Annotated in this window: 111 protein-coding genes, 3 tRNA genes and 1 pseudogene (1 of these 115 running past the window's edge); 48 read left to right on the top strand and 67 right to left on the bottom strand. The window is 41.4% G+C overall.

The genetic code is table 11. The annotated features are described in order from the left end of the window. From dksA to SFRI_RS16925, 7 genes are all read left to right on the top strand, one after another. A protein-coding gene (gene dksA / locus SFRI_RS16895; protein ID WP_011638715.1) for an RNA polymerase-binding protein DksA crosses the window boundary here: on the top strand, positions 1–414 show its 3' portion. It extends 30 nt beyond the left edge of the window; only the last 414 of its 444 coding nucleotides appear in the window; its start codon lies beyond the left edge, outside the window; the stop codon is at positions 412–414. 140 nt (positions 415–554) lie between these two features. After that, positions 555–1,436: a tRNA glutamyl-Q(34) synthetase GluQRS gene (gene gluQRS / locus SFRI_RS16900; RefSeq protein WP_011638716.1), complete on the top strand. Its 882-nt coding sequence runs from the start codon at positions 555–557 to the stop codon at positions 1,434–1,436. Between the two features lie 241 nt (positions 1,437–1,677). Continuing rightward, entirely contained in the window at positions 1,678–2,979 is a 1,302-nt protein-coding gene (pcnB, locus tag SFRI_RS16905) for a polynucleotide adenylyltransferase PcnB (protein ID WP_041413205.1), read from the top strand. A gap of 5 nt (positions 2,980–2,984) precedes the next feature. Next, a complete protein-coding gene (gene folK / locus SFRI_RS16910) occupies positions 2,985–3,470 on the top strand; it encodes a 2-amino-4-hydroxy-6-hydroxymethyldihydropteridine diphosphokinase (RefSeq protein WP_011638718.1) in 486 nt (161 codons plus the stop codon). Between the two features lie 68 nt (positions 3,471–3,538). Continuing rightward, a complete protein-coding gene (gene panB / locus SFRI_RS16915) occupies positions 3,539–4,333 on the top strand; it encodes a 3-methyl-2-oxobutanoate hydroxymethyltransferase (protein ID WP_011638719.1) in 795 nt (264 codons plus the stop codon). Positions 4,334–4,574: 241 nt separating this feature from the next. Continuing rightward, entirely contained in the window at positions 4,575–5,429 is an 855-nt protein-coding gene (gene panC / locus SFRI_RS16920; protein WP_011638720.1) for a pantoate--beta-alanine ligase, read from the top strand. A 489-nt stretch (positions 5,430–5,918) separates the two neighbouring features. Beyond that, complete coding sequence (locus SFRI_RS16925; RefSeq protein WP_011638721.1) at positions 5,919–6,437, top strand: hypothetical protein; 519 nt, start codon at positions 5,919–5,921, stop codon at positions 6,435–6,437. Positions 6,438–6,474: 37 nt separating this feature from the next. Here the strand turns inward: SFRI_RS16925 and SFRI_RS16930 are convergent, their stop codons facing one another. After that, positions 6,475–6,672: a YheV family putative zinc ribbon protein gene (locus SFRI_RS16930; protein WP_011638722.1), complete on the bottom strand. Its 198-nt coding sequence runs from the start codon at positions 6,670–6,672 to the stop codon at positions 6,475–6,477. 176 nt (positions 6,673–6,848) lie between these two features. On the opposite strand from SFRI_RS16930, the gene SFRI_RS16935 reads away from it, so the two are divergent. Together SFRI_RS16935 and SFRI_RS16940 are read left to right on the top strand one after the other, a co-directional pair. Continuing rightward, complete coding sequence (locus SFRI_RS16935) at positions 6,849–8,759, top strand: ABC transporter ATP-binding protein (RefSeq protein ID WP_011638723.1); 1,911 nt, start codon at positions 6,849–6,851, stop codon at positions 8,757–8,759. A 72-nt stretch (positions 8,760–8,831) separates the two neighbouring features. Beyond that, on the top strand, positions 8,832–9,323 hold the full coding sequence (locus tag SFRI_RS16940) for a TIGR02444 family protein (RefSeq protein WP_011638724.1): 492 nt from the start codon (positions 8,832–8,834) through the stop codon (positions 9,321–9,323). Between the two features lie 72 nt (positions 9,324–9,395). Here the strand turns inward: SFRI_RS16940 and SFRI_RS16945 are convergent, their stop codons facing one another. Together SFRI_RS16945 and SFRI_RS16950 are read right to left on the bottom strand one after the other, a co-directional pair. After that, a complete protein-coding gene (locus tag SFRI_RS16945) occupies positions 9,396–10,985 on the bottom strand; it encodes a GMC family oxidoreductase (RefSeq protein WP_011638725.1) in 1,590 nt (529 codons plus the stop codon). A 23-nt stretch (positions 10,986–11,008) separates the two neighbouring features. Beyond that, positions 11,009–11,521, bottom strand: coding sequence for a hypothetical protein (locus SFRI_RS16950; protein ID WP_011638726.1), 513 nt, complete (start codon positions 11,519–11,521; stop codon positions 11,009–11,011). Between the two features lie 112 nt (positions 11,522–11,633). On the opposite strand from SFRI_RS16950, the gene SFRI_RS16955 reads away from it, so the two are divergent. The 3 genes from SFRI_RS16955 to SFRI_RS16965 all read left to right on the top strand — a co-directional run bounded on the left by SFRI_RS16955 (position 11,634) and on the right by SFRI_RS16965 (position 13,939). Further along, positions 11,634–12,650, top strand: a complete 1,017-nt coding sequence (locus SFRI_RS16955; protein WP_011638727.1) for a hydrolase — start codon at positions 11,634–11,636, stop codon at positions 12,648–12,650. A gap of 10 nt (positions 12,651–12,660) precedes the next feature. Continuing rightward, positions 12,661–12,909 (top strand): YheU family protein, encoded by a 249-nt coding sequence (locus SFRI_RS16960; protein ID WP_011638728.1) that lies wholly within the window; start codon positions 12,661–12,663, stop codon positions 12,907–12,909. Positions 12,910–13,042: 133 nt separating this feature from the next. Beyond that, complete coding sequence (locus tag SFRI_RS16965) at positions 13,043–13,939, top strand: phosphoribulokinase (protein WP_011638729.1); 897 nt, start codon at positions 13,043–13,045, stop codon at positions 13,937–13,939. A gap of 238 nt (positions 13,940–14,177) precedes the next feature. Here SFRI_RS16965 and SFRI_RS16970 read toward each other — a convergent pair whose 3' ends face one another. Continuing rightward, positions 14,178–14,957, bottom strand: coding sequence for a tetratricopeptide repeat protein (locus SFRI_RS16970; protein ID WP_011638730.1), 780 nt, complete (start codon positions 14,955–14,957; stop codon positions 14,178–14,180). Between the two features lie 297 nt (positions 14,958–15,254). Between SFRI_RS16970 and crp the strand changes: the two genes are divergently transcribed. From crp to SFRI_RS16990, 4 genes are all read left to right on the top strand, one after another. Next, on the top strand, positions 15,255–15,890 hold the full coding sequence (gene crp / locus SFRI_RS16975) for a cAMP-activated global transcriptional regulator CRP (RefSeq protein WP_011638731.1): 636 nt from the start codon (positions 15,255–15,257) through the stop codon (positions 15,888–15,890). Positions 15,891–16,021: 131 nt separating this feature from the next. Further along, positions 16,022–16,372: a PepSY domain-containing protein gene (locus SFRI_RS16980; RefSeq protein ID WP_011638732.1), complete on the top strand. Its 351-nt coding sequence runs from the start codon at positions 16,022–16,024 to the stop codon at positions 16,370–16,372. After that, complete coding sequence (locus SFRI_RS16985; protein WP_011638733.1) at positions 16,353–17,027, top strand: response regulator transcription factor; 675 nt, start codon at positions 16,353–16,355, stop codon at positions 17,025–17,027. Before SFRI_RS16980 ends, SFRI_RS16985 begins: the two co-directional genes overlap by 20 nt. Then, a complete protein-coding gene (locus SFRI_RS16990) occupies positions 17,024–18,358 on the top strand; it encodes an ATP-binding protein (protein WP_011638734.1) in 1,335 nt (444 codons plus the stop codon). The genes SFRI_RS16985 and SFRI_RS16990 overlap by 4 nt, the downstream gene beginning before the upstream one ends. Positions 18,359–18,435: 77 nt before the next feature. Here SFRI_RS16990 and SFRI_RS16995 read toward each other — a convergent pair whose 3' ends face one another. The 25 genes from SFRI_RS16995 to orn form a co-directional block, all read right to left on the bottom strand. Then, positions 18,436–19,236 carry a DUF1338 domain-containing protein gene (locus tag SFRI_RS16995; protein WP_011638735.1) on the bottom strand — a complete coding sequence of 267 codons (801 nt, stop codon included), beginning with the start codon at positions 19,234–19,236 and terminating at the stop codon, positions 18,436–18,438. Between the two features lie 69 nt (positions 19,237–19,305). Continuing rightward, entirely contained in the window at positions 19,306–20,766 is a 1,461-nt protein-coding gene (gene astD / locus SFRI_RS17000) for a succinylglutamate-semialdehyde dehydrogenase (RefSeq protein ID WP_011638736.1), read from the bottom strand. A 9-nt stretch (positions 20,767–20,775) separates the two neighbouring features. Beyond that, entirely contained in the window at positions 20,776–21,795 is a 1,020-nt protein-coding gene (astA, locus tag SFRI_RS17005) for an arginine N-succinyltransferase (RefSeq protein ID WP_011638737.1), read from the bottom strand. Between the two features lie 117 nt (positions 21,796–21,912). Beyond that, on the bottom strand, positions 21,913–23,130 hold the full coding sequence (locus SFRI_RS17010) for an aspartate aminotransferase family protein (RefSeq protein WP_011638738.1): 1,218 nt from the start codon (positions 23,128–23,130) through the stop codon (positions 21,913–21,915). A gap of 335 nt (positions 23,131–23,465) precedes the next feature. After that, entirely contained in the window at positions 23,466–24,608 is a 1,143-nt protein-coding gene (locus SFRI_RS17015; RefSeq protein WP_011638739.1) for an HDOD domain-containing protein, read from the bottom strand. 102 nt (positions 24,609–24,710) lie between these two features. Then, entirely contained in the window at positions 24,711–27,200 is a 2,490-nt protein-coding gene (locus tag SFRI_RS17020) for a S9 family peptidase (protein ID WP_011638740.1), read from the bottom strand. Between the two features lie 128 nt (positions 27,201–27,328). Then, positions 27,329–27,898, bottom strand: a complete 570-nt coding sequence (locus tag SFRI_RS17025) for an aminodeoxychorismate/anthranilate synthase component II (RefSeq protein WP_011638741.1) — start codon at positions 27,896–27,898, stop codon at positions 27,329–27,331. Positions 27,899–27,995: 97 nt separating this feature from the next. Beyond that, on the bottom strand, positions 27,996–28,466 hold the full coding sequence (locus SFRI_RS17030; protein WP_011638742.1) for a ClpXP protease specificity-enhancing factor: 471 nt from the start codon (positions 28,464–28,466) through the stop codon (positions 27,996–27,998). Continuing rightward, on the bottom strand, positions 28,466–29,095 hold the full coding sequence (gene sspA, locus SFRI_RS17035; protein ID WP_011638743.1) for a stringent starvation protein SspA: 630 nt from the start codon (positions 29,093–29,095) through the stop codon (positions 28,466–28,468). The genes SFRI_RS17030 and sspA overlap by 1 nt, the downstream gene beginning before the upstream one ends. A gap of 95 nt (positions 29,096–29,190) precedes the next feature. Next, positions 29,191–29,925: a cytochrome c1 gene (locus SFRI_RS17040; RefSeq protein WP_011638744.1), complete on the bottom strand. Its 735-nt coding sequence runs from the start codon at positions 29,923–29,925 to the stop codon at positions 29,191–29,193. Next, positions 29,925–31,139 (bottom strand): cytochrome b, encoded by a 1,215-nt coding sequence (locus tag SFRI_RS17045; RefSeq protein WP_011638745.1) that lies wholly within the window; start codon positions 31,137–31,139, stop codon positions 29,925–29,927. Before SFRI_RS17045 ends, SFRI_RS17040 begins: the two co-directional genes overlap by 1 nt. Further along, positions 31,139–31,729, bottom strand: a complete 591-nt coding sequence (gene petA / locus SFRI_RS17050; RefSeq protein ID WP_011638746.1) for a ubiquinol-cytochrome c reductase iron-sulfur subunit — start codon at positions 31,727–31,729, stop codon at positions 31,139–31,141. The genes SFRI_RS17045 and petA overlap by 1 nt, the downstream gene beginning before the upstream one ends. Positions 31,730–32,142: 413 nt before the next feature. Continuing rightward, the gene (gene hflC / locus SFRI_RS17055) at positions 32,143–33,021 is read right to left on the bottom strand and encodes a protease modulator HflC (RefSeq protein WP_011638747.1); all 879 of its coding nucleotides are present in this window, start codon (positions 33,019–33,021) and stop codon (positions 32,143–32,145) included. Positions 33,022–33,023: 2 nt separating this feature from the next. After that, complete coding sequence (hflK, locus tag SFRI_RS17060; protein ID WP_011638748.1) at positions 33,024–34,184, bottom strand: FtsH protease activity modulator HflK; 1,161 nt, start codon at positions 34,182–34,184, stop codon at positions 33,024–33,026. A gap of 33 nt (positions 34,185–34,217) precedes the next feature. Beyond that, positions 34,218–35,525, bottom strand: a complete 1,308-nt coding sequence (gene hflX, locus SFRI_RS17065) for a ribosome rescue GTPase HflX (protein WP_011638749.1) — start codon at positions 35,523–35,525, stop codon at positions 34,218–34,220. 20 nt (positions 35,526–35,545) lie between these two features. Continuing rightward, positions 35,546–35,803: an RNA chaperone Hfq gene (gene hfq, locus SFRI_RS17070; RefSeq protein ID WP_011638750.1), complete on the bottom strand. Its 258-nt coding sequence runs from the start codon at positions 35,801–35,803 to the stop codon at positions 35,546–35,548. An 82-nt stretch (positions 35,804–35,885) separates the two neighbouring features. Continuing rightward, a complete protein-coding gene (gene miaA, locus SFRI_RS17075; RefSeq protein WP_041413207.1) occupies positions 35,886–36,812 on the bottom strand; it encodes a tRNA (adenosine(37)-N6)-dimethylallyltransferase MiaA in 927 nt (308 codons plus the stop codon). A gap of 1 nt (position 36,813) precedes the next feature. After that, on the bottom strand, positions 36,814–38,673 hold the full coding sequence (gene mutL, locus SFRI_RS17080) for a DNA mismatch repair endonuclease MutL (RefSeq protein WP_011638752.1): 1,860 nt from the start codon (positions 38,671–38,673) through the stop codon (positions 36,814–36,816). A gap of 1 nt (position 38,674) precedes the next feature. Beyond that, positions 38,675–40,018, bottom strand: coding sequence for an N-acetylmuramoyl-L-alanine amidase (locus SFRI_RS17085; RefSeq protein WP_011638753.1), 1,344 nt, complete (start codon positions 40,016–40,018; stop codon positions 38,675–38,677). Between the two features lie 7 nt (positions 40,019–40,025). After that, on the bottom strand, positions 40,026–40,484 hold the full coding sequence (gene tsaE, locus SFRI_RS17090; protein ID WP_011638754.1) for a tRNA (adenosine(37)-N6)-threonylcarbamoyltransferase complex ATPase subunit type 1 TsaE: 459 nt from the start codon (positions 40,482–40,484) through the stop codon (positions 40,026–40,028). Positions 40,485–40,656: 172 nt separating this feature from the next. After that, positions 40,657–41,112, bottom strand: a complete 456-nt coding sequence (locus SFRI_RS17095; protein WP_011638755.1) for a ferritin family protein — start codon at positions 41,110–41,112, stop codon at positions 40,657–40,659. Positions 41,113–41,726: 614 nt separating this feature from the next. After that, a tRNA-Gly gene (locus SFRI_RS17100) sits at positions 41,727–41,802 on the bottom strand. 103 nt (positions 41,803–41,905) lie between these two features. Then, positions 41,906–41,981: transfer RNA gene (locus SFRI_RS17105), tRNA-Gly, on the bottom strand. Between the two features lie 93 nt (positions 41,982–42,074). Next, positions 42,075–42,150 (bottom strand) — tRNA-Gly (locus tag SFRI_RS17110). A 197-nt stretch (positions 42,151–42,347) separates the two neighbouring features. Beyond that, on the bottom strand, positions 42,348–42,893 hold the full coding sequence (gene orn, locus SFRI_RS17115; protein ID WP_011638756.1) for an oligoribonuclease: 546 nt from the start codon (positions 42,891–42,893) through the stop codon (positions 42,348–42,350). Between the two features lie 112 nt (positions 42,894–43,005). Between orn and rsgA the strand changes: the two genes are divergently transcribed. The 7 genes from rsgA (at position 43,006) to SFRI_RS17150 (ending at position 51,414) form a co-directional block, all read left to right on the top strand. Then, positions 43,006–44,067, top strand: coding sequence for a small ribosomal subunit biogenesis GTPase RsgA (gene rsgA, locus SFRI_RS17120; RefSeq protein ID WP_011638757.1), 1,062 nt, complete (start codon positions 43,006–43,008; stop codon positions 44,065–44,067). A gap of 55 nt (positions 44,068–44,122) precedes the next feature. Beyond that, a complete protein-coding gene (gene asd, locus SFRI_RS17125; RefSeq protein ID WP_011638758.1) occupies positions 44,123–44,989 on the top strand; it encodes an archaetidylserine decarboxylase in 867 nt (288 codons plus the stop codon). A gap of 5 nt (positions 44,990–44,994) precedes the next feature. Further along, positions 44,995–45,867: a DMT family transporter gene (locus SFRI_RS17130; RefSeq protein ID WP_011638759.1), complete on the top strand. Its 873-nt coding sequence runs from the start codon at positions 44,995–44,997 to the stop codon at positions 45,865–45,867. Between the two features lie 18 nt (positions 45,868–45,885). Continuing rightward, positions 45,886–49,122 carry a mechanosensitive ion channel domain-containing protein gene (locus SFRI_RS17135; protein ID WP_011638760.1) on the top strand — a complete coding sequence of 1,079 codons (3,237 nt, stop codon included), beginning with the start codon at positions 45,886–45,888 and terminating at the stop codon, positions 49,120–49,122. A 24-nt stretch (positions 49,123–49,146) separates the two neighbouring features. Further along, positions 49,147–49,881: a glycerophosphodiester phosphodiesterase gene (locus SFRI_RS17140; protein ID WP_011638761.1), complete on the top strand. Its 735-nt coding sequence runs from the start codon at positions 49,147–49,149 to the stop codon at positions 49,879–49,881. Positions 49,882–49,914: 33 nt separating this feature from the next. Beyond that, positions 49,915–50,868: a D-2-hydroxyacid dehydrogenase gene (locus tag SFRI_RS17145; protein ID WP_011638762.1), complete on the top strand. Its 954-nt coding sequence runs from the start codon at positions 49,915–49,917 to the stop codon at positions 50,866–50,868. Between the two features lie 354 nt (positions 50,869–51,222). Next, the gene (locus SFRI_RS17150; protein WP_011638763.1) at positions 51,223–51,414 is read left to right on the top strand and encodes a bacterioferritin-associated ferredoxin; all 192 of its coding nucleotides are present in this window, start codon (positions 51,223–51,225) and stop codon (positions 51,412–51,414) included. Positions 51,415–51,507: 93 nt separating this feature from the next. On the opposite strand, the gene parC is transcribed toward SFRI_RS17150, so the two are convergent. From parC to nudF, 7 genes are all read right to left on the bottom strand, one after another. Next, positions 51,508–53,811 (bottom strand): DNA topoisomerase IV subunit A, encoded by a 2,304-nt coding sequence (gene parC, locus SFRI_RS17155; RefSeq protein ID WP_011638764.1) that lies wholly within the window; start codon positions 53,809–53,811, stop codon positions 51,508–51,510. Further along, positions 53,804–54,958, bottom strand: a complete 1,155-nt coding sequence (locus SFRI_RS17160; RefSeq protein ID WP_041413208.1) for a PQQ-dependent sugar dehydrogenase — start codon at positions 54,956–54,958, stop codon at positions 53,804–53,806. Before SFRI_RS17160 ends, parC begins: the two co-directional genes overlap by 8 nt. Positions 54,959–55,012: 54 nt before the next feature. Then, complete coding sequence (gene parE, locus SFRI_RS17165) at positions 55,013–56,899, bottom strand: DNA topoisomerase IV subunit B (RefSeq protein ID WP_011638766.1); 1,887 nt, start codon at positions 56,897–56,899, stop codon at positions 55,013–55,015. 70 nt (positions 56,900–56,969) lie between these two features. After that, on the bottom strand, positions 56,970–57,542 hold the full coding sequence (locus SFRI_RS17170) for a YqiA/YcfP family alpha/beta fold hydrolase (protein WP_011638767.1): 573 nt from the start codon (positions 57,540–57,542) through the stop codon (positions 56,970–56,972). Positions 57,543–57,606: 64 nt separating this feature from the next. Next, positions 57,607–58,446: a 3',5'-cyclic-AMP phosphodiesterase gene (gene cpdA, locus SFRI_RS17175; RefSeq protein WP_011638768.1), complete on the bottom strand. Its 840-nt coding sequence runs from the start codon at positions 58,444–58,446 to the stop codon at positions 57,607–57,609. 35 nt (positions 58,447–58,481) lie between these two features. Further along, on the bottom strand, positions 58,482–58,919 hold the full coding sequence (locus SFRI_RS17180) for a DUF1249 domain-containing protein (RefSeq protein WP_011638769.1): 438 nt from the start codon (positions 58,917–58,919) through the stop codon (positions 58,482–58,484). 39 nt (positions 58,920–58,958) lie between these two features. Then, on the bottom strand, positions 58,959–59,585 hold the full coding sequence (gene nudF, locus SFRI_RS17185; protein WP_011638770.1) for an ADP-ribose diphosphatase: 627 nt from the start codon (positions 59,583–59,585) through the stop codon (positions 58,959–58,961). Positions 59,586–60,010: 425 nt separating this feature from the next. Here nudF and tolC point away from each other — a divergent pair, with 425 nt between their 5' ends. Beyond that, positions 60,011–61,306 carry an outer membrane channel protein TolC gene (gene tolC, locus SFRI_RS17190; RefSeq protein WP_011638771.1) on the top strand — a complete coding sequence of 432 codons (1,296 nt, stop codon included), beginning with the start codon at positions 60,011–60,013 and terminating at the stop codon, positions 61,304–61,306. Between the two features lie 124 nt (positions 61,307–61,430). Here tolC and SFRI_RS17195 read toward each other — a convergent pair whose 3' ends face one another. Genes SFRI_RS17195 through SFRI_RS17205 form a run of 3 tightly spaced genes read right to left on the bottom strand, consistent with a single transcriptional unit; the run spans position 61,431 to position 63,640 of the window. Further along, positions 61,431–62,165, bottom strand: a complete 735-nt coding sequence (locus SFRI_RS17195; RefSeq protein WP_011638772.1) for a TIGR04219 family outer membrane beta-barrel protein — start codon at positions 62,163–62,165, stop codon at positions 61,431–61,433. Between the two features lie 2 nt (positions 62,166–62,167). After that, entirely contained in the window at positions 62,168–63,139 is a 972-nt protein-coding gene (locus tag SFRI_RS17200; RefSeq protein ID WP_011638773.1) for a DUF2333 family protein, read from the bottom strand. A gap of 12 nt (positions 63,140–63,151) precedes the next feature. Next, a complete protein-coding gene (locus SFRI_RS17205; RefSeq protein WP_011638774.1) occupies positions 63,152–63,640 on the bottom strand; it encodes a copper chaperone PCu(A)C in 489 nt (162 codons plus the stop codon). Positions 63,641–63,675: 35 nt separating this feature from the next. On the opposite strand from SFRI_RS17205, the gene SFRI_RS17210 reads away from it, so the two are divergent. Continuing rightward, the gene (locus tag SFRI_RS17210; protein ID WP_011638775.1) at positions 63,676–64,413 is read left to right on the top strand and encodes an enoyl-CoA hydratase-related protein; all 738 of its coding nucleotides are present in this window, start codon (positions 63,676–63,678) and stop codon (positions 64,411–64,413) included. A 70-nt stretch (positions 64,414–64,483) separates the two neighbouring features. Here SFRI_RS17210 and SFRI_RS17215 read toward each other — a convergent pair whose 3' ends face one another. Both SFRI_RS17215 and SFRI_RS17220 read right to left on the bottom strand, forming a co-directional pair. Next, positions 64,484–64,684 carry a PspC domain-containing protein gene (locus SFRI_RS17215; RefSeq protein ID WP_011638776.1) on the bottom strand — a complete coding sequence of 67 codons (201 nt, stop codon included), beginning with the start codon at positions 64,682–64,684 and terminating at the stop codon, positions 64,484–64,486. 181 nt (positions 64,685–64,865) lie between these two features. Then, positions 64,866–65,171, bottom strand: coding sequence for a hypothetical protein (locus SFRI_RS17220; RefSeq protein ID WP_011638777.1), 306 nt, complete (start codon positions 65,169–65,171; stop codon positions 64,866–64,868). Between the two features lie 560 nt (positions 65,172–65,731). Between SFRI_RS17220 and SFRI_RS21325 the strand changes: the two genes are divergently transcribed. After that, positions 65,732–66,960 (top strand): IS3-like element ISShfr4 family transposase gene (locus SFRI_RS21325; protein WP_086019775.1). Its coding sequence is split into 2 segments (ribosomal slippage): positions 65,732–66,083 and positions 66,083–66,960, totalling 1,230 coding nucleotides; the frame shifts between segments, so codons are not numbered across the junction. Positions 66,961–67,170: 210 nt separating this feature from the next. Here SFRI_RS21325 and dusA read toward each other — a convergent pair. From dusA to SFRI_RS17245, 3 genes are all read right to left on the bottom strand, one after another. Further along, positions 67,171–68,220, bottom strand: a complete 1,050-nt coding sequence (gene dusA / locus SFRI_RS17235; protein WP_011638779.1) for a tRNA dihydrouridine(20/20a) synthase DusA — start codon at positions 68,218–68,220, stop codon at positions 67,171–67,173. 468 nt (positions 68,221–68,688) lie between these two features. Further along, positions 68,689–69,210 (bottom strand): hypothetical protein, encoded by a 522-nt coding sequence (locus SFRI_RS17240; RefSeq protein WP_011638780.1) that lies wholly within the window; start codon positions 69,208–69,210, stop codon positions 68,689–68,691. 247 nt (positions 69,211–69,457) lie between these two features. Further along, positions 69,458–69,853: a cupin domain-containing protein gene (locus SFRI_RS17245; RefSeq protein ID WP_011638781.1), complete on the bottom strand. Its 396-nt coding sequence runs from the start codon at positions 69,851–69,853 to the stop codon at positions 69,458–69,460. A 697-nt stretch (positions 69,854–70,550) separates the two neighbouring features. On the opposite strand from SFRI_RS17245, the gene SFRI_RS17250 reads away from it, so the two are divergent. Next, complete coding sequence (locus SFRI_RS17250; RefSeq protein WP_011638782.1) at positions 70,551–71,018, top strand: chemotaxis protein CheX; 468 nt, start codon at positions 70,551–70,553, stop codon at positions 71,016–71,018. A gap of 166 nt (positions 71,019–71,184) precedes the next feature. Here SFRI_RS17250 and alr read toward each other — a convergent pair whose 3' ends face one another. Together alr and dnaB are read right to left on the bottom strand one after the other, a co-directional pair. After that, entirely contained in the window at positions 71,185–72,303 is a 1,119-nt protein-coding gene (gene alr / locus SFRI_RS17255) for an alanine racemase (RefSeq protein WP_011638783.1), read from the bottom strand. 146 nt (positions 72,304–72,449) lie between these two features. After that, positions 72,450–73,856: a replicative DNA helicase gene (dnaB, locus tag SFRI_RS17260; RefSeq protein ID WP_011638784.1), complete on the bottom strand. Its 1,407-nt coding sequence runs from the start codon at positions 73,854–73,856 to the stop codon at positions 72,450–72,452. Positions 73,857–73,986: 130 nt separating this feature from the next. On the opposite strand from dnaB, the pseudogene SFRI_RS17265 reads away from it, so the two are divergent. After that, positions 73,987–76,176: pseudogene (locus tag SFRI_RS17265) on the top strand (S46 family peptidase); the annotation flags it as partial. 821 nt (positions 76,177–76,997) lie between these two features. On the opposite strand, the gene rplI reads toward SFRI_RS17265, so the two are convergent. The 4 genes from rplI to rpsF are packed head-to-tail and all read right to left on the bottom strand — an operon-like array spanning position 76,998 to position 78,437. After that, positions 76,998–77,450 (bottom strand): 50S ribosomal protein L9, encoded by a 453-nt coding sequence (rplI, locus tag SFRI_RS17270; RefSeq protein WP_011638786.1) that lies wholly within the window; start codon positions 77,448–77,450, stop codon positions 76,998–77,000. 45 nt (positions 77,451–77,495) lie between these two features. Further along, entirely contained in the window at positions 77,496–77,723 is a 228-nt protein-coding gene (gene rpsR, locus SFRI_RS17275) for a 30S ribosomal protein S18 (RefSeq protein WP_011638787.1), read from the bottom strand. Between the two features lie 12 nt (positions 77,724–77,735). Further along, the gene (gene priB / locus SFRI_RS17280; RefSeq protein ID WP_011638788.1) at positions 77,736–78,023 is read right to left on the bottom strand and encodes a primosomal replication protein N; all 288 of its coding nucleotides are present in this window, start codon (positions 78,021–78,023) and stop codon (positions 77,736–77,738) included. Between the two features lie 21 nt (positions 78,024–78,044). Continuing rightward, positions 78,045–78,437 carry a 30S ribosomal protein S6 gene (rpsF, locus tag SFRI_RS17285; protein ID WP_011638789.1) on the bottom strand — a complete coding sequence of 131 codons (393 nt, stop codon included), beginning with the start codon at positions 78,435–78,437 and terminating at the stop codon, positions 78,045–78,047. A gap of 216 nt (positions 78,438–78,653) precedes the next feature. Here rpsF and SFRI_RS17290 point away from each other — a divergent pair, with 216 nt between their 5' ends. Then, entirely contained in the window at positions 78,654–79,406 is a 753-nt protein-coding gene (locus SFRI_RS17290) for a DUF481 domain-containing protein (protein ID WP_011638790.1), read from the top strand. A gap of 81 nt (positions 79,407–79,487) precedes the next feature. Continuing rightward, positions 79,488–80,912, top strand: coding sequence for an MFS transporter (locus SFRI_RS17295; protein ID WP_011638791.1), 1,425 nt, complete (start codon positions 79,488–79,490; stop codon positions 80,910–80,912). 203 nt (positions 80,913–81,115) lie between these two features. On the opposite strand, the gene rlmB is transcribed toward SFRI_RS17295, so the two are convergent. The 8 genes from rlmB to zapE form a co-directional block, all read right to left on the bottom strand. Continuing rightward, entirely contained in the window at positions 81,116–81,856 is a 741-nt protein-coding gene (rlmB, locus tag SFRI_RS17300) for a 23S rRNA (guanosine(2251)-2'-O)-methyltransferase RlmB (protein ID WP_011638792.1), read from the bottom strand. Between the two features lie 4 nt (positions 81,857–81,860). Next, positions 81,861–84,350 carry a ribonuclease R gene (rnr, locus tag SFRI_RS17305; protein ID WP_011638793.1) on the bottom strand — a complete coding sequence of 830 codons (2,490 nt, stop codon included), beginning with the start codon at positions 84,348–84,350 and terminating at the stop codon, positions 81,861–81,863. 37 nt (positions 84,351–84,387) lie between these two features. Further along, a complete protein-coding gene (locus SFRI_RS17310) occupies positions 84,388–85,005 on the bottom strand; it encodes a tetratricopeptide repeat protein (protein WP_041413726.1) in 618 nt (205 codons plus the stop codon). Positions 85,006–85,127: 122 nt separating this feature from the next. Continuing rightward, complete coding sequence (locus SFRI_RS17315) at positions 85,128–86,423, bottom strand: adenylosuccinate synthase (protein WP_011638795.1); 1,296 nt, start codon at positions 86,421–86,423, stop codon at positions 85,128–85,130. A gap of 69 nt (positions 86,424–86,492) precedes the next feature. Then, entirely contained in the window at positions 86,493–86,681 is a 189-nt protein-coding gene (locus SFRI_RS17320; RefSeq protein WP_011638796.1) for a DUF2065 domain-containing protein, read from the bottom strand. A gap of 391 nt (positions 86,682–87,072) precedes the next feature. Continuing rightward, positions 87,073–87,465 carry a 30S ribosomal protein S9 gene (rpsI, locus tag SFRI_RS17325; protein ID WP_011494965.1) on the bottom strand — a complete coding sequence of 131 codons (393 nt, stop codon included), beginning with the start codon at positions 87,463–87,465 and terminating at the stop codon, positions 87,073–87,075. 17 nt (positions 87,466–87,482) lie between these two features. Next, positions 87,483–87,911: a 50S ribosomal protein L13 gene (gene rplM / locus SFRI_RS17330; RefSeq protein ID WP_011638797.1), complete on the bottom strand. Its 429-nt coding sequence runs from the start codon at positions 87,909–87,911 to the stop codon at positions 87,483–87,485. Positions 87,912–88,174: 263 nt separating this feature from the next. Then, positions 88,175–89,287, bottom strand: coding sequence for a cell division protein ZapE (gene zapE, locus SFRI_RS17335; RefSeq protein ID WP_011638798.1), 1,113 nt, complete (start codon positions 89,285–89,287; stop codon positions 88,175–88,177). Positions 89,288–89,609: 322 nt separating this feature from the next. Here zapE and degQ point away from each other — a divergent pair, with 322 nt between their 5' ends. Together degQ and degS are read left to right on the top strand one after the other, a co-directional pair. Further along, positions 89,610–90,959, top strand: coding sequence for a Do family serine endopeptidase DegQ (gene degQ / locus SFRI_RS17340; protein ID WP_011638799.1), 1,350 nt, complete (start codon positions 89,610–89,612; stop codon positions 90,957–90,959). A 155-nt stretch (positions 90,960–91,114) separates the two neighbouring features. Further along, a complete protein-coding gene (gene degS, locus SFRI_RS17345; protein ID WP_011638800.1) occupies positions 91,115–92,194 on the top strand; it encodes an outer membrane-stress sensor serine endopeptidase DegS in 1,080 nt (359 codons plus the stop codon). A 109-nt stretch (positions 92,195–92,303) separates the two neighbouring features. Here degS and murA read toward each other — a convergent pair whose 3' ends face one another. From murA to SFRI_RS17380, 7 genes are read right to left on the bottom strand one after another with little or no spacing between them, the layout of a single operon-like run. After that, on the bottom strand, positions 92,304–93,563 hold the full coding sequence (murA, locus tag SFRI_RS17350; RefSeq protein WP_011638801.1) for a UDP-N-acetylglucosamine 1-carboxyvinyltransferase: 1,260 nt from the start codon (positions 93,561–93,563) through the stop codon (positions 92,304–92,306). A gap of 15 nt (positions 93,564–93,578) precedes the next feature. Continuing rightward, complete coding sequence (locus SFRI_RS17355; protein WP_011638802.1) at positions 93,579–93,830, bottom strand: BolA family protein; 252 nt, start codon at positions 93,828–93,830, stop codon at positions 93,579–93,581. A 4-nt stretch (positions 93,831–93,834) separates the two neighbouring features. Next, entirely contained in the window at positions 93,835–94,158 is a 324-nt protein-coding gene (locus SFRI_RS17360; protein WP_011638803.1) for an STAS domain-containing protein, read from the bottom strand. Next, on the bottom strand, positions 94,155–94,823 hold the full coding sequence (locus tag SFRI_RS17365) for an MlaC/ttg2D family ABC transporter substrate-binding protein (protein WP_011638804.1): 669 nt from the start codon (positions 94,821–94,823) through the stop codon (positions 94,155–94,157). The genes SFRI_RS17360 and SFRI_RS17365 overlap by 4 nt, the downstream gene beginning before the upstream one ends. 10 nt (positions 94,824–94,833) lie before the next feature. Next, entirely contained in the window at positions 94,834–95,307 is a 474-nt protein-coding gene (gene mlaD / locus SFRI_RS17370) for an outer membrane lipid asymmetry maintenance protein MlaD (protein ID WP_011638805.1), read from the bottom strand. Between the two features lie 41 nt (positions 95,308–95,348). Next, positions 95,349–96,134: a lipid asymmetry maintenance ABC transporter permease subunit MlaE gene (gene mlaE / locus SFRI_RS17375; RefSeq protein ID WP_011638806.1), complete on the bottom strand. Its 786-nt coding sequence runs from the start codon at positions 96,132–96,134 to the stop codon at positions 95,349–95,351. Continuing rightward, positions 96,121–96,945 carry an ATP-binding cassette domain-containing protein gene (locus tag SFRI_RS17380; RefSeq protein ID WP_011638807.1) on the bottom strand — a complete coding sequence of 275 codons (825 nt, stop codon included), beginning with the start codon at positions 96,943–96,945 and terminating at the stop codon, positions 96,121–96,123. Before SFRI_RS17380 ends, mlaE begins: the two co-directional genes overlap by 14 nt. A 177-nt stretch (positions 96,946–97,122) precedes the next feature. Between SFRI_RS17380 and SFRI_RS17385 the strand changes: the two genes are divergently transcribed. The 13 genes from SFRI_RS17385 (at position 97,123) to SFRI_RS17445 (ending at position 107,887) form a co-directional block, all read left to right on the top strand. After that, entirely contained in the window at positions 97,123–98,085 is a 963-nt protein-coding gene (locus SFRI_RS17385; protein WP_011638808.1) for a calcium/sodium antiporter, read from the top strand. Positions 98,086–98,129: 44 nt separating this feature from the next. Beyond that, entirely contained in the window at positions 98,130–99,107 is a 978-nt protein-coding gene (locus SFRI_RS17390; protein WP_011638809.1) for a KpsF/GutQ family sugar-phosphate isomerase, read from the top strand. 2 nt (positions 99,108–99,109) lie between these two features. Next, positions 99,110–99,676, top strand: a complete 567-nt coding sequence (gene kdsC / locus SFRI_RS17395) for a 3-deoxy-manno-octulosonate-8-phosphatase KdsC (RefSeq protein ID WP_011638810.1) — start codon at positions 99,110–99,112, stop codon at positions 99,674–99,676. Continuing rightward, positions 99,673–100,233 carry an LPS export ABC transporter periplasmic protein LptC gene (gene lptC, locus SFRI_RS17400; RefSeq protein ID WP_011638811.1) on the top strand — a complete coding sequence of 187 codons (561 nt, stop codon included), beginning with the start codon at positions 99,673–99,675 and terminating at the stop codon, positions 100,231–100,233. The genes kdsC and lptC overlap by 4 nt, the downstream gene beginning before the upstream one ends. Beyond that, entirely contained in the window at positions 100,220–100,801 is a 582-nt protein-coding gene (gene lptA / locus SFRI_RS17405) for a lipopolysaccharide transport periplasmic protein LptA (RefSeq protein ID WP_011638812.1), read from the top strand. Before lptC ends, lptA begins: the two co-directional genes overlap by 14 nt. Continuing rightward, positions 100,798–101,529 (top strand): LPS export ABC transporter ATP-binding protein, encoded by a 732-nt coding sequence (gene lptB, locus SFRI_RS17410; RefSeq protein WP_011638813.1) that lies wholly within the window; start codon positions 100,798–100,800, stop codon positions 101,527–101,529. Before lptA ends, lptB begins: the two co-directional genes overlap by 4 nt. Positions 101,530–101,671: 142 nt before the next feature. Beyond that, on the top strand, positions 101,672–103,156 hold the full coding sequence (locus SFRI_RS17415) for an RNA polymerase factor sigma-54 (protein WP_011638814.1): 1,485 nt from the start codon (positions 101,672–101,674) through the stop codon (positions 103,154–103,156). A 25-nt stretch (positions 103,157–103,181) separates the two neighbouring features. Continuing rightward, positions 103,182–103,469 carry a ribosome hibernation promoting factor gene (hpf, locus tag SFRI_RS17420; protein WP_011638815.1) on the top strand — a complete coding sequence of 96 codons (288 nt, stop codon included), beginning with the start codon at positions 103,182–103,184 and terminating at the stop codon, positions 103,467–103,469. Between the two features lie 2 nt (positions 103,470–103,471). Next, positions 103,472–103,915, top strand: coding sequence for a PTS IIA-like nitrogen regulatory protein PtsN (gene ptsN / locus SFRI_RS17425; RefSeq protein ID WP_011638816.1), 444 nt, complete (start codon positions 103,472–103,474; stop codon positions 103,913–103,915). Further along, entirely contained in the window at positions 103,912–104,775 is an 864-nt protein-coding gene (rapZ, locus tag SFRI_RS17430) for an RNase adapter RapZ (protein ID WP_011638817.1), read from the top strand. Before ptsN ends, rapZ begins: the two co-directional genes overlap by 4 nt. 20 nt (positions 104,776–104,795) lie before the next feature. Then, the gene (locus tag SFRI_RS17435) at positions 104,796–105,071 is read left to right on the top strand and encodes an HPr family phosphocarrier protein (protein ID WP_011638818.1); all 276 of its coding nucleotides are present in this window, start codon (positions 104,796–104,798) and stop codon (positions 105,069–105,071) included. Positions 105,072–105,580: 509 nt separating this feature from the next. Then, entirely contained in the window at positions 105,581–106,945 is a 1,365-nt protein-coding gene (gene mgtE, locus SFRI_RS17440; RefSeq protein ID WP_011638819.1) for a magnesium transporter, read from the top strand. 690 nt (positions 106,946–107,635) lie between these two features. Further along, entirely contained in the window at positions 107,636–107,887 is a 252-nt protein-coding gene (locus SFRI_RS17445; protein ID WP_011638820.1) for a transposase, read from the top strand. Positions 107,888–108,614: 727 nt separating this feature from the next. Here the strand turns inward: SFRI_RS17445 and SFRI_RS17450 are convergent. Then, positions 108,615–111,104, bottom strand: a complete 2,490-nt coding sequence (locus tag SFRI_RS17450; RefSeq protein ID WP_011638821.1) for an EAL domain-containing protein — start codon at positions 111,102–111,104, stop codon at positions 108,615–108,617. 417 nt (positions 111,105–111,521) lie between these two features. On the opposite strand from SFRI_RS17450, the gene SFRI_RS17455 reads away from it, so the two are divergent. The 3 genes from SFRI_RS17455 to SFRI_RS17465 all read left to right on the top strand — a co-directional run bounded on the left by SFRI_RS17455 (position 111,522) and on the right by SFRI_RS17465 (position 114,728). Beyond that, positions 111,522–112,172 (top strand): hypothetical protein, encoded by a 651-nt coding sequence (locus SFRI_RS17455; RefSeq protein WP_011638822.1) that lies wholly within the window; start codon positions 111,522–111,524, stop codon positions 112,170–112,172. Between the two features lie 228 nt (positions 112,173–112,400). Continuing rightward, a complete protein-coding gene (locus tag SFRI_RS17460; protein WP_011638823.1) occupies positions 112,401–113,396 on the top strand; it encodes an ABC transporter substrate-binding protein in 996 nt (331 codons plus the stop codon). Between the two features lie 3 nt (positions 113,397–113,399). Then, positions 113,400–114,728 carry a diguanylate cyclase domain-containing protein gene (locus SFRI_RS17465; protein WP_011638824.1) on the top strand — a complete coding sequence of 443 codons (1,329 nt, stop codon included), beginning with the start codon at positions 113,400–113,402 and terminating at the stop codon, positions 114,726–114,728. Here the strand turns inward: SFRI_RS17465 and SFRI_RS17470 are convergent. Continuing rightward, a complete protein-coding gene (locus SFRI_RS17470; RefSeq protein WP_011638825.1) occupies positions 114,698–115,264 on the bottom strand; it encodes a hypothetical protein in 567 nt (188 codons plus the stop codon). The two genes, SFRI_RS17465 and SFRI_RS17470, sit on opposite strands and share 31 nt — an antisense overlap. Between the last annotated feature and the right edge of the window lie 79 nt (positions 115,265–115,343).

The raw sequence follows: 115,343 nt of genomic DNA on the forward strand, positions 1-115,343 counted from the left end.
CTCGCTATCGCTGGAGTAGATCCTTACCAGGAATCGGCTGGTGAAGAGTATATGAATACCAAGCAACGTGGTCACTTTACATTGATCCTCGAAGCATGGCGTAACCAATTGCGTGAAGAAGTCGACCGTACGTTAACTCACATGCAAGATGAAGCTGCAAACTTTCCTGATCCTGTCGACCGTGCAGCACAAGAAGAAGAATTCAGCTTAGAATTACGCGCTCGTGACAGAGAACGTAAATTGATCAAAAAGATTGAAAAGACTTTACAGTTGATCAAAGAAGATGATTTTGGTTTCTGCTTCTCATGTGGTGTAGAAATTGGTATCCGTCGACTTGAAGCTCGCCCTACAGCCGATCAATGTATCGATTGTAAAACGTTAGCTGAAATAAAAGAAAAACAAATGGCGGGTTAACCCGTTATTGATTAGGGCGAGATTATCTCGCCCTTTTTATTTTACTTTATTTACCCACTAACAAATTAACAAGGCTATTGTGTTGTCACATTAACTGACGATAATAACAATACGATGTTAACGACAAACAACGCTATAACATGATTCCCCCATCCTATATCGGACGTTTTGCGCCCTCACCATCAGGTTCACTGCATTTTGGCTCACTCGTTGCAGCATTAGGCAGTTATCTTCGCGCGCACAGTCAGCAAGGCCAATGGCTTGTCCGCATAGAAGATATCGACCCGCCACGCGAAGTCCCCGGTGCAAGCGATAATATCCTTAGAACACTCGATGCCTACGGCTTACATTGGCATGGAACCGTACTATTTCAACAGCAACGATATCAAGTTTATCAAGACCAAATTGAAGCGTTTATCGCCAGTGATCTTGCTTATTATTGCCAATGCACACGTAAAATAATCCAAACCAGTGGCGGCGTGTATGACGGCCGTTGTGGCCGACTTCAGCCTAGACTGACACACGGTGCAATTCGAATTCGTAATCACGTTAAAGTTGATCATTTTGTTGATAAACTTCAAGGCCCGGTGGTGGTTGATAAAGCTTTCGCCGAAGAAGACTTTATTATTAAACGCAGTGATGGTTTGTATGCTTACCAACTCGCCGTTGTACTCGACGATGCGTATCAAGGCATAACTGAAGTGGTCAGAGGTTGTGATTTACTTGAAGCCAGTTGCCGGCAAATTAGTTTGTTTACCCAATTGGAATTTACGCCACCTGATTGGCTACATTTACCGTTAGTTTGTGCCGAGAAAGGCTTTAAATTATCCAAGCAAAATTATGCTCCAGCTATCGATGTTATTCACCCTCAAGCCAGTATTAATGCCGCGCTTACCTTTTTAGGCCAAAAAGCTGTCGATGTAGATTCAGTAGAGGTGATGCTAAAGCAGGCTGTTGAACAATTTGACCTAAGCACGATTCCAGCACAAAAAGAAATTGTCTTATCGACAATAAACGACTAGGTATCATCATTAACCGACATAAGTTATTGCATTAAGCCCTTTTTAGCGCAACTGCACGTATACTCATTCAGTCACATTTAATGTATTATACCCGCCAGATTTTTAATCAAATTATTATAGCATTCCGAGGTGTATTATTTTTCGCCGTATTAGCCAATTCTGTAAACAGCTATTTGAAAACAACAAAGTAGCTCCAGTCCTTGAAGAACCGATTCAAGAAGATGGCTTACGTCTGGATATTATCTCCAGAGATGGTCACTCAATTTCACGTCGTCAAATTAGTGAAAATGCACTAAAAGTCCTTTATCGCCTTAATAAATCAGGCTACAAAGCTTATTTAGTCGGTGGTGGAGTACGTGACATTCTATTAGGTCTTGAACCAAAAGATTTTGACGTTGTTACTAATGCCACCCCAGATGACATTAAAAAGTTATTTCGCAATTGTCGCCTAGTCGGCCGTCGTTTTAGACTGGCGCATATCGTGTTTGGTCGTGATGTCATTGAGGTTGCCACTTTCCGCGGTCACCACAGTGAAAGCAATGATAAAGTGTCCAAATCCAACGCTGAAGGTCGTCTATTACGCGATAACGTCTACGGTGAGATTGATGAAGATGCTGAACGCCGTGACTTCACCATTAACGCGCTCTACTACGACATCAGTGATTATTCTATTCGCAGCTATGGTGGTGGAATAAACGATCTCAATGCTAGAACGATTAAGCTTATTGGCGATCCAGATACGCGTTACCGCGAAGACCCAGTGCGTATGCTTCGTGCAGTTCGTTTTGCAACGAAACTTGATATGCAAATCGATGCAGTGACAGCGGATCCCATCAAAGCCCTTGCTCCATTGCTAGCCGATATTCCTGCTGCGCGCATGTATGAAGAAGTATTAAAACTGTTTTTTGCTGGTAAAGCAGAAGCCAATTACAACATGATGCAACGTTTTGGTTTATTCGCGCCCTTGTTCCCACAAGTCGGTGCATTAATTGAAGAGTCGCCTAAAGGGCATGCCGCTAAAATGCTGCAAGTCGTTATGCGTAATACCGATATTCGTGTTAGCGAAGATAAAACCGTGACTCCGGCATTTTTCTTTGCGGCAATCTTATGGTATCCCGTTAAGCAACGAGCTGATGATATTGCCATTGAAAGCGGCTTAACTCATTACGATGCATATGTTGCTGCAATGGGTGATGTGCTTGAAAAACAGTGCCTAACAATTAGTTTACCTCGCCGATTTAGCACTCCTGCACGCGACATTTGGCAATTGCAGTTACGATTAGAGCGTGGTCAAGGCACTCGAGCATTTAAACTGCTAGAGCATCCTAAGTTCAGAGCAGCTTATGATTTACTGCTACTGCGCGGTGAAGTTGAAATGGGTAATATTGCCAAAATAGCTGAGTGGTGGAAGGCATTTGTAGAAGCCGATGAAACTGACCGTAGCGATATAGCTAAAAGCATCAAAGGCAGTAATAGTCGCAACAGAAATGCACCACAGCGTAAACGTCGCCGTAAACCAGCAGCCAAGCCTGCGGAAGAATAACAATCATGGCGGTTCAAGTTTATGTCGCCATAGGCGCTAATTTAGCCGAACCAATACAACAACTCGATGTTGCGGTATTGGCGCTAAAAGCATTGGCAATAAACAACACTTTTACAGTGTCAGCTTATTATGGTTCCAAGCCCATGGGTGATGTTATTCAGCCAGATTATGTCAATGCTGTCGCGGGATTTCAAACCTCGCTAAAGCCCATTGAGTTACTCGATGCTTTACAAGAGATTGAGCATCAACAAGGGCGTGTACGGCTTGAGCATTGGGGACCTCGTACCTTAGATTTAGATTTGTTACTCTATGGTCAACAACACATCAACGAATCTCGTCTTTGTGTGCCTCATTACGGCATGAAGCAACGCAGTTTTGTGTTAGTTCCATTAGCAGACATTGCACCAGCGCTAATATTACCTTGTAATACAAGCCTTGAAAGCCTTATTAGTGTGGCAATGCGTGATGAATTGCAAAAGCTTATCGATTAAAGTTGATCTTAACAGACAGAACATTAAGCTCAGCTTTTAGTATTTCAATATTGTTTTAAGAGTCTACTATGTCAAAAGTCACCAGTTCGACCCTGATCAAGTTCAAACAAGAAGGTAAAAAGTTCACCGCATTAACGGCTTATGACGCTAGTTTTGCCGGCGCATTTGACAGTGAAGGTGTGGATGTACTTTTAGTGGGTGATTCACTCGGTATGGTGCTTCAAGGCCATAACGATACCCTACCAGTAACCATTGCCGATATTGCTTACCATACCGCTTGTGTTAAACGTGGTGTTGCGCGCGCATTACTCATCGCAGACATGCCGTTTATGAGTTATAGCACCCCAGAGCAAACCATGAATAACGCGGCAATATTAATGCAGGCAGGTGCCAGCATGGTCAAATTAGAAGGTGGACATTGGCTACTTGAAAGCGTAAAAATGTTAACCGAACGTGGTATTCCAGTTTGTGCTCACCTAGGATTAACACCACAGTCGGTGAACGTTTTTGGCGGATTTAAAGTGCAAGGTCGCGATGCCGATAACGCGCAACGCATTCTAGATGAAGCTAAAGCATTGCAAGCTGCTGGTGCGCAATTATTAGTGGTTGAGTGTATTCCAGCCCCACTGGCTAAAGCCATTACTGAAGCACTAACCATTCCAGTTATTGGTATCGGCGCTGGTGCTGACACCGATGGTCAAATACTTGTTATGCATGATGTGTTAGGCATTTCGAGTGGCTACATTCCCCGTTTTTCAAAAAACTACCTCAAACAAACCGGCGAAATTCGCTCGGCTATCAGAGCCTATATTGATGAAGTTGCTAACGGCACATTCCCTGCTGAAGAACATACCTTTAATTAGTATATAATTCTGATAATAAAGGTTTATTACAATCTTTTGCCCTGCTATCTACGCTGCATTGACTTACACTCTATCGACAATTGATAAGTCGATGCACCTAGTTAGCAACACACGGCAAGTTTGATTTGCAGATGTAAAATAAACCCGTTGTTATCGATTACTCTAGCTCTTACCAGGGTTGAGGCTAATCAATAAATCTATATCAATGACTACATTGTTTTTATTAAGGTTCGAATAGAAAATGATAACCACCTCCGCTATCTCAACCATTCGCGAACATGTTAAGACTTGGCGCAGCAAAGGCGAAACGGTTGCTTTTGTGCCTACTATGGGTAATTTACACCAAGGTCACATCACCTTAGTGAATGAAGCTAAAAAGCGCGCAGACCATGTGGTGGTATCTATTTTTGTTAATCCAATGCAATTTAGCGCTAATGAAGACTTAGACGGTTACCCACGTACACTAATACAAGATAGTGACAAGCTGATGGCTGCCGGAACAGAAATACTCTTCACTCCAACACCAGAAATCATTTATCCCAAAGGCTTGGCGCAACAAACCTACATTGAAGTACCTGAAATTGGCGATGAATTATGCGGTGCAAGTCGTCCAGGTCATTTTCGTGGTGTGGCCACCATAGTCGCCAAACTGTTTAATATTGTTCAACCTGATATTGCCTTATTTGGCCGTAAAGATTTTCAACAATTGATGATTATCAAAACCATGGTTGAAGATTTATCGATGCCGATTGATGTAATAGGGGTGGAAACTATCCGAGAACAATCGGGTCTTGCGATGAGCTCTCGTAATGGCTATTTAACCATTGAAGAAAAGCACTCAGCAGCAACATTAAAACAAGCATTAGACAGTATTGTTAATGCGATTCAACGCGGTGAAGCAACACAACAAGCTATCACCACAGCCAAAAAACTACTGATAACAGCTGGTTTTACTCCTGATTATCTCGAAGTGAGAAATGCCAATACATTGCGTCAAGTCACAGCAGCAGACAGTGAGCTAGTGGTTATTGGGGCAGCGTATCTCGGTAAAGCGCGCTTGATTGACAATGTGTCATTTTCTCGTCATTCAAGTTAGGCATATAGATGGCTTAAGCTAAAAATCATTCAGTTTTAGCTTAAGCCAATAAAATAAAAAACAAAGATTTTTTTATTAATGAAATTTCCATTGTCAAAAAACTGGTTTTATCGATAAAATTGAACCATATTTAATCGGTAGAGTAATGTTACCGACGTGATTATTGCTATTTTTTTAGCAAAAAAATGATTGCGAAGTATTCAATGTCCGGTAACGAGTATGGGGAATGTCTTACTTGCAAAGCGCTAAAATATGCTAATCTGCTTAAGTAAATAAGCTCATCAAAACACGAGCTAAATAAGTGGGTTAGTAAGATTCAATAAAAAAACCTGTAACCAAAATCCGTAAATGGTGATTGCTTACCTATTAACAGCTAGACATGGTGGTCAGCTGTTAGGTTGAATGCATCATCGACAAGGCCCTAGTGTCGAAAACGTAAACCTCTGATATCAAAATCGTAATAGTGATGACAAAAGGATGTGTGGCCGCATGGCAAAAAGACTGTTATTCATCGTACTCGCCATGGGCGCTTTTACTGCTCAAGCTAATACTATTTACAAATGCATGATGGATGAAAAAGTCGTTTTCAGCCAAACAACTTGCCCCCAAGAATATAGCCAGCATAAAATTGAATATCAACTGGGTATCACCACTGAGGTCGACTCTGACAAGCGCGAGCTCAAACAAGATCCCTTAGAAGCACTCCTCAATAAACAAACCATTTCTAAAGAGGAATTACTGCAACTACTTGATGGTGAAATTTATCGCTTAAATCAAGAAAACAGCTATTTCGAAATTTTACGCGCTAGCGAAGTGCAAAAATTAGATCGTAAGCGTTACTGGCAAACTAAACCCAAAGATGACCCAAGTTATGGCCTAGAATTACAAGAAATCACTACACGCTTTAACGACCTCATTAAAAATAATACTAATGTTATCCAAATATTAACTAAGCATAAAATGAAGATATCTGCAGAAACTCCACCAGACGAATATATGAGTAACTAACCTCAACTCGTCATTAGCGTTGAGGTGTCACTCAATGTTAATCCGGTTTGAACAATCCTATCATGCTGCCAGTCGTTTTTTGAGGCACTTTAATATCTGTTTGTTGCTCACGGTAATCACAGTCAGTACATTCAACCGTTTCAATTCCATTTTCTTTAAACAATAAAATACTGTCTTTAGCACTGCATTTAGGGCATTTAGCGCCTGCAACAAAACGCTTTTTAATTTTGGTCATGATTTACTCGACTTAGTGTTTACTGGTTGAGCTGTTAACTCAATAAGGTCTTTACCTGATTTATACGCCTATTTTGCCATGATTAGCCCACATGAGTCCCGTGATTGTGGGAAATAAATCGTAGATGCGATATTATCTGCACCATTATTCTATTCTTAAGTATCAAGTTGTAATTAATGATCAACATAAGCCAAGCTCAGTTAATTCGCGGCAGTAAAACCTTACTCGATGAAACCTCACTGACGATTTATCCCGGACACAAGGTTGGCCTTGTCGGCGCCAACGGTACAGGTAAATCATCATTGCTTGCCTTGATTTTAGGTCATTTACATCTAGATAAAGGTGAGTTTAGTTTCCCCTCAGGTTGGCAAGTTGCCTCTGTTGCGCAGGAAACTCCGGCATTAGATGTGTCGGCACTTGAGTATGTCCTCGACGGTGACACCGAATACCGAGATTTAGAAGCCCAACTAGAGAAAGCTCAAACCGACAATAATGGTAATGCCATTGCGCTTATTCATGGCAAAATTGATGCAATTGGCGGCTATGCCATTAAAGCGCGAGCAGGCGCGCTATTAGCAGGCTTAGGATTTAAGGATGCAGACCAAAGTAACCCGGTAAAAAGCTTCTCTGGTGGTTGGCGTATGCGTCTCAACTTAGCCCAAGCACTCTTATGTCGTTCAGACTTATTGTTACTCGATGAGCCAACCAACCACTTAGACCTAGACACCATGTATTGGTTAGAAGGTTGGATAAAATCTTATCAAGGGACACTCATTTTGATCAGCCACGATCGTGACTTTATCGATGGCATTGTTGGTGAAATTGTTCATGTTGAAAATCACAAATTAAATTACTACAAAGGTAATTACTCTTCTTTTGAACGAGTGCGCGCTGAACGCATGGCCCAGCAGCAAGTAGCCTTTGAGCGTCAGCAAAAAGAGCGCTCGCATATGCAGTCATTTGTTGATCGGTTTCGCTATAAAGCCAGTAAAGCTAAACAAGCACAAAGCCGCTTGAAAGCACTCGAGCGCATGGCCGAGTTGCTGCCATCGCAAGTAGACAATCCATTTCAAATGGCCTTTAGAGAACCAGAAGCGCTACCGAACCCATTAGTGGTAATGGAAAATGTCTCTATTGGTTATGAAGATAATACCATCCTGAAACAGGTTGAGTTAAATCTCGTTCCTGGTGCGCGTATTGGTTTGTTGGGTAGAAATGGTGCCGGTAAATCAACGCTGATCAAACTGTTATCAGGCCAACTACAAGCCAAAACGGGTAAGTATCAACCTAACCCAGGATTAAATATTGGTTATTTTGCTCAGCATCAAGTTGAATTTTTAACGCTTGATGATTCTCCAATGCAACACTTGGCTAGACTCGCGCCAGCAAGTGTTCGCGAACAAGAATTACGTAACTTTTTAGGTGGGTTTGGCTTTAATGGTGATATGGCCTTATCGCCAGTACGGCCGTTTTCTGGCGGCGAAAAAGCCCGCCTAGTATTAGCATTAGTGGTTTGGCAGCGTCCAAATTTACTATTACTCGATGAACCGACCAACCATTTAGATTTAGAGATGCGTCACGCACTCACCATGGCATTGCAAACCTTTGAGGGCGCAATGGTTATCGTGTCACACGATCGTCACCTATTACGATTAAGTTGTAGTGATTATTACTTAGTTGACCAAGGTGTTGTAACACCTTTTGATGGCGACTTAGATGACTACCATCAATGGTTGCTAGATGCCGCTAAACTAGCACAAGCCAACAACAAAACAGATGTAGGCGCTAGCAGCGATGCTGTTGATAAAAAACAGCAAAAAAGAATGGAAGCTGAATTACGTCAGAAAGTATCGCCGCTGAAAAAACAACAAGTAAAGTTAGAAACTCAACAGCAAAAAATTAATGCCCGATTAGCCGAATTAGAAATTGAGTTAGCCGATGGCAGCTTATACGAAACAGAGAACAAAGCTAAAATGACCAATGTTCTCAACGAACGGACTACGCTGACTCAAGCTATGGATGAAAGTGAAATGCATTGGTTAGAGATTCAAGAGCAGATCGATATTTTTGAGCAAGATTGCCTATAAGCAATTGCTCTTCATTATTTTATTGTCATTTGTGGTGTAAAATAGCATCACAAAGGCAACAAGGAATACGGTATGTCGCGGCCTTCTCACCACCAAACATTCAGCTATTTAATTTGGCGTGATTGCGAACAAAACTATTCAATTAATCCTAAATTTTACATAAGCTTACAAGATAGTTACCAAGTAAATGTTAACCTTTTACTATTAGCTCAATTCCTAGATCAACAACATTATGTGTTAACCCAGCAGCAGTGGGAATTATTAACGGGTGCTATAGAACAATGGGAAGAAAATGTGTTGCAACCTTATCGACGATTACGTCGGATTGCTAAAGTACACTTAGACAGTGAAGAATATCAAAAAATGCTCGACGTAGAGCTAATTATGGAACGTAAATCTCAGTACATGTTATTGCATAAATTGAACTTGCTGCAGAGGACAACGTTAGATACTGAGCCTGATAATACTGAGCCGAGTAATATACAACACTATCTTAGCTTATTTGGCTTAGATGGAAGCATTATGGCTGAATTAACCACCCAAGTAGGTTTGACTAACTCGTAACACATTGTCTGGTTACGACTTGTAATATTACCTTGATATACCGCCCACCGGCGGCATATCAAGCTAGTTAATCTAGCCAGTTTGAGTCAATTTTTGTGCTAATGCCGTTGCATTTCGAGCCACAATACCATAAATAGACAACTGCGGATTCGCGCCTAAACTGGTTGGGAATACCGAACCATCCATCACCGATAAATTTTCAAGGTAATGCGAATTACCAAAACCATCGACCATTGAAAGGGTTTTATCTTCACCCATTGCACAACCGCCCATCACATGGGCCGACGCGACAATGGTTTTTAATAAACCTAAATCGGCATTATTAATAGCCTGCTTTGCTTCACTCCACGAATTAAGAAAAGCCAAGCCATCATGCATCGGCAACACCTTTTTGGCACCTGCAGCAAATTGTAATTCGGCCATCGACAAAAATGCCCTACGAGCACCGTCCCAAAAACCTTTATCTAAAGGATAATCTAACGCCAAACTAGTATCGGTTAATCTTACCTGACCACCAGGACATTGCTGATTGAAACCATCACGAATAAGCGCAATAGTCACCTGCATTTGGTTAAAATTAGCCATTAATTGTGCGTGGCTCACACCATAACCAATGGTTTTAGATGCAATCAACACGGGATGTACAGGCGCAACTTCAAGCTTATAACCTAGATCACCAGACGCGCCATCACGCCAAACAAATTCATCTGAATAGATAGATTGCGGCGCACCACTGTGACCATTAATTTGTTCTGCAAAAATACCGCCCGATAACAATGACGGATGTAAAAACGTTTTACCTAATTGTTTATGTGGATCTGGGGTGTTAGAACGCATTAATATCGTTGGTGTATGAACTGCACCCGCACTTAAAATATAATGTTTAGCACTAAAGGTAATGTTCACTGATGTTGGCTTTAGCCCTTCGGTTAATGCCTGGGCCGTTAAACCAACAACTTGATCGCCTTTGTGTTCAAGTTTGATCACCTTAGCGCGAGAAATCAGCGTTGCGCCTTTGTCTAAGGCAGCAGGTATGGTGGTCACTAGCATTGATTGCTTGGCGTTTACGGGGCAACCCATGCCACAATAACCGGTATTCCAGCAACCTTTAACATTACGTTTAATAACGGTGTAATCCCAACCCAGCTTTTCACAACCTTCGCGCAATGCACCATTATTTCTATTGGGTTCAAACTGCCACTGTTCAATATTGAGCCGCTGTTCCATTAACTCAAACCAAGGCAGTAAATCTTGCGAAGACAGGCCTTTTACTGACTTTTCTTGCTCCCAAAAGGCCAAGGTTTGCTCGGGGGTTCTAATTGAAGTAGTCCAATTGACCGTGGTTGAACCGCCTACCGTTCGACCTTGAAATATACCAATACCTTTATCAGCAGTTTTCATTGCAGCAGCTTGTTGGTACAAATTCGGATAAGCGTGGCGCTCTTCCATATCAAAGTGAGTTGATGATTTAAGCGAGCCGCCTTCAATCATAATCACTTTCAATCCAGCTTCAGTGAGTATTTCTGCTGCGGTGCCACCGCCCGCTCCGGTACCAACAATAACAACATCAGCGTCAAAGTGACGATCCATTTCTAAGGTACTAGCATCGATATGATGCCAGCCTGAACTTAATCCGGTAATAATAGGATCAATAATGGCCAAGGGAGAGCTCCTTACATGAGGGATTAATGCGCGTTATGCACCAAGAAAGTAGGCTTTACATAACGTAAATTGCCCCAATGTTCCGGACAGGCGTAATAACTTGCCATTATCAATTCACGTAATCCGTTATAAGCGGTCGTTAACATGTCCAAATAGTTGTGGCGCCAAAACTCTAACATGTCAATCAATTGCTTTGGTTCACGCATTAACAACGGTGTCATACTGCCACTGAGCAACAATAGACCAAAGCGACCTTCAAGCAACTCTAACAATTCCATCAGCTCTTGCTGTTGTTCAATCGGCAAATGGGTAATTGATTGTGAAATTGCATCCAATGTGCGATTTATCGCGATTTCTCTATGGCTAGGAACCTCGGGCAATGCACCGTCTAAGAACACTGGCAGCAATACACTAAACAACACTCGGTGATGAATATCATCGCTAGAAGTCGTGATACTGGGTGAATATAAATTAACGCCTAGTGCTATTGCTGCAGTTCCAGCAAAAGCACCCGTAATAAAGGTACGCCGCTTCATTTACTTCCCCTTGAGTTTATTGTTGTCTCTATTTTTTATGTGGTAGAGTGGCATGAGTAACATTTAAACATACGTTTAAATTTTCACAAACTATTACAGAAATATTCCTTTTATGAAAACCTTGTTCACTCCGCCTTGGTGGGCTGCTAGCCCGCATGTACAAACGATTCTACCGTTCATTTTCAAAGTGGCCAGACCAATAACATTTAGGCAAAGACAAGAGTTACCCGACGGCGATTTTATCGATTTAGATTGGCTGGGCCAAGCCCAAAATGGCGCGCCTATCTTAGTTATCATTCATGGTCTTGAAGGTAACACTGAATCGCATTATGCACGCAGAATGCTCATCGAAGCAAAAAAAGCAAAAATGTCTGCTGTTGTTCACCATCATCGGGGGTGTTCTGGTGAACCCAATCGCTTAGCTCGCAGTTATCATAGCGGCGATGTTAACGACTTAGCCCATACCCTAGAGCAACTAAAGCATTACTATCCAGACTCACCATTGTATGCTGTCGGCTACAGCTTGGGCGGTAATGTACTAGCAAAATACCAAGGCAGTAAAAAACAGCATAGCTTACTTGAACGTGCTGTGGTGGTGTCAGCCCCTCTCACGCTAGGAGCCTGTGCTAAACGCTTAGAAAGTGGCTTTTCAACTCTGTATCAACGCTTTTTAATTAAACGCTTACAACATAAAATGCTCGACAAACTCAACACTGCTGATTTAACCGAGCAAATGCCGATCACTAAAGAGCAGCTCAAAATGCTCAATACCTTTTATTTGTTTGACGATAAAGTCACTGCACCTTTGCATGGTTTTATTGACGTAAATGATTACTATCAACAATCTAGCGGCCTTGGCTATTTGCAGCATATCACCAAGCCTACTTTAGTCATCCACGCCAAGGATGACCCCTTCATGACCGATGAAGTGATCCCAAAGCAAGCTCAATTATCACCTATGGTTGAATACGAGTTGCATGAGTGTGGTGGACATGTAGGGTTTGTTGAAGGTGGGTGGCCTTGGAAACCGCGCTTTTACCTCGAGCGTCGCATCATCGAGTTTATTCGAACTACAGGTGATACAGCAACCGAACACGATACCTCCGCGTCTTTAGTCAGTCATAAATAGGAAATACACCATGCTTGTGCCTTATGAAGCGTTACTTTCATTACCTCAAGAAGTACTTCAGCGTATGATAAAAGAATATCTGTTATCACAACTTGAAGATGGCAGTTTTAGTGACGCAGACGAACAACAATTAAGTCGCGCAATTGACCAATGTAAGCTAGCACTAAAAAAGGGCGAGCTAGTGGTTGAATATAGTGAGGATGATGAGTCTATCGCCATTAGGCAACGCGAGCATATTTCACGTTCATCTTTCGACTAGCTGTAATACAAAACGATGGTTTTACTACAAAATGATCACATTGTTACCTGCGAATAATTGACCCACGGGTGATGATTACCGTATAACTAGTGACTCGATTTTTCACGTCCACAACATTACCTAGGCAAATAATATGTCAGCAAAACATCCTATTATTGCTGTAACCGGTTCATCCGGTGCTGGCACAACTACGACCACAACTGCCTTCATTCATATTTTTAGACAGTTGGGTATCAATGCTGCATTCGTTGAAGGGGATAGTTTCCATAATTTCACCCGCGCTGAAATGGAAGTGTTAATTAGAAAATCACAGGCTGAAAATCGAAACTTAAGCTATTTTGGTCCCGAAGCGAATAATTTCAAAAAGCTCGAAGAATGTTTTACCAGTTATGGTGATACAGGTAATGGCCAAACCCGCAGCTACTTACACACCTTTGATGAAGCGGTGCCATTTAATCAAATGCCCGGTACATTTACGCAATGGCGTGATTTGCCAGCCAATACCGATATGCTGTATTACGAAGGACTGCACGGTGGTGTGGTAACGGAAGATGCCGATGTCGCTAAACATGTTGATCTTTTGATAGGCATGGTGCCGATTGTTAACTTAGAGTGGATCCAGAAGATTATTCGCGACACAAATGATAGAGGCCATAGTCGTGAAAAAGTCATGGGCTCAATAGTCCGTAGTATGGACGATTACATCAAGCACATGACGCCACAATTTTCACGGACACACATTAATTTTCAACGAGTGCCGACTGTAGACACCTCGAACCCTTTTAGCGCAAAAGACATACCAAGCTTAGATGAAAGCTTTTTAGTTATTCGCTTTCGCGGTATTAATAATGTTGATTTCCCTTATTACCTCAACATGATCCAAGGCTCATTTATGTCACGCGTCAATACACTAGTTGTTCCTGGTGGAAAAATGTCTCTGGCTATGGAATTAATTTTAACGCCTTTGGTTAAAGACTTAATGGATAAACGTCTAGAGTTGCAAAACCTTGATGATATCAAACTCGATTAAGTTTGATTTAAGTCAGAACAATTAAGATAGCCGCATCGTGATTTCGAGCGAAAGAACGGCAGTTGATGTGCTTGGGGTGCTAATTCCCCCTTTTTTCTGTTAGCGCATTGAGCACATCAACGAAACCAAACAACATCGATGCTCAAGCACTAACATTAGCTATTATCCCTTCTGATAAACAAGTCAATACACGGACCGGTTGATAATAGTAAATGACTCACATTGCTTATCCTGAGCATTACATCAGTGGGATAATTTCTCGATAAGCTTGATTATTCTGATACTGTTTCAAACGTAAAATAAACTCATCGCTGCGCACAATCTCAGGATTATCCTTTAACGCATCAATTGCTTTTTTCTGGGTATCAATTGCCGCAGAAAAATCACCAAGCTCAGCATACGCGGCCGCAAGATTATCTAATACCGTTGGATCATTCTGATTTTGTTCGAGTAATTTTAACGACATTGATACTGCACGCGAACCATCTCGGTATTCGGCCTCAGGGCACGTGGCTAATATCCACGCAATATTGCCCATTGAAACGGCATCCCCCGCAGCACTAAACTGCTCCATTGCTTTGCCGCAATTACGCACAACACCATCACCACCAGCAGAATAAATAAACCCTAAACGAAAATGAGCCCACTTATCTCCTTGTGCGACCATTTGCAGATACCATTTTTCTGCCAGCGCTAAATCACGCGGAATTAATTTACCGTCAAAGGCTAAATCAGCTAATGTTTGTTGCGCCTTAATATTGTGTTGTTGTGCAGCAAGATTAACCCAGCTTAATCCTTGCTTAGTATCTTGAGTAACAAATCGTCCGGAAAGGTTCATTAAACCCAATAAAAATTGTGCATCTGCATTGCCCTGTTTGGCTTTAATCTGAATATGAACCAACTTAGTCGCCGCCTGAGACTCAATAGAGGGCGGGATAACAAACGCTTTTACAGATGAACTAAGTCCACTTAATAAAACAACACAGGCAATAAACCCGATTTGACTCAGTTTTTTCACACATACCTCGACAACTATTTATGAAGCTGATTAAATAACATTAGCTAACTCATGGATCCAATACAATAGACAAATGACATTAGCAATAATTCAATCGTAGTGATGATTAAGACAAATTCACAAAAAAAGTCGACCGTCATCACAAATGAGATAAATTTAATCTTAAATTTAACAAGTTAATATACACTACGCACACTTCTAAATACGATCTCTATCAAAGTTTTCACGGTTTCAATAGCGTAGAATGCTTAATTAGATATTACTTACTTTCATTTTTAATCAATCGAGGAACATCGTATGGCTCTGATTGGTAAGCCAAAACCTGACCCAACATTAGAATGGTTTCTTTCACATTGTCACATTCATAAGTACCCTGCAAAGAGTACTTTAATTCACGCAGGTGAAGATTCTGACACTTTATATTACATCGTCAAAGGTTCCGTTGCTGTATTGATCAAAGATGAAGAAGGTAAAGAAATGATCCTTTCTTATCTAAATCAAGGCGACTTTATCGGTGAATTAGGATTGTTTGAAGAACAATCTGAACGTACTGCATGGGTTCGTGCTAAACAAGCATGTGAAATTGCAGAAATTTCTTACAAGAAATTTAAGCAATTGATTCAGGTAAACCCTGAAATCTTGATGAAACTTTCGGCGCAAATGGCCTATCGTTTACAAAGTACTAGCCAAAAAGTAGGCGACTTAGCGTTCCTTGACGTTGCTGGTCGCATTGCACAAACGTTATTACACCTTGCAAAACAACCTGATGCTATGACACATCCTGACGGCATGCAAATTAAGATTACACGTCAAGAGATTGGTCAAATTGTTGGTTGTTCACGTGAGACCGTTGGTCGTATTTTAAAAATGCTTGAAGAACAAAATTTGATCCAAGCACACGGTAAAACGATCGTAGTTTACGGTACGCGCTAAACAACAAAGGGCTAACGACGAATCAAGCTAAATGTTTATGCCTTAATCATATAGGCTTCAGCTTGATTTAAGCCAAGATACTTAAAGTGGTGTTCATACTCTGAACGCCACTTTTTCATTTTGGAGCGCCCATGAATAGCTTGTTCTTAACAGCAATAAGCAGCTTAATGGCCATCACCATTAATCAACAAGATATTCCCGCAAAAGAACTCCCTCTGGACCATGACAACGTCCAAAAATTAGTATCTTCTGGTAATATACGTTCATTAGATGATTACTTAACTTGGTTGTCGCAGTATTGTGATGGTCACTTAATCGACGCCCAACTTTATCAACACCAAGATAAATGGCGCTATGATCTACAATTTAAGCTAAAACAAGGGCATGTTGTTAATCTGCAATTAGATGCAGCTAACGGTATGCAAGATTCATTGACTCAATTACCGAGCGAATGTACTAAACATGAAACTGTTACTCGTTGAAGATAACCCTTTACTCGTTGCCGAGCTTGAAAAACAACTCAAGCAAGCTGGTTATATTACGGATGTCACAGATAAAGCTATTGAAGCCGATTATTTGATGAAAGAAACTGATTATGACTGTGTCATTTTAGATATCGGATTACCTGACGGAAATGGCTTGTCATTAGTGACTAAATGGCGTGAACGTGGCATAAATACCCCGGTAATCATGTTAACTGCCCGAAGTCAGTGGCATGAAAAAGTTGAAGGCTTTAATGCTGGCGCAGATGACTACTTAGGCAAACCGTTTCATGCGCAAGAACTCCTCGCACGTATTCAAGCACTCATCCATAGAGCCCATGGGCGGGTTAACTCGTCATCCAAGCAGCTATGTTATGCAGGGGTTAATTTAGACGAAAACGAGCAAAAGGTGACTGTTGGCGAACACATATATGAGCTGACGTCGATGGAGTTTAGGTTACTGAAAATATTCTTAATGTCACCAAAGAAGCTTCTTTCGAAGCAACAGCTTACTGACAAGCTTTATCAATTTGATGATGAAAAAGAAAGTAACGTCGTTGAAGTTTATGTCACACACTTACGTAAAAAACTCGGTAAAACCGCTATCGAAACTCGGCGTGGTCAGGGTTATATCTTCCATGGCATTATTGAATGATTTCGATTCGGTTTAAATTAAGCCTCTGGCTCAGTGGCTTAATCATTATTGCTACGCTAATAGGCTTATTTTTATTTGAGTCGATGCTTCGAGATGCGTTTCATGACTCTATTATTAATCGTCTTGAAGAAGATTTAGAACATATCATTATCGCCACTAGGCTCGATGAGGGTGAGATCGTTATCGACCAAAACCAATTATCCAGCTTTTACCGACCAGCCTATTCAGGGCGTTATTTCCAATTAAATCTGCCCGACCGCACTATTCGATCACGTTCATTGTGGGATGCCGAATTACAAATTGAACAGTTACAAGCACAGCAGAAACGAGTTTGGCAGGCTAAAGGGCCAAAAAACAATGATATGCAGTTGTTATCTATCGGCATCGGCGCGCCAAACAGTCACAACACAGCCACATTAACTGTCGCCCAAGATCTCAGTATCGGACGGCGTGTGTTTAGCGAAGTGTTTGGTACTAAACTGGCAATCAATATCGGTATGTTATTGGCGATGATCGCCGGTATCTTCATTATTTTACGCCAATCATTTAAACCGGTGAATCAAATCCAAGGGGCACTGGCTAAATTGCGCGAAGGTGAAATAGCTTCATTAGCCATTTCACAAATTCCAGCAGAAATCCGCCCGCTAGCCGAAACCTACAATGAGTTGTTAGACTACACAGCCAAACAAATTGAACGTAGCCGCAATAACCTAGGTAATTTAAGCCATGGCTTAAAAACCCCATTAGCAGTCATGCAGCAACAAGTTGAAGCGCTCGGGCTCACTCATCCGGATGCCGCTATAGCAATGCAGCAGCAATTAGATTTAGTTCATAAAATGATTGAACGTAAATTGGCTGCAGCAAGGATAACGGGAGACATGCTGCCCGCAGCACAACTGGCGGTGCCAAAAGATTTTGATAGCTTAATCCAAACGTTACATAAAGTGCATCATCAGCGGAGCATTGATTGCAGCATTGTGAATCCGCAACATATTAGTCGTATTCCAATACATCGCGAAGATGGCATGGAGCTGTTTGGCAATCTGCTCGACAATGCCTTTAAATGGGCAAACTCACAGGTTCATGTCAGCATCGAAGAATTACCATCGGGAGTGATATTAATTCAAATTGAAGACGATGGCCTCGGTGTAAAACAAGAGCAAATTGCATTATTAACCTCTCGTGGCACCCGACTAGATGAAGCAACTATTGGCCACGGGTTGGGCTTATCGATTGTTAAAGAGATTTGTGACCAATATGGTTTTGTATTGCAATTTAGTCGAAGTAATACATTACAAGGGCTTAATGTCAGTATATTGATGAGCAACTAAACTTTCTTGCCTGGAATAAGCAATAAAAAAGACCTAACTGAGCGATCAATTAGGTCTTTTTCGTCCATGCATAAACATTACATCATTGCATTGGTACTTTCAAAAATCTTGTCGGCAGATGCTGCAACAAAGCCAGTATAAAGCTGACCATTAGCCATTGGATAACGACGGGCAAATTCATAGAAACAACTTGGAATTTCCACATCGCCATCGGTAAAGTTCACAACCACTTTATCAGCCATGGTAGAAGACTGCTCTAACAAGACTTCTGGCGATCCTTTAACTTCACCGCCAGAGCTATTTAACACAAACCCAGCCTGCTTTAAGGCTTGGTTTACATCTTCAATACGCTCAAATTCAGGCAGATCGTTAATTGAAACCGTAAAGTGATTGGCACGGTAACCTAACGCAGCAACCCACGCAGCATATTCGCTTTCAGCAAGTAATGCTTGGTAAGTCGCTTTATCTACATCCCAATGACGACCAGAATATATGAAGTTATCTGCCGTGGTTGCCGCAATATCAACCTGATCGATTAAACCATGGATGCTCTTTTGCACCTCAGGGCTAAATTCTTCAACTAACAACTCAGAGATAAACACCTTTGGCTGTTTTGGATCCGGATGTTCAAAGTGCTTAGCTATCAGCTTTTTCTGCTCAAACTTATAATCACCACTGTCGACATAACCGATAGAGGTGAAATGTTTAGCCAATACGCTTAAATTTACTTTAGCGATATTAAAAGTACGCAAAGCGATATGGTCATTGATGATTGGCGCGCCATGGCCTAAAAGCTGATGAATTTTCGCCGCTGAAGGCGTCATCTTAATGTAGTCTTGCCACAAGGCAGCAAATAAAGCATTAACGTCAGTATGCATGGTTAAATCCTTCTAAAATAAGGCTGGTGAACAAAGTCACCAGCACGGATCATGCGATGAATTTATCAGTTAAATTGATAAACCAGGGCTTAAAGTAGCAGGTAAGCTTACGGCATCTGCTTCCATTGAAGCGACAGGGTAAGCACAGTAATCAGCAGCATAAAATGCACTTGCACGATGATTACCTGAAGCGCCAACGCCACCAAATGGTGCCGCACCTGATGCGCCTGTAATCTGCTTATTCCAATTAACAATACCAGCACGAATGCGCGCTAAAAAGTAATCGTAATCTTCACGGCTATCCGCTAATAAACCAGCTGATAAACCATAACGAGTCGCATTGGCTAAATGAATAGCTTGGTCAAAATCGCTGTAACGTACTAATTGCAATAATGGACCGAAATATTCTTCATCAGGTAACTCAGCGACTTTAGTGACATCTATTAAGCCTGGAGTGACTAAACCAGTACCAGCTTCAACTTGCACTAACTCAACTAATGAAACACCACCTAATGACTGAAGTGTCGCCTGTGCGGCAACCATGCCACGTGCAGCGGTTTCAGAAATCATCGAGCCCATAAAAGGTTGTGGTTGAACGTTCCAAGCACCCACTTTAATTTGCTTAATAGCCTTTACTAGCTCTGCGATTAACGCATCACCTTGTGCGCCCTCTTCAATATATAAACGACGGGCACAAGTACAACGCTGGCCAGACGAAATATAAGCAGACTGAATAATGTCATGGACCGCAGCTTTGGTATCGGTAACGCCTTTAACGATAAGCGGATTATTACCGCCCATTTCTAAGGCTAAAATCTTACCTGGGAGGCCAGCATATTGTTCATGTAAAATATGCCCAGTACGTGAACTACCGGTAAAGAATAAACCGTCAATTTGTGGATGTGATGCTAACGCTTTACCGGTTTCAACTTCACCTTGCACTAAGTTAACCACACCTTGTGGTAAACCAGCTTTGTCCCAACACTTCAGCATTAACTCAGCCACTTTAGGCGTTAATTCTGATGGCTTAAACACCACTGTGTTACCGGCCAATAATGCTGGTACTATGTGTCCGTTTGGTAGATGGCCTGGGAAATTATAAGGGCCAAATACCGCTACAACACCATGAGGCTTGTGACGTAATACGGCACGCCCTGCAGGTAAATCATTGGTTTCAGTGCCGGTACGTTTGTCATGGGCTTTTGCCGACAATGCTATCTTGCCAATCATAGCGCCCACTTCAGTGGCAGTTTCCCACTGTGGCTTACCGGTTTCTTGAGCGATGGTTTCTGCGATCTCGGCTTTATTAGCTTCTAGTTGTGCACGATACGCTTCGACTATGGCTAAGCGAGCTTCATAACCCAGCATAAACCAATCAAACTGTGCCGCACGAGCGGCATCTACAGCTGCATTCACTTGAGTAGCAGTAGCCGTGTTACCTTGCCAAATTACGTCACCGTTGGCAGGGTTTTTCGAATTGATTTCATGACCTTCGCCAGCTAACCACTGACCTTGAATATATTGTGTCATTTCTTGCTCCTACATTGCTAAAACACGAATTTGCTCGCCATCGCTCACCAGTAAACCAGCGGCGATTTCAGGGCTGAGCACAACATTGTCGTGTTCATCAGAGACCAACAATTTAGCTGCTGACGCACGATAATCAGCAAGCGAGGTGTTGGAAATAATAAAATGATGATCGGCATGTGGCATCTTGCCAACTGAAACGGTCAATAAACGGCTCTTTTTCACTGAGCGGATCTCAGCTAGTGCACATTCAACCGTTGGGCCGCCATCAAAAATATCGACATAATTACGGAACTTAAAACCCTCTGCTTGTAATAAACGCAATGCTGGCTTGGTGTTTTTATGCACTTCACCAATCACTTTTTGGGCTTTTTTAGGCAACATGCAAACATAAACGGGGTTTCGCGGCATCATTTCGGCCATAAAGGCTTTTTTGCCTAAACCAGACAAGTAGTCTGCTTCAACAAAATCGATACCTAAAAAGTGATGTTGTAACCATTCATAAAACGGCGAGTCACCATGATCATCACTCACACCACGCATTTCAGCAATAACGGTATCGCCAAAGCGCTCAGGATGCTGTGCTAATAATAAAAAGCGCGAGCGTGATAACATGCGGCCGTTGTTGCCTTTGCGATATCCGTCTTTTAAAAACAGGGTGCACACTTCTGCTGCGCCAGTGTAGTCGTGGCATAATGTGAGGGTTTCAACTTCATTGCGAACAGAAATTTGCTGAGAATGATAGACCTCAGTACCTAAACGGTAATGATAAAAAGCATCTTGCATGCCGACGGCGGCTTCAATACCACAGGTACCGACAACTTCATTGGTCTTTGTATCTTCAAGCACCATTAAATAACCTTCGTCAAAAGGTTTATCAATTTGCTTGATAAAAGATGCCTCTGCCCTAGCAATCTTCGAACGCAGTAACTCTTCGTTAACTGGTAAAGATGTAAAACCGTGGCCTGACTCAACTGCGATACCATAAAGTGCATCGTAATCACTTGCACGGATAGGACGTATGATTAACATCTTAATCTCCTCATTGCGCCATAAGCGAACCGCGCTGAAATACATTTCAACGCGTATTCACCCAATTGGCGTACCCAAACAAATTAGTGCAAGCTAAGCCTGCACTAAATTTGCAAATTAACCAGCAACCACTTTTGCTACTGCGCGTTCAAAACGCAACAAGCCTTCTGCGATGTCTGCTTCTGGGATCACTAATGAAGGAGCAAAACGCACAACGTTTGCACCAGCCATCAAACTCATAAGGCCTTCAGCAACAGAAGCAACCAAGAAGTCACGGCTACGACCTTCATATTGTTCATTTAATACCGCACCGATTAACAAGCCTTTACCACGTACTTCACTGAATACGTTGTATTTGGCGTTAATAGCCGCTAAACCATCACGGAATAACTGTTCGCGATGTTTAACTCCGTCCAACACTTCTTTGGTATTAACCACGTCCATTACTGCATTACCTACAGCACAAGCCAGTGGGTTGCCGCCATAAGTAGAACCGTGAGTACCAATTTTTAGGTGAGCAGCAATTTTTGCGCTAGTTAGCATTGCAGCAATAGGGAAGCCACCGCCTAGCGCTTTGGCACTGGTTAAAATATCTGGCACGATGTCTGTACCCATGTAAGCAAATAACTCACCAGTACGGCCTACACCAGTTTGTACTTCATCAAAAATCACTAATGCGTCATGCTTATCAGCTAAACGACGTACTGCTTTTAAGAACTCAGGATCACCATTGATAATCCCGCCTTCACCTTGAAGAGGTTCAAGCATAATGGCACAAGTCTTGTCAGAAATTACCGCTTCAAGTGCTGCGATATCATTAAATGGCACGTGAGTAATACTTTGTGGCTTAGGGCCAAAACCGTCTGAATAAGCAGCTTGTCCGCCAACTGTTACAGTAAAGAATGTACGGCCGTGGAAAGCTTTATCGAATGCGATGATTTGGTCTTTATCTGCACCATGGTTATCTAATGCATAACGGCGAGCTAATTTTAATGCTGCTTCATTGGCTTCTGCACCCGAGTTAGCAAAATAGACGCGCTCAGCAAACGTTGCATTAACTAACTTTGTCGCTAATTCTAGTGCAGGCTCGTTGGTCATTACGTTTGATAAATGCCATAACTTTTCGCCTTGCTCTTTTAATGCTGACACTAAAGCTGGGTGACAATGACCTAAACAATTTACTGCAATACCACCGGCAAAATCGATGAATTCATTACCTTCTTGATCCCATACTCGGCTACCTGCTCCGCGAACAGGAATAACAGCGGCAGGCGCATAATTAGGCACCATAACTTCATCGAATTGGGCACGGGTTAGATTCATTTCTACACTCATTGCATTTCATCCTTCAGGTTGTAAGCGGCTTGAAAGCCGCTGTTTCCGCTGTCTGCTTTATATTCTGTAAGTGCATTAGCGGAAGTTTGTGTTATTTATGCGACATTATTAGCGAAAATGTGATCAAAATACCAGTTCAGTACAATTAACTTCTGCAGGCCTTATTGGTATTCTGCATAAAGATTGATAAATATGACTAAACAACGCATTTATTGGGGGTTATGAAGCATAAATAGTCATAAAAAAAGTTATTTGACTCGAATTTGTGTAGCTATTCATCAAAAGTGAATAATTACACATATTTAACATTTACCCTTTTGATAGAAAAAAGCTATTTAAAGTAAATCAAGCTTCCGAAAATTTTGGCCTTTAAGCCTAATCAGTTCTTGCGCCGAAAACTGATAATAATCAAACATAATACGTTTCTCTTGTGGATCGATTTGTTGTTGCTCTTCTAACAAAAGCACTTTGGCATAACAACTCGCCTTAGCCACAATGGCGGCATCGGCTGATAGCTCTGTAAAGTGGTAATCGTGGTCTAACTCTTTTAACACTTGTGTAATCGGGGAATCATCAAATTTCAGTAAACTCAATAGTTGCCAATTTAAACGGTGGCTATGGAGTAATACTTGCCCCAATACTTCCTCGGCAGGAAAGTCTGTTGCCATAATGGCATCGTAAACTTGTTTTTCTCGGCTATGGCTTGCCTCTCGTAACCAAGTCCCCCAAGTGTTATCAAATATACGTCCACTTTGGCTCAATATAATCGAGGTAGAAAATTGGTACATTAACGCACAGCTATAAGCCAAACCAGGCTCTTCATTATGTAACTCTGCTAAGGTTTGCGCTGCTATGGCACTTACCATGCTGTAACGCCAAAGCTTGCGGGTGATCCATAATAAGTTAGCGTTACCTGAAGGTAACCAGTTACGTAAACAAAAATAAGGGATCAACAAACGTAAATGTTCAATACCAATGTAGTTAAGCACTAGCTTAATGTCGGTCACTTGAACATCGCCATGTTTAGGGCGGCGGTGACGAGATGCTGGACTATTAATTAAATTGATTAAATCACGTGATAACCAGTTAATACTTTCGATAATCGGTCGAAGTCGATTAATGTTCAGATCTGGGTGTAATAGAAGGTCTAACAATAAAATTTGATTTTCGCTAATTGCTGATGCTTCTAATATCATTTGAGGATGAGCTAATTGATGCTCTATCGCATTATTAACTGTATGAGTTAACAGTGCGGATACCTCAACATATACACTTTTCTCTTTTGCTTGTTTCTCAAGACGCATTTTTAATGCTTTACGCTCAATATCAAGTTTATTAGCGCTCTCTTCTAATTCTGCGCTCAACTCATCAGGCATAGCATTGGCTTTATGCTTACCCACTATAAGTTGTTTATAGAGTCGGCGCTCAATCTCAATGACTTTTCCGGGCCGAACTCCACCTGCTATTGATATTGCCACTCACATTGCCTTTTACAGTTTTCATCACTTAATCATAAAAATTAAGGCTTCTCAAAGGAAGCCTTAATAGATATTTATTTGTTTTTTTGAACTCAGAGCCGATTACTTCAATTCTTGTTCAAACAGTTTATAAATACGACGATACTGATCTAACCAACTTGAAGGTTGCTTAAATCCATGCGGTTCGACAGGATAGATTGCGGTTTCAAACATCGGCTTTTCTAATTCAATAAGCCGTTGCACCATGCGCACACTGTCTTGGAAAAACACGTTGTCATCTAACACACCACTCATGATCAATAGTGGTTTCTGTAACCCCTGAGCATGCTCTATTGGTGAGCTACGCTCATAAGCGATAGGATCGACGTCAGGCGTATTTAAAATATTAGAGGTATAAGGTGCATTATAATGTGCCCAATCAGCTACAGGGCGCAATGCGGCTCCTGCTTGGAACAACTCAGGCTCATTGAATAACGCCATAAAGGTAAGGAAACCACCGTACGAACCACCATAAGTGCCCACACGCTGTGCATCCACGTTAGCATTACTTGCCATCCATGCTACACCATCTTTTAAATCTTCAACTTCAGGATGCCCCATGTTGCGATACACCGCGGTTCGCCAATCACGGCCATAACCTTTTGAACCACGGTAATCCATGTCCATCACTACATAACCTTGTTGGGTTAGGAGGTTATGGAACATGAACTCACGAAAATACCCCGAGAAACCATAATGAGCATTTTGTAAATATCCAGCACCATGGTTAAACACTACAGCAGGATATTTGTCTGCTTGGGTAGCATCATAACCTTGAGGCAAATAAACCCGCGCATAAATGTTTCCCGCCCCATGGCTTGAAGGAACCGTCACTATCTGCGGTGTTTGCCAAGGATATAGTGTAAATTCAGGGCTAGTATAATGCGTTAATTGGCTCATTTTTCCGCCAATAGGTTGAATGTACAGTTCATCAGGGTGAACAGCAGATGAAGCCGTTAGTAACAATGATTGTCCATCAGGGCTCAAATTGTAATCCAATGTGCCCAGCCACTGAGTCAGTTGCTCTGTTTTACCTGTGGCAATCTCAACACGGTAAACATTGTAGCTACCTGGATGGTCTTTATTAGCACGATAATAAAGGTGTTTTGCGTCGGGTGATAACGTCACATTATCAACCACAAATTTGCCATTGGTAAGAGCGACTACTTTGCCAGCTGCCGTTTTAGTATAGAGCTGAGAAAAACCAGACTCTTCAGATAAGTAGTACATGTTATCGGTACCGGTTATCCACCCAAATTGATTAAAATTATAGTTTACCCAAGCATCGTCATGTAACCGATGTTCGGTTGTTAGTTTGCCTTTTTGAAGGTCGACACTGGCGATCCAGCGATCTTTGTTGTCAACGGCTTCCAGCATCACTAATAATTTATCATCAGACTCATGCCACTGAATTGCGCTTTGGCTCCACTCCCAATCTTGCATTAACTGGACTAAACGCGGAGCATTTTCGCTTTTATAGCTTTTGCCTTGGGCCTTAGCATTTTCAGTTTTGACACTCGCCAATACGTCTTGATCAAAACCAGTTAGACCTTCGATGGTAATGTCTTTTTTATTGTGTTCAATAAGGTCGAGTAGCACTAAACGTTGACCTGGAAAAGCGTCTTCTGCAACACGTGAACGTGCTGGCACAGGATCGACATAACCTTCTTGGCCCAAATAATTCGGCATAATGTCGTGTTCTGCACGCCAATCATAATTTTTGTCCGTTAAGGCCAATATCACATAACGTCCATCAGGCGACAGGCTCATTTCTGAAACCACTTCAGCATCACCTAAATACCAAGGTTTAGCTGAAAAAGTAGGATCGGCTTTAGCCAATGAATCTCGGTATTCATCACGTGTGACACTGTTGTCATGTTCCATGGCAACATATTGAATAAGTCTATGCTGTTGCTTAGCAATAAAGCTGCTTGGCTGTTGCGTCGTTTTAGGTTCGTTTTCCATTTGGATTGCGGCAATTTGTTCTACTAGGCCGCTAGACTGGTGCACTCGGAAAATATTATTACCTTGCCAGAATGCAAGGTCGCCACCATTTAAAAAACGTACGCCATTAATTGCATCGTTTTGACGGGTAAATTGCTTTATTTCACCGTTTGATAAATCTTTTACAAATACGTTACCTTGATAAATATAGGCTTTTTGAGTCTTGGCCTGATCGAAGACACCATTACGTTGATCGGCAAGGTGCAACTGATTAAGTGCAAGCTTGTTTGCCTCGGACTGTCCAATAGCTTGTTGATAAAAATCACGGACCGGAGATTGATGTGCTTGGCGACTGAAATATACCGATTGACTGTCATCGCTCCAATAAGCTCCTTGAGCAAAAATTCCCATCCAATCTGGATTGGCCATAATTTGATTAAGTGTCAACGGTTGCTGGGCTTTTGGAGGCTGTGCTAATGGCACGGTCAACGTTGTTGCACTCGGCGCTGCGATAACCATTGTATCGTCATGTTTGGCCGTGGCAGCACAACCACTTATCATTGCCAAAGAAAGTGCGCTCACCGCAAAGTTTCGCATAAAGCTTGTCATGGTTATCCCTTTTATTATTTTAAGCGCTATTTATAGCACAAATAGACGCGAGAATTTAGCCAGATTAGTTGCAGAAGTTGTAACAGAATACGTGATAATGAACCCGAAGATATAAATTCGAAAACGCTTTATAAATACAAAAAGTTATCCAAAAGTTCATGGCCTTGCTGAGTCAAAATAGATTCAGGATGAAACTGGACGCTGTAAATACGTAACGCGTCATGGCTCATCGCCATAATTTCACGGCCATAAATTGGGTCATCAAACCACGCATCCAGACTAAAGCCATGAGGTACATGGTTAATCAACAATGAATGATAACGAGTAACCTGCAGAGGTAATGCTAATTGACGGAATAATCCCTGTTGATTATGTTCAATCAAGCTGGTTTTACCGTGCATAACACGTTTGGCACGCACAACATCAACACCAAACACTTGTGCGATAGCTTGATGTCCTAAACACACACCAAGAATAGGAATTTTACCGGCAAAATGTTTAATAGCTGCAAGTGAAATACCCGCTTCATTAGGAGTGCATGGACCAGGAGAAATAATCAAATGTGTAGGTGCTAAAGCTTCAATTTGTTCAATGCTGATTTCATCATTACGTTTAACCAGTATCTCTTGCCCCAGAGCTTGGAAGTACTGAACTAAGTTAAACGTAAAAGAATCATAATTATCAATCATCAACAACATTATGGGTTCCAGTTGCGCTATAAATGTTTGTAGCACATCAATTTTAGCTTAAAAAAAACCAGCCTTGCGACTGGTTTTATGTAATGTTAACTAACCGCTACTTCACCACAGTTAAATGGTTTTTACGCTTAGTTTTATCATCAGGCTTTGTCGATTTAGACGATGGTGGCAATGTCGAAGTGTCATCAACAGATTTCATTGATGGCGGTACAGATGATAACTCATCATGTTCACCTTCGATCATATATGCATCTTCCATATCAAACACCGTGCCAGCACCGTTTTCACGAGCGTAAATGGCCACGATCGATGCCATAGGCAAAAACACATTCTGTGGTACACCACCAAAACGTGCATTAAACTCTACTGCATCATTAGACATGTGAAGATTAGCCACCGCTCCGGTTGCAATATTCAAGACGATTTGACCGTCTTTGACAAATTGCTGCGGAACCTGCGTACCGTTAACAAATGCATCCACGACTACGTGTGGCGTCAAATGGTTATCCATCAACCACTCGTAGTAAGCACGCAACAAATATGGACGATTAGCTGTTATTGGTTTCATTACATGCCCATGCGCATTTCGCGCTCAGCCTCAGTTAACGATGCCTTAAATGATTCACGTTCAAAAATACGTGTCATGTAAGCACTGATATCTTTCGATGTACGTGGGTCTAAGTGAATGCCTAATACTGGTAGACGCCACAATAATGGGCCTAAGTAGCAATCAGATAAACCAAACTCTTCGCTCATGAAGTATGGCATTTCAGCAAATACTGGCGCTAAAGCAATTAAGCTTTCCATTAACTCTTTACGCGCTGCATCAGCCTTTTCACCTTTACGGATACGCTCTACAAGCGCATACCAATCGGTGTCGATTCTGTGCATCATTAAACGGCTTTGGCCGCGAGATACCGGATATACAGGCATTAATGGAGGATGTGGAAAACGCTCATCCAAATATTCCATAATAATGCGTGATTCGTACAACACTAGTTCACGATCAACTAAAGTCGGTACAGAGTTGTATGGATTTACTTCAAGTAAATCTTCAGGCATTTCACTTGGGTCTACCTGTAAAACATCAACGGTAACCCCTTTTTCAGCCAATACGATACGTACTTGGTGACTATATAAATCATCGGCACCAGAAAAAAGTGTCATGATAGAGCGCTTGTTGGCAGCAACAGCCATTGATACCCTCCAGAATCTAGAAAAAACAAAACAAACGAGGGGCTAAGCCCCCCGTTTACAAAATGCGGATAATGTATATTAACCGTTATTGATGGCTAGTGCACATCTTTCCAGTATTCTTTCTTCAACAAATAAGCAATGATGAAGAAAATAAACAAGAATCCAAGTACCCACCAACCTAAAGCTTCACGCTCTAACTGAACTGGTTCAGCTGAATAAACTAAGAAACCCGTGATATCACGAACGACTTGGTCGTATTCTTCTGCCGTCAATTTGCCACCTGTGGTAACAAGATTACCATCTTTATCTTTTACAAGAGATGCATTACCAGCTTCATCTTTCGTAACAGTAGCAAGACCTTGTAAGTCTTGTAAAACATGTGGCATACCCACTGATGGGAACACTGTGTTGTTCACACCAAATGGACGAGTCTCATCTGCGTAGAAACCTTTTAGGTATGAAAATACCCAATCAGCACCACGAACACGAGCAACCAACGTTAAATCAGGAGGCGCTGCACCAAACCATTTAGCGGCATCTGGAGTAGGAATAGCGTTTTCCATTAAATCACCGATTTTTGCACCAGTGAACATGTACTTGTTACGCATATCATCGTTAGAGATGCCTAAATCAGTTGCAACACGCTCGTAGCGTTGGTATTGAGTGCTGTGACAACCAGAGCAATAGTGTTGGAATGAATCCAAACCACGCTCTAATGACGCTTTATCATGCAAGTCAACGTTAGCTCTTTCTAAGTGAACACTATGTCCACTTGCTGCCATTGCGAGAGATGGCAGCAATGTAACTAATGCAATTAATAACTTTTTCATTAGTGTGTCACCCTCGTTGGGACTTCTTTTGTTTTCTCATTCTTACTGTAAACCCATAAGGCTACGAAGAAAGCAAAGTAAGTGAAAGTGAATACACGTGCCGCAATAGTTAGCTCAGGCGTTGCAGGAACTACACCTAAATATCCTAAAATAATGAACGACACAGTAAATTGTGCAATGTTGATCTTGTGGATCATGCTGCGATAGCGAATAGACTTCACTTTACAACGATCAAGCCAAGGCAGTAGGAATAACACTGCAATTGACAGACCCATACCAATAACGCCCACTAATTTATCAGGGATAGCACGTAAAATGGCATAAAAAGGTGTGAAGTACCAAACTGGCGCAATGTGTTCAGGTGTTTTCATTGGATTAGCCGCTTCAAAGTTTGGCTTTTCAAGGAAATATCCACCGCCTTCAGGCATGAAGAACAACACATAACAGAACACGATTAAGAACCCAGCGACACCCATAATATCTTTTACAGTGTAGTAAGGGTGGAATGGAATACCATCAATAGGCCATCCGTTCTCATCTTTGTTCTTTTTAATTTCAACACCATCAGGGTTATTCGAGCCCACTTCATGTAAGGCGATTAGGTGTAAGAACACCAATACAACCAATACAAGTGGTAGCGCAATAACGTGCAATGCGAAGAAACGGTTTAGTGTTGCACCTGAAATAACGTAATCACCACGGATCCACAATGTTAGGTCATCACCAATAACAGGAATGGCACCAAACAAAGAGATAATCACCTGCGCACCCCAGTAAGACATTTGTCCCCAAGGTAGTAAGTAACCCATAAATGCTTCAGCCATCAGCACAAGGAATATCAACATACCAAACAGCCATAATAGCTCTCTTGGTTTTTGATAAGAACCGTAAATTAACCCACGGAACATGTGCATATAGATGACAAAGAAAAATGCCGATGCACCTGTAGAGTGCATGTAACGTAGCAACCAACCGTAATCAACATCACGCATGATGTACTCAACAGAAGCGAACGCGCCTTCTGCTGTTGGTACGTAATTCATGGTTAACCAAATACCAGTTAGTAATTGGTTAACTAAAACTAATAGCGCTAATGAACCAAAGAAATACCAAAAGTTAAAATTCTTTGGTGTCGCATACTGTCCAACATGGCGGTTGTATGTAGCCGTCATTGGGATGCGAGCATCAATCCAATCAATAATATTCTTAACCATTACGCCGCTCCTGTATCTACACCGATGATAACGTTGGCATCATCGACATATTTGTGCGGTGGGATCACTAAGTTTAGTGGTGCTGGAACACCCTGGAATACACGACCAGCCATGTCAAATTTAGAACCATGACAAGGACAGAAGAAACCAGAAGTTACACCTTCAACCTGCTCACCGAATGAATCAGGCAGATAAGTTGGTGAACAACCTAAGTGAGTACAGATACCGACTGCAATAAAAAATTCAGGCTTAATAGAACGCGCAGGGTTAGTTGCATATTCTGGTTGCTGCATTTCTTCTGAAGCAGGATCGCGTAATTTGCTGTCTAATGTTTTAAGATTATTTAGCACAGCTTCTGTACGACGAACGACCCAAACCGGTTTTCCGCGCCATTCGACACGAATTAACTGACCTGGTTCTACTTTACTAATATTTACTTCGACCGGCGCACCTGCAGCTTTCGCCTTGGCGCTCGGATTCCATGACTTGATGAAAGGAACCGCTACAGCGACGGCACCAGCACCACCTACTACGGCGGTTGCGGCTGTCAGGAATCTGCGACGTCCGGTATCGACTGGCGCATTGCTCATCCACTTATCTCCCAGAGGGTGTTGGAATTTTTATATTTCAATACTTTAGCGACCATAAATGGTGAAACGCTAAAATCATAGTTTGAGGCGGTGCTCATTATAGCGAAAAATTAGAACCAGATCATAGTGAAAACACACATCTAAGATGAGGATATTAACATTTTTTTCAAAAACGCTTACAAATCAGTCATCTTATAACAATTAGCAGCAGCTTAATTAGCTGTAAAAAGTCTTATAAATACATTTAAAACAATAAATTATTAATCATAAATAATAAAAGACATCGGAAAGATGCATTAATGTGATTTGCGACCACTTTTGGGAAAACAGAATTCATACTAAAAACATTATATTACAGGCACAAAAAAGCTCGGTAAAAACCGAGCTTTTTAATGCAAAAACATACGCGGGTATTATTTACCGTTTGATGATTTCATGTACTTGAAGAAATCACCTTCTGGCTCTAACACCATAATGTCATTTTTACCGGCAAAACTGTCTTTGTACGCTTCTAAGCTACGTAAAAAACTATAAAACTCAGCATCTTTACTGTAGGTATCAGCATAAATCTTTGCCGCTAATGCATCACCTTCACCACGAATGGTAAGGGCTTTACGTTCAGCTTCAGCAATCTTTACTGTCACATTGGCATCAATAGTCGCACGGATAATTTCAGCTTGCTCTTTACCTTGCGCACGGTGCTCTTTCGCCACAGCTTGACGTTCAGCACGCATACGTTGGTAAATACTAGTACTGACATTAGCAGGTAAGTTAATTTGCTTTACACGCACATCAACCACTTCAATACCTAGATTCTCGGCACTTTCAGAAGCATTTTCTAATGCATCGGTTTGCAATTCATCACGCTTACCTGAAACAATTTCTTTGATTGTGCGACGACCAAATTCAGTACGTAAATCGTTGCTAATTTTGGCTTGTAATAAGCTTTCTGCATTGGCTTTAATACCGCCATTAGTAGAAAGATAGTACTTTTCAAAATCACGAATACGCCACTTAACATAAGAGTCGACCATTAAGTCTTTCTTTTCAGAAGTCACAAAACGATCCGCAGCACCGTCCAATGTCTGGATGCGAGAATCCAAATATCGAACTTTATCTACCAAGGGCAATTTAAAGTGAAGGCCTGGTGCAAAAACAGTTGTTGCGCCATCTTCTTTAAGCACTTTACCGAAACGTGCAACAATCGCGCGTTCACCTTCGCTTACCACCATCAAAGAGGAAAAGCTCACCCCTAAAATGATCACGAGAATGATCAGAGCTAATCTACCCATTGTTAGTTCCTCCCTTGGCGAATACGATCTTCGCGGCTGAGACGACCATCAGTCGGCATGCTAGTAATCGGCGTATCAACACCACTACTAGAAACAGAATTGATGTGACGTTCGACCTCAGGTTCTACTTGATTGCGCAGACTCTTAGAAGAATCCATCAACTTATCCAAAGGTAAATACATCAGATTGCCGCTATTCTTAGTGTCGATAAGTACTTTATTAGTATCAGCCAACACAGATTGCATCGCATCAATGTATAAACGATTTCGGGTTACACCTGGAGCAGCTTTATACTCAGGTAATAACTTCTCAAATCGAGCGACTTTACCTCTAGCTTCAAGAACTTCACGCTCTTTGTAAGCACTAGCTTGTTGTGCCATACGTTCGACAGTACCACGCGCTTTAGGTTCGATTTCACGAGCATAAGCTTCAGCTTCGCGAATAAAACGCTGTTCATCTTCCTGAGCAGAGATTGCATCATCAAATGCATCTTTGACTTCTTCAGGAGGACGAGCTGGTAAAAAGTTAACGTCACGAATTTGTAAGCCTAGTTTATACGGTTCAATAATACGCTCTAACTCAGTCCAAGTGTCACGACGAATAGCATCACGACCAGTGGTTAAAATGTCATCCATACGATTATGACCAATGACATAACGTAACGCACTATCTGTCGCTTCACGTAAACTCGAATTGGCATCAACAGCACTGTACAGATATGAATAAGCATCTGATACGCTGTATTGAACCACAAGTTCAACATTCACGATGTTTTCATCAGATGTCAGCATTCTGCCAGACGCAGGAATCGAACGGAACGTTTCCACATCAACCATTGTCACTTCGTCAATAAAAGTGGCTTTCCAATGTAAACCGGAACTCACTTCACCGATGTGTTGACCAAAACGGAGTAACACTCCACGCTCAGCTTCTTTGACCGTATATAAGCCAGACAATGCCCAAATAACTAAGGCAATCAAGGCAATTACAATCAGTAAAGATGAATTAAATGGCTGACCAGTGGCGCTACCGCCCCCCTTGCCACCAAAGCGTTTTGATAGGTTACGAAATACTTCGTCAAGATCTGGTGGCCCTTTATCGTTACCACCTTTATTTCCCCAAGGGTCTTTGTTTCCCTTGTTACCGGGCTCATTCCAAGCCATTTAGCACTCCATAATTGGATGAAATAAATGAGATTAACAAGTGACGTCTACTTCTGAAGGTTCAAAAATAAATGCCTCTAATTCCCCCTGACTCTGTTTAGCTAACCGGCGCCAATTGGCGTCCGATAAACGAACAGATAAAATACAGTTCCCCAGATCGTCATACTCTTTCTGCTGTATTGCATCCAGTCGATAAAACTGGCCAAGATAATGTCCTGCTGATGCAGGTATTTTCAATGTAAGCTCGCAAATCACTTCACCGATTAATTCGGTTATCGCTTTCAGCAGCAAATCAAATCCAATGCGTTTTTGCGCAGAGACCCAAACCCTCTCAGGTTTACCGTCTTCATCGTAATCGATACGAGGCGCGAAATCTTCAAGTAAATCTATCTTATTGCATACAATCAATTGAGTGATTTCATCTGCATCAATTTCTTCCAATACTTTTTGTACTTGGTCAAAATTTTCAGTCATATTGTCATCAGCACAATCAACGACATGCAAAAGAATTTCAGCTTGTCGAGTTTCTTGTAATGTGGCTTTAAATGCTGCGACGAGATCATGAGGTAAATGACGAATAAACCCAACTGTATCCGCTAAAATGACCGCACCATCAGGTAACGATAATTTACGCAGTGTCGGATCTAATGTTGCAAATAACTGATCAGCAGCATAAACATCCGATGACGTTAGTGCATTAAATAATGTCGATTTACCCGCATTTGTATAACCTACTAAAGACACAGTCGCTAAATCACTGCGCTTACGAGCTCGTCGGCTTTGCTCGCGTTGTTTATCTACTTTGTCGAGGCGACGATTGATATTCTTGATCCGGCCTCGTAATAAACGTCGGTCTGTTTCAAGCTGGGTCTCACCCGGCCCTCGCATCCCGATACCACCTTTTTGTCGCTCTAAATGAGTCCAACCACGAATTAGGCGTGTCGACATGTGGCGCAATTGCGCTAGCTCCACTTGCATCTTGCCTTCATGAGTTCTCGCTCGTTGAGCAAAAATATCAAGAATCAACGTAGTTCGATCTAAGACTCGGCACTGACACACCACTTCAAGATTACGTTCTTGAGCAGGACTTAATGCATGATTAAAAATCACTACATTGGCTTCAGTAGCAGCGACCATAGCAGCAAGTTCTTCTGCTTTGCCGGAACCAATAAAAAACTTTCGGTCCGGCGAGCGTCTGCTGCCAGTAATCACTCCAACAGAGCGAGCACCAGCAGATTCAACTAACAACTGTAATTCAATTAGATCTTCACGACGCTCTTCGTCTGAAAAGTCTATATGAACCAATACAGCTGTTTCACCCGCTTCATAACGATCAAACAAAAATTATATTCCTTTTCAAATTATTCAGCATCGCTTTCTTCACCATGGGCAGTACCCTGGTGAGCAGAAACATTAAATGGGCGTGCTGGTACAACTGTTGAAATAGCGTGTTTGTAAACCATTTGGCTTACAGTATTTTTCAACAAGATAACAAATTGATCAAATGACTCAACTTGGCCTTGTAATTTAATACCATTCACTAAATAGATAGAGACTGGTACACGCTCTCGACGCAATGCGTTCAAAAATGGGTCTTGTAAAGATTGCCCCTTAGCCATTTCAATTTCCTTTTTTATTTTAAAATATGTTGAATTAAGTTTTATTGTTTAGTTTTAGTATTATACAGCAACAGCTAATAAGCTAGCGGCTTTGTCGCATAAGCGTAACTAAATTCCCTTCTACACCACTTTCAAGCCACTGTAAATCTGGCCAGCTCCTCAACCATGTTAATTGACGTTTAGCCAATTGCCTAGTAGCTGCGGTAGCTTTTTCGACCATTGTCGCATGATCAAATTCATTATCTAAGTACTGCCAGCACTGTCTGTAACCAACACAACGCATTGATGGTAGCTCTAAATGCAAATCATCACGCGCTTTCAAACGCGCAACTTCTTCGATAAAACCTTGCTCTAACATGATATTAAAACGCTTAGCGATTAACTCATGTAAAACTTTTCGATCGTTTGGTGCAATAGCAAATTGCACTACATCATACGGCAAAGCGGCTGACTTAGTTTGTGTCAATTCAGTCATTGTTTTGCCACTGATCCGATAAACCTCTAATGCTCTTGACAACCGTTGTGGATCGTTTGGATGAATTCTTTCTCCAGCAACAGGGTCTATGTTACATAATTCTTGATGCAGCGCTTCCCAACCCTCGGTTTGCGCTTGCGCTAATATTTGTTGCCTAATGGCTTCATCAGCACTAGGTAATGGTGATAAGCCTTCTAACAATGCCTTAAAGTACATCATGGTACCACCCACGAGTAAAGGGGTCTTACCACGGCTAATGATGTCTTCTATAGCCAATAATGCATCACGGCGAAAATCTGCCGCTGAATAACTCTCACTTGGGTCAAGAATATCAATTAATTTATGCGGAGCCATTTCCAGTTCTTCAGCACTGGGTTTAGCAGACCCAATATTCATATCACGGTATATCAATGCAGAATCCACTGAGATAATTTCGCAATTATATTGAGTCGCCATATCAATGGCTAATGCCGTTTTGCCTGAGGCGGTAGGCCCCATTAAAAATATCACTTTCGGCTTATCGACACTATTCACGTTAATTATCTTTCATCCAATTTTGCCAAGGTATTATGCGTTCTTGGGCATAGCAAGTTTGTTGTGTTTCATCGTCAAGTGAACAAAATTGTAGCCATAAAGCTTGAGCTGGCTCAAATTGCGATAAACTTTGTTGTGCCAGCCAACCGACGATGGCGCTCTGGGTAGGTTGCTCTAATTGTATCCATTGCAGTAACTCTGGAATCACAATTGCAAGTTGGCATTCCCTCAAATATGGGGGCACTTTTTTAATAATCAACTGTTGGAAGCGAATTGTTAGCTCAATACCCATTTGACGCAGTAATTGATCACGAACAGCTAAGGTTTCTATCCAATCCAAATCTGCTGCTATAGACACAGGCATTAACAAAGGCTGCGACACTAAACCGTTAGCTAATTTGGTTTCAACATCTTTCTTTCTTACTGCCAATAACACGCTTTTTATTGGCAGTAATGACAACTTATCATCTTTACAGATAACCCAATGCTCACCCGCTAACAACGGCGGCATAGTAACTTGAGGGGCTGCCTCATGAACATAGGATACCGCGCTATTCATCGGGGTATGCAACAATTGCCCATAATTGGCAATGGCCGTTTTCGTCTGGGCAGAAGATGCACTAGAAGGCTTTTTATCATAACTAGGCTTAATTGCAGCTGAATAACCTCCAGATAAGCCATTATTCTTTCCAGGGACATGCATCGAGCCAAATTGGCTAACGCTGTTAATCGCCTTACTCGAGCCATGATTAAGTGTAAATTCATCTTCTGCGGTATCGACGACTTTCACATCATGCATCAAGTTCGATTCTGTGTGCATTGGGGCAACATTATCATGATGTTCTAATTCATCAGACAGAGGTAGTGCTGGCATTTCTACTAATGCCGAGCGCACAGCTTGAAGGATAAAGTCGTGTACATAACGAGATTGATGAAACCGCACTTCATGCTTGGCAGGATGCACATTGACATCAACTTGATGTGGGTCAAGTGATAACATCAACACATAGCCCGGCTGATGCTCAATACCATATTCAGCAAAAGCTTGTTTTACGGCATGGTTAACCAATCGGTCTCTAATTAATCGTCCATTGACATAAAAAAAGTTGGTGTCAGTGATAACAGTGTCTTGTGGCGACTGCAGATAACCGGTTAATACGAAATCATCATGCTCACAGGCAATGCTCAATGCTTGATCTGCAAACGCTCTACCGCAAATTTGCGCCAAACGTTGTTGGGTTTGAATGTCAGTATTTGCAGGACGATACTGACGCACTAACTTAGCGTTGTGTGTCAGGGTAAAATGAATATCGCTACGAACAATGGCTATACGTTTTAACCACTCATCAATATGAGTAAATTCAGTTTTATCACTTTTTAAAAAACGGCGTCTGGCGGGAGTATTAAAAAATAAATCAACCACTTCAATAGTCGAACCTTGTGGATGCGCAGCAGGAGTCACTTTCACGTCCATTTGCGAGCCTTCAGCATAGGCCTGCCAAGCTTCAGATTGCTCAGCGGTTTTCGAAGTTAATGTTAATCGCGACACTGAACTAATACTGGCCAAGGCTTCCCCCCGAAAACCAAAGCTTAAAATAGCTTCTAGGTCATCGAGCGTATGTACTTTTGAGGTTGCGTGACGCGATAACGCCAATGCCAACTCATCTTTAGCAATACCCGCACCATTATCGCGAATACGTATAAGCTTACTGCCGCCTTTATCGATATCGATATCAACTCTAGTCGCACCAGCATCAAGGCTGTTTTCAACCAGTTCTTTAACCACAGAAGCCGGGCGTTCAACGACCTCACCGGCTGCGATTTGGTTTGCAAGTTGAGGAGGTAGCAGCTGAATCGCCATATTAAGCCCTTGGGATCACAAGATGTTGACCAACACGTACCACGTCCGACTTCAAGTTATTGGCCTGCTTTAAACGTGAAATAGAAACGCGATATCGCTGGGCGATAACAGACAGTGACTCACCGCGTTGCACTTTATGCTTTTGTGCTTGCGAGCTACTAGATCGCGCTTTCGCAATCAATGTATCGCTGGGCGCATTACTAGCAAAATAACGTTGCACCCCCGAATGGATGGCGCGTGCTATTTTTTCTTGATGTGCCGGGCTTCTGAGTAAACGCTCTTCTTGTGGATTAGAAATAAAACCGGTTTCCACTAAAATAGAAGGAATGTCCGGTGATTTAAGTACCGCCAAACTCGCAGCTTCTGGTTTATGTTTATGTAATTTGGTGACACCGTTGAGATCTTTTAATACATCGCCAGCAATAGAATTACTTATCGCCATAGAACTATTCATCGACATATCTAAAAGGGTCATAGCTAAATATTGCTCGCTATCAGAATTTTGAATAATTTCTCCAGCACCACCTAATAGCTCAGAGTGCTTCTCTTTTTGCTCAAGCCAACGACCAATTTCAGTATTTGCACGGCGCATAGATAATACCCAAACCGAAGCGCCCTGAGGCTTAGGAGAAGTAAATGCATCTGCATGAATTGAAATCAATAAATCTGCTTTAATATTACGAGCCAACTCAGAACGTTTATTGGGATGAATATAATAATCACCACGCCGTGTCATCACTGCACGCATTCCTGCAGTTTGATTAATTTTACTGGCTAAACGAGTTGCTATTTCCATCACCACACGCTTTTCGTAAGTACCGGAGGGACCAATTGATCCTGGGTCTTCACCACCGTGTCCAGCATCAATGGCAACCACAATGTCTCTAGATGACTGATTAGCAGAGCGACTAACCGCATTCACCGTTGGCGACTCGCCGTTAGAATCTTCTAAGTCGACGACAAGGCGGTTTCCATATGGAGCAGTAGGAGGCAAAGTAAATAGACTGGATTTTACCGGTTTAGTTAAATCCATAACCAGGCGCAATACACCTTTTTTAGGTGGAGAGCTAAAACGTATCTTTTTGATAATTTTACTGTTGTTAGCTATTTTATCTAAATTAATCTTGGCGCCAGTATCTTGAATATCGACCACTAAACGATGAGGGCCGGTTAAGGTAAAACTGTCATAATTAGGGGTTTGGGTTAAATCAAATACGACTCGCGTCGATTCTGGGGCAGCCCAAATGCGCACGCTATCAAGTTGGTTGGCAGCCCAAACCACATTAGACTGCAAAAACAACAGCATGAAGACTACAGAGGTAAAAAACGTATTTTTTAAAGTCATTATTATTTTATTTTATATTATTCAAAATGGCCTGCCCTGCAGGGGATAAAGCTTGTAATTCAATTTGTCTTTGAGATTCTTTATAACGCAAATGCAAATGGATGTCAGCCTCAGGGAGTAATCCATGACCATTATCAGGCCATTCAACTAGACACACACTTCTGGCAGTAAAATAATCACGGATACCCATATACTCGAGCTCTTCTGGGTCGGCTAATCGATATAGGTCAAAATGAAATACGTCCATATCATTAAATTCATAGGGTTCGACCAAGGTGTATGTCGGACTTTTCACCGCGCCTTGATGACCTAAACTTTGAATAATGCCTCGACTAAACGTTGTTTTACCTGCCCCTAAATCCCCCGTAAGATAAATAGTGAGTGGCGGCTTTATCCACTGCGCAATTTGTTGTCCAAGGGCAACAGTAGCTTGTTCATTTTCAAGGGTTTTAAACAGCGATGTCATGTGTAAAGTCAGCTTCCATAAAAAAGAGATACAAGAATGCTAAATATACCAGAAGTTACCGGGGAACTCCCACTGTTATAGTGGTTATTTTTTGTTAATAAAAAAACCAGCTACTGGGAATAGCTGGCAAAATCACACTTCAGGAAGTTATATTAAAATTTCAACGCCTCGTTTAAATGTCATCCATACGGATTGTGCTATGAACTAAACGTTTTTGTTGAGTTTGTGCAACACGGACTAAGTCCATTAATGCACTTTTAATTTCATCAGTTGGACTACTATTAGCTGTTTTTTCAAGTAAAGCGATTAAGCGGTTTTCTAGGTCTAAATGCAACTCAAGCACTTCGTCTTCTTTCATATTGGCAGGGAGTGAAGTTTCATTGCAACGCTTACTAAAATCTTCAAACGTAATATCTTTGTACCAAGTATTTAATATTCTTGACGGTGCATCTTCAAGATAGCTTTCTAACGTTTCGTAAATATGTCTTTGATGTTGTTGAAAATAGGTCAACATCATTTTTACTCTAGAAGAATCCGCATTACGATCTAAGCGCTTATATAATTTCTCCATATCGAGATGGCAATTAGCAACGTAATCAAGTAGCTCACTTAGTTGTTGGATCCGCATAAAACTCACCTCGTTTAAAGCCCTAACTTCTTAGGAAAATCTATCTTAAGTTGATTATCAAAGATTACAGCAGTAAATGATTTGAACCAGATCATGTTTTACTTCACCAATATGCTCTTACTTTAGAGATCCATGAAGAAGTGAGTACTAGATCACTTATTTGTTGATTGCAAAACGATTTGCTCAAACACAAATGGTGCAAATTTATTAAAATAATAAGGTTCAGGCTGAGTTAGACTCGGATTGATGGCCATTAAAAATGTAGATCGAGCTATACGTTTCTCAATAATGGTTCGAACGGATGACCGCTTTATGACGTCTAGCTTGGCAAACAAAAAGGTATCGCATTTTCTAAAAGCGCAACTGAGCTAATGTTGCAAATCAAAAATCAATTCAGGTTTAACGCTTAGATTTTTGGTTAGGAATTTTTAGCAGGAAGAGTTTGAAACGAGAAGATTGATTTGGAGCGACCTTTATTTTCACAAAGACAGGTTCGAACTGATGACCGCTTTATAACGTCTAGCTTGGCAAACAAAAAGGTATCGTATTTTCTAAGGGCGCAACTGAGCTAACGTTGCAGTTCAAACTAGGGATTTCAAACTAGCGAAGTGATTTGGAGCGACATATCAGGTTCGAACTGATGACCTATACCTTGGCAAGGTATCGCTCTACCAACTGAGCTAATGTCGCGTACTGGTTGCTTCATTGTAACAATCAGCAAGGTATCGTCTTTCAACCTATACCAACTGAGCTAATGTCGCATTTCAAATCATATAAGAAACGTGCAAGAATTTGGAGCGACATATCAGGTTCGAACTGATGACCTATACCTTGGCAAGGTATCGCTCTACCAACTGAGCTAATGTCGCGTACTAGTTGCTTCATTGTAACAATCAACAAGGTATCGTCTTTCAACCTATGCCAACTGAGCTAATGTCGCATTACAAAATCATGCTGAAATTTGGAGCGACATATCAGGTTCGAACTGATGACCTATACCTTGGCAAGGTATCGCTCTACCAACTGAGCTAATGTCGCGTACTGGTTGCTTCATTGTAACAATCAACAAGGTATCGTCTTTCAACCTATGCCAACTGAGCTAATGTCGCGTACTTTCAAATTTCATTACAACTTTCTATGACTCAGAGTTTGGCGCTCTGTAGAAAGTTGAGGCCGCATTATAGGTAAATTTTACTATGCTGCAACCCCCTTTTTAAAAAAAATTGTTCGATTGGTTAAATTTTAAATACTTCTTTGCGATAAAACTGCATTTCAGCAATAGATTCCTTAATATCTTCTAATGCTTGGTGAGTATTTTTCTTGCTGAAGCCATTCATTGTTTCAGGACTCCAACGACGAACCAATTCTTTAACTGTGCTGACATCAATATTGCGATAATGAAAGAACTCTTCAAGTTCCAACATGTACTTATTCAAAAAGCGACGATCTTGACCAATACTATTACCGCACATTGGCGATGCGCCTTTAGGCACGTACTGAGCTAAAAAATCAATCGTTTGTGCTATCGCATCTTGTTCAGAACATTTACTGGCACGCACACGGTCAACTAATCCAGACTCTCCGTGATGTTTTTGGTTCCAATCATCCATGCCTGCTAGTACTTCATCGGTCTGATAAATGGCTAGAACAGGGCCTTGAGCAATGATATTGAGTTCTTGATCGGTCACTAAGGTTGCAATTTCAATGACTCGATCGACATCTGGTTCTAAGCCTGTCATTTCCAAATCAACCCAAATTAGATTATTCGCATCAACAGCCATTTATGCCGCCTTATGTTATCTGTCGCCTAAATTCAGGCATTTTTATAAAAGAGTGTGTATCATACTGTTTTTTTGACACACAAAAAAACACCTATTTAATGAAGATAAGCCAGTGAGTAAAAAGAAACCCCTAAGCCAAGGCCAATTACGCCGAATGCGAGCGAATCAAACCAAGCGATTAAAGCGCGGTGACGATGACACTCAACAAGCTGAGTTACAGGATAACCTCTTAGGCCCTGAGCAAGCTGGAGTGGTTATTTCGCGCTTTGGTCAGCATGCCGACATAGAAACGGCTGACGGTACTGTATCGCGGTGTAATATTCGCCGGGCAGTAACCAGTTTAGTTACTGGTGATAAAGTGGTGGTCAGACTAGCGACAGAAGTCCAATCTGGCTCCAGTATCGGTGGTATTGTCATCGCCGTTCACCCTCGAAAATCTTCTTTAACTCGACCAGATTTATACGACGGCGTAAAAATTATTGCCGCCAACATCGATCAAATCTTAATTGTGTCATCGGTATTGCCCAGCTTTACCACTCAAATTATTGACCGATACTTAGTGGCTTCAGAAGATACTGATATCACACCAATCATCATTTTGAATAAAATTGATTTATTGGATGAGACTAATCGTGAAGAAATTGAAACAGCCTTAACGCGTTACCAAAATATTGGTTATCAAGTTTTCCGCGTCAGTAGTCACACAGGTGAAGGCGTTGAAGACCTAAAAGAATTACTCAATAACAGCGTCAGTGTTTTTGCTGGTCAGTCTGGTGTTGGCAAGTCGTCATTAATCAATGCATTAATGCCTGATGCTGAACTATTGATCGGAGATGTGTCTGGCAACTCAGGTTTAGGACAGCACACTACGACCACGGCCAAATTACTGCACTTTGTCAGCGGCGGTGATTTAATCGATTCCCCCGGTGTTCGCGAATTTGCCTTATGGCATTTAGATGCCATAAGAGTGGGCTGGTGTTTTGTTGAGTTTAGAGACTTTTTAGGATCGTGTAAGTTCCGTGATTGTAAACATGGCGACGACCCAGGTTGTGCTTTACAGCAGGCTTTAGCTGATGGAAAGATAACCCAAGACCGCTTTAGTAATTACCAACGTATTATTGCCAGTTTAGACGAGCAACGTCATGCACGACATTTCCGTGCTATTGATGAATAATACTCAATAGAATAATATTTTATGGTTCAACCAGATTAGAGAAAAGGGAAACACATTGGACTCAATTAAAATTGCTTTGCAATACATGCTACCAAAACATTTTCTGTCGCGTTTAGTGGGCAAGTTTGCTGCAGCTGAAGCAGGTGCTATCACCACGGCAGTCATTAAATGGTTTATCAAACAGTACAAAATTGATATGTCTGAAGCACAGCAACCTGAGCCCGAAGCCTATAAGACTTTTAATGCATTTTTTACCCGCGCATTAAAGCCTGAACTAAGACCTATCTGCCAAGAAAGTAATATGATGGCGCACCCTGTTGACGGTGCGGTAAGCCAATGTGGTCCAATTGAAGCGGGCAATATTTTTCAGGCTAAAGGCCATAGTTACACCTCTGAAGCATTGTTAGGTGGTAATAAGACCGATGCAGCCCGTTTTGATGGTGGTGATTTTGCCACCATTTATTTGGCCCCAAAAGATTACCATCGCCTGCATATGCCTATTACAGGTACATTATCAAAAATGACTTACGTGCCAGGTGATTTATTCTCGGTTAATCCACTTACCGCTCAAAACGTGCCAGGACTGTTTGCCCGTAATGAACGTGTTGTGGCTATATTTGAAACCGAAGTAGGTCCACTTGCAATGGTACTGGTTGGTGCAACCATAGTTGCCAGTATTGAAACCATATGGTCCGGCACGGTAACGCCGCCAGGTGGTAAACAAGTATTTAGCTGGGACTATCCAACCACGGGTCCAGAAGCGGTCACCTTAGAAAAAGGCGCTGAAATGGGTCGCTTTAAATTAGGCAGTACTGTGGTGATGTTATTTGCCCAAGATGCTATTGAAACATTTGCAGATGGTGTAGAACCAGGTGAAACAACTCGCATGGGTCAGCCGTTCGCGAGACTCAAACAACAATAATCAACATGACACCAACTAAACCACACACTGGCTTAGTTGAGTTACATTTAGCCGTACTGCTCTTTGGTGGTACGGCTTTATTTTCTAAACTAATTCCCCTTAGCGCACTTAACATTACCTTTTTGCGCTGTATCATCGCCGCAATGGTACTCGCAGCAATTATCAAAGCGGCCAAACGCCCACTTAGGTTACAACGCCAACAAGATTATTGGGCGGCCTTAGCGTTAGGTACTCTAGTGTGTTTGCATTGGGTAACGTATTTTGCGGCTATGCAGTTGTCATCTGTCGCCATTGGTATGATTGCTTTTTTTACTTATCCGGTCATGACGGTATTAATCGAACCATTAATCAATAAAACTCAGCTAAAACCTGTCGATGTGATATCCGCTATCGCGGTATTAGCAGGAGTAATAATGCTGATCCCTGAGGCTAATCTGAATAATGACACCACCTTAGGCATTATCGTTGTCATTATTTCAGCAGCTTTATTTACCAGCAGAAATTTACTTCATAAACGAGTATTTTCGCAATATAGCGGTCCGCATGCTATGTTTTACCAAACACTGATAACCTTAATTCTATTGAGTCCATGGCAAGATGTTGCGGCCCAGCACATTAGCCAAACCACTTGGGGATTGATTCTGTTACTTGGCATCGTTTTCACCGCCTTACCTCATGCGTTATTTACTACAGCACTGCGTTTTTTAAGCGCGAAAACGGTGGGGTTAGTGTCGTGTTTACAGCCGTTTTATGGTGCAGTGCTCGCATTGTTGATTTTAGACGAGCAACTCACAACACCAACCCTTATCGGCGGAACCATTATTGTGGCAACGGCTTTATTTGAAACCCAACAAAGTCATCAAAAAAGTAGAGCATAATCACGCAAATTTGCTACCATGGCCATACTCCAACCTGAGCAAAGTATTATGTTACGTTTAGCGTGTTTATTCTTGTGTTTCCTTATAGTTAATACACTGTCGGTTTCTGTATTTGCCAATACTCCCCTAACCCTAGATAAGCGCTTGGGGCTCAATAGCCAAGCCGAAAATCAGCCGCTTGATATCACATCTCAAATTGCAGAACTGCAAAGCAGCATTGAAAAGCTGCAAATAGAACAGCAAACCTATACCAATATTGAACAATCTAACAACGAAACCAAACTATCACTAGCAGGGCAATTACGCGAAGCGCAAATAGCATTGACTCTAGATGCGGATATCGATCTTGATCAGCAAGCCTCAATGGCCTATTTTCACTTATCGGAATTAAAAGAGACTGAGTCCAGCCTTAATGATAAGTTGCGCCTAATTTCGCAACGTCAGACACTATTACCAGACTTAATAGTTCAGGCACAAAATGCCTTAACTCAGCATAATAAAACCCTCCAAGTCCCAATTGAGACTCCGTTAGGCCAACGTAACAAACTTCAAGCAGAACTGCTAACGCAGCATATTGCGACCTTGCAGTCGGAACGTTTAGCTAATCCTAAGCAATTAGAGATTACCCAACTACAACAACAGCTCAATCGCTTATCATTAAGCCAACAAGAAACCTTTATCGAGCTTATCAACAAACATAATATTGAGTATCGTCAGCAGCAAACCGCAGACACCATAGCCAACAACTTAATTGATGCTCAAGAACTGGCCGATCCATTATCTCAAGATTTAAGTAAGTTAAATCAGCACTATGCAGAGCAATTACAAAAACTTACTAGCAATATAAAATCTGCGATAGAGAAACAACAACGCATTGAAAAACGCTATCAATCTCAAAATGCACAGCTATCAAACGTGCTTGAGCAAATTACCTGGGTTAAAACCAATTCTGCATTCGGCGATCGTTTCTTACAAATGCTGCAATCATTGCCTAAACCGCCCAATCTCGACAAATTGCAAACAGAGTTAGCTGACACACGGCTAGAGCGCTACCAATTAGAACAACAACAAGCGCTAAATAGTCAGCAACTCGATGACAGCGAAATGTTTAATGAAACCCAAGTCAAATTATTGCAATCACAGCAAGTACTGATAGAGCAGCTATTGCAAAGCTACGATCGATACCTGGCTGAATTTGCAAAATTGCGTATTGGTTATGAACAGTTAAATCAACTGCACAACACATTAAAAAATACTCTTAATGAGCATTTGTTTTGGGTACCTAACGCCCCTAGCATTGGCGCATTATGGCTAATTGATTTGAGCCACAGTAGCGTTTGGTTGCTGCAGCCAAGTCAGTGGCAGTCATTACAGCAAGCGTGGTCCGAACAGAGTAATTATTGGGCTTGGTGGGGTATTTTATTATTGTGCTGTTTAATGGCACAAGACATGCTGACACCTAAGTTCAATAAAGCGATTGGACGCTATGCAATTTTTGTCGGTAATGTGACTCAAGATAAATTCAAATACACCATAAAAACCCTAATCATCAGCTTAGTGTATGCCCTAATAAAACCCTTACCAGTGATCATGGCTGGGTTTATATTCTCGCGATCAGAGCAAAATATGGTGTATGCCGTTGGAGTGGGCATCTTAGCCATTGGTGTCTGTTATCTCATTTACCAATTCTTTTACTTATTAACCGTTGATAAAGGCATTTTGATCAGCCACTTCAGACGGCCCAAGAAAATTGTAAAACAAGCACAACAAACCATGGCTTCATTTGTCATGGTTTCGGCACCATTAATCGGTTTAATGGGCTTTACCGAAGCATTAGATACTTCGTTAGTACGCAACAGTCTTGGCCGCGGTGCATTTATCGTTTTCTGTATTGTATTATGCCTGCTGTATAAAGATATCATGTTACTTATTGGCCAATATCGTAAAAATAAGCCTAACGCCACTAACATGGAGTTGATTCAAAAAGCGGTATGGGCACTTCTAGTTGTCACGCCAATATTTAGCGCTATCTTGGCGGGAATAGGTTACTACTTCACGGCTTTCCAGCTGCTATTACAGCTACAAATATCGGTACTGTTAGGCTTAGGTTTCTTACTAACCTATCAGCTCATTAAGCGTTGGATGTTAATCGAGCGTCGCCTAATTGCTTTTGACCGAGCCAAAGCAAAACGTGCAGAGCGACTTGCACAGCGTGAAAGAGGCGAAATGAATAATGAGCCGATAGAAACCTACGAAGAACCCGTCGTTGATTTAGAAACCATCTCTAGCCAATCGTTAGGTTTAGTCAGGTCGATCTTAATTTTAGCTTTTTTTGCCAGCTTATTAGGCATTTTGGCGCAAACACATACTGCGGTATTCTCATTTTTAGATGGCATCACCTTATGGACCACCAATAGCAATGTAAATGGTATTGAGCAGCAAGTGCCCATTACATTGAAGTCTATTTTATTTGGCATCATGTTGGTCGGGTTCTCGGTCGTTATTGCGAAGAATCTACCTGGTTTACTTGAATTAATGCTTCTACAAAGGCTCGATTTATCGCCAGGCACAGGTTTTGCTATTACCACTGTGAGTAGCTACCTTGTGGTATTTTTTGGCATGCTGTTCGGGTTTTCAACTTTGGGCATGGAATGGTCAAAATTACAGTGGTTAGTTGCCGCATTATCAGTGGGCTTAGGTTTTGGTCTCCAGGAGATTTTTGCCAACTTTATTTCCGGTATTATCATTCTATTTGAAAAACCGATCCGTATTGGTGACACGGTGACGATCCGCGATCTCACCGGTACCGTCAGTAAAATTCAGATTAGAGCAACCACGATTGTCGATTGGGATCGTAAAGAAATTATCGTGCCTAACAAAGCCTTTATCACCGAACAATTGGTTAACTGGTCTTTATCAGATCCTATTACCCGCGTTATCGTTACGGTATCGGTGTCTCGTGATTCAGATCCAGCGAAAGTCGAAATGTTATTGCATCAAGCGGTACGTGAATGTGACTTATCATTAACCAGCCCAGAACCCGAAGTATGGTTTGCGGGTTTTGGTCAACACACACAAGATTATGAAGTACGCTCGTATGCAAAAGACATGTCTGATCGTTGGCCACTACGCCATAATTTACATAAGCGTATTAGTAAAAAATTAAAAGACAACAATGTTGAACTTGCCTACCCTCAGATGGAAGTTCATATTAATCATGCACCTAAAGAATCCACCGGATTATACAAGGGCTAAGCTAAGTATTGATTAAGGACACCTATGCTCGTTTTTGCTCACCGCGGCGCCAGCGGTTATACTCCCGAAAACACCTTAGCCGCAATGGACAAAGCCCTCGACTTAGGCGTTAATGCCATTGAACTGGATGTGCATTGCGTTGAAGGTGAATTAGTGGTGTTTCATGATCGCCGCTTAGAAGGTAAATCAACAGGAACAGGGCTAATTCATTTAGCCACCAAGGCTGCATTGGCTCAATTTACGGTTGGCGGACAAGCAATCCCCACATTGTGGCAAGTACTCGAACGAGTCAGTATTAGCAGCAAAGGCTCATGTACTATCAACATCGAATTAAAAGGCATTGGCTGTGTACAACCCTTGATTGCGTTATATCCTCAAGCCTTAGAGCAACTTAATTTCACCCCAGAACAACTGTTAATATCATCCTTTAACCATCCTTATTTGGCGCAGATAAAACAGTCTTTTCCGCACGCGGTGATCGCACCATTACTAGCTGGAATTCCGCTCGATTTAGCTACAATAATGACCACACTTAATGCCTATTCAATCAATCTTGATGTTGGTTTTATTAATCAAGCCATTGTTGATGATGCTCACCAGCGAGGTGGCAAAGTGTTTGTTTATACGGTTGATAATCCACAAGATATTCAAGCGTTAAAAGCGATGGGCGTGGACGGTATATTCAGTAATTACCCAGACAAAGCCATCGCAGCAGCAATGATGCCGATAACAACCGATTATAGTGGTTGGTTTGAATAATCTAGTTATCCAACGTTCGACAATGAGGTTAATGTGGCACATAAACTGTTATTACTGACCAGAGAAAATGACCGATATAGGCAACTATTAACAACGCTTTGCTTGCCGAACCTCGAAATTGTTGACGATCTGATGGTTGATGATTCAGACCATTATACTGGCGGCAATATTAGCGATACCGATATTTGGTTAGCAGAACCTCATCTAGCCGCTTCATTATTGCCGCATGTACCGGCGCCCAACTGGTTACAATCTACCTTTGCTGGTGTCGATGCATTAATGCATCTGTCGTTACCACATGATTATTTACTGACTAATATTCGCGGTGTGTTTGGTCCGCTTATGAGTGAATATGTTTTTGGTTACCTGCTAAGCCATTATCGCCACCATAATGTTTACACTCAACAGCAACAACAGCAGCGTTGGTTAGCGGGTAGTTATGGTACTTTACAAGGAGCACAACTATTAATATTAGGCACCGGATCTATCGCCCAGCACCTTGCAAAAACAGCTCATCATTTTGGTATGACCGTCAGCGGGCTTAATCGAAAAGGTGGTCATGTTAGTGAATTTGATAGCATCGACACGATGGATAAATTAGCCGACTATTTACCGCTAGCAGATGTGATTGTTAGCGTATTACCCAGTACACCTCAAACCAAACACATTTTAAATGCGGCTAATCTTACGTTATTAAAAGCAGATGCCATGTTATTTAATATTGGCCGAGGTAGCACTATTGAATTAGAAGCGCTGCAAGCTGAATTAACCTTACAGCCACAACGCCAAGCCATATTAGATGTATTTGAACAAGAGCCCTTTCCTGCTGATCATCCACTATGGCATTATGATAACGTCACTATTACACCGCATATCGCTGCACCAAGCTTCCCTGAGCAAGTAATACAGGTATTCAGTCACAACTATCAGCTATGGCAACAATCCAAACCATTACAGTATGTGGTCGACGTTAACCAAGGTTACTAAAGCTGTAATCAACTTAATATTCACAGATATGGTTCAAGAGGGTTTTGATCACTTTGGTGTACAGCATCAAAAATGCACTTAATCTGATCCGGCTAACACCTAATATTAACCGCTTTCACAAATTGTTGTACCCACCAAGCTAAATTTAGCAATATCAATAAGTTAACTACAAATGTGTTTATACCTGCACTAATATCGCGGAGTTGATTTATCGGAAAAAGATGAGCTAGATCAAACTGTATTAAAAATGATCGCTACATAAGCAAAATAGTTATTGCCAATGATAACCGTTTTCATTTAGAATTAGATTACTTTCTAGCTCAGACCATTTTTTTGAATGAAGAGGCTTTCCCTATGTTCGTTTGTCTTTGTCATGCTATTACCGACACTCAAATTAAAGCTGCTGTTAGCTTAGGTGACAGTTCGTTAGCTGATGTAAAGAAACGTCTTGGCGTTGCAGACCAATGCGGCAAATGTGCCCGCATGGCTAGTCAAATCATTCAAACACAGCTTGAGTACGAACCTAATTTCTATGAAGTTGCCTAGTCGCATTAATATATAAGTCGACTCTGCTTCCATAAAAAAATGCTGCTCATATGACATATGAGCAGCATTTTTTTATTCTACAATCCAACAATCTTACTCGTGTATATCCAGATTATCGTCTTGCAAGCCGTCTTCTGCCAATGGTCCCATTTCGACATCAACACTGTCTACGCGTTGTAATCCTCTTGGTAACTTAGCACCACGACGACCACGCTCACCACGATAGTGCTCTAAATCGCTTGGTTTCAAGGTTAGCTTGCGCTTACCAGCCCACAAAGTTACTGCGGTATTATGCGGCACAACATTTAAGTGCAAAAGTAACTCTTCACGATTCTTAGCGCGATCGGTTGGAATACCGATAATCTTGTTGCCTTTACCTTTTGATAACTGTGGCAAGGCATCTAAACTAAACATCAACATTCGGCCTTCAGAGGTAATCGCTAACAACGACTGATCTGCCGTTTTATTGATTAACTTTGGCTGCATAGCAAGCGCATTGGTTGGCAGACTGAGTAGTGCCTTACCGGCTTTATTACGGCTAACCAAATCTGGATAAGCACAAATAAAGCCATAACCAGCATCGGTAGCCAACAAGAAGAACTGTTCATCTTCGCCCATGAGCACATGTTGCATCGTCGCGCCAGGTGCCATATTAAAGCGTGTGGTGATAGGCTCGCCTTGGCTTCGCGCTGAAGGCAACGTATGGCTGTCGGTGGCAAATGCACGTCCAGTCGAATCAATAAACACCGCGGCTTGGTTACTCTTGCCCATCACGCTACAAAGATAACTGTCACCAGACTTATACGATAACCCTTCTACATCGACATCATGGCCTTTAGCGCAACGTACCCAGCCTTTATCAGACAATACAACAGTGACAGACTCTGTTGGCGTTAACTCTTGCTCAGTCAGCGCTTTGGCATCTACACGTTCAATAATAGGCGAACGACGATTATCACCATAAGTCTCACCATCTTGGATCAATTCTTTTTTCACTAAGGTTTTCAAGCGACGTTCAGAGCTTAACAATAACTCTAATTTGTCACGTTCTGCCGCAAGCTCATCTTGCTCACCTTTAATTTTAAATTCTTCAAGCTTGGCTAAATGACGTAATTTTAACTCTAAAATTGATTCAGCTTGTTTATCCGACAAGTTAAAGCGAGCCATCAACTCAGCTTTAGGTTCGTCGTTATAACGAATAATTTCGATCACTTCATCAATGTTTAAAAACGCAACCATTAATGCTTCTAAAATATGTAACCGTGCTAATACTTTATCAAGTCGATATTGCAAGCGGCGAGTGACTGTTGTAAGGCGAAATTCTAACCACTCAGTTAACAGTTGTTTTAGCCCTTTTACTTTCGGACGGCCGTCGAGCCCCAACACATTGAGGTTAACTCGGAAGCTTTTTTCAAGATCTGTCGTCGCAAATAAATGGGTCATTAGCTGATCACAATCAATGCGATTTGAACGAGGTACAATCACTAATCGCACTGGGTTTTCATGATCAGATTCATCACGTAAATCAGACACCATCGGCAACTTTTTTGCCTGCATTTGATTGGCAATTTGTTCTAAAATCTTACCGCTACTGGCTTGATGCGGTAATGAAGTAATAACAATCTCGCCCTGCTCTTCACTGTAAACTGCACGCGCCCTGATTGAGCCTTTACCCGTATCATAAATCCGCTCAATATCAGCTCTAGGGGTAATTATTTCGGCTTCTGTTGGGTAATCAGGGCCTGGAACAAACTCCATTAGGCGTGCTAAATCCGCTTTAGGATTATCGATTAGCTCTATACAGGCGCCCACTAATTCATGCACATTATGCGGCGGAATATCCGTTGCCATGCCAACCGCGATACCGGTAATACCATTCAATAATATATGCGGTAATCGTGCTGGTAAGGTTACAGGCTCTTTCATGGTGCCATCAAAGTTAGGGCTCCAATCTACGGTACCCTGTCCTAATTCCGACAGTAACACTTCAGAAAACTTTGATAATCTAGCTTCGGTATAACGCATTGCAGCAAATGACTTAGGATCATCTGGCGCGCCCCAGTTACCTTGGCCGTCAACCAGCGGATATCGATAGGAAAATGGCTGCGCCATTAACACCATCGCTTCGTAACACGCACTATCACCATGCGGGTGATATTTACCTAACACGTCACCGACAGTACGGGCTGATTTTTTGTGCTTAGATTGCGCAGATAAACCTAACTCGCTCATTGCATAGATAATGCGTCGTTGGACGGGTTTTAGACCATCACCAATGTGCGGTAGGGCGCGATCCATAATCACGTACATGGAATAATTTAAATAAGCCCCTTCGGTAAAGCGCCTCAGCGGCATTTGCTCTACACCATCAAGGCTTAATTCAATCGCATCACTCATTATTCGTTTCCTGTGATTGTTCGGGTGCATTATAAAACAAGCGGTAAATATTACCTTTTAGATCATCTGAAATGTACATTGCACCATCAGGCGCATTAATCACATCAAATGGACGTGCAACCGGAAATTCTCCATCCAGAAAACTCACCACGGTTTCACGATTAATAATTTTGTTATCTTCCATTTCAAGCATCACAATTTGATAGCCGACCTTACTTGAACGGTTCCACGAACCGTTTTCAGCCACAAAAATATTTTTGCGATAACGCTCAGGAAATTGCTCACCTCGGTAAAAGCTTAAACCCGTAGCTGCAACATGTGCTGGCAATTCAAATTCGGGCAAGGTGATGTTTAAATTTTCCGGTTTATCATAGGCGGGTTCAATAACATCTTTACCGTGCAAATAAGGAAAACCAAAATGGCTGCCTTTAACGTCTAAACGGTTTATCTCATCAGCGGGAATATTATCCCCCATCCAATCTCGGCCTAAATCGGCAAACCACAACTTATTGGTATCAGGTGACCAATCAAAGCCGATAACACTTCGAAGGCCAGAAGCAACTTGCTCACTGGCACCGGTATCGACATTAATCGCTAATATACTGCCAAATGGCGAAGCTGCCTCGCACACATTACAAGGTGAACCGATGGCAATGTATAAACGCCCATCCGGTCCAAAATGCATTGAACGAGAATACTTTTTATCTAAGCTTGGTAAATTTGAATACACTTCACGCGCTCGACTAGGACGACGCAAGCGAGACTCGATCTCTTCAAAACGGATAATGCGATCTTCTTCGGTGACGTATAGTGAACCATTATGAAAGGCTAGTGCTTCAGGATAATCAAGGCCTCTGGCAATAAGATAACGTTTATCAACTTGGCCGTTTTGATCACTATCAACTAGCGCATAAACAGTGCCGCTTTTTTGAGAACCCACAAAAAGAGTGCCCTCATCGCCAACGGTTAATTGCTTAATATCGCCTAAATCGGAAGCATATAAACTTAATCCAAAACCTTTTGTAACGGTGATCATCACCGATTGCGCGGCAAAGGCTAAAGCTGGTGTCAGGGCTAAAAACATAACCCCCATGAAGGCTAATTTACCGCCCAAATTTACGTAAGATCGTAATCTAATATATTGCATGCTAATTATCTTTTGCCTTATGTTATACATTATTATTGGCACTAAGAAACACGACTAAAGCAACGCTAGGTCACCTTTGGTTTCTAACCAACTTTTACGATCAGGAGCACGCTTTTTGGCAAGTAACATATCCATTAATGCCACTGTCTCATCGGCATCATCAATAGTTAATTGCACTAAGCGTCTAGTATTGGGATCCATAGTGGTTTCACGTAGTTGCAACGGGTTCATTTCACCCAGACCTTTAAAGCGAGTCACTTGCACTTTACCTTTTTTATTTTCTGCCGTAATACGATCTAAAATGCCGACTTTTTCAGCCTCATCCAGGGCGTAAAAAACCTCTTTACCAATATCAATACGAAATAACGGTGGCATAGCAATATACACATGACCATTGTTAACTAATACACGATAATGCTTTAAAAACAACGCACATAATAGTGTGGCAATATGCAATCCATCAGAATCCGCATCGGCTAAGATACAAATTTTACCATAACGTAATTCTGAAATATCATCACTGTCAGGATCGCAACCAATCGCAATCGAAATATTATGTACCTCTTGCGACGCTAACACTTGTCCGGAATCGACTTCCCAAGTATTTAAAATCTTACCTCTTAGCGGCATAATTGCTTGAAACTCGCGGTCTCGTGCTTGTTTGGCACTACCACCAGCTGAATCACCTTCTACTAAAAACAGCTCTCCTCGCATTGGATCTTGGCCGCTACAATCGGTTAGCTTGCCTGGTAATGCCGGTCCGGAGGTGACTTTTTTACGTGCGACTTTTTTAGCGGCCTTTAAGCGGCGCAATGCATTACCAATACACAGTTCTGCTAACTGCTCTGCTAGCTCAGTATTGGAGTTTAACCACAGCGAAAAGGCATCGCGAGCAATACCAGAAACAAATGCCGAGCTTTGACGGCTCGATAATTTCTCTTTGGTTTGCCCAGCAAATTGAGGGTCTTGCATTTTTATCGATAAAATAAACGCCGCACGGTCCCAAATATCTTCGGGCGATAATTTAATCCCCCGAGGAACAAGATTACGAAATTCACAAAACTCACGCATAGACTCAAGCAAACCTTGTCTAAACCCATTCACATGAGTACCACCTAATGGTGTCGGAATTAAGTTCACATAGCTTTCACTTAAACTCTCGCCACCTTCAGGCAACCATGTAATAGCCCACTCAGCAGCTTCTAATTTGCCTTTAAAGCTGCCGACAAAGGGTTCTTCTGGCAATAAAACCGAGTCTTTTATCGCTTCTTTGAGGTAATCGGTTAAGCCACTTTCATAAAACCATTCATGCACATCACCATTTTGTTTATTGGTGAATTTAATCCGTAAGCCAGGGCACAATACCGCTTTAGCTCGCAAGATGTAAATTAACTTACTGACCGAGAAATTAGGTGAATCAAAATAACTTACATCGGGCCAGAAATGCACTCTAGTACCGGTATTACGTCGTCCACAAGTACCGGTTACCACCAACTCTTCAACCTTGAAACCATTCTCAAAGGCCATTTGGTATATTTGCGCATCACGACGAACACTGATTTCAACTCGGGTGGATAAGGCGTTAACAACAGAAATACCAACCCCGTGTAAACCGCCCGAGAACTGGTAGTTTTTATTAGAAAACTTACCACCAGCGTGCAATTTAGTCAGAATAAGTTCAACCCCAGGAATGCCTTCTTCAGCGTGAATATCCACCGGCATACCACGGCCATCATCGGTCACTTCAAGGGAGTTATCGGTATGGAGTACAACTTCAATTTTAGTCGCATGTCCCGCCAGAGCTTCATCAACACTGTTATCAATGACTTCTTGCCCAAGGTGATTAGGTCTAGAGGTGTCGGTATACATACCTGGACGGCGTTTTACCGGGTCAAGTCCATTAAGGACCTCAATAGCGTCAGAAGTATATTGGTTGCTCATAATCCACACATTTGGAGTTAAATAGAGCCAAAGTTAGCTCAAATTGATCGTTGTTTGTAACGGTAGAAGGTTACAACTGAATAAATTTACATATTTTGTCTAATTGTTGTTCATAACCGACAAAACTGTGGTCGCCATTAGGCTCTAAATGTAATTCACAGCTATGGTACTTATGTAATGCTTGTCGATAATCTAACACTTCGTCACCAGTTTGCAACAGCACTAGGAAACGATCCGGGTGCCGGATCACATGAGTATTATACAACGCAACATCATCTTGATGCTGCGGTAGAACTTGATAATGCTCGTTGGTATAGGGATTATATTGAGGCCCGATAAACTCTTCAAATAATTCGAACGGTTTTACCGCCGGATTAATCAAAACTGCTCTACCACCATACGTTTCGGTTAAATAACTGGCAAAATAGCCACCTAATGACGAGCCAATAAAACGCAATGTCTGCCCTTGCTGTTTCGCTTGCTCAGCGATGTTGCACAATAAAGCCATTGCTACTGAAGGTGATGAAGGTAGTTGTGGTTGGTAAAAATCGACTTGTGGATAATGTTGCTGAATATAATGTGCGGTTTGAACGGCTTTATCCGACTGAGGAGAACTATTAAAACCATGTATATAAAGCAGCATATTCCCTCGCGAGACGGTTAATCAACACTAAACGTCCCTTAGTAACATAAGATGACGCGCTAAACTAGTATCCGCTGGCCTCATTATCTGGTGCAAATCGATTTCCAGGCACGCGATACACATTAGTACGAATGCTACCATCGCCTGCCAACTCCAGCAAACGATAACCCGGTTGACGATGATCTAAGGCAAAATAGGATGATAATGGTTTAAACTGAATACACGTCGAGGGTGTCGCCATTAATGGAATAGGACCATGCGGTCCACGATGGATATTATCTACTTGTTGGTGTACATGCCCCCAAAGAACGCCTTTCACTTGCGGGTAGCGACTTGTTCGTTGCAAAAAGTCTTCACCATTCATCATGCAATGCTGATCTAACCAAGCACACTGCATTAAAATAGGATTATGGTGCATCACTAATAACACATGTTTATCTGGTGTCGCCTTAATTGCAGCTTCAATCAAGGCAAACTGCTGCTCGCCCATATAGCCACCGGGCTTACCACGAACGGTTGAGTCGAGCATTAATATCAGCCAGTTACCAATAATTATCCGTTGTTGACCAAACACTTTTTCACCTTGCATACGCAGGCTCATTAAGCGGGGGTCATCGTGGTTTCCGGGTAAATAATGACAAGGCAGATCTAACATCTCAATCTTCTGCACAAAGTGCTGATAAGACTCAGGTGAATAATCTTGGCTAATATCTCCCGTTGCCAATAAAATATTGGCGGGATATTGAGTTGCAATGAACGTATTCAATACGGCTTGAAGACTTTGTGCCGTATTAACACCAAGCAATTGACCTTCGGGATCAGCAAAAAGATGCGGATCCGTCACTTGTACTAATCGCACAGGCTCATTTTCAGCAACAGAATAATGCACTGCGTCTTTAAGCACAAAATATTCCTAACATGGTAAAAAGAAGAAAAAAGCTACGATTGGCAAGTCACTCTCAGAGACCCAATCTTCAACAGCTCCTCAAGGAATGCATTCACCTGAAATTTTTCATCGCTATGATGCATATGTATATTCGGGTAATCATACACTGGCTTTAAGCGATAAATCTGTTGGCTAGTTAACACTTCTGCTAATTGAGCATCATGATAGACACGAACAATTGCGTTTGGAGATTTAAAAAAATGTCCATTTGGTATAGGGCGCGATATTTCGATTAACTGAGTATATTTAGTATTCTCAAGAAGATTGATCGACAACTGACCAAACTCACCTTCAACCTGCCAAGGCACATTGACCGTAATTTGATCGGGTAACCATTTTAAAATATGCGCATAATTTCGACCACATACCGCTAAAAATGCGCTGATATTCGGTTGATATTTTTGCTTTTTTTTCAGGTTAAACTCTGCCACTCAATCATTCCTATCTTGCTTATCACCATGTTCAATAAACTAAAGTGCGTCACGAATCTGTTGATAGTTTAGCATCAACCATTGAATGCCTAATACCGTCGATGCATTATCAATGCGACCATTATTAATCCACTCATAGGCTTGTTCACGGCTAACAACATGCACACGAATATCTTCATGCTCATGTTCAAGTCCGTGTATTCCACCCGCGTTGGTCGTATCAACATGTCCCCAAAACAAATGAAAACGTTCAGAAGTGCCGCCAGGGCTGACTAGGTAACTGTTTATTGGTGTTAAACCGAGTAAACTTAATCCCGCTTCTTCGGCCAGTTCTCGCTCTGCAACTTGTTCTGGAAATTCGCCGGGCTCAATCATACCTGCCACTAACTCAAGAAGCCAGATTGATTTAGTAGTTGCTAATGCTGGCACCCTAATTTGTTCGATTAATACAATTTCATCTCGAACCGGGTCATAAGGCAGCACGACGACCGCATGACCTCGCTCAAAAACCTCACGCGTAACCTCACCACTCCAACCGCCTTTAAACAACTTATGCTTAAAGGTGTATTCATCCAATTGGAAGAAACCTTTATACAAAACTTTTTTAGATATCAAACTAAAACCTGACTCTACGTCAAAGGTTGTTATCTCCGGTTGCTCAGACATATTTATCCTTGTCTATCAAAACGTAAACTAGCGGGTCATTTTAACAGTTTAAATTAACATAATTAAGAACTAAGCATTTGGGCTTGAAAAAGCAAAAACGGGTCTAATTAAAATAAAATCTGTTACACTTCAAATTTGACTTGAAAATGAAAAAATCACTACTATTAAGTAGTGCACAATATGTAGTAATCGACGTGTCATCATTGCTATATTGTTAGCAATATATAATGACCAATGAATTGTCGACATTGAACGACACTATCATCTGTAAATTATTGTGCATATTCATTGAACAAGTAAGTTAACACTGATTGCCGCGTTAAGATTGAATGATGATAAATCATTAACTTAACCAAGAGCATGACCAAATTTATAAGTTAATCAACACCTCAATTTACCGAGGAATTGTCTAAAAAGGGCAGCAAATGAAATTCAAAATTGGTTCATTATACGCAGCATTAGCATTTGCTATTGCAGCACCAGCAGTACAAGCTGACGATTTACTTCAAATTTATCAGCAAGCACTCACTAGCGACCCTATCGTTTTACAAGCAAAAGCACAACGTGATGCGTTATACGAGAGTATTGAAGAAAACCGTGCGCCGTTATTGCCAACCATCAGTGCAAACGTTGGTTATGCCAAAGCGTGGAACGATCCTGCACAAGACACCGATGGTTTAACCGGTGGTGTTAGCTTAACTCAAGTTATTTACGATCATAGTGCATGGGTAGGTTTAGATCTTGCTGAAATGGCAGCGTCTCAGGCCGACTCAACTTATGCTTCATCATTACAAGCGTTAATCACTCGCGTTACTAAAGCATACTTTGACGTATTAACAGCTAAAGATAACTACGAGTTCCAAGGTGCAGAAAAAGCCGCCATTGAACGTCAGCTTGAACAAACTAAGCAACGTTTTGCAGTAGGCTTAACCGCAATTACTGATGTACATGAAGCTCAAGCGCAATATGACTTAGCATCAGCATTAGAAATTTTGGCTCAAAACACCTTAGACAATAGCTATGAAGCATTACGTGAAATTACCGGTATAGATCATAAATCAATAAATATTCTTGATACTAACCGTTTTTCAGCTGGCACACCTGCCCCAGCATCATCTGCTGACTGGTTGAAAATGGCCGAAACCAATAGCATCGATTTAATGACTCAACGTATCGCTAAAGATATCGCCAATGAAACCATTAAATTGTACAAAGCTGGCCACATGCCTTCACTGAACTTCAATGCAGGTTATAACAAAGGCGTTGATCAAACTCCTGGTCCAGATTATGACAACACCAATGTTGGCATCACGTTAAGCATTCCACTTTTTGAAGGCTTTAAAGTCACTTCTCAAGTGAAGCAAGCTCAATTCAGATATGTGGAAGCTAGCGAGAAACTAGAACAAACTCATCGTAGCGTAACCAAAAACGTGCGTAATAACTTTAACAACGTTAATGCGTCTATCAGTTCAATCAAAGCGTATGAGCAATCAGTTATTTCATCTGAAAGTGCGCTAAAAGCAACCCAAGCTGGTTTTGAAGTGGGTACGCGTACGATTGTTGATGTGCTAAACCGTACACGTGACTTGTATGATTCAAAGCGTCAATTATCTGAAGCTCGTTATGGTTATATTAACTCTATATTAGCGCTTAAACAGGCTGCTGGTACGTTGAACGAAGATGATGTTATCTCGATTAACAGCGGACTAATTGCTCAATAAGCACTAGTCACTAAGCACTAGGCACTAGGCTTACACAAAAATAAGCTCCCACAAAAAAACCGCCAGTTGGCGGTTTTTTATTGGCATAACAATTATTCACATAATCGTTAAGCTCGATACCGAATTAGAAAACTAATTCAACACCAGCAAATGCACCACTAAAGTCAGTATTTTGAGAAACACCAGAGAAGTTGCTTACATCAAAATTAAACTCGCGGTAACCAACACGGATAGAAGTATCGACAGCTAATCCGTCAAACTGCCATCCTAAACCTGCACCGTAATCATATACATTAGATTCATCGATGCCTAGCATCACATCAGCAAAGCCAAACAAGCCTAAGCCAATCATGCCAACTTGTGCACTGGCGTATCCCATCACGATACCACTATCGATATCCACTTCTTCTGGGTGACCCGCATCAGCAACACGTAATGAGCCACTCATTAACTTGTATGCCGCACCTAAATCAACTGACACTAAATCGTTATCAAGAATTTCGTAATACAATACAAAGTCAGTATTGCTTAAGTCATTCGTCACCGATGTTGCGCCAGTAAAATTGTGACCGTTAAAGTTAAAGTCGGCATTAGCAAGACTCGTGCTCGACTCAAGACGGTTTTCACGAATTTTAACATTAGGCACAAACGGCAATGGATGCTCAACAGCAATCCACAAGCTACCCTGTGAAGAATCATCATTAAAGCTGTGAGCAACACCACTATCATCATTAAATGCATTTGTGGTGTCTGCCTGCCAATAATCAGCGCCTACTTTAAAACCCAATACAGTTGCCGCATGAGCCGATGACACACTTAAAAGGCCCACTACAGCTGTGGCAAGAAGAGTCTTTTTCATCATTATCCTTGTGAGAGTAAATTAGTTAAATCAATTACCGCGGCATTTGCACGCGAAATATAATTAGCCATCACCAACGAGTGATTAGCCACTAAACCAAAACCATTTCCATTAAGAACCAAAGGGCTCCAAACTGTTTGCTGAGTTGCTTCAAGTTCACGAATAATTTGACGTAAACTGACCTCAGCGTTTTTCTTTTCTAACACATCGGCAAAATCAACTTCAATTGCCCGCATAAAATTCAATAATGCCCAAGCTGAACCACGGCTTTCATAAAATACATCATCAATTTTCCACCAGCTGGTTTTAATTTCATTACTTGATAAACCAGGTGTAGATTGACGCGCAGACGAATCACCTGCTAAATCAGTATTTAATCGTTCTTGGCCCACACTGGCAGATAAGTGTTGCGACATACTGCCTAAACGTTTCTGAACTTCTTTAAGCCATTCATTGAGATTATCTGCACGAGCATAAAACTGAGCATTATTGTTATCAGCGTCGTTGATTTTAGCACGGTAAAGTTTCAATAATTTGATAGCATCACGATATTCACCTTCGGCACTTGGTACTAACCAACTGGTGTTATCGATGTTTAACTTCGAATGAGCGCCTAATAAATCAGTATCCGCAGTAGACTGCGACTGTGAACGACTAAACTCTTTACGCATAGTCAGTGCTAAATCACGCACTTGTTCTAATGCACCAAATTCAAATGCAGGCATGTTATCCATCATTACCGACGGAGGCATAATATCATTAGACAGCCAACCACCTGGTTTATCCAGCAAGGTTTCCATTGTGTCAATTAATGCTGTTGTTGTGGCATAACCCACAATTAACTTACCGTTATCAGTTTGCGACGATACCGGCTTAATTGGATTCGGCTCAACGCTCCACCACACGCTAACAAAGTAAAGTACTAAACCCAGCACACCAAAAACGGCTAAAATTTTATTCCTTGTTACTTGCATCAATATTGCTCCTTAATGATGGTGATGATGTTCTGCATGTTCATCATGTTGAGCCGCGGCTTGTTTAAGCACAGTAAGCTCAATCATAAGATGCTGACCATCTTCAAAAATTAATTCTAAAGGCACTTTGTCATCAATAACCAATGGCGCAGTTAACGACAACAACATCACATGGTCGCCAGTAGGTTGAAGCGTTAACGAACCGTGAGACGGTATGGTAAACCCTTCGACTTGACGCATTTTAACCATGCCATCTTCTTCTAAAATTGTATGCAACTGCGCTACTTTTGCCACACTCGTCTTCACTTCAACTAACTTAACATCACTGTTGTTATGATTTTCTAACGTAAAATAAGCGGCGGTATTGGGCACACTCGCAGGCATAGCTCTAACATGTCCATCGACCAAGACAACGTTAGCAGTGGCTGCGAATGATAATGATGATAACACTAAAAAGTTAAACAGATGTTTGAATATTGCTTTCAATGTCTTAAACTCCATGTAATCCCACTCGCGTTCACAACAGGAAGCTACGAATGAGTCATATTCAGGTAAGAGATGATCAAGGCGTGCGTATCATCAGTTTTAATCGTCCAGAAAAGCGCAATGCCTTTAATCTAGAAATGTATCAGCAATTCACAGAATACCTGATCCAAGGTGAAGCCGACAATGATATTCGTGCCTTTCTGTTCCATGGTACCGAAAACTGTTTTACCTCTGGCAATGATATCGTCGATTTTCTGCAAAGTGGTGCGTTAGATGATAATCATCCAACCGTTAAATTCTTGTTTTGTTTATTAGATCTTAAAAAGCCTGTGGTTGCAGCAGTAACCGGAGCAGCAGTGGGAATAGGAACAACTTTACTATTGCATTGTGACTTAGTGTACGCCGACAATAAGGCTAAATTCCAAATGCCATTTGTCAATTTAGCGCTAGTACCAGAAGCAGCCTCAAGCATATTGTTACCCTTAATTGTTGGCCAACAAAAAGCAGCTGAACTGATTTTACTAGGCGAAGCCTTTGATGCAGAGACGGCTGAAAAATTAACTATTATTAACCGCGTAGTTGCCCAAGACGAGCTCATTAGCTTCAGTCTAGCGCAAGCAAAAAAATTGGCAGCTCTGCCACCATTATCTATGCAAGCATCAAAACGGCTTTTACGTCATAACCAGGCAGAAGTTAAAGCTCAGATGAAATTAGAATTAGTTGAGTTTGCTGAGCGCTTACAAAGTGACGAAGCAAAACAACGCTTCCAAGCTTTCTTAAAAAAATAACCACATATTTCAATGTAACCTGTCTGCGGGGTAATCAAACTTCCCCCGCTTACCCATCACTGGGCAAGCCTTAAAATCGTGATGTTTTTTGGCTCATCACCACAGCAATCACAAAGTACGCAAGTAAACTAATACTTGGATTGGTTAGCACTAATCCTACCGTCACAATACGAGTCCAAAGCAATGACCAGCCATATTGTTTCGCTAACTTCGCAGATACGCCACATACAATTCGAGTTTCATCTTGTAATCTATTGATTAAACGGTTCATATTATCCTCTCGTACTTAATAAGGTTTATTCTAAAAGCAATGAGTTAAGATTAAGCTTGGTCATTAATGCTTGGCCAAAACAGCCAGCTGACTAACATCGCACACAATGCAAAACTGATAACTGGCAATAACAATAACGACATTAATGGCAGCACCAAGCCTATATTCATCGCCCAATCCATTACTTATTCTCGGCAGCTACAGCGGTACTCAATTGTGGTTGTTCAAAGCTAGCAAACTCTAAAGCTGAATTAATTTCAAAAACTTGTTCAGCAATTTGGGTTTGCAACGACAGCATTAACTCTTGCTTTACATTTGAAATCATCTCTTGGCTCGCTTGCGTCATATTCTGTTCTAGCGCAGCGACTGTATTAGAGATTGAAATTTCATCTGCTTGTGCCGAAACACTGGCGGTAACCAATAATGCTGCTGCAATTGATAGTTGAACACTACGGCGAATCACGTTGGTTGAAGTTAATGTAGACATAATGGCATCCTTTCTTGTGTTGGTTAATGGCAACTAAACACCCGTCTAGTTGATTACACAATAGGTATTACAAGCTGCGTGCCAACTTTTAAAAACAACCATAACAACCTAATTTGTAAACAAAATAAATTAATTATAGTTTATGTAATTGAACTAAAAATACGTTCAAAAAACCAACAGGTAGTAAAATTAACCATATAGTTAGTGAAAATGACCAGTGATTTTCATAAGTAATTTAGAAAGGCTAAAAAGTCGTCATAAATAACCCAATATCAGCGCAACACTGAGATGCTACAGCACAATAAGAGCTTAAATAAGTGACTGGATTAGTGGTTGAATTAGCGGCGAGATTAATGGTTGGTGAGTGAGATGTGAGGTCTAATCGTCACGCTGAAAGAGTTAATAATTGAGATAATGGGTGAGTCAATAATTAAGAAAATATCAGAAAAAGTGACTAGGTCTTATCATAGGTAATTGTATTAGCCACTACTGACTAGCAGGCTTTATGGATTCTTGAGCTGTCCCGTCCTGAGATAAGTTGACACATTGGAGACTTATCTATGAAACCTTCAGTATCAATCAATATAAAACGTACTCAACGAGATTACACATTAGGCTTTAAATTAGCGGTTGTTAGTCAAGTAGAAAAAGGCGAGCTAACGTATAAGCAAGCTCAAGACCATTATGGCATTCAAGGGAGAAGTACCGTCCTAACATGGTTACGAAAACATGGTAGATTAGATTGGTCCCAGCCGATTGAGCATTCACCTATGTCCAAATCTACAGAAACACCCGCCCAGAAAATCAAACGATTAGAGAAACAAGTCTCCAATCTCGAAATGAAAAATATGATTTATGGCGATATGGTCGAGTTACTTAAAAATGAGTACGGTATTGATTTAGAAAAAAAGTACTTAGCCGAACGCTCTGGCTTGCCAAAGAAAAAGGCACTGTAAAGCTAGCGACAGCGAGTCGGCAGTTTAACCTATCAAGACAAGCTGTTTATCAATGGAAGCAGCGCTTAGCAGCAAGAGCTGACATGTTAAAACCGGTGATGACGATGGTTATGTATTGGCGTCAGTTCATGCCCAGAGTGGGTACGCGTAAGCTTTATCAACTCATCAAGCCACAGTTACTTAAACAAGGCATAAAGCTAGGTAGGGACGGCCTATTTCGGTATTTGAAACAACACAATATGTTAGTAAAGCCTAGGAAGAATTACACCAAGACAACCCATAGCCATCATTGGTTGAGAAAACACCCAAACTTACTCAAAGACAGAGTGGTGAAGGGGGGTGAAGAGGTGTTTGTCAGTGACATAACCTACGTAAAATCAGACGAAGGAACTCACTATTTATCATTAGTCACAGATGCATATTCAAGAAAAATAATGGGTTATGAATTAAGTGATGAAATGAAAGCCAGTGATGTCGTTAAAGCATTGGAGATGACGATAAAGAATCGTCAGACAACCACTGATGTCATTCATCATTCAGATAGAGGGATACAGTACTGCTCAGCAGAATATCAACATAAATTGGCTGCGAATGCGATAAGGCCATCGATGACAGATGGGTATGATTGTTATCAGAATGCGTTAGCTGAGCGAGTGAATGGTATTTTGAAGCAAGAGTTTTTACTTTACCGCTGTCGTACGATGAAGGAGCTGGCAATACTCATCAAAGAATCGATTAGGACTTATAACGAGTTAAGACCGCACCTTAGTTTAGGAATGAAAACCCCAAACGAAGTGCATGAAAAAGCCAGTCGGGAGTTCCAACTGGCTTAATAAAAACCGTCAACCTATTTTAGGACTAGACAAGCTGATTTTACAAGGGAGTGAAAATCAAAAAGCGCCTAATAAAAGGCGCTTTTTATAGGCTAACAGTGGTTTCAACATGACCGCCTGGGCGTTTATTTCACAACGTATCCGATTGAAAGACCTCGCGGCATAATCATCTGAATATAACCTCTGTATATAACCTATTAATAGAAAGAATTATATCAAAGTAGATTCGTCACTGGCCAATGCTTCTGCATCGACAAACTCAGCAGCTTTGAGCACCACCCCAATATCAGCATTAGGCTTATGAGCATTCTCACTCAAATGACGACGCCAGCCACGCGAACCCGGCAATCCTTGGAATAAACCAATCATATGGCGGGTAATGTGATTTAAACGACCACCTTGGGCTAAATGAGCTTCAATATACGGCAACATTTGCTCAATGACTTGCTGACGAGTAATAACCGCTGTATCGAGTCCACACAACTGCTGATCCACTTGCGCCAATATATAAGGGTTTTGATAAGCTTCACGCCCCACCATCACGCCATCTAGCAGGGCTAAATGCAGCTTAGATTCTTCAAGGGTTTTAATGCCACCGTTAATGCTAATGTTCAAGTGCTGATAATCACGCTTTAACTGGTAAACCCGATCATAATCTAACGGCGGGATCTCACGATTTTCTTTCGGACTTAACCCTTGTAACCACGCTTTACGCGCATGAATCGTAAATGCACTACAGCCCTGGGCGCTCACGGTTTCAATAAAATCCGTTAAAAACTGATAACTGTCTTGCTCGTCAATCCCAATACGGGTTTTTACCGTGATCGGAATATCAGTTACCTGCTTCATCGCATCAACACATTGCGCAACTAACGCAGGTTCAGCCATTAAACATGCACCAAAGCGACCATTCTGCACTCTATCAGACGGACACCCTACATTGAGGTTCACTTCATCATAACCGCGCTCAGCAGCCAATTTGGCACACGCCGCTAAATCAACAGCATTAGAGCCACCCAACTGTAACGCCACAGGATGCTCTTGCTCGTTATAAGCTAAATAGTCGCCCTTACCTTGCAATATAGCACCCGTGGTGATCATCTCGGTATACAACAAGGCTTTACTCGACATAAGGCGTGCAAAGTAACGATAGTGGCGATCTGTCCAATCCAGCATCGGCGCAATGGAAAAGGTGCGATCAAGCGTATCTGTTGGTATGACTAGCTTTGGCGTTGTATTCACTGAATTTTTTATACTCATAATTTGCGGTATTGATGCACCTTTTTAGCTGCATTTTGGGTAATCGTTGTTGCACAAGGAGCCAGTAAGGAAGTCGTAAATTAGGCTAAAACAACTGGGCTGCCCTAAGTAATGGCTAATTATATCATTAACCCATCATCGAGAAGCAAGTGTCTACTGATTTAGGGAAAGATCACGATGCGATAGAGTATATTTGTTGGTATGGCTAGCTTTGACGTTGTATTCACTGAATTAACGCTTCTCACTTTTTGAGTTTTTTCACACATTTTAAAACGTTTTTAGTTACTAGGGGGACCCCCATAGGGAGCCATAATGCATTGGGCAAATGGAAGTGGGGAACCAAAATTATGGCGTCTTATAGCATTCATAAACATGATAAAGCTGATAATACACGTAAGTAGCATTAGTTAATTCGCGTAAAGAAAGACTCGCTATTGGCAGCCACGGTTATTGATTAGTTTATTTGGTTTACAGTTGTTTTAATTCAGACTTAAGCGCAGATATTTGACGGTCAATAGATTCGACTTCGGTACTGCCCTGTTGCATAACTGCAGTCATTTCTTGCGCTAGACTTTGCTGCCAAGTTGCACCCGCTAAATTATTGTTAGCTCGCTTACCAGTTGTACGCAATTGTTCAATTTTGTCATCACGATCTTTGAACGCTTTTTTCCGTGCTTTTTCGAGGTTTCTAATTTCACGTTCAATTTTTTGTTTACGTAAGTATTGAGCGATTTCAGCTTTTTTATCACGCGGATTAACAGCACTATCCTGTTGCCTTGCATCTATTGTCTCGTTCGTTAGGTTTTCAGGGTAACCTCTTGATGGTGCAACCACACTACCTACATTACTTAAATCTAACGGTTCACTTTGGTCGTCGCACGGGTCTGCTTGATACTTACCATCCGCACACTTATATACTTCTGCAGAAGCTGAAGCTGAAGCTGAAGCTGACACCATTATTAAAATAACGATTAATGATTTTCCATCCATAGAACACCTCTTATTTAGTTATTTTTATTGTACAACGGTAGGTTTTTTCATCAAAATAAAATTAATATTAAAATTCATGAAATCTAAACAACAATAGTTTAAGGAGCAAAAAGCAGAGTCAACGAAGGTTTATCTTCTTACCACTTTTCACAACGGCACTTTGCACGACAGCATTTTTGCTTCACCAAATCGGACAACTCGCGATACTGGGTACTTAATACGGCTTCACGCAGCCTATTTTCACTTGTTATATACCGTTTGGCTGCTCGATACTATGTTCTGTTGGTTGCGGCGTTATTGTCATGACTTTAACACCTTCTGGTGATTCAAAACGATGCCAAACATCTTTGGGGATAACCAGCATTTTCCCCGTCGATAAAAGGTTACGTTGCTCTACGTTTTCAACTAAAAGAACCAATGTAGTTTCTCCCCCTAAAACCTGAACAAACTCGTCACCTTTTGGATGCTTTTCCCACTCACTAAAACCAGAATAATGAGCGATGTATATTCCACCGTCTCGATATTCAGATAATAGCGCAAAAGCATTTTTCGCTTGTTCATTAGTGGTTTCTGGCGTTCTATCTTTCAGAAACTCAACTCGTGAAAATTGATCGTTTATTGTGATTGCTACAGATTTCGACACTTGTTTGATCCTTGTTCTACATAACGTTTAGTGATTGCGTTATTGATTTATCCTACATTTGCTATCTTATTGATGTAAGGCGATTAAATCATCTTAACTTTTCAAGAAGCCAACACAGCCTTAAAAACATGATTAGCCAATAGAAATCCCAAGCTGAGACACTACAATTACAGTCAACAACTTAACATAATGAACTATCAAACATCAGCATGATGAAAAAGATGCACTCGAGCGTATCAGTTGCTGTGCTTATCAACTAGTGAGCCTCGCTTTGATGTGGTATTAACAGAATTTATCATCGTTTGATATTCAAAACGTGCAGTCTTCATTGTCGCGCTAATTACTTTAAGTGCATGGGAAATCAATATTAGCTCCAAGCTAGAAACAACTTTAGTCGGCGGCTTAAACAATTGATGCTCAGCTCAGCCCTTGTAGCTTTAAACCGACCATAGTAAATTAACTGCTCATTCTAGACTTTTGTTACACTAAATAACGGTATAGAAATATTTTTACCATTAATGTCACTATCAATTTCTTTTTTGTGCTCTAAGCTTAAACCTGTATTTCACTTTGCTGATATAGTCAGTATTTGTGTTAGTCAGCTACTATAATGACAGGGCCGTGTAACGTTACGCACTCTTTATGCCCTCTCTCTATACTATGCCACTCTTTTAAATGTAGAAGGATTGCTTTGCCTATGAACGTTGAATTCATCAACCCATTTCTTGTGTCTTTAATCAATGTTATCTCAACCATGGCAACCATGGATCTTAAGCCAGGTAAACCACAATTAAAAAACCATGACCTTGCAAAAGGTGACGTATCAGGCTTGATTGGTATGGTAGGACCTAAAACTCGTGGCTCATTGTCGATTACCTTCGAGCAACCGCTTATTCTTGAAATTATGAATAAAATGCTTGGTGAAAAGCCTGAGTTTATTAATGATGAGGTGACTGATTTAGTCGGTGAAATTACGAATATGGTGACTGGCGGCGCTAAAAACTTACTCAGTGAAAAAGGTTACGACTTTGATATGGCGACACCGGCTGTTGTATCTGGTAAAAACCATACTATTTCTCATAAAGCGCGTGGTAAAAAAATCATGATGCCTTTTAGCCACGAATTCGGTAACGCTTTTATTGAAATTTGTTTTGAAGACTCTTAATCGAACATTAGAAGTTAACGCCAAAGTGAAAAACTGAATCTAACACTGGCACCCAATTCTTAAAAACAACAGAGCCTCAAAACTACAGCTCCTAAAAAAAGCATCTAAAACAACAATGCCCAACACGTTATCTACGTATTGGGCATTGTTTATATCAATCTCATGCTCAATCGAGCAATTCAACTACCACGCGCGGCGTAAGCTTAGTGACTAACTCATAAGCTATGGTGCCAATGTGCTCGGCCACTTCTTCTACTGCAAGTGCTTTGCCCCACAGTTGAACGCTATCGCCGACGTTATCTTGTGCATCAGCACCTAAATCTACGGTTAACATGTCCATAGACACTCGACCGACTATCGGTACTCTGCGGCCGTTAATCCACACCGGTGTACCTTCTGGCGCATTACGTGGGTAACCATCACCATAACCAATGGCAACAACCCCTAAACGAGTGTCTTTTTTAGCGGTCCAAGATGCACCATAACCGACACTATCACCGGCTTTATGCTCGCGCACCGCGATTAAATTGGAGACTAACTCCATCGCTGGAATTAATCGATGATTAACGCCTCGATCACCCACAACTGGAGATACACCATAAAGCGCAATGCCGGGTCTTACCCAGTCGGCTTGGCTTGTTGGCCAAAATAAGGTACCTGCAGAATTTGCTAAGGTGCGATCGCCTTCTAAGCCGCTAACCTGTTGCTCAAAGGCATTCATTTGCGTTTGAGTGAGAGGATTATCGGGTTCGTCGGCGCATGCAAAGTGGGTCATTAAATGAATCGGTTTAGCCACTTGCGGACAAGCCAGCAAGCGCTGATAAATACTGTTGAATTGTTCAAGACTAAAGCCAATACGATGCATACCAGTATCAATTTTTATCCATACGGTGACAGGCTTATCTAGCGCGATAGTTTCAAGCATTTGCAATTGCGATTCATGATGAACCACAGTATCAATATTGTGGCTAACCAGTGTGGGTAAATCAGACTGACGGAAGAAACCTTCTAATAATAAAAGCTTACCTTTTACACCGCCTTCTCTGAGTTGCAACGCTTCTTCAAGCCTTGCTAATCCAAAACCATCTGCGCCGCCATGATACTTGCAGACGCTTTCTACATAATTTAATAAGCCAACACATTCAGCAACATTTAATAATCCATGGCCATAACCATTGGCTTTAACCACTGCCATAATTTTACTATTGGGCGCAATAAGGCGCAGTTGTGCCAAGTTACTTTGCAATGCGTAACGACTGATTTCTGCACGAGGAAAAGGTTTCAATAGATTGCCTTAATTAAACAATAAAAAACATGGCGCGTCTTACTGTCTGTTAGGAGGTTTAGTGCCATAAATGCGACCTCACTAACAGAGATAAGCTAATATCATAAATAACGATACTAAAAACACAAATACAATCTAATCAATGATTAATCTTCTTCAAATTGCGGCCCAGCATAATTATCAAAGCGAGAGAATTGACCTTGGAATACCAAGCGAATACGTCCAATAGGTCCGTTACGCTGTTTACCAATGATGATTTCTGCGGTGCCTTTATCTTCAGAGCTGTCGTTATACACTTCGTCGCGATAAATGAACATAATCAAATCGGCATCCTGCTCAATCGCACCCGATTCACGCAAGTCAGAGTTAATTGGGCGTTTATCGGCTCGCTGCTCTAGCGAGCGGTTAAGCTGTGACAGTGCAATAACAGGTACTTCTAATTCTTTGGCTAAGGCTTTTAATGAACGAGAGATTTCTGAAATTTCTAAGGTACGATTATCTTTTAACGACGGCACTTGCATTAATTGCAGATAATCGATCATGATCATTGATAACCCGCCATGCTCACGCGCAATACGTCTGGCACGACTACGCACTTCGGTTGGGGTTAACCCTGAGCCATCATCGATGTACATTTTACCTTGTTCAAGCATAATACCCATGGTTGAAGACACACGCGCCCAATCTTCATCGTCTAGCTGACCAGTACGAATTTTGGTTTGGTCTACTCGGCCAAGTGAGGCCAACATACGCATCATAATCTGTTCTGACGGCATCTCGAGACTGAAAATAAGCACTGGCTTGTCTTCATTCATGGCGGCTTGTTCACACAAGTTCATCGCGAAGGTGGTTTTCCCCATAGAAGGACGCGCGGCAACAATAATTAAGTCGCCAGACTGAAAGCCTGCGGTCATTTTATCTAAATCATTAAAACCACTTGAAACACCTGTAACACCGTTATGAGGATTGTTATAAAGTTGCTCAATCCTATCAACGGTTTTTTCAAGAATGCTTTTAATGTTTTCCGGGCCTTCATTAGCATTGGTACGCATTTCTGCGATTTTAAAGACTTTGGTTTCAGCCAAATCTAATAATGCACTTGAATCACGGCCTTCTGGGTTATAACCCGCATCAGCAATTTCGTGGGCAACGGCAATCATGTCACGTACTACGGCACGTTCTCGCACAATGTCTGCGTAAGATAAAATATTACCGGCACTAGGGGTATTTTTGGCAATTTCGCCTAAGTAAGCAAAGCCGCCGGCATCGTCTAATTGATCTTCAATTTCGAGCTGTTCGGATACGGTAATTAAATCCAGCGGTTGGCCCGATTCCATTAAACGTTGCATAGCCGTGAAAATCATTCGATGAGAACGAGAATAAAAATCTTCTGGCACAACCGCTTCAGAAACACGATCCCACGCTTCAGCATCTAGCATCAATCCACCTAAAACGGATTGTTCTGCTTCAATCGAATGTGGCGGCAACTTTAATGCATTAACTTCTACATCTTTTTGCCTGTTTCTTGCTTTAAAAGCACCTTGCTGTGACATTAACACTCCCAATTTCCAACGACTTTATAAAATATGGTATAACACCGTGGTCTAGCTTAATTTGCCGTCATTACCAACTAGAATAACAGCTCCGTTTAACGGACATAAAATAATTATTTAAGGAAAATACATGCGTACCGCATTCGTTGCAGCACTTGTGCTGACATCTGGTTTAGCCTTTGCCGATGAAGGCCAATGGCAGCCGTATCAAATGCCATCCATTGCCGACAAACTCCTGCAACGTGGTATTGATATTCCCGCATCACAACTGGCCGATTTAGGACAGTACCCAATGAATGCTGTCGTCAGTTTGGGGTATTGTACCGCCAGTTTTGTATCCCCCCAAGGCCTAGTTGTCACAAACCATCATTGTGCTTATCGCGGCATACAATATAACAGCAAAAAAGAACATAATTACCTCGCTGATGGCTTTTTAGCAAACACCCAAGCGGAAGAACCTTCTGCAGGGCCAAACGAACGCTTATACATTACCCAAGAAGTTACCAACGTGACCGATAGCGTTATGGCTAACTTAAGCACCGAACCTTTGGTACGCTTTGAAGATATCCAAGCAAATAAAAAAGCATTAATTAAAGTTTGCGAATCAGATGACAACTACCGTTGCTCAGTTAACAGTTTTCACCACGGCTTAGAATATTATTTAACTAAACAGTTAATCATTCGAGATGTACGCTTAGTGTATGCACCGCCCAAAAGTGTTGGCGGCTTTGGCGGCGATATCGACAATTATGAATACCCTCGTCATTCAGGCGATTTTACCTTTTTACGCGCCTATGTGGGTAAAGACGGTAAGCCTGCAACGTTTAAAAAAGGCAATGTGCCATATCAGCCTAAAAGCTACTTAAAAGTAAACGCAGACGGTGTAAAAGCTGGCGATGGTATTTTTGTGGCTGGTTACCCTGGATCTACCAGCCGTTACAACTTAACCAGCGAGTTACAGTTTGCCAGTGATTGGATATATCCAACCTACGCAAAACGCTACCAGTTGCAAATTGATACTATTACCTTGATGGGCGATGTAGATAAAGATATCGCACTTAAATATGCCGGCACGATGGCTTCCATGGCTAACCGGATGAAAAAACTGAATGGCTTATTAGATGGCTTTAACGCTACTGATATTGTCGGTATTAAACAACAACGCGAAAATGACTTTCTCGCTTGGCTTAAAAAAGATCCTGGCGCGAACCAAAATCTCATCAGCGATCTTGAAGCACTACTTGCTGAAAAACATCAGCAGATGCAAACCAATTATTTCTTTAAAAATGCTCAATCAAGCGAAATGCTTCAGGCTGCCAGCAAACTGTACCGTTTAGCTAAAGAAAGAAAGAAACCTAATGACCAACGTGAGTCAGGGTTTCAGCTTCGCGATATGAAAATGTTTAAAGCGGCACTTAAACGTATCGATAGCAGCTTCGATCCCGTGGTCGATAAAATTTTATGGCTACAAGACTTACAAGCCTATGTAAGACAACCGTTAAAAACTGAAGTGTTTGATAATGCCTTAAGCAGCTCAGACAATTTTGAACAGCTAGAATCAAAAGTGGAAGGTTTGTATGCATTAACAGAACTCACCGACCAAGCTAAACGTCTGGCGTGGATGAGTAAAAGAGCTGAAGACTTTGAAGTTAGTGATGACCCGTTTATTCGTTTAGCGGTGGCTATTCATGACACTAACATGGCATTGGAAAAGAGCGAAAAGCTACTTGCAGGTAAATTGTCATCTGTTCGTCCTGAATATATGAAGGCGATTATTGATTATTACAAATCAAATAACTGGCCTGTATACCCTGATGCTAACCGCACATTACGTATTACTTACGGCATGGTTGATGGCTATCAATCTAAAGACGCATTATACAAGCAACCATTTACTCGCTTAGCAGGCATCCTAGCCAAAAATACTGGCGAAGCACCTTACAATGCTCCAGCGAAACTGTTGACGGCGATTAAAGCTGATGACTTAGGTAAACATCGCGTTACATCGGTATATAAGCAGCAAAGCAGTTGTCAATTTATGTCTTGTTTAGACAAACCGGCCGATTTTAACTCTGTACCGGTTAACTTTTTATCAAGTGCTGACACTACTGGTGGTAACTCAGGTTCACCGGTATTAAATGGTAAAGGTGAGTTAGTTGGTCTTAACTTCGACTCAACTTACGAAGCTATCACTAAAGATTGGTTTTTTAACCCGACGATTACCCGTGCCGTACATGTCGATATTCGCTACATTTTGTGGATGATGGATAAAGTTGATCACGCTGATAATTTGATAAAAGAGTTAACCTTAGTGAGCAAGACTAAAGGAGAAGCAAAGGTAGCAACTGAAGCTGTAACTGAAATTCCTACCAAAGCAACGACTGAGGCAGTAACAGTAGTCGCACCTGAAGTGGTAACTGAGGCACAAGCCAAAGCGGTAATTGAAGTAGCGCCCGATGTTGCAATTGAGGTAGCGACTGAAATTCCTACCGAAGCAACGACTGAGGCAGTAACAGTTGTCGCCCCAGAAGTGGTAACTGAGGCACCAGCCAAAGCGGTAATTGAAGTAGCGCCCGATATTGTAATTGAGGTTGCGACTGAAGTTCCTGTCAAAGCGACGACGGAAGCAATAACGGTTGTCGCCCCAGAAGTGGCAACTGAGACACCAGCCAAAGCGGTAATTGGAGTAGCGCCCGATGTTGCAATTAAGGTTGCGACTGAAGTTCCGGCCAAAGCGACGACTGAAGCAGTAACGGTTGTCGCACCTGAAGCAACGCCCGAGGAAATACCAGCCAAAGCAGCAGTTGTGGTAGTGCCTGAAGCTGTAACTAAAGTACCAGCTAAAACGGCAGTTGTGGTAACACCTGAAGCAACGGCAGAAATTGCAACGAAAGTTCCTACTAAAGCGGCTGCAGTAGTAACCCCTAAAGCAGCGGCTGAAAAAGAGCCAAACTAACTCTAGTAAACAATATTCCAGTGGCCATCAAATAGAGGTTCACTGGAATATTCTCTGGCATTGAAAGATCCCAAACGATTAGCTGCACGGCTTAAAACATATCGTGTTAATAAAGATAGGGATTAAATTGCAGACATAAAAAAAACACCGCCCTGAGGCGGTGTTTTTATGGAGCTAAACAGTAATTAAGCTTCTGCTACAATAGCAATCTTAACTACAGCTTTAACTTCAGCGTGTACTTGAACTTCAATTTCGAAGCTACCAGTAGTGCGTAAAGCACCTAAAGGTAAACGAACTTCAGATTTAGCAAGTGCTACGCCAGCTGCAGTAACTGCATCAGCGATATCACGGTTGCCAATTGATCCGAATAATTTACCTTCATCACCTGCTTTAGAAGCAATAACAACAGCTTCTAATGCAGTTAATTTATCAGCACGAGCTGTCGCAGTAGCTAATTCAGCAGCTAATTTAGCTTCTAATTCAGCACGACGAGCTTCAAATACTTCAGTGTTTGCTGCGTTTGCTACAACTGCTTTACCATAAGGTAAAAGGAAGTTACGAGCATAACCAGCTTTAACAGAAACTTGGTCGCCTAAGCTACCTAAGTTTGCAACTTTATCTAGCAAAATAACGTTCATTATCAAATCCTCAATATTCTGTTAGGAATAATTAATACTGCAATATTACTGATGTAAATCAGTATATGGCAGTAGAGAAAGATAACGAGCACGCTTGATAGCGCGAGCTAGTTGGCGTTGATATCTAGCACTGGTACCAGTGATACGGCTAGGAACAATCTTGCCGCTTTCAGTGATGTAGTTCTTTAAAGTAACGATATCTTTGTAATCAATCTCGACAACACCTTCAGAGGTGAAGCGGCAGAACTTGCGACGACGGAAATAACGTGCCATTTTGACAGTCTCCTAAGTTTTCAATTCGACATTTTCAGCATGCAAGACTAAACGGTTTTGTCCATTTCGCCCTTGTTGTAGTGAAAGAAACCCTTCAACATCAACTTGCACACCTGCTTGTAATTTATTTGCAACGCTATCAAAGCGCGGACCACTTAATACCACTTGAATCAAACAGTAGACGTTTCTCAACATTTCTACTTCTTGTCGTTGTGATTTATGTTCTACCGTTATAACCACATGGGCTATACCGCTAGGACTATCTAATCGCCTTGAACGAGTTATCGTTCCAGACAACATTAAGTGATTATTCACAAAAAATTATTCAGCGTTTTCTTCAGCGCTTTCTTCTACATTACGGTCATCAGAAGGTGAACGACGTGAATCACGCTCGTCTCTTGCTTTTGCCATAGGAGAAGCTTCAGTAACGGCAGCTTTAGTGCGCATTACCATGTTACGCAGAACAGCGTCGTTGAAACGGAAAGCTGTTTCTAGTTCTTCGATAGACTCTGCAGATGCTTCTACGTTCAAAAGAACATAGTGAGCTTTATGTAGGTCTTGGATCGGGTAAGCCAATTGACGACGGCCCCAATCTTCTAAACGGTGGACTGTACCATTAGCAGCGGTGATAACACCGGTGTAACGCTCAATCATACCTGGGACTTGTTCACTTTGATCTGGGTGAACCATAAATACGATTTCATAATGACGCATTTATTGCTCCTTACGGTTAAGTAGCCTCTTTTCTGGCTCAGTCAGACCAATGTGGAGGCAAGGAACGAATTAAAGTGACTGATTTGAGCGCGCGATGATACATAAAGCGCGCAATAAACTCAAGCACTAACTCACTCTTTTCAGCAATCTTGAATACAGGTATGATGGCGGCAGTCCAAAATACCGCGTTTACGCCGTCAAGAATAAAACACTCTAATGATAACCATGAAAAACATAGTCACAACATGCTGCCTCTTTTTATTGTCTGCTCCGGCATGGGCATTAGTACCACCGGATTATCAAGAACCGCCTAGTAGTTTTAATGCTGAAGTTGAAGCCGGTTTACAGTTAAACAGCGGTAACAACGAAACTAAAAACTTCAACGGCCGTACTTATTTAACTTACGACTCGCCGAGTACCAAACAAGAAGCGACATTAAAGGCTTATTATGCTGCTGATGGAACTGAGTCTACTGCGGAAAAGTACGAATTGTTTTTACAGTCTAACTATAAATTAGAGCGTGGTTATGTGTTTGGTCGTGGTGAATTTACCTGGAACGAGTTTGGTTCTTATACCCGAATTTCAACTATTTCTACTGGTTATGGTTTTGACCTAATTAAAAACTATAAAACCAAATTGAGTCTTGAAGCTGGCCCAGGTTATCGTTATGACCAACCGCAAGCCAGTATTGCAGAGCCAAATCCTGATGAAAACCGTGATGTAATTTTACGTTCAGCGGCTAAATATACGGTAAAACTGCAAGAGTACACTAGCTTCAATGCCGACGTAACAGCTGAAACAGGTTTAGATAACAACACGTTAACTCTTGATATGAGTTATAAAAATACATTTATTCAAGATTGGGCATTTAAAATCGGTATGAACATCAAGTACACTGAAGTGGTTCCTGATGAAAGTAAAAACACCGATACCGTCACCACATTCAACTTGTTGTACACGTTTCAATAATTATTGATCGCAAATGAAGCGTAACAAGACAATCAATCAGTAGGGCTAACGTAGCCCTACTGAACCAATAAAGGCGCAGTTATGGACAGCCCGCTACGCAGTTTTGCATCCTTATATAGCACCACCTTTTTAATGGTACTTGCAGCAGGTTTACTAACAACCTACTTGGGCTTAAGCCTAACTACTATGCAAGTGCCACAAATATGGATTGGTGGCATGATGTCTGCCTACTATATTGGTCTTGTGTGCGGTTCCAAAGTTGGCCATAAACTTATCGCTCAAGTGGGCCATATTCGAGCTTTTGTTGCTTGTGCTGGCATCGTCACAGCATCTGCACTGGGTCACGCCTTAATCGACAACTTAACCATATGGTTAGTATTGCGCCTTGCCGTTGGTATGGGAATGATGTGCCAATATATGGTGTTAGAAAGCTGGCTCAATGAGCAAGCCGAAAATAGTCAACGTGGCACCGTGTTTGCTAGTTACATGATTGTATCTTACTTAGGGTTAATGGCTGGCCAGGGAGCCATTAGCTTATATCCCGATTTAGGCATAGAACCACTGCTGTTAATCGCCATATGCTTTGCATTATGCATTGTGCCTATTTCAATCACTCGCAGAATTCACCCAGAACCGTTGACTCCGGCGCCATTACAAATGGGTCTGTATTGGAAACGCGCACCTCAAGCCTTAACGACAATAGCGTTAGGAAGCATGATTGTTGGTTGTTTTTATGGTTTAGCGCCATCTTATGCCACAGCCAAAGGCATTGACCCTGAACATGTTGCACTCTACATGTCTTGTACCATTTTTGCTGGGCTGTTAGCTCAATGGCCAATGGGTAAATTATCTGACATTATTTCTCGCAGCTTATTAATTCGCATTAACTGCACATTATTGGGCGTTATCGTATTAATTATTACGGTCGTTCCATTCCACTCTGTGTATTCATTAATATTAACCAGTTTATTTGGTATTTTGGCGTTCACCTTATACCCATTAGCAACGGCCTTAGCGAACTCGCGGGTAGATCAACACGAACGAGTAGGACTGTCGGCTACCATATTAGTGACCTTTGGTATTGGAGCAAGTATTGGCCCCTTAGTCGCTTCTGGTTTAATGCAGGTCTTGGGTGACCAAATGCTATATGGATTTATGGCAATCTGTTCGTTTACCTTATTAGTAAGACTACTGTGGATTAATTTGCGCCAAAAAGCCGAGCAAACAGCCACTGGAGATTACATTATGGCCGGTGGTGATTTAGTCAGCTCACCGTTAGCAGCATCATTCGATCCACGTGTGGATATTGAAATGGTCAACGAGCAAATGATCAATCCTTCCGAGGATGCATTTGATAGCGTGCCAGATCCAACCGACGATGAGCTTGAAGATGCCGATGAGCAAGCAGGTTATAATACTGCTTATGCTAGCGTAGTAAACGATGACAGTTTGGGGCATGAAGAATTGGATGACGAAGATGTCGATAATGAGATCGGTAGACGTTAATTGATTATCTAAGCTGCATATATATAAAGTGCACTTATTTAAACTGAACGCATTAGCCGCTTTGAATTAATAAAAAGGTTAAAGCAGTTTGTAAAACACTCAATATCTTGAGCTTTAGATAATAAAAAACGGCGATTAATATCGCCGTTTTTTGATCGTATTATTTTGTTATACAGCTAGCAACAAAGCTAATCTATGGCTGATTAACCTAAACGCTGTCTAACCGCTTCAAATAAGCAAACACCAGTGGCAACAGACACGTTGAGACTAGACACACTTCCAGACATTGGAATTGATACGAGTGAATCACAACCTTCGCGCGATAAACGACGCAAACCTTTATCTTCTGCGCCCATAGCAATGGCTAGCGGCCCTTTAAGGTCTGCTTGGTATACATTACCTTCGGCTTCGCCTGCAGTACCTACAATCCAAACACCTTTATCTTGCAAGTGACGCATGGTACGAGCAAGGTTAGTCACTTGGAATAACGGTATGGTTTCTGCTGCGCCACAAGCAACTTTGCTTACGGTTGAAGTTAACCCTACTGAGTTATCTTTTGGTACGATAACCGCATGCACCCCAGCCGCATCAGCATTACGCAAACATGCACCAAGATTATGTGGGTCAGTTACACCGTCTAAAATCAATAAAAAAGGCACTGCTGTTTTATCAAGTAACTCATCTAAATCTTTTTCAGTCAACGGCTTAACAGCCTTAACGCGAGCCACAATACCTTGGTGTTGTGAGCTACCCGCTTTATCATCTAACACTTTACGTGCTGCACGTTGTAGTGTTGTACCAAAGGTTGACGCTAGATTAATTAACGGGGTTAAGCGTTCGTCATCACGGCCTTGTAATAGCCAAAGTTCAATGACACGTTCAGGGCTGTTATCTAACAAAGCTTGAACGGCGTGAATGCCAAAAATGGTATCTTGTTTTTTCATTTAATTACTTTCTCTTGCTGCGCTTGGCAGGGTTTTTCTTAACGCTAGAATCTGGTTTTGCTGCATCCGATTTTTGTGCAACTGCAGAAGGTTTTTTTACCGCCGCTGGTTTTGCCGCTGGAGATGAAGCTTTTCCGCTTGAACGACGCTTGCTGGCTTTAGGCTTATCAGACTTTGGTTTGTCAGACTTAGGTTTATCAGACTTTACAGATGACTTACCTCGTGCTGACTTAGCACCTTCTGCATTGACTCGCTGGCGTGCGGTTGTAGGCTTGCTACCTTTACGCGCCGTTTTACCCGCACCTTTAGTGTTGTCACCTACCATCAATAAATCAATTTGACGATCATCAAGATTCACCGCCGCAACTTTAACCGTCACAGGATCGCCGACTTGATATACTTGGCGAGAATTTTCACCAATTAACCGCTGACGCATTGGATCGAATTGATAATAGTCACTGGCAAGACTTGAAATATGTACTAGCCCATCAATAAATAATTCGTTTAATCTGACAAATAAACCAAAGCTAGTGACTGAGGCAATGACCGCGTCGAAGGTGTCGCCGACGTGATCTTGCATATATTCACATTTCAACCAATCACTCACATCACGGGTTGCTTCGTCTGCACGACGCTCAGTGGTAGAACATTCTTCACCTAATGCATCTAACTCTTCAATCTGATAGAGATAACCACCATCTTGAGTCCATTTATCGTTGGCATTACCCAGCTCTTTAGCGAGTAAATATTTGATCACTCGATGTAAAACTAAATCAGGATAACGACGAATTGGCGACGTAAAATGCGAATAAGCTTCTAATGCCAAACCAAAGTGACCTTCGTTGTCTGGGCTGTAAACGGCCTGGCGCATTGAGCGCAATAACATCACCTGAATTAACTCAAAGTCAGGACGGTCAGCAATTTTTAACATCAGATTTTGATAGTCAGTCGGAGTCGGTTCTAATCCGCCATCCATGCTTAAACCGCGCTCAGCAAGAAACTCTTTAAAATTAGCCAGTTTTTGCTCTGATGGTGCTTCGTGAACACGATATAGCACTTCACCTTTGTGTTTTTTAACAAATTTCGCCGACGCCACATTGGCTAAAATCATACATTCTTCAATGATTTTATGTGCTTGATTGCGGCCTCTTGGGACAATTTTATCAATTTTACGTTGCTCATTAAAAATGAACTGGGTTTCTAATGTTTCAAAAGCAATTGCCCCACGCTCTGCTCGGCGCTCATCTAAGATCAGATATAACGACTGCAAACACAACAAATGTGGGAATAGTGCTTCATGCTCAGGAGCAATTGCGCCACCTTCTAGCATGTCGGCAACTTGGGTATAGGTAAAACGTGCATGAGAGTGCATTACCGCAGGGTAGAACTTAGTACCCGATAACTTACCCGCTGCAGAAATGGTCATTTCAGCGACCATACATAAACGATCGACTTTTGGCTTTAATGAACATAAACCATTAGATATTTTCTCAGGCAACATTGGGATAACTTGCGATGGGAAATATACCGAGTTACCACGTGAGCGCGCTTCAGTATCTAAGGCAGAATCAGTGCGTACATAATGACTCACATCAGCAATTGCTACCCATAAACGCCAGCCACCACTTGGTTTTGCCTCAGCATACACCGCGTCATCAAAATCACGGGCATCTTCGCCATCAATAGTGACTAACGGTAAATGACGTAAATCTACGCGACCTAATTTATCTTCTTCGGTAACTTCGTCAGGAATACGTTTGAGTTTTTTCTCAATAATCGCTGACCAAGTATGTGGTAAATCATAATTACGTAATGCAATTTCAATTTCCATACCCGGTGCCATTGTCTTACCTAAGACTTCGGTCACTTTCGCTGCCGCTTTAACAAAACGACCAGGGCGACGAGTTAACTCAACCACAACAACATCACCAGCACGCGCGCCTAGTGTATCTTCGCTGGCGATTAATATTTCTTGGGTGATGCGTCTGTCGTCAGCAATCACAAAACCCATGCCGCCATCGACATGATAACGGCCAACTAATGCAGCCGTTCGCTCATGAACTAAGCGGACTATTCGTGCTTCGCGACGACCACGACGATCGGTACCCGCTTTTTGAGCAAGCACTTTATCGCCATGGAAATACATCAGCATGTCGCGATTATTAATAAATAAGTCATCACCGCCTTCATCTGGCTTAAAAAAGCCGAATCCATCGCGATGGCCTAAAACGGTACCAGACAATAAATCCATTCGTTCAGGTAAGCCATAACTTTGACCGCGGGTAAAAACTAGCTGGCCATCACGTTCCATTGCACGTAAACGACGACGTAGGGCCTCTAATGGCACTTCATCTGTAATAGATAATGCTTCAGCTATTTTATCGCGGGTAACAGGAGACTTTTGGGCGCGCAAGTATTCTAAAATATACTCACGGCTAGGAATAGGATTGTCGTACTTGTCTTGTTCTCTCTCAAAATGAGGATCGTTGATCATTCAATTTCCAAATAATTCGCTCCATATTTTGGAGCCTTTAACGTTTGTACAGCTGAGGCTGCTGTGCCCTGGCCACAATACTGGCGGGCATTTTTGCAGCGAGCATCTGCAATAAAGACGAGGCCTTTTTCTGTTGGGCGTCGTCATCAAATATACTGTTATATAACCAATGATAGCCAAGTTCATAATCGGCAGGACTTCCATAGCCTTCACCAAATAAACGAACCAGTGTCATTCTTGCGGTTAAATCACCGTTCGCTGCAGCAGGCAACACGTATTGCACTGCACGATTGGGATCTTTAATCACTAGTTTACCGCGATAATAATAATCTGCCAATTTTACCATCGCTTCAGCACTACCTTGTTCAGCTGAGGTTTGCAGTAGCGCCATGCCGCGAGAAGGATGAGCCTTGACACAAACACCGTTATTAAGCATTTCGCCCCATAAAAACTGATACATGGGTTGCTGTAATACTTCTGCACGGGCTTCAATGTCTTGAACCAGCTGACAGTCGTCTGCTTTTACGCGTTGTAAATATTGATTTGAGCGGATGAGCGAAATCAATTGTTGATCGCTATAGATATCGACGGCTTCTGTCACCGCAAATACATTGATCGAAACCACACTCAACAATAATAAACAGATACGCAACATAAGGATTCTCGATGACACTTTCATGACTTATCCATCGGCAGTATAGCGTATTTCTTGAATAGAAACTGTTACTACCGTTAATTGCGCCCATTAAAAAGGCCGCTTATCGCGGCCTGTTTAGTTTACTTGAACGGATTAACCAGAATCATGGTTTCATTTCTGTCCGGCCCAGTAGAGATAATATCAATAGGCGTTTCTAATAACTCTTCGAGACGCTTGATATAATTTATTGCCGCTGGAGGCAATTGCTCGATTGTTGTGGCACCAAAAGTGGTTTCACTCCAACCAGGCATGGTTTCATATATTGGGGTAACTAAATCATATCCTTCTGCAGCCAAAGGCGTAACCTTTGAAACTGTTCCATCAGCATATTGATAGCCAACACAAATTTTAACTTCTTTTAGGCCGTCTAAAACGTCTAATTTAGTTAAACAAAAACCACTAACGCTGTTGATTTGAACTGCGCGGCGCATTGCCACAGCATCCAACCAACCAGGACGACGCTTACGACCAGTTGTTGCACCAAACTCTTGGCCTTTCTCACCAATATAATCACCAATTTCATTGGCTAATTCTGTTGGGAATGGACCAGCACCGACGCGAGTCGTATAAGCTTTCATGATGCCTAAAACATAGTCTAAATGACGAGGACCAAAACCTGAACCAGTCGCAACACCACCAGCTGTCGTGTTTGATGAAGTCACAAATGGATAAGTACCGTGGTCGATATCCAATAATGTGCCTTGAGCGCCTTCAAACAAAATTGGCTCACCCGCTTTACGCGCAACATCAAGCATTTCACTAACATCAGTACACATGCTTTTTAGATAATCAGCAATCGCTAATGCATCATCAAGTGTTTGCTGATAATCAACGGCTTCAACTTTGTAGTACTCAGTTAGCATGAAGTTATGATATTTCATCACTTCTTGTAACTTAGTCGCAAAAAGTTCTGCATTAAACAAATCACCGATGCGTAAACCGCGACGAGATACTTTGTCTTCATATGCAGGACCAATACCACGACCCGTTGTACCAATGGCTTGATTACCGCGAGCTTTCTCGCGAGCAATATCCAATGCACAATGGAATGGAAGGATAAGCGGACATGCTTCAGAAATTAATAAACGCTCTTCGACAGGTACGCCGCGTCCTTTTAGCATGTTGATTTCTTTCATCAACGCATCAGGAGCAACAACCACACCATTACCGATAATACATTTTACGTTATCACGTAAAATGCCTGACGGAATAAGATGAAGAACGGTTTTTTCACCATCAATTACCAAAGTATGACCGGCATTATGGCCGCCTTGGTAACGAACTACGTATTTTGCCTGTTCTGTTAAAAGGTCGACAATCTTACCTTTGCCTTCGTCACCCCATTGAGTGCCGAGTACGACTACATTTTTGCCCATTATTAGCTGCAACGTCTTGTGGTATAAAATAGAATTTTAACAGATTTTAGGGGGTTATAGGCAAGTGTTTTATTGAAAAATAATCAATAAAACAATTCCTGCAGTAACTAAACATCCACCTAAGCGTCTGAGAACATTTTGCTTTTGTGTAGAAAGCTCTAATAAATATTTTTGCCACTTGTTAGGAAAAAGTAACGGACCAAGCCCTTCAATAATTAAAACTAAGCCAAATGCGGTCATTAACAATGGTAAATTCATGTTTTAGCCTCTTTTTAACTGATACCAATTCCATTAATTATGTAACCTCAACTAGTGTTAAGAGGTGAGAATATAATTATAAAGATCAAAGTTTAGTCATTAACCACTATCAAACTTGTTATTTATCTTACTAACAAGACGAATTGACGCGCCAATAGCTGACCTATTGCAAACCTGCTTGTGTAAAGAATAACGCAGTTAGCAAGACAAAGGGCTGCTTGCGAGGCGTTTGTTATCTCAAGTTCAGGTTATGTACCTTTCAGCCGATGTTTCTGGCCTATTCACATTGATGCTATACAACCTCATTAACACACAAAGCACATTTTACACGATAAATTTTAGGCAATAAAAAACCCAGCAAATGCTGGGTTTTTTGAATCCAAAAAACGAATTAACGCTTAGAGAACTGTGGCTTACGACGTGCTTTACGTAGACCAACTTTCTTACGTTCAACTTTACGTGCATCACGGGTAACAAAACCAGCGCTACGTAGAGTAGGACGTAAAGCTTCATCTAGTTGCAATAATGCACGGGTAATACCGTGACGAATTGCACCAGCTTGGCCAGTAGTACCACCGCCCTTTACAGTTACATAGATGTCTAATTTATCAGTCATTTCAACTAATTCTAATGGTTGACGAACAACCATACGAGCAGTTTCACGACCAAAATATACATCCAAAGGACGTTGGTTTACAACGATATTGCCACTACCTGCTTTAGCGAAAACGCGAGCTGTAGATGTTTTGCGACGGCCAGTGCCGTAGTACTGAGTTGCAGACATTTGCTTACTCCTCCCGTTTAGATATCAAGAACTTGTGGTTGTTGTGCAGCGTGGTTATGTTCTGTGCCAGCGTAAACTTTAAGCTTACGGAACATGGCACGGCCCAAAGGACCTTTTGGTAACATACCCTTAACTGCTTTCTCGATGATCATTTCAGGCTTATGAGCTTGAAGCTTCTCAAAGCTGATTTGCTTAATGCCACCAATGAAGCCTGAATGAGAGTAGTAGATCTTACCAGCAGCTTTATTACCAGTTACAGTCACTTTTTCAGCATTGATAACGATGATATAATCACCAGTGTCAACGTGTGGAGTGTATTCTGGCTTATGCTTGCCACGTAAGCGAGTTGCGATTTCAGTTGCGATACGGCCTAAAGTTTTGCCTTCAGCGTCAACAACAAACCAGTCACGAGTTACAGTTTCTGGTGTAGCAGTAAAAGTCTTCATTATTACAAAAACCCAAAGTTAATTTTCTGTCTCACATGCCGACTGCAGGTTGCAATCAACACAAAATTACCGATTCTTGCCCCTTCGAACATGAATATTGGCTTACAACTTCCGCCCAAATTGGCGGATTAACGCGGGCAGGTCGCAGATTATACGCAAAGCCACAGCAAAGATCACCTGCTTTTTGATAATATTTCAAATAAATCACTCAATGAGCGATGATCAAAAAATGCCCGACTTTTCAAAAAGTATCGTTTACAAGTTTAAGGCAAATGTTCCAGCGCCAGATACTCTCTTGATTGCATTTCAATCAGCCTTGAACGACAGCGTCTGAATTCAAAATTTAACTGGCCATCGGTATAAATATGTTCCAATTCGACTTGGGCTGAAATAATCAATTTGACATTTCTTTCGTAGAATTCATCAACCATAGCCAAGAAGCGTCTGGCAATATCATCACCCGTTTGCTGTGAGCCCATTTGCTCTAAACCACTCACCAGCACAGTATGATAGAGGCAAGCCATTTCCATATAGTCACGCTGTGAGCGAGGCCCATCACATAAATCGCGGAAGTTGATTAACAGCACCCCTTGCGACTGCTGACGAATTCGAATTGCACGTCCATCAACGTCTATAGGAGCAGTAAGTTTTTCAGATTCCGGCGCCAACTGGTCAAAGTAATGTAATAAATTGATGTCAGCTTGTTCATCGAGTGGATAATGATAAATCTCTGCCTGCTCTAAAGTACGCAGACGGTAATCAATTCCAGAATCAACATTTAAGATTTCACAGTGTTGGTTAATCAAGGCTATGGCAGGTAAAAAGCGCACCCGTTGTAAGCCATTTTTGTATAATTCATCAGGAATGATATTTGAGGTAGCGACGAGGGCAACCCCTTCTTTAAATAATGCTTGAAATAACGTTCCTAGCAGCATGGCATCGGTGATATCCGACACAAAAAACTCATCGAAACAGATAATTTGATATTGCGAAGCCATCTTTTTTGCAATAGTAAGCAGAGGATCTTGCACACCTTTGAGTTCACCTAAGTCATTATGAATTTGGTGCATAAAGCGGTGGAAATGAGCACGTAATTTTCGATCTGTTGGCAATGCATCAAAAAAGGTGTCCATCAGATAGGTTTTACCTCGGCCAACGCCACCCCATAAATACAAACCTTTTACTGGTGTAGGTGTCGACTTGATTCCTATTGCGCTAAATAATTTACTCACGCTAGATGCAGGTTTAGCCGCGACAATTAATTCATCATAGACTCGTTGTAGTGACTTAACCGCTTGTTCTTGTGCGGCATCATGTGAAAAATCATCTCGGGTAAGGTCTTGCTGATAATGCTGCCATGGGGTTAACTGCGACACGATTACGACTCTCTTACATCAAATAATTGCTGCGAATAATAACATTAAACAATCAATACGAGTAATGGCTTCAACGGATCAAATTAACCTTTGTTAATAAAAATGGAACTAACACGATGACCACTACTCTGATTGATTAACGTAAATTTGCTTATTGTTTGCTTATCATTGTGCTGACATGCCCACCATTTTAGGACATCACCAAACAAACTCACGGCAACACACTAACAAAAATGATTAACGATATTTAACTTTGAAATCATGCCATCAAGCCACATATTTTATGTTATCAAACTTGAATGCATACAGGAGCTATCCATAGATGAAAACCAAATTAAGCTTACTTTCTGCTGCGTTATTAACTGCATCGTTAGCCATGACACCCGCGCTATCATTCGCTGCAATTCCACAAGCCGTCGACGGGCAAGCCATTCCTAGCTTAGCGCCAATGTTAGAACGGACAACGCCAGCGGTTGTGTCGGTAGCAGTATCGGGCACCCAAGTTTCAAAACAACGAGTACCGGATGTGTTTCGCTACTTCTTTGGTCCTAATGCACCACAAGAACAAGTTCAAGAACGCCCTTTTAGAGGTTTAGGTTCAGGCGTTATTATTGATGCAGACAAAGGCTACATCATTACCAATAACCATGTAATCAATGGTGCAGACGATATCCAAATTGGTTTACATGATGGCCGTGAAGTTAAAGCAAAACTAATCGGTGCAGATAAAGAATCTGATATTGCCCTACTTCAAATTGAAGCAAAAAACTTAATTGCTATTAAACAAACTGATTCTGATGAAATTCGCGTCGGTGATTTTGCAGTGGCCATTGGTAACCCATTTGGTCTTGGACAAACCGTCACGTCAGGGATAGTCAGCGCGCTAGGCCGCAGTGGTTTAGGCATTGAAATGCTCGAAAACTTTATCCAAACCGATGCAGCTATAAATAGTGGTAACTCGGGCGGTGCATTAGTTAACTTAAAAGGTGAACTCATCGGAATTAATACCGCCATTGTCGCCCCTAATGGTGGTAACGTCGGTATTGGTTTCGCAATCCCTGCCAATATGGTGAATAACCTTGTAGAGCAAATTATTGAACACGGTGAAGTAAGACGTGGCGTGCTCGGAGTATCAGGACGAGACCTTGATAATGAACTCGCTAAAGCGTTTGGTTTAGACACTCAACATGGTGGCTTTGTGAATGAAGTCATGCCAAAGAGCGCAGCTGACAAAGCCGGACTAAAAGCGGGTGATATTATTACCAGCCTGAATGGCCGTAGCATTAAAACCTTCCAAGAACTTCGTGCAAAAGTTGCCACTATGGGCGCAGGTGCTGAAGTAGAATTTGGGATTATTCGTGACGGTGATAAAAAGACCATTAAAACAACTTTAGGTGAAGCGGATAAAGTCGAAGCAGAAGCGGGTAACGTACACCCTATGTTACAAGGCGCAACCTTAGAAGACAGCAAGAAAGGCATCCAGATCACTGAGATTGCTCAAGGCTCGCCAGCTGCAATGAGTGGTTTACAGAAAGGCGACTTAATAGTGGGACTTAATCGCAACAAAGTGACCAGCCTTAAAGCATTAAAAGAAATGCTGAAAGACAATCAAAACTCTGTCGCGCTAAAAATATTACGTGATAACAACTTGCTATATCTTGTTTTACGCTAGTATCGTCACCCCACTAGATCACACTCGATGACAATCATTCGATTATTGAGTGTGATATCAGTTAAGGAATTAAGCATCGGCAAACGTTTGGTCGATGCTTAATTTTTTGAGCTATGTTAATATAACAGCCATTTTTTTTAACAATTATTCACGCCATGAACCTAAAAGACACTTGCATCTATATAACTAAAGCTGTGGTATTTGGTCTAGTCATGGCAGCTGTTTTCTTAGCCATAACCTCTTTGACACAAAACTCCTCGCTCAACCATAGCTTAACGAATGTAAGCAATAATGGCTCAGAATTATCTTTTGCTAAAGCGGTCCGCCGTGCAGCCCCTGCCGTTGCGAATATTTATAGCCTTAGCATTGATCAACATAATCCACTCAATTCAAGCTCACTTCAAGGCCTCGGCTCAGGAGTCATAATGAGTAAAGAAGGTTATGTGTTAACCAATTACCATGTGATAAAAAAAGCTGATGAGATTGTGATTGCACTGCAAGATGGGCGCAAATTTACTGCTGAAGTGGTTGGTTCAGATCCCGAAACTGATTTAGCAGTGCTCAAGATTGAAGGTGACAATTTACCAATCGTGCCGATTAATCTTAATAAGCTCGCCCAAGTAGGTGATGTGGTATTGGCCATTGGCAATCCTTATAATATTGGCCAAACCATTACCCAAGGGATTATCAGTGCAACAGGACGTAACGGCTTAAGTTCAGGTTACTTAGACTTTCTACAAACTGATGCCGCCATTAATGCAGGCAATTCTGGCGGCGCATTAATCGACACCAGTGGTGAATTAATTGGCATTAATACTGCCGCATTCCAAGTGGGTGGTGATAATGGTGGCAATGGGATTAGTTTCGCGATTCCAATTAAATTAGCCCACAGTATTATGGATAAATTGGTTAAGCATGGCCGGGTTATTCGTGGCGCATTAGGAATTTCGGGTGAGCCGTTAAACCCTGTAATGGCTCAGATACTCAACTTGCCTGATTTAAAAGGTGTGTTGGTTACGGGTATTGATCCTGATGGACCGGCTGCACGTGCACGCTTATCACCTAGAGATGTTATTACTCAATATAATGACGAAGATGTTCCTGGTGTTGAAATGTTAATGGACAGAATTGCAGAAACCACGCCGGGGACTAAAGTCAATATGACCATTATTCGTGAAGGTAAAAAGCAAACATTACCGGTGATTATTTCAGAAAAAGTCCCTGCAGCAGAGTAGTAAACGCAAATATTCACAGACAAAAAAGCCATTCAAATGAATGGCTTTTTTTATGCGTCAGCAGTAATGTTTATGACTACTGCATTTGAGTTATGTTATTTCACACCAGCTATTTAACTCGTACGACTTCAGCACCTAAGCCTTGGAACTTAGCTTCAATGTGCTCGTAACCACGATCTAAATGGTAGATACGATCCACAGTTGTCGTTCCCTCAGCCATTAAGCCTGCAATGACTAAGCTGGCAGATGCACGTAAATCTGTCGCCATCACTTGCGCGCCATTTAAACGATCAATACCATGAATAATACAAGTATTGCCTTCCTGTTCAATGTCCGCACCCATACGAATGAGTTCAGGAACGTGCATGAAACGATTCTCGAAAATCGTCTCAGTAACACGGCCAGTACCTTCAGCTAGAGCATTCAACACACAGAATTGCGCTTGCATATCGGTTGGAAATGCAGGATATGGTGCCGTTTTAATATTAACTGATTTTGGACGTTGACCTTTCATATCAAGCTCAATCCAATCTTCGCCGGTAGTGATCTCAGCACCCGCATCTTCAAGCTTTGATAATACCGCTTCTAATGCACTAGGGTCTGCTGATACACAGCGAATTTTGCCACGAGTTACAGCAGCAGCAACGAGGAATGAACCAGTCTCGATCCGATCAGGCATAACGCGATATTCGCAACCCGATAAACGTTCAACCCCTTCAATCTTTAAGGTTGCTGTACCAATACCGGTGATTTTTGCACCCATAGCAATTAAGCAATGTGCTAAATCAGTAACTTCAGGCTCACGAGCAGCATTTTCAATCACTGTGGTGCCATCCGCTAAAGCTGCGGCCATAAGCAAGTTTTCAGTGGCGCCGACACTGACCATATCCATAAAGATATGCGTGCCTTTTAAACGACCATCTACGCGCGCTTTAATGTAGCCTTCTTTGACTTCAATCTTAGCACCCATTAACTCTAAGCCATGTAAATGCAGATTCACCGGACGTGCGCCAATAGCACAGCCGCCAGGCAAAGAAACATCAGCAGTACCATAACGGGCAAGCAATGGACCTAAAATAAGAATAGAAGCACGCATTGTTTTGACTAAGTCATAAGGGGCGCAGTATTCATTTAAATTGGTGGTTGAAATACGAATGCGGCTACCGCCCAAGTCTTCAACCTCTGCGCCTAAACAGCGAAGGAGTTCACAGCTTGTGATCACGTCACGTAAGCTAGGCACATTTGAGACAATAAAATCTGTTTCAGCTAATACACCAGCCATTAAAATTGGCAATGCTGCGTTTTTTGCACCAGAGATCACGACTTCGCCAGCTAAAGGGTTGCTGGCTTTAATAGTTAATTTATCCACTGTGAGTCTCAGTTGTTACATATTGAAAAGTTTTTCACGCTTCCACTGGGTAGGCGTAAAAGTTTTAATCGTTAACGCATGCAATTCACCACTGGCAATTTGCTCAGCTAAAGGGGTATAAATCGCTTGCTGTTGTTTGACACGGCTCATGCCTTCAAAGCATTCACCCACGGCAACTACTTTATAATGGCTGCCATCAGAGGTCACATGTGCTTCAGTGAGCGACAACGCCTCTGTTAAAATCTGTTCAATAACCTTGCATTCCATGAAATCAATTACCTTTACTATTTGAAACTATATTTGGCTGAAAAAAAGCGTCTAAATCATAAAGCTCAATCATTTTCTTGAGCTGCTCACTTGGATTAACCAATTGACGTGACACACTTGTTTCTTGGCTACTTGAAGCATGTAGTTTGATAAACGCTAATAACAATGCAACACCTGCACTGTCGACGTATTCCAATGCTGATAAGTCTACCACTTGAGTCGATGCAGTAAACAATTCATGGCGTTTAGGCCACAATTGTTTTACTTCATCTTGTGTTAATCGACCGCTGACAATGCAACGTTGATCTTGTTGATTGAAGGTAATCACGCAGCTGCAGCTTCTTTTGCTGGTTGGCGATCAATAGTCTGTTGAGTTTTATCATTCAACATTGTAATCACCGCTTCAATACCTTGCTGACGGATTAAATTAGAAATTTCAGACTGTTTAGAGGCGAGTAAGCTCACGCCTTCCGCCACTAAATCAAATGCTTTCCAAGTGTTGTCTTTCAAACGACGCGCTTTAAATTGAATTTTAATCGGTGGACGACCTTTTTCGATAATCTGCACGTTCACTTCAACTATTTTTTCATCGCTAAAATCACTCGGTGGATCAAATGCGACTTTTTGATCGGTATATTCTGTTAATGCTTGAGCATAAGTGGCAACTAAATAGCCTTCAAAAGCCTCAACAAAACGATTACGTTGATCAACGGTTGTATCACTTAAATACTGGCCCATAACTTTATATGCAGCATATTTATAATCGACGTAAGGCATAAGCTCTTCACGTACAATCACTTTTAAGTGACCTAAATCGGCATTAATTAATTCTTTATCTGATTTAAACCGATCAAAGGTCATATTGGCGACTTGTTTGATCATCTCATAAGGATCACTCGTGTTCACCTCATCATTAGCAGCCGTAGCACCTTGACTGATAACGGCACTGCCAACTAGGCATAAAGCTATAACACAACTAAAAAATGTTTTCATAATAGCGTTCCTATTTATCTTTAGATGACATGCTGTATAACAGCTGACCAATTAAATCTTCTAAAATCAATGCGCCGCGCGTGTCATGTACTTTATCACCATTGGCAAGCATCGAAATGTCATCGTCCATAAACCCAGGTGTTAAACCAATAAACTGCTCGCCAAGCAAGCCTGAAGTCAAAATGGCCAAACTACTGGTTTCAGGAAATTGATCAAAGCGCTTATCCATTGTTAACGTCACAATAGGCACTAGTTTATGAGTATCAAGGGTAATATCAGTCACACGCCCGACAACAACACCGCCCACTTTTACTGGTGAACGCACCTTTAAACCGCCGACATTGTTAAACTCGGCTACCAACTCATAAGTCTGGGCGCTAGATTTTAATTCGACATTTGCAACATTGAATACCAATACACAAAATGCCAATAAACCTGACAACAAAAACACGCCTACCATTAACTCTATTTTCCGTGTCAACATACTCTTAAACCACTTAAATTAATCTAAACAATGAAAAAATCTTAATTTCCGAACATGATTGCCGTAAGCAAAAAGTCCAGTGCTAAAACCGCTAAACTAGCCTGTACAACCGTTGAAGTTGTTGCGCGACTGATGCCTTCAGGGTTGGGTTGGACTTCGTAACCTCGATACAAGGCAATCCATGTCACCACCACACCAAAAATAACACTTTTGATCAAACAGTTAACTATATCTTCTCGCCATTCAACTGACGCACGAAGAATAGACCAAAATGCACCGCTATCGATGCCTTTCCATTCAACACCGACTAAATGTCCACCCAAAATACCCACTAAGCTAAACATCAACGCCAGTAATGGCATACTAATCACACCCGCCCAAAAGCGCGGCGCAATGATTTGTCTTAGCGGGTCTATTGCCATCATTTCTAAACTCGACAATTGTTCGGTCGATTTCATTAAACCAATTTCGGCGGTTAACGCTGAGCCTGCTCGCCCAGCAAATAATAACGCTGCAACAACTGGCCCAAGTTCACGTAACAAGCTTAACGCCACCATAGGCCCTAAACTTTCTTCAGTACCAAACTCAACCAGAATATTATATCCCTGTAGAGCCAATACCATACCGATAAACAAACCCGACACTAAAATGATGACCATCGAACGGACACCCAGCACATAAACCTGTTTAATCAGTAATGGAGTGCCTTTTTTAATGCGAGGAACATGTACGATCGCGCGCCATAACATAATGCCAGCTCGACCATAACCCAACACTATTTTCAGTGCATATTTGCCAATGTCGGCAATATAATCAATTGCACCCACGAAGTAGCTCCTCTTGATAATCCTCAGCAGGATAATGAAATGGCACAGGGCCATCTGGTGCACCTTGAATAAACTGAACCAATTGTGGATTGTCAGATTGACGTAATTGCTCTGGAGTACCATGTGCAATCACTTTTTTGTCTGCTATTACGTAGACATAATCTGCAATACCTAATACTTCATCTACATCGTGAGAAACCACTACTGAAGTGAGTTTTAATGAATCCGACAACTCACGAATAAGTTTTACGAGCATGCCCATTGAAATAGGATCTTGTCCGGCAAAGGGCTCATCGTACAGTACCATCTCTGGTTCTAGTGCAATCGCTCGTGCCAATGCAGCGCGACGTTGCATACCACCAGATAACTCGTTAGGCATCATATATGCAGCGCCACGAAGTCCGACAGCTTGAAGCTTCATCAATACAATGGTGCGAATAATATCTTCAGGCAATCCAGAATGTTCTCTTAATGCAAACGCAACATTATCGAAAACATTAAGGTCGGTAAACATTGCACCACTTTGAAATAGCATACTCATGCGCTTACGCAATTCAAATAGATCTTTGCGTTTAAGCTTGTGTATATCATGGCCATCAAATAGGACTTGCCCACTGCTGGGGGTTAACTGTCCGCCAATCAATTTCAACAAGGTGGTTTTACCGATACCACTGGGCCCCATGATTGCTGTTACTTTACCTTTTGGGATCGATAAAGAAATATCTTCATAAATCACGCGTGAACCATGGCTAAACGCTAAATGGTTAACTTCTACCAGAGGTTTATTACTTGATTTGCTCATATCAGACATTGGCGTTGAGGAGATAACAGCCTTCCTTGCTTTAAGTTGAAGGCAAATTGTACTGTAATTGTCGATTAAGCGACAACTATATCCATATCATTACGTGGACAATTACTGTGCAATGCTTTCAATTTGAGAAAAATCCAGCGAAAATGCACGTTAATAAATTACTACTATCGGAATCACATGCTAGTTAATATCCTAATGTTAGTTGTTGGCCTTGCTGTTTTAGTTTGGAGTGCGGATAGATTTGTTTACGGAGCGGCTGCATTTGCCCGTAACTTAGGGTTACCTCCAATGTTAATTGGACTCACCATCGTTGCGATGGGCAGCTCTGCACCTGAAATGTTTGTTGCCGCCACCGCATCAATGGATGGCATGCGTGATACCGCTATTGGAAACGTATTGGGCTCAAACATTGCCAACATTACCTTAATTTTAGGATTAACCGCCTTACTAGGTGCCATTAGCTTAGATTCGAAGACCTTAAAACGCGAAATACCTATCATGTTAGCTGCGACGGTATTTGCTGGTTACACCTTGCATGATAATGTGTTGACACAAGCAGAAGGTATCATGCTCATCGCATTACTTTTGCTGTTGATGGGATATTTTATTTGGCAAGCTACTCATGATAAAACCCCAGACAGCTTAGATGATGAACTTGAATCTGAGATCCCTAAAAATGTGCCAACCTTTCATGCTATCATTTGGCTAATTGTCGGTATTATATTGCTCCCCCTATCAGCAAGTTGGATGGTTGATGGCGCGGTGGGTATTGCAAAGTTTTATGGGTTGTCAGATCTTGTGATTGGCTTAACCATTATCGCAGTAGGAACCAGCTTACCTGAATTAGCGGCTTGTATTGCTGGAGTCATAAAAAAAGAACACGACCTCGTCATTGGTAATATTGTTGGGTCTAACTTATTTAACATTCTTGCGGTACTGGCACTACCAGGATTGATTTCTCCTGGTGAAATAGATGCTTCAGCCAGTGGAAGAGATTTCTATATGGTATTAGGCACCAGTGCAGCATTAGCCGTTTTAGTATTATCCAGTGGCGCTAAGCAACAACTTACTCGCTGGCATGGCGCACTATTATTAATCACCTTTATTGCGTACCAAATTGTTGTATTTCAGTCGCATTAGATTGGAGCATAAAGGTAAAGTATTAAGCTAACAGAGAGAGTCGTATGGTAAATCACACTCAATTTCGTCAATGGGGCCGTAAAGTCATTGATATAGAAAAAGCTGCCTTAGATAATTTATATCAATATGTAGACTCGGTTGAATTTGACCAAGCATGTCAATTGATCATGCAGTGCAAAGGTAAAGTGATTGTCATGGGAATGGGCAAATCTGGCCATATTGGTAACAAAATATCCGCGACCTTTGCCAGTACTGGCACACCGGCATTTTTTGTTCATCCAGGAGAAGCCAGTCATGGCGATTTGGGCGCATTAGCCAAAAATGACATTGTACTCGCCATTTCCAACTCTGGTGAGTCAAGCGAAATACTAACGTTAATGCCTGTTATCCAACGCATGGGTGTACCTGTGATTGCTGTAACTGGCAAACCAGACTCTAATATGGCACGTTTATCCAAAATCCATTTATGCATTCAAGTGCAAGAAGAAGCATGTCCATTAGGATTAGCCCCCACCTCCAGCACCACAGCTACATTGGCTATGGGCGATGCATTAGCCATTGCTTTATTACAAGCAAAAGGTTTTACTCGTGATGACTTTGCCTTATCACACCCAGGTGGCTCTCTTGGAAGAAAATTATTACTAAAAGTCGATGATGTCATGCATCAAGGCGATGATTTACCGATCGTCAATGATGATATTTGTATTACTGACGCACTTTATGAAATATCTAAAAAAGGCCTTGGCATGACGGCTGTAGTCGACCATGCCAGTAAACTCGTAGGCATTTTTACCGATGGCGATTTACGCCGGGTTATTGATGCAGACGTGAACCTTCGAACCACTTCTATTGCTCACGTAATGACTAAAAACTGTGTTACCAGCCCTGCTGGTATTTTAGCAGCACAAGCACTGCAAATCATGGATGAAAAGAGCATCAACGGACTGATAGTCGTTAATGAAAAACATCAACCGATCGGAGCATTAAACATGCTCGATATGGTTAAAGCTGGAGTCATTTAATCATGTCAGAATCAACTTCGTTTCACCAAGGATTTTACGGCCCTGTCAGTAATGACATATGGCAGCGAGCTCAAAAAATCAAACTGTTAATCTGTGATGTCGATGGGGTATTTTCAGATGGACGTATTTACCTCAGTAATGCAGGTGAAGAACTCAAAGCGTTCCACACTCGTGACGGTTATGGTGTTCGTTCTTTGCTTACCAGTGGTGTTCATGTTGCCGTGATAACAGGACGTAAATCTAAGATTGTTGAGAACCGCATGACAGCATTAGGTGTCACACATATTTATCAAGGTATTGATAATAAATTTGAGCCTTTTGAGCAATTATTGTCTCTTTATAATGTGACTCCAGATGAAGTGGCTTACATTGGCGATGACATGGTAGACCTACCCGTAATGAAAGCCGTAGGGCTAGCTGTTTGTGTCGGTGATGGTCATCCGTTTGTCAAACAACAGTGCCATATGACAACCACTCTTAACGGTGGCCATGGCGCACTGCGTGAACTCACCGATTTATTACTCTTAAGCCAAGATAAGTTTGCCAGTGCTCATGGTATGAGTATATGAGTAGAGTTTCGCTAGGTATTATTGCTTTTTTTGGGCTTGCTTTTATATTGTACTGGCAAGCACAAATAAAACGCAGTGAAATGGATGCGGTGCAAATACGCGGTATTGAGCGCCCCGATTTTGTTGCAGATAACCTACGCACGACAGAATTCAATCAACTAGGTTTTGTCGAAAGTCGAGTCAGCGCGGAGCACATGGAGCATTACGCTTCAAGCGACATCACTCACTTTACCAAACCTATCTACCTCATTTTCCCTGAAAATGGTAAAGCACAATGGCAATTAAGTGCAGACCGTGGGCAATTGAATAAAAATACCAGCAAAGTCACATTAGAAAATAATGTTATTATTGATGCCATTGATATAGAAGAACCTCTACAGTCACTGAGTACCCAAGCCATTACGGTGGATTTAACCACTATGATAGGCACCTCACAAGAGATGGTGTACATCAAAGGTAAAGGGTTTATTATTCAAGGTTTAGGCTTGCATGCCGACTTGAATTCGCAAAAATTATCGCTACTTAGCCAGGTAGAAGGAACATATGAGCCACATTAATCGTCTCCACACTCGCGCCAATGTTGTGTTACTAAGTAGCATACTTTGCATATTGAGTTTGCCAGCCACAGCGAAACAAGGTGATCTGAAACAAGAATTGAAAATCGCTTCCGCCAGTCAGTCTGCCGACATTAAGAACAATCAAATTGTTTTTAATGGTCCGGTGACAATTGTCCAAGGCACGATTAATATCAATGCAGATCAGTTACGGGCGTTTACCCCTGAAAACAGCACCAGCAAGAGATTAATTGCTACTGGCACCCCTGCTACATTTTCACAAGAATTAGATGACGGTAAAATTGGTACTGCAAGTGCTAACGAAATTAGCTATGACCTTGCCACCACTACACTCACATTGACTGGCAACGCCAAATTGGATCAATCTGGTAGCCAGGTTACCGGTAATAAAATCAAGTACAACATCAGTGCTCAAGAGCTGATTGCCGAAAGTACTGGTACAGGACAAGATCGGGTAATCACCATCATTCAACCAGAGAATTTCCAAGACGAGTCGGCGCCAAAGCAAAAGCTCCCTAAAATCCCTGTTAACAAGCAGATCAAACCATGACCCAAATTACCTTAACCGCTGAAAATCTAGCAAAAAGCTATAAAGCTCGTCAGGTTGTTAAAGATGTGAGCTTAACGGTTAAAACCGGCCAAATTGTCGGTCTTTTAGGCCCTAATGGTGCAGGTAAAACAACCACCTTTTATATGGTTGTCGGCTTAGTAAAAAGCGATAAAGGTCGGATATTAATTGACGATGACGACCTTACTGCCGATCCAATGCATTTGCGCGCCCGCAAAGGTATAGGTTACTTACCACAAGAAGCCAGTATTTTCCGCAAGCTTACCGTTTACGACAACATAATGGCCGTACTGCAAACTCGCAAAGAGCTCAGTACAGACCAACGTATTGAGCAACTTGAGCATCTACTCGAAGAATTCCACATTACTCACATACGCGACAGCCAAGGCATGTCGTTATCGGGTGGCGAACGTCGTCGAGTTGAAATTGCGCGCGCTTTAGCTGCTAATCCAAAATTTATTTTGCTTGATGAGCCTTTTGCTGGTGTTGATCCTATTTCGGTCATCGACATTAAAAAAATCATCCAACAACTTAAAAATCGGGGTTTAGGGGTATTAATTACCGACCATAACGTACGTGAAACGCTAGACGTTTGTGAGCGGGCCTATATCGTTAGCCAGGGTAATTTAATCGCCGAAGGCACACCTGATGAGATATTAAGTAATCAACAAGTTCGTGCTGTGTACTTAGGTGAACAATTCAAGCTATAGTTACTTTACTGGCCTTTAGTCTAGCTAACTCATTTCATTGAACGATACCTAAACAACGTTAAATGTCATTGATGTATATGGCAATCCATTACAGTTTCGAGATTGTCATTTTTATTGAAAATCATCTAGGGATAAGCGGTAAATGAAAGCGTCACTCCAACTTAAAATGGGTCAACACTTAACCATGACCCCACAATTGCAGCAAGCCATTCGCTTACTGCAATTATCGTCATTGGAGCTACAGCAGGAAATCCAACAAGCATTAGATTCAAATCCATTGCTTGAAATAGAAGATGAGTTTTCTGAAGCAAAAGACTCCTTAAAGGAAAATCGCGACCAAGCGGATACCGACTTTAGTGACAACAGCATTGTTAATGTCGAAAAAGATACTTCCACTGTCGACATTGCAGAATCCATGACCAAAGAAACCATGGATGATTTAGCCATGGATACCACATGGGACGAAGTGTACACAGCCTCACCAATGTCAGGTTCAGGCAGTGCGAGCATGCGCGATGACGACATGCCCTTTCAAGGTGAAACGACCGAAGGTTTGTACGAACATTTAGAATGGCAAAAAAATCTTACCCCATTTTCAGACACTGATCTCGCCATTGCCACCGCCATTATTGATGCCATAGATGAACGCGGTTATTTAACCCAAAGTACCGAAGATATTCTTGAAGCCATGGGTGATGAAAATGTGGAACTTGATGAAGTTGAAGCGGTATTAAAACGCGTTCAACACTTTGACCCTGTTGGTGTTGCTGCACGTGATTTAAGTGAATGTCTATTTATTCAATTAGCACAATTCTCTAACGACACACCACATATCGATAATGCTCGTTTGTTAATTAAAGGCTATTTAGATTTAATTGCTGGCCGTGATTTCAGATTATTGATGCGTAAAACAAAACTAAAAGAAAATGAATTACGTGACGCAATCACTCTAATTCAGACACTCAATCCTCGTCCTGGTTTATTAATTACCCCAATGGATGATGAATACGTTATTCCCGATGTCACTGTATTAAAGAAAAATGGTCGCTGGGTTGTAGAGTTAAACCCAGACAACATGCCTAAAATTGGTGTTAATCAGCAATACGCGGCCATGGCTAGAGGCAGTAAAAACCCGTCGGATAGTCAATTTATTCGAGGCCATCTGCAAGAGGCTAAATGGTTTATTAAAAGTATTGAAAGTCGCAACGATACTTTACTTAAAGTGGCAAATTGCATTGTACAATTTCAGCAAGGCTTTTTTGAATATGGCGAAGAAGCCATGAAGCCTATGGTGCTCAATGATATTGCGGAAGCAGTAGAGATGCACGAATCGACCATTTCACGAGTCACCACACAAAAATATATGCACACCCCACGAGGGTTGTTTGAACTAAAATACTTCTTCTCTAGCCATGTCAGTACTGACGATGGCGGGGAATGCTCATCTACAGCCATTCGTGCTTTTATCAAAAAGCTGGTTGCCGCAGAAAACCAGAAAAAACCACTGAGCGACAGTAAAATGGCTCAGCTTCTGGCAGAACAGGGCATAAACGTTGCGCGTCGTACGATTGCAAAATACCGTGAAGCAATGATGATCCCGCCCTCAAACCAACGTAAGAGTTTATAACCTACTAGGCAATGGAGGATTTTTTATGCAAATAAGTCTGACTGGACATCATGTCGAAATCACAGAATCTTTACGTGAATACGTCCAAGGTAAATTTTCAAAGCTTGAACGGCACTTCGATCAGATCCATAATGTACACGTTGTGCTCAATGTAGAAAAATTACAACAAAAAGCAGAAGCTAAAATCAACGTTAATGGCGCAGAGATTTTCGCAATGTCAGAAAATACTGATATGTATGCTGCAATAGACGCCCTGATCGATAAACTCGACCGTCAGGTAATTAAACACAAAGAGAAGAATACAAAACACTAACGATGGAACTTTGTACCATTCTGCAGCCGGAATGCACTACCTGTGCCACACCGGGCAGTAAGAAAAAAGTACTGGAACTCATCAGCAATTTAGTCGCTGCCCAGTACCCAACCCTGTCTTCGCAAGAGGTTTTTGAAAGCCTGTTAGCGAGAGAGAAAATGGGTAGCACAGGTATAGGAAATGGCATTGCGATACCTCATGGTCGATTAACGACCATCGATCACCCTATCGCGATATTTATTAAATGTGAAGAAGCCATTGCCTTTGATGCAATCGATAAACAGCCCGTGGATCTTTTATTTGCTTTGTTAGTACCTGCCGACCAGTGCCAACAACATTTAGGCACGTTATCAAGCATGGCCCAAAAGTTAAGCGATAAGCAAATATTGAAACAGCTTCGCAAAACTCACGACGCAACAGAACTTTATCAGGTTATTACTGCATGAAACTTGTCATAGTATCGGGACGTTCGGGCTCAGGAAAATCCGTTGCCCTGAGAGTATTAGAAGACCTAGGATATTATTGTGTTGATAATTTGCCTTTACCACTTATTGGCACATTATTAGCCCAGCTTAAGGGTAGCAATGATTTGGTTGCGATTAGTGTTGATGTTCGTAACATTGCAGAACAAGGTAAAGTGCTTCAAGACCAATTGGCACTACTTGAGAATGACACTGAAATTATCAGCTTCTTTTTAAATTCCAATGACAAAGTATTGCTTAAACGTTACAGCGAAACACGTCGATTACACCCATTATCTAAAAATCATATTTCACTACAAGAAGCGATCAAATTAGAAGGCCGTTTACTCGAACCGATCGCAAAAATTGTTGATCACTACATCGACACTTCTGCACTAAATATCTACGAATTAAGCGACCAAGTTAGGCAAATATTATTAGGCAGTGTTGATAAAGAGTTAGTGATTAACTTTGAATCTTTTGGTTTTAAACACGGAATGCCGACAGAAGCTGACTTTATGTTTGATGTACGCTTTTTACCTAACCCGCACTGGGAAATTGAGCTGCGTCCATTTACGGGTTTAGACGAACCCGTACAAGAGTTTTTAGGGCGTCAGCCATTAGTGAATAAGTTTATTTGGCAAATTGAAAATCTATTTGAAACTTGGATGCCACATCTAGAACGTAATAATCGCAGTTACCTTACCATCGCGATTGGTTGTACTGGTGGTCAGCACCGTTCGGTATATATTGCAGATCAATTAGCTAAACGGTTTAGACAAGGTAGTAAACACACGGTTAATGCTCGCCACAGAGAGTTAAATATCAGTGATACTAATAACTAAGTGAGCATAGGATCGCGTCAATGATCAAACTTGAACGCCAAGTGACCATTTCAAATAAATTGGGATTACATGCCCGTGCAGCAACAAAACTCGCAGTATTAGCTGCGGATTTTGATGCTAACATCACCTTAACTCAAGGTGAAAAAAATGCCAGCGCTGCAAGTGTGCTGGGGTTATTAATGCTTGAAAGTGGTATTGGTAAAATGATTACTGTTACTGCTCAAGGCCCTGATGCTGAAGTGGCATTAAACGCAGTGTGTGATCTCATTAATGCTAAATTTGATGAATCTTGTTAATTTTTAATCGAATTAAATTTATAAATAGCCTGTAATTTGTGAATAGCTGCAGTTACTCATGTTTTAAATAACCGTTATCCTTATTGCATGCGGTCTCTATATGGCTAGGCCATACTAACCAAACTGTCACGACATTGATGATCACCAATAGACATCAGTCCCTCAAAAATATTAGCCCTTAGGTTTATCTCATGCAGTTGATGCCAATCTCATTAGTATCATTCCATTCTGCAGGAGTTTAGCGTTTAACATGATAAAGACAGAGCCGCTTCTAGCAACGGATCCAGTGTAATTCTGCTTCCGTGAAGTGGTACGTCTATAGTATGTAAAGCAGCATTGGCTGCTGCAGAATTTCACCGCAGAAGTATTTAAGTATTCTCTTTCTGCATTTCATCGTCTTACGTAAAGACAGCTATTTCTGCATTTATACGCCTTGAACTGTACAACCTGAGAAACCCAGAATAATTACATACTGAATAATATAAGTATGACGAATAGGAAGTAGATATATGGGTAAAGAGTACCTAGACAATGAGATAACAGAGCAACGTCTCAATCAACTGGTTCAAGCGCTAGACAGCGGCCTGTTTGTTCACGCCCGTAACATGCTACATACCATGTCACCTAACGATGTCGCCCTTATTCTCGAATCATCACCGCCCAAAAATCGTCAGGTGCTATGGCAACTTATTGATCAACAATATGCTGGTGAAATTCTTGATGAGTTAGGCGAAGAACTTAAAGACTCCCTAATTAGCAGCATGACCCCAGAGAAGCTTGCCCAGGCCACAATAGGCATGGATACAGATGATCTCGCCTATATTCTTCGTAGTTTACCCGATGATGTTTACAAGAAAGTACTCAAATCAATGCGAAGCCAAGACAGAGATAGAGTAGAGCAAGCATTGCGTTACCCGGATGATACTGCCGGCAGTATCATGAATACCGATACCGTCACCCTACGGCCAGATGTCAATATCGAAGTGGTATTACGCTATTTACGACAACGGGGACATTTACCCGATACAACGGATACGTTATATGTCGTTGACCGCCAAGATCATGTTTTAGGCGGGGTAAGATTAGCCGATTTACTCACATGCGATCCAAGCGTAACAGTCCGCAGTATTATGGACACAGAATTAGAAAGTATTCCTGTAGAGATGTCTGACAAAGATGTGGCTCAAAAATTTGAACGAATGGATTGGATATCTGCCCCTGTCGTCGACAGCCAAGCAAAATTACTTGGCCGAATTACTATCGATGACGTTATTGATGTGATCCGCGAAGATGCCGAACATTCAATGATGGGAATGGCTGGTATGGATGATGATGAAGATACCTTTGGGCCAGTGCTCAAAAGTACTCTAAGACGCTCTCTATGGCTGACCATCAATTTATTTGCTGCATTACTAGCCTCATCTGTGAGTAATATGTTTGAAGGCACCTTGGAGCAATTTGCCACCATCGCGATTTTAATGACCATAGTACCAAGTATGGGTGGAGTTGCAGGCAATCAAACTTTAGCACTAGTGATCCGTGGTATTGCACTTGGGCATATTGGCCAAAGTAACTCGCGTTGGTTAATCGGCAAGGAACTAGGCATCGGATTATTGAACGGCATAATGTGGTCTATTTTGGTATTTTTTGCGGTATGGCTTTGGAAAGATGACATCGCATTAGGAGGGCTAATTGGCAGTGCCATGCTGATTAATATGACGGTAGCAGGCTTTGCTGGCGCCACCATCCCAATAATGTTAAAAAAATTAAATATAGACCCAGCGCTCGCAGGTGGCATGGTGTTAACCACAGTAACCGATGTCGTTGGCTTATTTGCATTTTTAGGCCTAGCCACACTATTTTTAATGAACTAGTTCATTGATTTAACGCTTACGTATCATGTCATCCGTAAAATTGCGCAGCCTAGCGCAATTTTACGAACGTCGACGACGCTTCTATACGCATAAGGCTTTTTCACACATAAACTCATTCACAGAGTGCTTAGCACTCTGATAACCTTTGCGGCCATATTCTCAGCCCCACTTTGTTAACGTTTCTCCAAGCATCAACTTGGAACAACTCACTCAACGATAACCTTGTATTCATCTTGTCATTAAGGTGACCTTTTTTTGCCATATTTGTCATCCATACTGCGCGACGACAATGACAACCGTAATGGGTTGTCGGCAGAGCACGCTCACCAAATTAGTGCAATTGCACCAATTTGGCTGAAAGCTTAAAAATAACAAAACCACACAAAACACACAATCAACTGATAAATAACAACTAAAAATACTTATCAAAGTTGGCACAAGCTTTCCATATAAGAATATATACCCACTAAGTAGTAGTTTGTTTTTTAAGCAATCCATTGTAACTATAGGAGATAGCGATGAATAAAATAACCGTAAAACATAGCATTATATCAATAAATGTCATGGTAAATAATGTCATTGCACAATGCCGTCAAAACATTTTTTTCTTAGCACATCTCGGTTGCAGTCAGTGGGATGAAGTTGAAACTCGCTCAGGTAAACATAGATAAATCAGAAGGAAATTATTTGATGAATATGTCAAATGCGAGACAATATCCAGTCGACTTACAGAGACAAGTGATTAATGAAGTCAAAAACCATAATCGATTATTATCCGACGTAGCAAAACAATATGGTGTGTCGGCTAAAACTGTTTATCAATGGGTCAGAAGTAATGATAGTCGCCAAACAGAAAACAAAGGCGCAATCGTATCTGAAATAGCCTATTTACAACAAAAGATTGCCCAGTTAAGTCAACAATTACAAGCAATGGCAAGTTAGTAACATAAAACCATTTTTGGCAAGGATGTTTGATCGTATTAACAACTCGTCCCCCAGCAAGTTGATAACACAGCAACAGACATTCTAATAAAAATAAGCGCAAAATATCTTGCATCCTTGCCGCTTTATCGCTCTACCGTTAGCCGTAAAGGGCGACTGCTAACACAACAGTTCAGGCGTTATTGGGTCCCCAGACTCTATTAATCCAATAACGTCATTTTTATTAGGTATTTTAGCTTTCGCCATTAACGGCGCTATTGTCACCATTAGTGGAGCTAAGTATCAAAAACGTTTTGGCAAGGATGTTTGACCGTGTTAACAACTCGTCCCCCAGCAAGTTGATAACGCACAGCAACAAACATTCTAATAAAAACAAGCGCAAAATATCTTGCATCCTTGCCGCTTTATTGCCCTACCGTTAGCCGCTAAGGACGGCAGCTAACACAACAGTTCAGGCGTTATTGGGTCCCCAGACTCTATAATCTAATAACGTCATTTTTATTCCGGCCTCTGGCTGACAAGCTCAAAAAAATAATAATCACGAGCTTGACAACACTCTGGAGCATCAATTGGTAAAGGTTGATAGCATTGGAGTATTGGATACCCCAGTGGCATAAATATAACCACAGACAATGCAAACAAAAGCCCCAACGCAAAGGATGCAATGGGGCTTTTTCATTTCTATTCACTCAAAAACAGCTCAAGCTTAACTGGCATAAGCCACCGCTTATTCATCGACGGAATTGATACCTTTAACACATTTGCTGCTCTGCGATATGAAGGCTTCAAAATCTGTACTATTGAGTGGGCGACTAAACAAATAACCTTGGCCCATAAAACATCCCAATTCAACTAATGCGTGGCTTTGCTCTTTAGTTTCAACACCTTCGGCAATTAGCACTAACCCCATCGATTTGCCCAATGAAATAATCGTCTTCACAATTTCATAATCGTGCTTATTGTTGAGCATGTCTTTCACAAACGACATATCAATTTTCATGACATCAACATTAAACTTTTTCAAATAGGCCAAGCTGGAATAACCAGTACCAAAATCGTCAATAGCAATCTTAATCCCTAATGATATTAACTCACTCAACTTGTTTTGCATGTCCGCTGCATCAATCATCAATGCAGTTTCGGTAATTTCCAATTCAAGTAAATGCGCCGGTAAATTATGGTCCAATAGTGCTTTCTTGATCATACCGGCTAAGTCGGGATCAGCAAACTGTGCCGCGGCCACATTCACCGAGATAGGAATCGTATGGCCCATTTCTAACCAACGTTTAGCTTCAGCACAAGCCTTATTAAGCACTTGTTTACCTAGCATAATAATTAAACCGGACTCTTCCGCTAATGGAATAAACTCTGCGGGAGAGATAAGCTCACCCTCATCATTGGCCAGTCTAACGAGAGCCTCAGCACCAATAATAATGTTTGTCTGTAAATCAATTTTAGGTTGATAATGCACAAAAAGTTCATCATTAATTAATGCTTTTCTTAAGCGAGTCTCTAAATGATGGCGCTCCATAAGCGAACTTTCTAAATCATGCGAGAAAAAGCAGAAGCGATTTCGGCCTTCCTGTTTGGCACGGTACATTGCCACGTCCGCGTGTCTCATTAATTCCTCGGCATCTACAGCATCATTTGGGAACACACTAACACCAATACTTATCGACACATTAAACTTCTGATTATCAAGAACAAAAGGTTCATGCATCGCTTCAACTAATGTAGATGCTAATTGCGAAGAAGCCTCAACAGAGCGAGTCTCGCTCATTAAAATCACAAATTCGTCACCACCTAATCTCGCCAATGTATACGATGCAGGTATTAACGAGCGGAGTCGTCTTGCCATCATACAAATGAGCTCATCACCATATTGGTGGCCTAAGGAATCATTAAGGAATTTAAAATGATCAATATCGATTAATAGTGCAGCAGCTTTGGTGCCATAGGATCTTGCTGTAGAACACGCGACGCTTAACCTATCTTGAAGTAATATCCGATTAGGTAAATCAGTTAACTGATCATGGTTGGCTAAATGGCTCATTTTCATCGCCATCGCCATCGCTTCACTCACATCATGAAACACCATAATGGCGCCAATCATTTCACCATTTTCGTTACGGATTGGAGCGGCTGAATCCTCCACATAAAAAACATGCCCTCCACGTGAAGTAAGTAGGCTGTTTAGCGCCATTGCCACAATGCGCTGCTCGCGAAGAGCTAAATATAACGGGTTCAATAATGGCTGCTGAGTATCAGAATCTTTCAAATGCATAACATCTTCAATTTTTTGATGTAATGCATCTTTTAACCGCCAACCTGTCATGCGCTCCGCAATTGGGTTCATAAAAGTAATAAGCCCTCTTGTGTCAGTCGCAATAACAGCATCACCAATAGAATTGAGTGTTACTCGAAGACGCTCCTTTTCAGAGTACAGCGCCTGCTTTGCATGCTTTACTTCAGAGACGTCAACAACAGTAACCAAGTAGCCATCGACTCCAGCACTTGATTTCATTTTGGACTGAAAGACTTCATAAAAACTCAAACCAACACTTTGAGGGACGGTGACAATGTACTTTAATGCATCTGAGGTAATATGACGGTGATGATTTAAAATTGCATTGCTGAGCGCTTCAGGAAAAATAGTCGAAATATGCTTGTTTTTAACATCACCGACCAAGCTATCAAACCATAAACCAGTGTTGTCATTACTAAATAAATTTTGACCTAAATCATCCCAATAAGTAATAAGCATAGGGACTTGATTAACTAATTGTTGTAACTCTTCTTTAGCTTTAATAATCAGTTGATTTTGCTGTCTAAATTTAAGTTGTGTATGAACCCTTAAGCAACATATAGAAGCGTTAAAAGGTTTAGTAATAAAATCGACTCCACCACTTTCTAGCGCTAACCTTTCAAATTCAGGTTCTGTGTGGCCGGTAATAAAAATAATTGGAATATCGCTAAATAATGGATTAGCTTTGAGTGTACGACACACTTCCCATCCATCCATGTCAGGCATCTCAATATCGAGTAAAATGACATCAGGCTTAATTTTATCCACTAACGCGAGTGCATTAGTGCCAGACTCTGAAAAAAAGATATTGCCAAGAGGCGACAAAATATCTTCCAGCATGAATATATTTTGAATATTATCGTCAATAATCAGAATTTTATAAACAGTATTGGTTAAACCCGATAACAACATAGAAAAATAACTCCCTTATTTTCAGCTAGATAACATCCATTTAATCTTAAGGTTATCTGCAACCAACATACATTTATAATAGCTTAATTTTTTTACATCTATCAATAATAGGCAGCAACGTAACCCACTAGCTTAATTTAATGAAAAAAAACCACATAATAAGTACATTATGCTAACTCAGTCGATACCAAATGTACTTGATCATAAAAGATATGAATACGTAAAAACGACATAAACACAAAAATGGTACACTGTTGCGTAAAGGAATATATTTGGACTGCATGTATCCAACGTGCATCTTAATATCTGCCTACATACTAGCGCGACAATATTCAGATAGACAAAAGGGTTATCGTTATTGAGAGGCTGCTGAAACACTCATAGGTAAAATAGGTAGACTAATTAGATGAGTTTGCAATGAACATGAGTAATACTGAACGACATATCACACTATTTTGTGCAGAGCATCAGCTTGAATATCGCCAGGCTGTTAATCGTTTTAGTGGTAATAAGTCCACCTATTTCAAGTCTGTTCAGCTGTTTATTAATGACTTAACCTTGTACATCCAGCAAACCATGGCTTCGCCAAGCATTCCTGCTGATTTTGCACCTATGTTGCATACACTAAAAAGTTCTGCTGCTACTTTAGGGTTCACCGAATTAGCCTGCTACGCACGAAACCATGAAATTAAACTAGCACACTACTCTCCTACAGAATTTAGCCAATTTCATGAGATATTACTGGCGACATTAAGCACGAATAAAGAGCTGGCGATAATGCTGATCCCCTTGCTAGAAAAGGACTTACAAGCATCAAACAGCCAAAAGGACATGCCGATATTAGCAGTGAATAACGAATTTATTATGATATATGACACGCTAATGGAAGAAGTTAGTCACTATAATATGAATGCCATTAATACATTTGCTCAAATAGCAAAAACACTTAACCTCATAGCGCCACAACATATTGAATTATTAACACAATCGATTAACCAATTAAGGTTTCAACAAGCAGAAAATATATTAACAGAGATATATCCCCGCATATTGAATATTCGAAAGTGACACAGACTGTTCAAAGAAAATATAAGATATTGAAATTAAAGAACAAACAAAATATAAACTTGATTTTTCTATTGCTCATTATACATAAATTAACGTCATCACTCATACCTTAGTACTAACGCTATTGATTGATATTATTAAAAAATTCTTTTACTCGCTAAAATTTCACATCAAAAAAAAATACATTCGCTACACTTAACCTTATTAACTCCTTATTGAAGTGTCTTTATGATCAAAGTGTTGAACATGTTTATCTTGGCTTTCATGCTAATCGGCATTGCCAGTTGTGACCTTGGCACAAGCAAATCACTTAATGCTTCAGCCCTAAAAGACCCCATTAAAATTGCGGTATCTGGCACACCACTTTCAGCACCTTTTTTTATTGCACAACAACAAGGTTACTTTAGAGCAAATGGGCTTAATGTTGAGCTAGTGAGATTCGACAGCGGAGTGAAATGCTTTGACGCCCTTAAGAATAAACAAGTTGATCTTGCCACTGCATCAGAAACGGTGGTCATGTTTAATAGCTTTAAACAGACAAACTTTTCAGTACTAGCCAGTTTTGTCGAATCAGATAATGATCTAAAACTACTTAGCTTAACACCACAAAAGTATCAACAACTGGATAATCTAGCCCACGCACGCATAGGCATTGTAAAAGACAGTGCCAGCGAGTTTTTCTTAGATAGTTTATTGATTATGTATAACAAAACTCAGCAACCAATCGAACGAATATATTTAACTGCTGAGCAGCTTATTCCAGCGTTATTAAATAATGAGGTTGATATTATTTCAGCTTGGGAACCCTTAAGTTATTTGTTAACGCAAAAAGTCCACGTAAATACCAACGTCATCAGCAGTCGCGGTCTATACCACTTATCGTTCAACTTAATCGAGCTTAAAGAGACCAGGCTATCAACTACAGAAAAGTTAGCGCTACTCAAATCAATTAATGACGCAACAGATTATATTCATACACATCCAGAGCTTGCTCAAACAAAAATTAGCCGTGTGTTGGATATCGATCCATCCCAACTCAGTTATTCTTGGAATGACTATAGTTTTCGTTTATCACTCAGTAATGCACTCTTTTCTAACATCCAAACTCAAAGCCAATGGGCAATTGATAATAAATTAGTCTCTGAAGATAACAGTATTGATTTCAGGCTGATTTTTGATCGAAAATTGTTTGAAAAGTTCATCAGTTTAGAGGCTGGGTGGTAATTTATGATGTTATCTAAGCGCCTAAAACTCACCGCTATACTGTGTTCACTGCTTACATTGATTGTCGGCTTGTCATTGATACAAGTTCACTATTATCAACAACAAATATACCGCCAACTCAATTACTCAATGAAGTTACAAATCAGCATTGATAGTTTACGTAGTCAACTGTGGCTTTACCAAGAGTATACAGACGACCAAGGGTTATCTGAGTTAAATACACGCCAAGCTGAGCTGGCTAAAAACCTCTCAGAAGACATTCAATGGGCTACGCAACAAAAACTCATTATTGGAAACCTGAATAGACTGAATACCAATATTAGAGCACTTATTAATACTCAAAATAGCTTCCATAGTAAACAAGTAGATGTGTCATCAACCCTCACTGCTGAACGATTATTTAAAGCAAAATACAGCATGGTTATTGAAGAAATGACCGAAGAAATGTTTAATCTTCATCAATTATCGATTAAACAAGCGAAACAAAAACAACAAACGTTATTATTTCTTGTGGGAGTGGTGCTATTAATATTAGCGATTATGGTTACCGCATGGTCTTTTATGACGCTCATTCGTTTTAAGAAAGGGTTAGCCTCACTCAACCAAGGCATGGAAGCACTTGCTGCTGGAGACCTAAAGAGTCAAATTAATTTCAGTGATACCGATGAGTTATCTGCGCTCGCCCAAAACTTCAATAGAATGAAACTATCACTTGCTCAAATTACCGTTAAAAAGGATGAATTAAAGCAAGAAGTAGACAGCCAAACCCGCAAATTAATTGAACAACAAGACCAACTCATTTTCTTAGCTGAACATGATGAATTAACCGGTATTTATAACCGTCGCGCATTCATAAAACAAATTGATACTGCTATAGCAAGGGATTTACGTGGAGATAATCAAGCAGCACTATTATTTATTGACCTTAATAAATTTAAAAATATTAACGACACTCTTGGCCATAGCATTGGTGATGAAGTGATCATGACCATTGCAAAACGTTTGGTTAACAGTCTACGCGCTACCGATATAGTGGGCAGACTCGGCGGCGATGAATTTATCGTTTGGCTTGATATGCTCCCTGAACCAATCAATATAGAACATAAAATAAACCAGCTATTAACCAATATTAAGCAACCGATCATTATTGGGAAGCATACTTTAGAAGTTGGCGCCAGTATCGGAATTAGTGTACTGCCAGAACATGGTTTAAATAGCCGAGAACTCATCACTGCAGCCGATACCGCTATGTACCAGGCTAAAGCAGACCATAGCATTGAGTATTGTTTCTATGCAGGCAGCTATGGAGTCTCTACTTTGGCAACCTCATAGGTTTGAGTGTTCCAGTCAAAATAATATTCAACTCCTTGCCATTCATAAACGGTACCGTTTGCGCGCTGAATCACTTTGGCATTTTCAGGTAAACGACTTAACCCAGAAGCATATTGAACTTGGGTGGTAGTTCGCTGCGGCGCAGATATCACTATAGGTTCAACGACTTGATAGCTTTGGATTGGTGCCACATTAACTGTTCGATAAGGATAAAAATTATCGTTACTGCGACGATACTCATCTATACCCCAGCGATTGTCATATCGATTGTAATATCGACTGCCATAACCATTATATCGACTAAACCCGATACTCGGTCCCCATACGCTATTCCAACCCAATCCCCAGCGCCATGGATCACGGTAATGCGAAGAATGACGTCGACCTTCATGTTGATAACCTACCGAATGCGACACTCTATTGCCTAGAGCAATATCCAATGGCACTTTCGCCTGCACAGAAACCGTCAAGCTGCATAATAAACAAACGCCACTCCCAAAAGAGCATAGCAACACAGGGAATTTATTAATCGGCATACATCACCTCCAGCACATTATCGACATCCATCAGTTTACGCTAAGTCTAGTTAAAGTCGATATCCGTTATGACTCTGAA

This window comes from Shewanella frigidimarina NCIMB 400 (assembly GCF_000014705.1).
In the GTDB taxonomy this organism is placed as follows: Bacteria; Pseudomonadota; Gammaproteobacteria; order Enterobacterales; family Shewanellaceae; genus Shewanella; species Shewanella frigidimarina.

What these genes read in the sequence shown, in the direction of transcription:
- gluQRS (WP_011638716.1), top strand. Translation starts at nt 555, where the DNA reads ATGATTCCCCCATCCTATATCGGACGTTTTGCGCCCTCACCATCAGGT.
- folK (WP_011638718.1), top strand. Translation starts at nt 2,985, where the DNA reads ATGGCGGTTCAAGTTTATGTCGCCATAGGCGCTAATTTAGCCGAACCA.
- panB (WP_011638719.1), top strand. Translation starts at nt 3,539, where the DNA reads ATGTCAAAAGTCACCAGTTCGACCCTGATCAAGTTCAAACAAGAAGGT.
- panC (WP_011638720.1), top strand. Translation starts at nt 4,575, where the DNA reads ATGATAACCACCTCCGCTATCTCAACCATTCGCGAACATGTTAAGACT.
- SFRI_RS16925 (WP_011638721.1), top strand. Translation starts at nt 5,919, where the DNA reads ATGGCAAAAAGACTGTTATTCATCGTACTCGCCATGGGCGCTTTTACT.
- SFRI_RS16930 (WP_011638722.1), bottom strand. Translation starts at nt 6,672, where the DNA reads ATGACCAAAATTAAAAAGCGTTTTGTTGCAGGCGCTAAATGCCCTAAA.
- SFRI_RS16935 (WP_011638723.1), top strand. Translation starts at nt 6,849, where the DNA reads ATGATCAACATAAGCCAAGCTCAGTTAATTCGCGGCAGTAAAACCTTA.
- SFRI_RS16940 (WP_011638724.1), top strand. Translation starts at nt 8,832, where the DNA reads ATGTCGCGGCCTTCTCACCACCAAACATTCAGCTATTTAATTTGGCGT.
- SFRI_RS16950 (WP_011638726.1), bottom strand. Translation starts at nt 11,521, where the DNA reads ATGAAGCGGCGTACCTTTATTACGGGTGCTTTTGCTGGAACTGCAGCA.
- SFRI_RS16955 (WP_011638727.1), top strand. Translation starts at nt 11,634, where the DNA reads ATGAAAACCTTGTTCACTCCGCCTTGGTGGGCTGCTAGCCCGCATGTA.
- SFRI_RS16960 (WP_011638728.1), top strand. Translation starts at nt 12,661, where the DNA reads ATGCTTGTGCCTTATGAAGCGTTACTTTCATTACCTCAAGAAGTACTT.
- SFRI_RS16965 (WP_011638729.1), top strand. Translation starts at nt 13,043, where the DNA reads ATGTCAGCAAAACATCCTATTATTGCTGTAACCGGTTCATCCGGTGCT.
- crp (WP_011638731.1), top strand. Translation starts at nt 15,255, where the DNA reads ATGGCTCTGATTGGTAAGCCAAAACCTGACCCAACATTAGAATGGTTT.
- SFRI_RS16980 (WP_011638732.1), top strand. Translation starts at nt 16,022, where the DNA reads ATGAATAGCTTGTTCTTAACAGCAATAAGCAGCTTAATGGCCATCACC.
- SFRI_RS16985 (WP_011638733.1), top strand. Translation starts at nt 16,353, where the DNA reads ATGAAACTGTTACTCGTTGAAGATAACCCTTTACTCGTTGCCGAGCTT.
- SFRI_RS16990 (WP_011638734.1), top strand. Translation starts at nt 17,024, where the DNA reads ATGATTTCGATTCGGTTTAAATTAAGCCTCTGGCTCAGTGGCTTAATC.
- SFRI_RS16995 (WP_011638735.1), bottom strand. Translation starts at nt 19,236, where the DNA reads ATGCATACTGACGTTAATGCTTTATTTGCTGCCTTGTGGCAAGACTAC.
- astD (WP_011638736.1), bottom strand. Translation starts at nt 20,766, where the DNA reads ATGACACAATATATTCAAGGTCAGTGGTTAGCTGGCGAAGGTCATGAA.
- astA (WP_011638737.1), bottom strand. Translation starts at nt 21,795, where the DNA reads ATGTTAATCATACGTCCTATCCGTGCAAGTGATTACGATGCACTTTAT.
- SFRI_RS17010 (WP_011638738.1), bottom strand. Translation starts at nt 23,130, where the DNA reads ATGAGTGTAGAAATGAATCTAACCCGTGCCCAATTCGATGAAGTTATG.
- SFRI_RS17020 (WP_011638740.1), bottom strand. Translation starts at nt 27,200, where the DNA reads ATGACAAGCTTTATGCGAAACTTTGCGGTGAGCGCACTTTCTTTGGCA.
- SFRI_RS17025 (WP_011638741.1), bottom strand. Translation starts at nt 27,898, where the DNA reads ATGTTGTTGATGATTGATAATTATGATTCTTTTACGTTTAACTTAGTT.
- SFRI_RS17030 (WP_011638742.1), bottom strand. Translation starts at nt 28,466, where the DNA reads ATGAAACCAATAACAGCTAATCGTCCATATTTGTTGCGTGCTTACTAC.
- sspA (WP_011638743.1), bottom strand. Translation starts at nt 29,095, where the DNA reads ATGGCTGTTGCTGCCAACAAGCGCTCTATCATGACACTTTTTTCTGGT.
- SFRI_RS17040 (WP_011638744.1), bottom strand. Translation starts at nt 29,925, where the DNA reads ATGAAAAAGTTATTAATTGCATTAGTTACATTGCTGCCATCTCTCGCA.
- SFRI_RS17045 (WP_011638745.1), bottom strand. Translation starts at nt 31,139, where the DNA reads ATGGTTAAGAATATTATTGATTGGATTGATGCTCGCATCCCAATGACG.
- petA (WP_011638746.1), bottom strand. Translation starts at nt 31,729, where the DNA reads ATGAGCAATGCGCCAGTCGATACCGGACGTCGCAGATTCCTGACAGCC.
- hflC (WP_011638747.1), bottom strand. Translation starts at nt 33,021, where the DNA reads ATGGGTAGATTAGCTCTGATCATTCTCGTGATCATTTTAGGGGTGAGC.
- hflK (WP_011638748.1), bottom strand. Translation starts at nt 34,184, where the DNA reads ATGGCTTGGAATGAGCCCGGTAACAAGGGAAACAAAGACCCTTGGGGA.
- hfq (WP_011638750.1), bottom strand. Translation starts at nt 35,803, where the DNA reads ATGGCTAAGGGGCAATCTTTACAAGACCCATTTTTGAACGCATTGCGT.
- mutL (WP_011638752.1), bottom strand. Translation starts at nt 38,673, where the DNA reads ATGGCGATTCAGCTGCTACCTCCTCAACTTGCAAACCAAATCGCAGCC.
- SFRI_RS17085 (WP_011638753.1), bottom strand. Translation starts at nt 40,018, where the DNA reads ATGACTTTAAAAAATACGTTTTTTACCTCTGTAGTCTTCATGCTGTTG.
- tsaE (WP_011638754.1), bottom strand. Translation starts at nt 40,484, where the DNA reads ATGACATCGCTGTTTAAAACCCTTGAAAATGAACAAGCTACTGTTGCC.
- SFRI_RS17095 (WP_011638755.1), bottom strand. Translation starts at nt 41,112, where the DNA reads ATGCGGATCCAACAACTAAGTGAGCTACTTGATTACGTTGCTAATTGC.
- orn (WP_011638756.1), bottom strand. Translation starts at nt 42,893, where the DNA reads ATGGCTGTTGATGCGAATAATCTAATTTGGGTTGATTTGGAAATGACA.
- SFRI_RS17130 (WP_011638759.1), top strand. Translation starts at nt 44,995, where the DNA reads ATGACACCAACTAAACCACACACTGGCTTAGTTGAGTTACATTTAGCC.
- SFRI_RS17135 (WP_011638760.1), top strand. Translation starts at nt 45,886, where the DNA reads ATGGCCATACTCCAACCTGAGCAAAGTATTATGTTACGTTTAGCGTGT.
- SFRI_RS17140 (WP_011638761.1), top strand. Translation starts at nt 49,147, where the DNA reads ATGCTCGTTTTTGCTCACCGCGGCGCCAGCGGTTATACTCCCGAAAAC.
- SFRI_RS17150 (WP_011638763.1), top strand. Translation starts at nt 51,223, where the DNA reads ATGTTCGTTTGTCTTTGTCATGCTATTACCGACACTCAAATTAAAGCT.
- parC (WP_011638764.1), bottom strand. Translation starts at nt 53,811, where the DNA reads ATGAGTGATGCGATTGAATTAAGCCTTGATGGTGTAGAGCAAATGCCG.
- SFRI_RS17160 (WP_041413208.1), bottom strand. Translation starts at nt 54,958, where the DNA reads ATGCAATATATTAGATTACGATCTTACGTAAATTTGGGCGGTAAATTA.
- parE (WP_011638766.1), bottom strand. Translation starts at nt 56,899, where the DNA reads ATGAGCAACCAATATACTTCTGACGCTATTGAGGTCCTTAATGGACTT.
- SFRI_RS17170 (WP_011638767.1), bottom strand. Translation starts at nt 57,542, where the DNA reads ATGCTGCTTTATATACATGGTTTTAATAGTTCTCCTCAGTCGGATAAA.
- nudF (WP_011638770.1), bottom strand. Translation starts at nt 59,585, where the DNA reads ATGTCTGAGCAACCGGAGATAACAACCTTTGACGTAGAGTCAGGTTTT.
- tolC (WP_011638771.1), top strand. Translation starts at nt 60,011, where the DNA reads ATGAAATTCAAAATTGGTTCATTATACGCAGCATTAGCATTTGCTATT.
- SFRI_RS17195 (WP_011638772.1), bottom strand. Translation starts at nt 62,165, where the DNA reads ATGAAAAAGACTCTTCTTGCCACAGCTGTAGTGGGCCTTTTAAGTGTG.
- SFRI_RS17200 (WP_011638773.1), bottom strand. Translation starts at nt 63,139, where the DNA reads ATGCAAGTAACAAGGAATAAAATTTTAGCCGTTTTTGGTGTGCTGGGT.
- SFRI_RS17205 (WP_011638774.1), bottom strand. Translation starts at nt 63,640, where the DNA reads ATGGAGTTTAAGACATTGAAAGCAATATTCAAACATCTGTTTAACTTT.
- SFRI_RS17210 (WP_011638775.1), top strand. Translation starts at nt 63,676, where the DNA reads ATGAGTCATATTCAGGTAAGAGATGATCAAGGCGTGCGTATCATCAGT.
- SFRI_RS17215 (WP_011638776.1), bottom strand. Translation starts at nt 64,684, where the DNA reads ATGAACCGTTTAATCAATAGATTACAAGATGAAACTCGAATTGTATGT.
- SFRI_RS17220 (WP_011638777.1), bottom strand. Translation starts at nt 65,171, where the DNA reads ATGTCTACATTAACTTCAACCAACGTGATTCGCCGTAGTGTTCAACTA.
- dusA (WP_011638779.1), bottom strand. Translation starts at nt 68,220, where the DNA reads ATGAGTATAAAAAATTCAGTGAATACAACGCCAAAGCTAGTCATACCA.
- SFRI_RS17240 (WP_011638780.1), bottom strand. Translation starts at nt 69,210, where the DNA reads ATGGATGGAAAATCATTAATCGTTATTTTAATAATGGTGTCAGCTTCA.
- SFRI_RS17250 (WP_011638782.1), top strand. Translation starts at nt 70,551, where the DNA reads ATGAACGTTGAATTCATCAACCCATTTCTTGTGTCTTTAATCAATGTT.
- dnaB (WP_011638784.1), bottom strand. Translation starts at nt 73,856, where the DNA reads ATGTCACAGCAAGGTGCTTTTAAAGCAAGAAACAGGCAAAAAGATGTA.
- rplI (WP_011638786.1), bottom strand. Translation starts at nt 77,450, where the DNA reads ATGAACGTTATTTTGCTAGATAAAGTTGCAAACTTAGGTAGCTTAGGC.
- rpsR (WP_011638787.1), bottom strand. Translation starts at nt 77,723, where the DNA reads ATGGCACGTTATTTCCGTCGTCGCAAGTTCTGCCGCTTCACCTCTGAA.
- priB (WP_011638788.1), bottom strand. Translation starts at nt 78,023, where the DNA reads ATGTTGTCTGGAACGATAACTCGTTCAAGGCGATTAGATAGTCCTAGC.
- rpsF (WP_011638789.1), bottom strand. Translation starts at nt 78,437, where the DNA reads ATGCGTCATTATGAAATCGTATTTATGGTTCACCCAGATCAAAGTGAA.
- SFRI_RS17290 (WP_011638790.1), top strand. Translation starts at nt 78,654, where the DNA reads ATGATAACCATGAAAAACATAGTCACAACATGCTGCCTCTTTTTATTG.
- SFRI_RS17295 (WP_011638791.1), top strand. Translation starts at nt 79,488, where the DNA reads ATGGACAGCCCGCTACGCAGTTTTGCATCCTTATATAGCACCACCTTT.
- rlmB (WP_011638792.1), bottom strand. Translation starts at nt 81,856, where the DNA reads ATGAAAAAACAAGATACCATTTTTGGCATTCACGCCGTTCAAGCTTTG.
- rnr (WP_011638793.1), bottom strand. Translation starts at nt 84,350, where the DNA reads ATGATCAACGATCCTCATTTTGAGAGAGAACAAGACAAGTACGACAAT.
- SFRI_RS17310 (WP_041413726.1), bottom strand. Translation starts at nt 85,005, where the DNA reads ATGTTGCGTATCTGTTTATTATTGTTGAGTGTGGTTTCGATCAATGTA.
- SFRI_RS17315 (WP_011638795.1), bottom strand. Translation starts at nt 86,423, where the DNA reads ATGGGCAAAAATGTAGTCGTACTCGGCACTCAATGGGGTGACGAAGGC.
- SFRI_RS17320 (WP_011638796.1), bottom strand. Translation starts at nt 86,681, where the DNA reads ATGAATTTACCATTGTTAATGACCGCATTTGGCTTAGTTTTAATTATT.
- rpsI (WP_011494965.1), bottom strand. Translation starts at nt 87,465, where the DNA reads ATGTCTGCAACTCAGTACTACGGCACTGGCCGTCGCAAAACATCTACA.
- rplM (WP_011638797.1), bottom strand. Translation starts at nt 87,911, where the DNA reads ATGAAGACTTTTACTGCTACACCAGAAACTGTAACTCGTGACTGGTTT.
- degQ (WP_011638799.1), top strand. Translation starts at nt 89,610, where the DNA reads ATGAAAACCAAATTAAGCTTACTTTCTGCTGCGTTATTAACTGCATCG.
- degS (WP_011638800.1), top strand. Translation starts at nt 91,115, where the DNA reads ATGAACCTAAAAGACACTTGCATCTATATAACTAAAGCTGTGGTATTT.
- SFRI_RS17355 (WP_011638802.1), bottom strand. Translation starts at nt 93,830, where the DNA reads ATGGAATGCAAGGTTATTGAACAGATTTTAACAGAGGCGTTGTCGCTC.
- SFRI_RS17365 (WP_011638804.1), bottom strand. Translation starts at nt 94,823, where the DNA reads ATGAAAACATTTTTTAGTTGTGTTATAGCTTTATGCCTAGTTGGCAGT.
- mlaD (WP_011638805.1), bottom strand. Translation starts at nt 95,307, where the DNA reads ATGTTGACACGGAAAATAGAGTTAATGGTAGGCGTGTTTTTGTTGTCA.
- SFRI_RS17380 (WP_011638807.1), bottom strand. Translation starts at nt 96,945, where the DNA reads ATGTCTGATATGAGCAAATCAAGTAATAAACCTCTGGTAGAAGTTAAC.
- SFRI_RS17385 (WP_011638808.1), top strand. Translation starts at nt 97,123, where the DNA reads ATGCTAGTTAATATCCTAATGTTAGTTGTTGGCCTTGCTGTTTTAGTT.
- SFRI_RS17390 (WP_011638809.1), top strand. Translation starts at nt 98,130, where the DNA reads ATGGTAAATCACACTCAATTTCGTCAATGGGGCCGTAAAGTCATTGAT.
- kdsC (WP_011638810.1), top strand. Translation starts at nt 99,110, where the DNA reads ATGTCAGAATCAACTTCGTTTCACCAAGGATTTTACGGCCCTGTCAGT.
- lptC (WP_011638811.1), top strand. Translation starts at nt 99,673, where the DNA reads ATGAGTAGAGTTTCGCTAGGTATTATTGCTTTTTTTGGGCTTGCTTTT.
- lptA (WP_011638812.1), top strand. Translation starts at nt 100,220, where the DNA reads ATGAGCCACATTAATCGTCTCCACACTCGCGCCAATGTTGTGTTACTA.
- lptB (WP_011638813.1), top strand. Translation starts at nt 100,798, where the DNA reads ATGACCCAAATTACCTTAACCGCTGAAAATCTAGCAAAAAGCTATAAA.
- SFRI_RS17415 (WP_011638814.1), top strand. Translation starts at nt 101,672, where the DNA reads ATGAAAGCGTCACTCCAACTTAAAATGGGTCAACACTTAACCATGACC.
- hpf (WP_011638815.1), top strand. Translation starts at nt 103,182, where the DNA reads ATGCAAATAAGTCTGACTGGACATCATGTCGAAATCACAGAATCTTTA.
- ptsN (WP_011638816.1), top strand. Translation starts at nt 103,472, where the DNA reads ATGGAACTTTGTACCATTCTGCAGCCGGAATGCACTACCTGTGCCACA.
- rapZ (WP_011638817.1), top strand. Translation starts at nt 103,912, where the DNA reads ATGAAACTTGTCATAGTATCGGGACGTTCGGGCTCAGGAAAATCCGTT.
- SFRI_RS17435 (WP_011638818.1), top strand. Translation starts at nt 104,796, where the DNA reads ATGATCAAACTTGAACGCCAAGTGACCATTTCAAATAAATTGGGATTA.
- mgtE (WP_011638819.1), top strand. Translation starts at nt 105,581, where the DNA reads ATGGGTAAAGAGTACCTAGACAATGAGATAACAGAGCAACGTCTCAAT.
- SFRI_RS17445 (WP_011638820.1), top strand. Translation starts at nt 107,636, where the DNA reads ATGAATATGTCAAATGCGAGACAATATCCAGTCGACTTACAGAGACAA.
- SFRI_RS17450 (WP_011638821.1), bottom strand. Translation starts at nt 111,104, where the DNA reads ATGTTGTTATCGGGTTTAACCAATACTGTTTATAAAATTCTGATTATT.
- SFRI_RS17455 (WP_011638822.1), top strand. Translation starts at nt 111,522, where the DNA reads ATGAACATGAGTAATACTGAACGACATATCACACTATTTTGTGCAGAG.
- SFRI_RS17460 (WP_011638823.1), top strand. Translation starts at nt 112,401, where the DNA reads ATGATCAAAGTGTTGAACATGTTTATCTTGGCTTTCATGCTAATCGGC.
- SFRI_RS17465 (WP_011638824.1), top strand. Translation starts at nt 113,400, where the DNA reads ATGATGTTATCTAAGCGCCTAAAACTCACCGCTATACTGTGTTCACTG.
- SFRI_RS17470 (WP_011638825.1), bottom strand. Translation starts at nt 115,264, where the DNA reads ATGCCGATTAATAAATTCCCTGTGTTGCTATGCTCTTTTGGGAGTGGC.